At 64.4% G+C, this 113,336-nt stretch carries 102 protein-coding genes, 2 tRNA genes and 1 other RNA gene (2 of these 105 cut by a window edge); 70 read left to right on the top strand and 35 right to left on the bottom strand.

The window, feature by feature from the left end; all coding sequences use genetic code 11:
• Positions 1–596, top strand: the 3' end of a protein-coding gene (boxA, locus tag CEY08_RS22685; protein WP_076817849.1) for a benzoyl-CoA 2,3-epoxidase subunit BoxA. The gene continues 640 nt to the left of window position 1, outside the view; 596 of the gene's 1,236 nt are visible here — the last part of the coding sequence; the start codon falls outside the window, past its left edge; the stop codon is at positions 594–596.
• A gap of 68 nt (positions 597–664) precedes the next feature.
• On the top strand, positions 665–1,108 hold the full coding sequence (locus CEY08_RS22680) for a MaoC family dehydratase (protein ID WP_042794735.1): 444 nt from the start codon (positions 665–667) through the stop codon (positions 1,106–1,108).
• Positions 1,109–1,122: 14 nt separating this feature from the next.
• On the opposite strand, the gene CEY08_RS22675 is transcribed toward CEY08_RS22680, so the two are convergent.
• Positions 1,123–2,340, bottom strand: a complete 1,218-nt coding sequence (locus CEY08_RS22675; RefSeq protein WP_063643218.1) for an MFS transporter — start codon at positions 2,338–2,340, stop codon at positions 1,123–1,125.
• 95 nt (positions 2,341–2,435) lie between these two features.
• Here CEY08_RS22675 and CEY08_RS22670 point away from each other — a divergent pair, with 95 nt between their 5' ends.
• Positions 2,436–3,383, top strand: coding sequence for a LysR family transcriptional regulator (locus tag CEY08_RS22670; protein ID WP_076815056.1), 948 nt, complete (start codon positions 2,436–2,438; stop codon positions 3,381–3,383).
• A 46-nt stretch (positions 3,384–3,429) separates the two neighbouring features.
• Here CEY08_RS22670 and CEY08_RS22665 read toward each other — a convergent pair whose 3' ends face one another.
• From CEY08_RS22665 to CEY08_RS22650, 4 genes are all read right to left on the bottom strand, one after another.
• On the bottom strand, positions 3,430–4,416 hold the full coding sequence (locus CEY08_RS22665) for a TRAP transporter substrate-binding protein (protein ID WP_076815054.1): 987 nt from the start codon (positions 4,414–4,416) through the stop codon (positions 3,430–3,432).
• A gap of 172 nt (positions 4,417–4,588) precedes the next feature.
• Positions 4,589–4,942: a nuclear transport factor 2 family protein gene (locus CEY08_RS22660; RefSeq protein WP_042794732.1), complete on the bottom strand. Its 354-nt coding sequence runs from the start codon at positions 4,940–4,942 to the stop codon at positions 4,589–4,591.
• A gap of 159 nt (positions 4,943–5,101) precedes the next feature.
• The gene (locus CEY08_RS22655) at positions 5,102–6,295 is read right to left on the bottom strand and encodes an acyl-CoA dehydrogenase (RefSeq protein ID WP_042794731.1); all 1,194 of its coding nucleotides are present in this window, start codon (positions 6,293–6,295) and stop codon (positions 5,102–5,104) included.
• Positions 6,296–6,401: 106 nt separating this feature from the next.
• Positions 6,402–8,084 (bottom strand): thiamine pyrophosphate-binding protein, encoded by a 1,683-nt coding sequence (locus tag CEY08_RS22650; RefSeq protein ID WP_076817847.1) that lies wholly within the window; start codon positions 8,082–8,084, stop codon positions 6,402–6,404.
• A 183-nt stretch (positions 8,085–8,267) separates the two neighbouring features.
• Here CEY08_RS22650 and CEY08_RS22645 point away from each other — a divergent pair, with 183 nt between their 5' ends.
• The 4 genes from CEY08_RS22645 (at position 8,268) to CEY08_RS22630 (ending at position 11,426) form a co-directional block, all read left to right on the top strand.
• On the top strand, positions 8,268–9,173 hold the full coding sequence (locus tag CEY08_RS22645; RefSeq protein ID WP_063643207.1) for a LysR substrate-binding domain-containing protein: 906 nt from the start codon (positions 8,268–8,270) through the stop codon (positions 9,171–9,173).
• A 16-nt stretch (positions 9,174–9,189) separates the two neighbouring features.
• Positions 9,190–10,173: a site-specific tyrosine recombinase XerD gene (gene xerD / locus CEY08_RS22640; protein WP_076815052.1), complete on the top strand. Its 984-nt coding sequence runs from the start codon at positions 9,190–9,192 to the stop codon at positions 10,171–10,173.
• Between the two features lie 41 nt (positions 10,174–10,214).
• Positions 10,215–10,703, top strand: a complete 489-nt coding sequence (gene ybaK, locus CEY08_RS22635; RefSeq protein ID WP_042794728.1) for a Cys-tRNA(Pro) deacylase — start codon at positions 10,215–10,217, stop codon at positions 10,701–10,703.
• Positions 10,704–10,847: 144 nt separating this feature from the next.
• Entirely contained in the window at positions 10,848–11,426 is a 579-nt protein-coding gene (locus CEY08_RS22630; protein WP_042794727.1) for a DJ-1/PfpI family protein, read from the top strand.
• Between the two features lie 105 nt (positions 11,427–11,531).
• Here CEY08_RS22630 and adhP read toward each other — a convergent pair whose 3' ends face one another.
• Complete coding sequence (gene adhP, locus CEY08_RS22625) at positions 11,532–12,557, bottom strand: alcohol dehydrogenase AdhP (RefSeq protein WP_042794726.1); 1,026 nt, start codon at positions 12,555–12,557, stop codon at positions 11,532–11,534.
• 233 nt (positions 12,558–12,790) lie between these two features.
• Here adhP and CEY08_RS22620 point away from each other — a divergent pair, with 233 nt between their 5' ends.
• Positions 12,791–13,177 carry a ribbon-helix-helix domain-containing protein gene (locus CEY08_RS22620; RefSeq protein WP_042794724.1) on the top strand — a complete coding sequence of 129 codons (387 nt, stop codon included), beginning with the start codon at positions 12,791–12,793 and terminating at the stop codon, positions 13,175–13,177.
• Between the two features lie 94 nt (positions 13,178–13,271).
• On the opposite strand, the gene pbpG is transcribed toward CEY08_RS22620, so the two are convergent.
• Together pbpG and CEY08_RS22605 are read right to left on the bottom strand one after the other, a co-directional pair.
• The gene (gene pbpG / locus CEY08_RS22615) at positions 13,272–14,471 is read right to left on the bottom strand and encodes a D-alanyl-D-alanine endopeptidase (RefSeq protein ID WP_063643197.1); all 1,200 of its coding nucleotides are present in this window, start codon (positions 14,469–14,471) and stop codon (positions 13,272–13,274) included.
• Positions 14,472–14,847: 376 nt separating this feature from the next.
• A tRNA-Arg gene (locus CEY08_RS22605) sits at positions 14,848–14,922 on the bottom strand.
• Positions 14,923–15,231: 309 nt separating this feature from the next.
• Here CEY08_RS22605 and CEY08_RS22600 point away from each other — a divergent pair.
• The 4 genes from CEY08_RS22600 to CEY08_RS22590 all read left to right on the top strand — a co-directional run bounded on the left by CEY08_RS22600 (position 15,232) and on the right by CEY08_RS22590 (position 22,820).
• Positions 15,232–16,431: an MFS transporter gene (locus tag CEY08_RS22600; RefSeq protein WP_063643193.1), complete on the top strand. Its 1,200-nt coding sequence runs from the start codon at positions 15,232–15,234 to the stop codon at positions 16,429–16,431.
• A 14-nt stretch (positions 16,432–16,445) separates the two neighbouring features.
• Positions 16,446–16,610, top strand: coding sequence for a hypothetical protein (locus tag CEY08_RS30015; RefSeq protein ID WP_164793197.1), 165 nt, complete (start codon positions 16,446–16,448; stop codon positions 16,608–16,610).
• A gap of 87 nt (positions 16,611–16,697) precedes the next feature.
• Positions 16,698–19,361, top strand: coding sequence for a PD-(D/E)XK nuclease family protein (locus CEY08_RS22595; RefSeq protein WP_088607802.1), 2,664 nt, complete (start codon positions 16,698–16,700; stop codon positions 19,359–19,361).
• Positions 19,362–19,364: 3 nt separating this feature from the next.
• Positions 19,365–22,820, top strand: a complete 3,456-nt coding sequence (locus CEY08_RS22590; RefSeq protein WP_076815050.1) for a UvrD-helicase domain-containing protein — start codon at positions 19,365–19,367, stop codon at positions 22,818–22,820.
• 24 nt (positions 22,821–22,844) lie between these two features.
• Here CEY08_RS22590 and CEY08_RS22585 read toward each other — a convergent pair whose 3' ends face one another.
• A complete protein-coding gene (locus CEY08_RS22585) occupies positions 22,845–23,639 on the bottom strand; it encodes an IclR family transcriptional regulator (RefSeq protein WP_042794723.1) in 795 nt (264 codons plus the stop codon).
• A gap of 146 nt (positions 23,640–23,785) precedes the next feature.
• Here CEY08_RS22585 and CEY08_RS22580 point away from each other — a divergent pair, with 146 nt between their 5' ends.
• The 17 genes from CEY08_RS22580 to CEY08_RS22500 all read left to right on the top strand — a co-directional run bounded on the left by CEY08_RS22580 (position 23,786) and on the right by CEY08_RS22500 (position 40,140).
• Complete coding sequence (locus CEY08_RS22580; RefSeq protein WP_063643180.1) at positions 23,786–24,865, top strand: ABC transporter ATP-binding protein; 1,080 nt, start codon at positions 23,786–23,788, stop codon at positions 24,863–24,865.
• A gap of 28 nt (positions 24,866–24,893) precedes the next feature.
• Positions 24,894–25,940: an extracellular solute-binding protein gene (locus tag CEY08_RS22575; RefSeq protein WP_042794722.1), complete on the top strand. Its 1,047-nt coding sequence runs from the start codon at positions 24,894–24,896 to the stop codon at positions 25,938–25,940.
• Between the two features lie 16 nt (positions 25,941–25,956).
• Positions 25,957–26,793: an ABC transporter permease gene (locus CEY08_RS22570; protein ID WP_076815049.1), complete on the top strand. Its 837-nt coding sequence runs from the start codon at positions 25,957–25,959 to the stop codon at positions 26,791–26,793.
• A 1-nt stretch (position 26,794) separates the two neighbouring features.
• Positions 26,795–27,586 (top strand): ABC transporter permease, encoded by a 792-nt coding sequence (locus CEY08_RS22565; protein WP_042794720.1) that lies wholly within the window; start codon positions 26,795–26,797, stop codon positions 27,584–27,586.
• Positions 27,587–27,612: 26 nt separating this feature from the next.
• A complete protein-coding gene (locus CEY08_RS22560) occupies positions 27,613–27,921 on the top strand; it encodes a N,N-dimethylformamidase alpha subunit family protein (protein WP_042794719.1) in 309 nt (102 codons plus the stop codon).
• Positions 27,922–27,970: 49 nt separating this feature from the next.
• Positions 27,971–30,211 carry a N,N-dimethylformamidase beta subunit family domain-containing protein gene (locus CEY08_RS22555; RefSeq protein ID WP_076815047.1) on the top strand — a complete coding sequence of 747 codons (2,241 nt, stop codon included), beginning with the start codon at positions 27,971–27,973 and terminating at the stop codon, positions 30,209–30,211.
• Between the two features lie 8 nt (positions 30,212–30,219).
• Complete coding sequence (locus tag CEY08_RS22550) at positions 30,220–31,506, top strand: NAD(P)/FAD-dependent oxidoreductase (protein ID WP_076815045.1); 1,287 nt, start codon at positions 30,220–30,222, stop codon at positions 31,504–31,506.
• A 28-nt stretch (positions 31,507–31,534) separates the two neighbouring features.
• Positions 31,535–31,897 carry a cupin domain-containing protein gene (locus CEY08_RS22545; RefSeq protein WP_076815043.1) on the top strand — a complete coding sequence of 121 codons (363 nt, stop codon included), beginning with the start codon at positions 31,535–31,537 and terminating at the stop codon, positions 31,895–31,897.
• A gap of 223 nt (positions 31,898–32,120) precedes the next feature.
• An RNA gene (gene ffs / locus CEY08_RS22540) (signal recognition particle sRNA small type) lies at positions 32,121–32,218 on the top strand.
• A gap of 214 nt (positions 32,219–32,432) precedes the next feature.
• Positions 32,433–34,583, top strand: coding sequence for a DNA polymerase III subunit gamma/tau (locus tag CEY08_RS22535; RefSeq protein WP_076815042.1), 2,151 nt, complete (start codon positions 32,433–32,435; stop codon positions 34,581–34,583).
• Between the two features lie 45 nt (positions 34,584–34,628).
• Entirely contained in the window at positions 34,629–34,955 is a 327-nt protein-coding gene (locus tag CEY08_RS22530) for a YbaB/EbfC family nucleoid-associated protein (protein WP_042794716.1), read from the top strand.
• A 19-nt stretch (positions 34,956–34,974) separates the two neighbouring features.
• On the top strand, positions 34,975–35,583 hold the full coding sequence (recR, locus tag CEY08_RS22525; protein WP_042794715.1) for a recombination mediator RecR: 609 nt from the start codon (positions 34,975–34,977) through the stop codon (positions 35,581–35,583).
• A gap of 107 nt (positions 35,584–35,690) precedes the next feature.
• Complete coding sequence (locus tag CEY08_RS22520; RefSeq protein ID WP_042794713.1) at positions 35,691–36,950, top strand: CaiB/BaiF CoA transferase family protein; 1,260 nt, start codon at positions 35,691–35,693, stop codon at positions 36,948–36,950.
• 11 nt (positions 36,951–36,961) lie between these two features.
• Positions 36,962–38,002, top strand: coding sequence for an ABC transporter substrate-binding protein (locus CEY08_RS22515; protein WP_076815040.1), 1,041 nt, complete (start codon positions 36,962–36,964; stop codon positions 38,000–38,002).
• Entirely contained in the window at positions 37,995–38,804 is an 810-nt protein-coding gene (locus tag CEY08_RS22510; RefSeq protein ID WP_042794711.1) for an ABC transporter ATP-binding protein, read from the top strand. Before CEY08_RS22515 ends, CEY08_RS22510 begins: the two co-directional genes overlap by 8 nt.
• 2 nt (positions 38,805–38,806) lie before the next feature.
• Positions 38,807–39,601: an ABC transporter permease gene (locus CEY08_RS22505; protein ID WP_042794710.1), complete on the top strand. Its 795-nt coding sequence runs from the start codon at positions 38,807–38,809 to the stop codon at positions 39,599–39,601.
• A gap of 11 nt (positions 39,602–39,612) precedes the next feature.
• Positions 39,613–40,140 carry a carboxymuconolactone decarboxylase family protein gene (locus tag CEY08_RS22500; RefSeq protein WP_063960901.1) on the top strand — a complete coding sequence of 176 codons (528 nt, stop codon included), beginning with the start codon at positions 39,613–39,615 and terminating at the stop codon, positions 40,138–40,140.
• Here CEY08_RS22500 and speB read toward each other — a convergent pair.
• Both speB and CEY08_RS22490 read right to left on the bottom strand, forming a co-directional pair.
• The gene (speB, locus tag CEY08_RS22495; RefSeq protein ID WP_076815038.1) at positions 40,137–41,189 is read right to left on the bottom strand and encodes an agmatinase; all 1,053 of its coding nucleotides are present in this window, start codon (positions 41,187–41,189) and stop codon (positions 40,137–40,139) included. The two genes, CEY08_RS22500 and speB, sit on opposite strands and share 4 nt — an antisense overlap.
• Positions 41,190–41,222: 33 nt before the next feature.
• Positions 41,223–42,611 (bottom strand): sodium:solute symporter family protein, encoded by a 1,389-nt coding sequence (locus CEY08_RS22490; RefSeq protein WP_076815036.1) that lies wholly within the window; start codon positions 42,609–42,611, stop codon positions 41,223–41,225.
• A 259-nt stretch (positions 42,612–42,870) separates the two neighbouring features.
• On the opposite strand from CEY08_RS22490, the gene CEY08_RS22485 reads away from it, so the two are divergent.
• The gene (locus CEY08_RS22485) at positions 42,871–43,764 is read left to right on the top strand and encodes a LysR family transcriptional regulator (RefSeq protein ID WP_063643126.1); all 894 of its coding nucleotides are present in this window, start codon (positions 42,871–42,873) and stop codon (positions 43,762–43,764) included.
• A gap of 39 nt (positions 43,765–43,803) precedes the next feature.
• Here the strand turns inward: CEY08_RS22485 and tal are convergent, their stop codons facing one another.
• Entirely contained in the window at positions 43,804–44,757 is a 954-nt protein-coding gene (tal, locus tag CEY08_RS22480; RefSeq protein ID WP_076815034.1) for a transaldolase, read from the bottom strand.
• A gap of 219 nt (positions 44,758–44,976) precedes the next feature.
• Here tal and carA point away from each other — a divergent pair, with 219 nt between their 5' ends.
• The 3 genes from carA (at position 44,977) to CEY08_RS22465 (ending at position 50,235) form a co-directional block, all read left to right on the top strand.
• On the top strand, positions 44,977–46,131 hold the full coding sequence (gene carA, locus CEY08_RS22475) for a glutamine-hydrolyzing carbamoyl-phosphate synthase small subunit (protein WP_042794705.1): 1,155 nt from the start codon (positions 44,977–44,979) through the stop codon (positions 46,129–46,131).
• Between the two features lie 10 nt (positions 46,132–46,141).
• Positions 46,142–49,381 carry a carbamoyl-phosphate synthase large subunit gene (gene carB, locus CEY08_RS22470; RefSeq protein WP_076815032.1) on the top strand — a complete coding sequence of 1,080 codons (3,240 nt, stop codon included), beginning with the start codon at positions 46,142–46,144 and terminating at the stop codon, positions 49,379–49,381.
• 89 nt (positions 49,382–49,470) lie between these two features.
• On the top strand, positions 49,471–50,235 hold the full coding sequence (locus CEY08_RS22465) for an SDR family oxidoreductase (RefSeq protein WP_063643122.1): 765 nt from the start codon (positions 49,471–49,473) through the stop codon (positions 50,233–50,235).
• A 4-nt stretch (positions 50,236–50,239) separates the two neighbouring features.
• Here CEY08_RS22465 and CEY08_RS22460 read toward each other — a convergent pair whose 3' ends face one another.
• From CEY08_RS22460 to CEY08_RS22435, 6 genes are all read right to left on the bottom strand, one after another.
• Complete coding sequence (locus CEY08_RS22460) at positions 50,240–50,884, bottom strand: histidine phosphatase family protein (protein WP_063643119.1); 645 nt, start codon at positions 50,882–50,884, stop codon at positions 50,240–50,242.
• Positions 50,885–50,903: 19 nt separating this feature from the next.
• A complete protein-coding gene (locus CEY08_RS22455; protein WP_042794700.1) occupies positions 50,904–51,812 on the bottom strand; it encodes a LysR family transcriptional regulator in 909 nt (302 codons plus the stop codon).
• 10 nt (positions 51,813–51,822) lie between these two features.
• The gene (locus CEY08_RS22450) at positions 51,823–52,908 is read right to left on the bottom strand and encodes an ABC transporter ATP-binding protein (RefSeq protein ID WP_063643116.1); all 1,086 of its coding nucleotides are present in this window, start codon (positions 52,906–52,908) and stop codon (positions 51,823–51,825) included.
• Complete coding sequence (locus CEY08_RS22445) at positions 52,905–54,617, bottom strand: ABC transporter permease (RefSeq protein WP_076815031.1); 1,713 nt, start codon at positions 54,615–54,617, stop codon at positions 52,905–52,907. Before CEY08_RS22445 ends, CEY08_RS22450 begins: the two co-directional genes overlap by 4 nt.
• Before the next feature lie 88 nt (positions 54,618–54,705).
• Positions 54,706–56,031, bottom strand: a complete 1,326-nt coding sequence (locus CEY08_RS22440; protein WP_063643109.1) for an ABC transporter substrate-binding protein — start codon at positions 56,029–56,031, stop codon at positions 54,706–54,708.
• A 128-nt stretch (positions 56,032–56,159) separates the two neighbouring features.
• On the bottom strand, positions 56,160–56,588 hold the full coding sequence (locus CEY08_RS22435; RefSeq protein WP_076815030.1) for a FlxA-like family protein: 429 nt from the start codon (positions 56,586–56,588) through the stop codon (positions 56,160–56,162).
• 138 nt (positions 56,589–56,726) lie between these two features.
• Here CEY08_RS22435 and CEY08_RS22430 point away from each other — a divergent pair, with 138 nt between their 5' ends.
• Complete coding sequence (locus tag CEY08_RS22430) at positions 56,727–58,037, top strand: solute carrier family 23 protein (protein WP_063643103.1); 1,311 nt, start codon at positions 56,727–56,729, stop codon at positions 58,035–58,037.
• 53 nt (positions 58,038–58,090) lie between these two features.
• On the opposite strand, the gene CEY08_RS22425 is transcribed toward CEY08_RS22430, so the two are convergent.
• Entirely contained in the window at positions 58,091–59,710 is a 1,620-nt protein-coding gene (locus CEY08_RS22425) for a methyl-accepting chemotaxis protein (RefSeq protein ID WP_063643100.1), read from the bottom strand.
• 666 nt (positions 59,711–60,376) lie between these two features.
• Between CEY08_RS22425 and greA the strand changes: the two genes are divergently transcribed.
• The gene (gene greA, locus CEY08_RS22420) at positions 60,377–60,853 is read left to right on the top strand and encodes a transcription elongation factor GreA (RefSeq protein WP_042794696.1); all 477 of its coding nucleotides are present in this window, start codon (positions 60,377–60,379) and stop codon (positions 60,851–60,853) included.
• Between the two features lie 129 nt (positions 60,854–60,982).
• Here the strand turns inward: greA and CEY08_RS22415 are convergent, their stop codons facing one another.
• Entirely contained in the window at positions 60,983–61,582 is a 600-nt protein-coding gene (locus CEY08_RS22415; protein ID WP_042794695.1) for a YhbY family RNA-binding protein, read from the bottom strand.
• An 18-nt stretch (positions 61,583–61,600) separates the two neighbouring features.
• Between CEY08_RS22415 and CEY08_RS22410 the strand changes: the two genes are divergently transcribed.
• From CEY08_RS22410 to CEY08_RS22390, 5 genes are all read left to right on the top strand, one after another.
• Positions 61,601–62,233 carry an RlmE family RNA methyltransferase gene (locus tag CEY08_RS22410; protein ID WP_063643097.1) on the top strand — a complete coding sequence of 211 codons (633 nt, stop codon included), beginning with the start codon at positions 61,601–61,603 and terminating at the stop codon, positions 62,231–62,233.
• A 214-nt stretch (positions 62,234–62,447) separates the two neighbouring features.
• Positions 62,448–64,334 carry an ATP-dependent zinc metalloprotease FtsH gene (gene ftsH / locus CEY08_RS22405; protein ID WP_042794694.1) on the top strand — a complete coding sequence of 629 codons (1,887 nt, stop codon included), beginning with the start codon at positions 62,448–62,450 and terminating at the stop codon, positions 64,332–64,334.
• 18 nt (positions 64,335–64,352) lie between these two features.
• Positions 64,353–65,198 (top strand): dihydropteroate synthase, encoded by an 846-nt coding sequence (gene folP, locus CEY08_RS22400; RefSeq protein WP_042794693.1) that lies wholly within the window; start codon positions 64,353–64,355, stop codon positions 65,196–65,198.
• Positions 65,195–66,538: a phosphoglucosamine mutase gene (glmM, locus tag CEY08_RS22395; protein ID WP_042794692.1), complete on the top strand. Its 1,344-nt coding sequence runs from the start codon at positions 65,195–65,197 to the stop codon at positions 66,536–66,538. Before folP ends, glmM begins: the two co-directional genes overlap by 4 nt.
• A gap of 214 nt (positions 66,539–66,752) precedes the next feature.
• Positions 66,753–67,559 (top strand): GNAT family N-acetyltransferase, encoded by an 807-nt coding sequence (locus CEY08_RS22390; protein WP_042794691.1) that lies wholly within the window; start codon positions 66,753–66,755, stop codon positions 67,557–67,559.
• 165 nt (positions 67,560–67,724) lie between these two features.
• Here the strand turns inward: CEY08_RS22390 and ppx are convergent, their stop codons facing one another.
• Positions 67,725–69,212 carry an exopolyphosphatase gene (ppx, locus tag CEY08_RS22385; RefSeq protein ID WP_042794690.1) on the bottom strand — a complete coding sequence of 496 codons (1,488 nt, stop codon included), beginning with the start codon at positions 69,210–69,212 and terminating at the stop codon, positions 67,725–67,727.
• Positions 69,213–69,432: 220 nt separating this feature from the next.
• Between ppx and ppk1 the strand changes: the two genes are divergently transcribed.
• The 7 genes from ppk1 to CEY08_RS22350 all read left to right on the top strand — a co-directional run bounded on the left by ppk1 (position 69,433) and on the right by CEY08_RS22350 (position 77,267).
• The gene (ppk1, locus tag CEY08_RS22380; RefSeq protein ID WP_076815029.1) at positions 69,433–71,508 is read left to right on the top strand and encodes a polyphosphate kinase 1; all 2,076 of its coding nucleotides are present in this window, start codon (positions 69,433–69,435) and stop codon (positions 71,506–71,508) included.
• A gap of 389 nt (positions 71,509–71,897) precedes the next feature.
• Entirely contained in the window at positions 71,898–72,938 is a 1,041-nt protein-coding gene (gene pstS, locus CEY08_RS22375; RefSeq protein WP_042794687.1) for a phosphate ABC transporter substrate-binding protein PstS, read from the top strand.
• Positions 72,939–73,093: 155 nt separating this feature from the next.
• Positions 73,094–74,110 (top strand): phosphate ABC transporter permease subunit PstC, encoded by a 1,017-nt coding sequence (pstC, locus tag CEY08_RS22370; RefSeq protein ID WP_042794686.1) that lies wholly within the window; start codon positions 73,094–73,096, stop codon positions 74,108–74,110.
• A gap of 26 nt (positions 74,111–74,136) precedes the next feature.
• A complete protein-coding gene (gene pstA / locus CEY08_RS22365) occupies positions 74,137–74,991 on the top strand; it encodes a phosphate ABC transporter permease PstA (RefSeq protein ID WP_076815027.1) in 855 nt (284 codons plus the stop codon).
• 48 nt (positions 74,992–75,039) lie between these two features.
• Entirely contained in the window at positions 75,040–75,816 is a 777-nt protein-coding gene (gene pstB / locus CEY08_RS22360) for a phosphate ABC transporter ATP-binding protein PstB (protein ID WP_042794684.1), read from the top strand.
• 106 nt (positions 75,817–75,922) lie between these two features.
• Positions 75,923–75,999: transfer RNA gene (locus CEY08_RS22355), tRNA-Pro, on the top strand.
• 224 nt (positions 76,000–76,223) lie between these two features.
• A complete protein-coding gene (locus CEY08_RS22350; protein WP_076815025.1) occupies positions 76,224–77,267 on the top strand; it encodes a hypothetical protein in 1,044 nt (347 codons plus the stop codon).
• 54 nt (positions 77,268–77,321) lie between these two features.
• Here the strand turns inward: CEY08_RS22350 and CEY08_RS22345 are convergent, their stop codons facing one another.
• Both CEY08_RS22345 and CEY08_RS22340 read right to left on the bottom strand, forming a co-directional pair.
• Positions 77,322–77,519, bottom strand: coding sequence for a helix-turn-helix transcriptional regulator (locus CEY08_RS22345; protein ID WP_232033806.1), 198 nt, complete (start codon positions 77,517–77,519; stop codon positions 77,322–77,324).
• Positions 77,512–77,904 (bottom strand): hypothetical protein, encoded by a 393-nt coding sequence (locus tag CEY08_RS22340; RefSeq protein ID WP_076815022.1) that lies wholly within the window; start codon positions 77,902–77,904, stop codon positions 77,512–77,514. Before CEY08_RS22340 ends, CEY08_RS22345 begins: the two co-directional genes overlap by 8 nt.
• Before the next feature lie 632 nt (positions 77,905–78,536).
• Between CEY08_RS22340 and CEY08_RS30215 the strand changes: the two genes are divergently transcribed.
• Both CEY08_RS30215 and CEY08_RS22325 read left to right on the top strand, forming a co-directional pair.
• A complete protein-coding gene (locus CEY08_RS30215) occupies positions 78,537–78,758 on the top strand; it encodes a hypothetical protein (protein ID WP_232033807.1) in 222 nt (73 codons plus the stop codon).
• Positions 78,755–79,054 carry a hypothetical protein gene (locus tag CEY08_RS22325; protein WP_076815018.1) on the top strand — a complete coding sequence of 100 codons (300 nt, stop codon included), beginning with the start codon at positions 78,755–78,757 and terminating at the stop codon, positions 79,052–79,054. The genes CEY08_RS30215 and CEY08_RS22325 overlap by 4 nt, the downstream gene beginning before the upstream one ends.
• Positions 79,055–79,408: 354 nt before the next feature.
• On the opposite strand, the gene CEY08_RS22320 is transcribed toward CEY08_RS22325, so the two are convergent.
• Both CEY08_RS22320 and CEY08_RS22315 read right to left on the bottom strand, forming a co-directional pair.
• Positions 79,409–79,633 (bottom strand): hypothetical protein, encoded by a 225-nt coding sequence (locus CEY08_RS22320; protein ID WP_076815016.1) that lies wholly within the window; start codon positions 79,631–79,633, stop codon positions 79,409–79,411.
• Between the two features lie 315 nt (positions 79,634–79,948).
• A complete protein-coding gene (locus tag CEY08_RS22315) occupies positions 79,949–80,827 on the bottom strand; it encodes a putative phage abortive infection protein (protein ID WP_167380345.1) in 879 nt (292 codons plus the stop codon).
• Positions 80,828–81,499: 672 nt separating this feature from the next.
• Between CEY08_RS22315 and CEY08_RS22305 the strand changes: the two genes are divergently transcribed.
• The gene (locus CEY08_RS22305) at positions 81,500–81,907 is read left to right on the top strand and encodes a hypothetical protein (protein ID WP_076815010.1); all 408 of its coding nucleotides are present in this window, start codon (positions 81,500–81,502) and stop codon (positions 81,905–81,907) included.
• Between the two features lie 52 nt (positions 81,908–81,959).
• On the opposite strand, the gene CEY08_RS29865 is transcribed toward CEY08_RS22305, so the two are convergent.
• A complete protein-coding gene (locus CEY08_RS29865; protein ID WP_126389559.1) occupies positions 81,960–82,406 on the bottom strand; it encodes a hypothetical protein in 447 nt (148 codons plus the stop codon).
• 266 nt (positions 82,407–82,672) lie between these two features.
• Here CEY08_RS29865 and CEY08_RS22300 point away from each other — a divergent pair, with 266 nt between their 5' ends.
• Positions 82,673–83,500: a hypothetical protein gene (locus CEY08_RS22300; protein ID WP_076815009.1), complete on the top strand. Its 828-nt coding sequence runs from the start codon at positions 82,673–82,675 to the stop codon at positions 83,498–83,500.
• 623 nt (positions 83,501–84,123) lie between these two features.
• Here CEY08_RS22300 and CEY08_RS22290 read toward each other — a convergent pair.
• Positions 84,124–84,660: a hypothetical protein gene (locus CEY08_RS22290; protein ID WP_232033808.1), complete on the bottom strand. Its 537-nt coding sequence runs from the start codon at positions 84,658–84,660 to the stop codon at positions 84,124–84,126.
• Positions 84,661–85,225: 565 nt separating this feature from the next.
• On the opposite strand from CEY08_RS22290, the gene CEY08_RS22285 reads away from it, so the two are divergent.
• Positions 85,226–85,432: a cold-shock protein gene (locus tag CEY08_RS22285; protein ID WP_042794682.1), complete on the top strand. Its 207-nt coding sequence runs from the start codon at positions 85,226–85,228 to the stop codon at positions 85,430–85,432.
• Positions 85,433–85,469: 37 nt separating this feature from the next.
• Positions 85,470–85,727, top strand: a complete 258-nt coding sequence (locus CEY08_RS22280) for a hypothetical protein (RefSeq protein WP_042794681.1) — start codon at positions 85,470–85,472, stop codon at positions 85,725–85,727.
• Positions 85,728–85,761: 34 nt separating this feature from the next.
• Here the strand turns inward: CEY08_RS22280 and CEY08_RS22275 are convergent, their stop codons facing one another.
• The 8 genes from CEY08_RS22275 to CEY08_RS22240 are packed head-to-tail and all read right to left on the bottom strand — an operon-like array spanning position 85,762 to position 91,945.
• Positions 85,762–86,406 (bottom strand): HD domain-containing protein, encoded by a 645-nt coding sequence (locus CEY08_RS22275; RefSeq protein WP_076815007.1) that lies wholly within the window; start codon positions 86,404–86,406, stop codon positions 85,762–85,764.
• 58 nt (positions 86,407–86,464) lie between these two features.
• Positions 86,465–87,625, bottom strand: coding sequence for an acyl-CoA dehydrogenase family protein (locus tag CEY08_RS22270; RefSeq protein WP_042794680.1), 1,161 nt, complete (start codon positions 87,623–87,625; stop codon positions 86,465–86,467).
• 17 nt (positions 87,626–87,642) lie between these two features.
• Complete coding sequence (locus CEY08_RS22265; RefSeq protein WP_076815006.1) at positions 87,643–88,038, bottom strand: MaoC family dehydratase; 396 nt, start codon at positions 88,036–88,038, stop codon at positions 87,643–87,645.
• Between the two features lie 9 nt (positions 88,039–88,047).
• Entirely contained in the window at positions 88,048–88,443 is a 396-nt protein-coding gene (locus tag CEY08_RS22260) for a hypothetical protein (RefSeq protein ID WP_076815004.1), read from the bottom strand.
• Entirely contained in the window at positions 88,440–88,841 is a 402-nt protein-coding gene (locus tag CEY08_RS22255) for a Zn-ribbon domain-containing OB-fold protein (protein WP_076815002.1), read from the bottom strand. The genes CEY08_RS22260 and CEY08_RS22255 overlap by 4 nt, the downstream gene beginning before the upstream one ends.
• A gap of 1 nt (position 88,842) precedes the next feature.
• Positions 88,843–89,994 (bottom strand): thiolase family protein, encoded by a 1,152-nt coding sequence (locus CEY08_RS22250; RefSeq protein ID WP_076815000.1) that lies wholly within the window; start codon positions 89,992–89,994, stop codon positions 88,843–88,845.
• The gene (locus CEY08_RS22245; RefSeq protein ID WP_076814998.1) at positions 89,991–90,800 is read right to left on the bottom strand and encodes an enoyl-CoA hydratase/isomerase family protein; all 810 of its coding nucleotides are present in this window, start codon (positions 90,798–90,800) and stop codon (positions 89,991–89,993) included. Before CEY08_RS22245 ends, CEY08_RS22250 begins: the two co-directional genes overlap by 4 nt.
• Positions 90,797–91,945, bottom strand: coding sequence for an acyl-CoA dehydrogenase family protein (locus CEY08_RS22240; protein WP_042794673.1), 1,149 nt, complete (start codon positions 91,943–91,945; stop codon positions 90,797–90,799). Before CEY08_RS22240 ends, CEY08_RS22245 begins: the two co-directional genes overlap by 4 nt.
• A 230-nt stretch (positions 91,946–92,175) precedes the next feature.
• Here CEY08_RS22240 and CEY08_RS22235 point away from each other — a divergent pair, with 230 nt between their 5' ends.
• From CEY08_RS22235 to CEY08_RS22155, 17 genes are all read left to right on the top strand, one after another.
• The gene (locus CEY08_RS22235) at positions 92,176–93,177 is read left to right on the top strand and encodes a tripartite tricarboxylate transporter substrate binding protein (RefSeq protein WP_076814996.1); all 1,002 of its coding nucleotides are present in this window, start codon (positions 92,176–92,178) and stop codon (positions 93,175–93,177) included.
• A gap of 13 nt (positions 93,178–93,190) precedes the next feature.
• The gene (locus CEY08_RS22230; RefSeq protein WP_088607805.1) at positions 93,191–95,320 is read left to right on the top strand and encodes an acetate--CoA ligase family protein; all 2,130 of its coding nucleotides are present in this window, start codon (positions 93,191–93,193) and stop codon (positions 95,318–95,320) included.
• Positions 95,317–96,093, top strand: a complete 777-nt coding sequence (locus tag CEY08_RS22225; protein WP_076814992.1) for an enoyl-CoA hydratase/isomerase family protein — start codon at positions 95,317–95,319, stop codon at positions 96,091–96,093. Before CEY08_RS22230 ends, CEY08_RS22225 begins: the two co-directional genes overlap by 4 nt.
• A gap of 83 nt (positions 96,094–96,176) precedes the next feature.
• Positions 96,177–96,950, top strand: a complete 774-nt coding sequence (locus CEY08_RS22220; protein WP_042794672.1) for an IclR family transcriptional regulator — start codon at positions 96,177–96,179, stop codon at positions 96,948–96,950.
• 227 nt (positions 96,951–97,177) lie between these two features.
• Positions 97,178–97,651 carry a (2Fe-2S)-binding protein gene (locus CEY08_RS22215; protein WP_076814990.1) on the top strand — a complete coding sequence of 158 codons (474 nt, stop codon included), beginning with the start codon at positions 97,178–97,180 and terminating at the stop codon, positions 97,649–97,651.
• A complete protein-coding gene (locus tag CEY08_RS22210) occupies positions 97,648–99,939 on the top strand; it encodes a xanthine dehydrogenase family protein molybdopterin-binding subunit (protein WP_076814988.1) in 2,292 nt (763 codons plus the stop codon). The genes CEY08_RS22215 and CEY08_RS22210 overlap by 4 nt, the downstream gene beginning before the upstream one ends.
• Before the next feature lie 511 nt (positions 99,940–100,450).
• The gene (locus tag CEY08_RS22205) at positions 100,451–101,422 is read left to right on the top strand and encodes a thiamine pyrophosphate-dependent dehydrogenase E1 component subunit alpha (protein WP_082900613.1); all 972 of its coding nucleotides are present in this window, start codon (positions 100,451–100,453) and stop codon (positions 101,420–101,422) included.
• A 1-nt stretch (position 101,423) separates the two neighbouring features.
• The gene (locus CEY08_RS22200; RefSeq protein ID WP_063643031.1) at positions 101,424–102,398 is read left to right on the top strand and encodes an alpha-ketoacid dehydrogenase subunit beta; all 975 of its coding nucleotides are present in this window, start codon (positions 101,424–101,426) and stop codon (positions 102,396–102,398) included.
• A gap of 14 nt (positions 102,399–102,412) precedes the next feature.
• Positions 102,413–103,198, top strand: coding sequence for an enoyl-CoA hydratase/isomerase family protein (locus CEY08_RS22195; RefSeq protein WP_042794668.1), 786 nt, complete (start codon positions 102,413–102,415; stop codon positions 103,196–103,198).
• 3 nt (positions 103,199–103,201) lie between these two features.
• Positions 103,202–104,434 (top strand): dihydrolipoamide acetyltransferase family protein, encoded by a 1,233-nt coding sequence (locus CEY08_RS22190; protein ID WP_076814986.1) that lies wholly within the window; start codon positions 103,202–103,204, stop codon positions 104,432–104,434.
• A gap of 5 nt (positions 104,435–104,439) precedes the next feature.
• Complete coding sequence (locus tag CEY08_RS22185) at positions 104,440–105,615, top strand: acyl-CoA dehydrogenase family protein (RefSeq protein WP_042794667.1); 1,176 nt, start codon at positions 104,440–104,442, stop codon at positions 105,613–105,615.
• A 73-nt stretch (positions 105,616–105,688) separates the two neighbouring features.
• Positions 105,689–107,182 (top strand): long-chain-fatty-acid--CoA ligase, encoded by a 1,494-nt coding sequence (locus CEY08_RS22180; RefSeq protein ID WP_076814984.1) that lies wholly within the window; start codon positions 105,689–105,691, stop codon positions 107,180–107,182.
• A gap of 43 nt (positions 107,183–107,225) precedes the next feature.
• Positions 107,226–108,584: an MmgE/PrpD family protein gene (locus tag CEY08_RS22175; protein WP_076814983.1), complete on the top strand. Its 1,359-nt coding sequence runs from the start codon at positions 107,226–107,228 to the stop codon at positions 108,582–108,584.
• A 72-nt stretch (positions 108,585–108,656) separates the two neighbouring features.
• The gene (locus tag CEY08_RS22170; protein WP_063643020.1) at positions 108,657–109,868 is read left to right on the top strand and encodes an ABC transporter substrate-binding protein; all 1,212 of its coding nucleotides are present in this window, start codon (positions 108,657–108,659) and stop codon (positions 109,866–109,868) included.
• A 66-nt stretch (positions 109,869–109,934) separates the two neighbouring features.
• Positions 109,935–110,819 (top strand): branched-chain amino acid ABC transporter permease, encoded by an 885-nt coding sequence (locus tag CEY08_RS22165; RefSeq protein WP_042794665.1) that lies wholly within the window; start codon positions 109,935–109,937, stop codon positions 110,817–110,819.
• A 5-nt stretch (positions 110,820–110,824) separates the two neighbouring features.
• A complete protein-coding gene (locus tag CEY08_RS22160) occupies positions 110,825–112,639 on the top strand; it encodes a branched-chain amino acid ABC transporter ATP-binding protein/permease (protein WP_170211495.1) in 1,815 nt (604 codons plus the stop codon).
• Positions 112,632–113,336: the 5' portion of an ABC transporter ATP-binding protein gene (locus CEY08_RS22155; RefSeq protein ID WP_042794663.1), read on the top strand. The gene runs 21 nt beyond the window's last position; only the first 705 of its 726 coding nucleotides appear in the window; the start codon lies at positions 112,632–112,634; its stop codon lies off the right edge, out of view. Before CEY08_RS22160 ends, CEY08_RS22155 begins: the two co-directional genes overlap by 8 nt.

Raw genomic sequence — 113,336 nt, 5'->3', positions numbered from 1 at the left:
ACAACAATCTTTCCCTGACCGTGAAGCGCGTCACCGAAGACCATGCCGGCGCGGCCGCCCACGGGGTGTGCTCGAATTACCTGTGCGATCTGGCCAAGAACGACAAAGTGCAGGTGATCGGCCCTTTCGGGCATACCTTCCTGATGCCCAACCACCCGCGCGCCAATCTCATCATGATCTGCACCGGCACGGGCTCGGCGCCCATGCGGGCCATGACGGAACGCTACCGCCGCCGCATCGACACCGGCGAAAACGGCCGGCTGCTGCTGTTTTTCGGCGCGCGAACCGAGCGCGAGTTGCCGTACTTCGGGCCGCTGATGAAACTGCCGCGCGACTTCATCGATATCAATCTGGCGCTGTCGCGCGAAACGGGGCAGCCCAAGCGCTACGTGCAGGACCTGATTCGCGAACGCGCGGCCTCGGTACGGGAATTGCTGGCGGATCGCAATACCTGCATTTACGTGTGCGGCCTGAAAGGCATGGAGGTCGGCGTGCTGGACGCTTTGCGCGATGTGACGGTGCAAGGGGGCCAGGATTGGTCTATCCTGCATGATGCGTTGCGCCGCGAAGGGCGCCTGCATTTCGAAACGTACTGAATCCACAAACATGCGTGGCAATCGGCGCGCCGTGGCGCGCCGATTGCATTTGCGGGGGGAATCCACACATGAAGTTCGCCGAGTTCAAGGACGGGATGGTCATCAAGGGCGGTCCGGTCGTCGTGACGGAAGCCGAGATACTGGAGTTCGCACGCAGGTTCGATCCGCAATGGTTCCACACCGATCCCAAGCGCGCGTCGGAAGGCCGTTGGGGCGGGCTGATCGCCAGCGGCTGGCATACCTGCGCGCTGGCCATGCGCATGGCCGTCGACGCGGCGCTGCACGATTCCGAGTCTTTTGGCTCGCCCGGCCTGGGCGAGGTGCGCTGGCGCACGCCGGTGCGTCCCGGCGATACCCTGCGCCTCGAAGCGCGCGTGCAAGGCGTGCGCCATTCATCGTCGCGCCCGGACCTGGGCATCATCACCTGGGCCTGGACAGTCCTGAACCAGCACGATGAAGGCGTGCTGGAACTGGACGCGACCAGTCTGTTCGATCTCTCAGGCGACAGCTGAAGGCTGGCCGCCAATCAGGCTCTGCACGCTGCCGTGTCAGCCGGCCGTTGGCGCAAGCTTCGCAGAACCAACGCGCCGAGGGCGGTTGCGGTAGCCAACGCGGTGACGCCTGCCCAGCCCCACTGTCCCAGCGCCAAGCTGCCCAGCGCGCCTCCCGCCGCCATGCCGACGAAAACGCTGGTCATGAGCACCGCATTCAGCCGGCTGCGCGCGGCGGGATCAAGACCATACACGATGCTCTGATGGGCGATCAGCGACATCTGGATTCCAAGATCGAAGCCTACGGTGCTGGCGGCAATGAGCCATAGCGCGGCGGACGGGGGCAGCGCGGGCAGCAGCGCCATCGACGCGAACGAAACTGCCGTCAGAGCCGCGCCCTGGCGGGCCAGCGTGACTGGACCATGACGGTCGGCGAGCCGGCCGACAAACGGCGCCGCCAGTGCGCCCACGGCACCCGCCAGGCCGAAGGCGCCCGCGGCATCGGCGCCTAGATGGAACGGCGCCCCTTGCAACATGACGGCAAGCGTCGACCAGAACGCGCTGAATCCCATGTACAGCAGTCCCTGGGCCATGGCGCTACGACGCAGCTCGGGGTACTGGTGCCACAAGGTGCCCAGCGACCGGAGTAGCGCCCGGTAGGGCAGCCGGCTCGTGGGTGCGAAGGCGGGCAGGCTGCGCCAGAGCGCCAGCGTCAGCAACAGGATCGCCAGCGCCGCGGACCAGAACATCACCCGCCAGCCGAAGTTGGCGGCCACGAATCCGCCGATCACGCGAGACAGCAGGATGCCCAGCAGCAAACCGGTCATCACCGTCCCGACGATGGCGCCGCGCTGTTGTGCGGGAGCCATCGTGGCCGCCGCGGGCACGATGTCCTGCGCCATGGTGGCGGCAAGGCCGACCGTGAAACTGGCGGCCAGCATCGAGCCCATGCCGGGGGCGAAGCCGGCCATCAGCAGGCTGGTGGCAAGCAAGAGAGATTTGATCAGGATGATGCGCTTGCGGTTGTACCGGTCTCCAAGGGGAGCCAGTAGCAATATGCCAAACGCATAACCAAGCTGGGTAAGCGTGGGAATCCAGCCCAGCGAGCTGGGCGTGGCGCCCAGCTCCGCGCCCAGCAGGCCCAGCATCGGCTGGCTGTAGTACAGGGATGCGACCGCCAGGCCGGCGGCGACCGCCAGTAGCGCGATGAGGCCGCGTGCAGGCGCGTTTTCAAGAGTATTCGACGAAGACATGATGGAAGTCCGATGTAGGGTGTGGCGCAGATTGTGGACGTCCCGGGAGCTGTCTGGTAGCCCGTCAGTGGGTAAATCCGTTATACGATGAGCGTATGACCAAGCCCCCATCTCCCGTATCCAGCACCGACCGCGTGCTTCTCATCGAGACGTTCGTGCGTATCGTCGAGGCCGGCAGCCTGTCGGCTGCCGCCGTGCAACTGGGCGGCACACAGCCCACCGTGAGCCGGCGGCTGCAACTGTTGGAGCGCATGCTGGGCGTGCGCTTGCTGCAGCGTTCCACGCACGCCATACGCCTGACCGAGGACGGCCAGCGTTGCTATCAAAGCGCCAAGAATCTCATCGCCGGCTGGGATTCGCTTGAAAGCGAGGTGCGCGGCGGCGGCGAAGAGCCCGCGGGCATGCTGCGCGTGGTTGCCCCTCATGCGTTCGGCCAGCACCAGTTCGTCGAGCCGCTCGCGCGCTATCTGCGGCAGTATCCCCAGATGCGGGTCGAATGGCTGTTGCACGACCGGATGCCTGATTTCATTGCCGAGAACATCGATTGCGCCTTGCGCGTCGGCCCGATCACCGACCCTTCGGTGGTTGCGCTGAAACTGGGCGAGGTGCCGCGCATCGTGGTGGCGGCGCCCGGTGTGCTGCAGTCGATTGAAAGTTCCGATGATCCCAGGCAGCTTGCCGCCTTGCCCTGGGTGGCGCTGCGCACCTTCTATCGCGATGAAGTCGTCCTGACGAATCTGGATACCGGTGAGGTTGCGCGTTTTGGTATCACGCCGCGCTTGTCCACGGACGGGCTGCATGCGTTGCGCCGGGCCGCGGTACTGGGCCTGGGGGCGGGCCTGGGCTCTGCCTGGGCAATGTCCGAGGATATTGCCCAGGGTCGCCTTGTGCACGTGGCACCGCGTTGGCACGCCGAGCCGCTGCCGGTTTACCTCGTCTACCCGCCCTCGCGCTACCAGCCGGTCCGGCTACGCCGCTTCATCGATGTCATGCGCGAATATCTCCCGGCAGAACTACGCATGGCTCAAGGGCCAGCGGACTGATGCATCACGTGGTCCGCGACATTGGGGCCGGCCGCCGTCAGGCGCGTTAGCGTTTGCCTGCCTGCTTCAGGATGGCCGCGGCGTCGGGGCCGGCCGCCGCCTTCCACGCCTTGACGGAATCCGCGGCCGCGTCCTTCAGCGCGCGGCGCACGGGCAGCGGCACCGAGGTATTGATCGCCACGCCGTTCTTGCGCATGTTGGCGTAGTTCTGCTGCAGGCGCCCGTCTATGCGCTTCCATTGTTCGGTCTCGGTCTGGGCCGCCGCCTGGTCGATGGCGCGGCGCGTGCGCGCATCCAGCGCCTGGTAGGCCTGCAGGTTCATGGTCGCCACCGAGATCGGCATGGCGTAGTTGATTTCAGCGAAGTTGGGCAGGTGTTCCCACAACTTTCGGCCCGCGCCGCCGTCGCCCGATGACAGCACCGCGTTCACCTCGCCCGAGGCGATCAGGGGCATCGCGTCCGCGAAGGAGATGCTGCGCGCCTGGGCGCCGGCTTTCTGCATGACGTCCTGCGACGTGGCGTCGTAGGTGCGTATGTTCAGGCGCTTCAGGGCGCCTACGCTGTCCAGCTTCTGCTTGGACCAGATGCCGGATGCCGGCCAGGGCGTGGTGTAGAGCAGTTTTTGTCCATGCGCCGCAAGCAGCTTTTCATACGCAGGCCGGGCCGCCTTGTTCAGGTTGCGGGCCTTGGACAGAGAGTCCGCCAGGAAGGGCAGGGAAGACACGCCGAACAAGGGGTACTTGCTGGCCAGCGCGCCGGCGAAGGCGTCGCCGGCATCTACCTGGCGTGCTTGCACCGCATCTATCATGTCGGCCGACTTGATCCCTTTGGACGCGTCATAGCTGGCATCGATGATCACCTTGCCCGCCGTCTTGGCGCGAACCAGGTCGGCAAAGGTGGACACGCCTTGCCCGGGCATGGATGTGGGCGGGTATTCGGTGGCCATCGTAAGAGTGGTGGCGGCGTACGCGCCGTGGGCGACGAACGCCATGGCGATACCCGCCATCAGGCGGAGGGTAGGACAACCTTGCATGCGCGGCTCCTGGTCGAGGGGAAATCCTGGTCTGGACACGCGGAACGGCGCAAGGGGCGCCCGGGCCTGTGCCTGGCCGATGCCGCAAAGCGTACGGCCTGTGCAAGGACTCGCCTATACGGGCTTTCGGCAATGCGCGGACTTTTTTGGGGGGGCTGCGGACGCGCGGTATTTACGCGATGGGCAGGCCGTGCATCTTCAGGAAAGACAGCTTGTCCCAGTACCCTCGTTGGAAAACGATCCGGCCGTTGCGCACGGTAAAGAACCCACAGCCGCGCAAGCCCAAGGGATCGCGCCACTCCAGGGCTGCGACCTCGCCTGCGTCGTGGATCGTCTCCACGATACAGGTCATGTCGGCCTGGGCGAACTCCCGTTCGAACATCGCCTTTATGGCATCGCGTCCGACAATCGGTTCCTGGGTGACCTGGTGGTTCACTGCCTTTTCATCATAAAGCTCGGCCAGGCCGTCGGCGTCGGCGGCATTGAACCGCTCGACCCAAAGTTCGACAAGCTGCCGCGGAGTCATGTGTATTTCCATTCTGGATAAGCCGGCTGATATTGCGTCGAATGCGGATGGCGCCCACAGGCGCCATGGATGCAGTATCGGGGAAGCCGGCTTGCAAGACCAGCGGAACCGCCAAAAAAAACCGCCCCGAGGGGCGGCTGGCTTTGGCCGGTCAGGCGATCAATAGAACGCCTGGATGCCGGTCTGCGCGCGGCCCAGGATCAGGGCGTGCACGTCGTGGGTGCCTTCATAGGTGTTGACCACTTCCAGGTTCACCAGGTGACGGGCCACGCCGAACTCGTCGGAGATGCCGTTGCCGCCGAGCATGTCGCGAGCCAGGCGGGCGATGTCCAGCGCCTTGCCGCAAGAGTTGCGCTTCATGATCGAGGTGATTTCGACGGCGGCGGTGCCTTCATCCTTCATGCGGCCCAGGCGCAGGCAGCCTTGCAGGGCCAGCGTGATTTCGGTCTGCATGTCGGCCAGCTTCTTCTGGATCAGCTGATTGGCGGCCAGCGGGCGGCCGAACTGCTTGCGGTCCAGGGTGTACTGGCGGGCGGTGTGCCAGCAGGCTTCCGCGGCGCCCACGGCGCCCCAGGCGATGCCGTAGCGGGCCGAGTTCAGGCAGGTGAACGGACCCTTCAGGCCCGACACGCCAGGCATCATCTGGTCGGCGGACACTTCCACTTCGTCCATCACGATTTCGCCGGTGATCGAGGCGCGCAGGCCGACCTTGCCGTGGATGGCCGGAGCCGACAGGCCCTTCATGCCCTTTTCCAGGATGAAGCCGCGGATCTTGCCGTCGAAGTCGCCGCCCACGCACTTGGCCCACACCACGAAGACGTCGGCGATGGGGGAGTTGGTGATCCACATCTTGTTGCCGGTCAGCTTGTAGCCGTCGGCCGTCTTGACGGCGCGGGTTTCCATGCCGCCGGGGTCGGAGCCGTGGTTGGGTTCGGTCAGGCCGAAGCAGCCGATCCATTCGCCGCGGGCCAGCTTGGGCAGGTACTTCTTCTTCTGCTCTTCGCTGCCGAATTCGTTGATGGGCACCATCACCAGCGACGACTGCACGCTCATCATGGAACGGTAGCCGGAGTCGATGCGTTCGACTTCGCGGGCAATCAGGCCGTAGCTGACGTAGTTCAGGCCGGCGCCGCCGTATTCGACGGGGATGGTGGCGCCCAACAGGCCCAGTTCGCCCATTTCGGAGAAGATGGCCGGATCGGTCTGTTCGTTGCGGAATGCGTTCAGCACGCGCGGGGCGAGCTTGTCCTGCGCATAGGCGTAGGCTGCGTCACGCACCATGCGTTCTTCTTCGGTCAGTTGCTGGTCCAGCAACAGGGGGTCTTGCCAGTGAAAGGAAGGATTCGAGGACATGCTGGGTCTCCGCTATGGATTTCGGAATGCTAGAAAGTTTAAACCTAAAATAATTCGGGCGGCAAGCGGCGGATGGAGCGGCGGGCGCCGCCGCTCCATCCCGCCTTCAGTGCTGCGCCTTGAGCGCTGCGTCGCGGATTTTCTCCAGGGTCGTGCCCGGGGTGATGGTTTCCGGATCGATGAAGCAGTGCAAGATGGCCGGCTTGCCGCTGGCCATGGCGCGTTCGAAGGCCGGGCCGAATTGTTCGGTGGTCTCGACGCGTTCGCCGTGCCCGCCGAAGGCGCGGGCATAGTCGGCAAAGTCCGGATTCTTCAGCTCCGTCGCGGAAATGCGGCCGGGATAGTGCTTTTCCTGGTGCATGCGGATCGTGCCGTACATGCCGTTATCCACCAGCACGACGATGATGGGCAGGTCATACTGCACCGCGGTCGCGAATTCCTGGCCGTGCATCAGGAAGCAGCCGTCGCCCGCGAAGCAGATCACGGTCTTGTCGGGCGAGACGCGCTTGGCGCCGACGGCGGCAGGCAGGCCGTAGCCCATGGAACCCGAGGTGGGCGCCAATTGCGTGCCGTAGCGCGTGTAACGGTGGAAACGGTGCAGCCAGGTGGCGTAGTTGCCGGCGCCGTTGGTCATGATGGCATCGGCGGGCAACGTCTTTTCCAGATAGGCCATGACCTGGCCCATCTGCAGCGCGCCGGGCGTCGTGATGGCGCTGGGGTCGCTCCATTTCAGGTAGGACTCGCGCATGACCGGCGTGCCGGCCGCCCAGGCGGGCTGGGCAGGCGCCTTCAGGCCGGCCAATGCCTGCGCGAACGCGGCGGGGGAGGTGTTGATGGCCAGCGTGGGGCGGTAGACGCGCGCCAGTTCGGCGGAATCGGGGTGCACGTGCACCAGCTTCTGCCTGGGCACCGGGATGTCCAGCAGGGTATAGGCCTGGCTGGGGTTTTCCGACATGCGTCCGCCCACGAGCAGGATCAGGTCCGCATCGGCCACGCGCTTGAGCAGCGCCGGGTTGATGCCCAGGCCCACGTCGCCGATGAAGCAGGGATGGTCGGCCGGGAACAGCATCTGGCGGCGGAAGGATACGGCCGTGGGCAGCGCGTGGCGCTGCGCGAAATCGGCGAACTGCTGCACCGCGCGGGCGTCCCAGCGCGTGCCGCCCAGGATGGCGACCGGGTTCGTGGCGTCGGCCAGCAGCTTTTCCAGGTGGGCCAGCTGGCCGGCCGTGGGGGCGGAATCGATGACTTCATAGCGCGGCGCGTCGGCCACCTTGGCGGCTTCGACCAGCATGTCTTCCGGCAGCGCGATCACGACCGGGCCGGGGCGGCCCGAAGTGGCGATGTGGAAGGCGCGCGAAACCAGTTCGGGAATGCGTTCGACCTGGTCGATTTCAGTGACCCATTTGGCCTGCGTGCCGAACACGGCGCGGTAGTCCATTTCCTGGAAGGCTTCACGTTCGCGCATGCCGCGCTCGATCTGGCCGACGAAGAGAATCAGGGGAGTGGAGTCCTGCTTGGCGATGTGCACGCCAGCCAGCGCATTGGACGCGCCGGGCCCGCGGGTCACCATGCAGATGCCGGGTTCGCCGGTCAGCTTGCCGTGGGCGTCGGCCATCATGGCCGCGCCGCCTTCCTGGCGGCACACCGTGACCTTGATGTCCGCATCGTGCAGGCCGTCCAGCACTGCCAGATAGCTTTCGCCGGGGACGCAGAAAACATGTTTGACGCCCTGCGCAACCAACTGGTCGACCAGGATGTGTCCGCCAAGGCGGGATTCTTGCTGGGACATGGGGGTGGTAGTCATGATGAGCCGAGGTTAGGACATCCGAGCATAATGTTCCTTGATCGCACAATGCAATTGATAAAATTGCACAATCTATTGACCCACCGGCACGACCTGCCATGCTGCGCCGCGGCAAGAACCGCGCGCCCTGGCGCGGCGGCGCTGCTTGCACCTGGCGGTTCCCGCTCCATGAGAAACGGCATTCCCAACCTGAGCGCCTTGCAGGCGTTTGAAGCTTCGGCCCGCCTGGGCAGCTTTTCCCGCGCGGCCGAGGAACTGTCCCTGACGCACAGCGCCGTCTACCGGCAGGTTGCCAGCCTGGAGGCGCGCCTGGGCGTCCAGCTGTTCACGCGGGTACGGCGGCGCATCGTGTTGACCGACCACGGGGCGGAGTACGCCGGCCGCATCCGTCACCATCTGGACCAGATCGAAAAGGACACCTTCGGTCTGGTCAGCCGCACCGGCATGGGCCGCAGCATCCACATCGCCGTGGTGCCCACGCTGGCCACCACCTGGCTGATACCGCGCCTGGCGGACTTCCAGCGCGAACACGGCGACATCACGGTCAGCCTGTCCGTGCGCACGCTGCCGTTCCAGTTCAAGGACCAGCCCTTCGATGGCGCGCTGTACCACGGGGACGGATTGTGGCCGGGCACGCAGGGCGTGCTGCTGTTTCCCGAACGCGAGCTGGTGCCGGTATGCGCGCCGGAATTGTCGCAGCGCAAGCCGGAACCGGGCGCCAGCGCGCTGGCGGGCATGACGCACCTGCATTTGGCGTCACGGCCGGATGCCTGGCGCCAATGGTATGGGGCGAACAACCATCTGTACGGTCCTCACGCTGCCGGCGGGCCGCGCTACGAGCTTTTCACCATGGTGATGGCTGCGGTGCAGGCGGGCCTCGGGGTCGGGTTGATGCCGCGCTTCCTGGCCCAGCCTGCGCTGGACCAGGGCACGCTGGTGATGCCTGTGCCGCAATCGCTGTCGGTGAGCCAGGGCTATTACTTCGGCTATCCGCAGCGCAGTGAACGTTCCGAGGCGCTGAAGCTCTTCGAGAGCTGGCTGAAGACCGCCGCCGCGGGCGTGGGCGGACGCTGAGCCGTAGAATCCAGGCATGCCCGAAACCCGTCCGCCGCTTCAATCCCAGGCCGATATCGACGCCTTCATCGATGCCGTATGGCTCGAGGACGGCCTGTCGGCCAATACCCTGGCCGCCTACCGGCGCGACCTGACCGGCTTCGCCCGCTGGCTGGAAGACCCGGAGGCCTACGCGCGCGAAATGGCCGATCGCCATGGCGAGGTCGCGCAGGCTCACGCGCTGCCTGCCGGACCGGCCAAACCCTTGCGCGATGCCGGCAAGGCCGACATCGAAGCCTGGTTCGCCTTTCGCCACGAGGAAACGCGTGCCACCACGGCCAACCGCCGGCTGGCCGCGCTGCGCCGCTTCTATGCCTGGGCCCTGCGGGAGCACCGCGCCGAACGCGATCCCTGCCTGACGCTGATCGCCGCCAAGCAGCCGCCGCGCATGCCCAAGACGCTGTCGGAGCAGCAGGTGGACGCCTTGCTGCGCGCGCCCGACCTGGAGCAGGCCCGCGGCCTGCGCGACCGCGCCATGTTGGAGACGCTTTACGCTACCGGCCTGCGCGTGTCCGAGCTGGTCGGCATGCGCACGCTGGATGTGAGCCTGAACGAGGGCGTGGTGCGGGTGGTGTTGGGCAAGGGCGGCAAGGACAGGCTGGTGCCATTGGGCGCCGAGGCCGCGCATTGGATCGACCGGTACCTGAAGTCTGGACGGCCGGAACTGGCTGCCGGCCGCGTCAGCGACGCGCTGTTCATCACGGGCCGGGCCGAGGCGATGTCCCGCCAGGCGTTCTGGCAGCTGGTGAAGAAATACGCCTTGCAGGCCGACGTGCGCGCGCCGCTGTCGCCGCATGTGCTGCGGCACGCCTTTGCCACCCATTTGCTGAACCATGGGGCAGATCTGCGCGTGGTGCAGATGTTGCTGGGCCACGCCGACATCTCCACCACGCAGATCTATACGCACGTCGCGCGCGAGCGTCTGAAGGCGCTGCATGCGGCGCATCATCCGCGTGGCTAGCCCCCTGCGACGTTCTCACAATTCTTCTTTCACACATACTCATGAGCAAAGCCCGCCACGTTTCTGAAACCCCCGCCACGCAGTTCCTCAAGCAGAACAAGGTGGCGTACACGGAACACACCTACGATTACGTGGACCACGGCGGCGCGGGCGAAGCCGCCCGTCAATTGGGCCTGGATCCGCATGCGGTGGTAAAGACCCTGGTGATGGAAGACGAGTCCGCCAAGCCCCTGATCGTCGTCATGCACGGCGACCGCGAGGTTTCCACCAAGAACCTGGCGCGCCAGGCAGGCCTGAAGCGGGTCGAGCCCTGCAAGCCCGAGGTGGCGCAACGCCATTCGGGCTACCAGGTGGGCGGCACCTCGCCTTTTGGCACGCGCAAGAAAATGCCGGTGTGGGTCGAGGCTGAAGTACTGGATTACCCCGTGGTCTACATCAACGGCGGCCGGCGCGGTTATCTGATCGGCATCGATCCCAAGGTCCTGGTCAGTCTCCTGGGCGCCAAGGGCGTGTCCGTCGCGCTGGAGTAGCCGCCGACCCGCGTGTTGGCCCTCCGCGTGGTATCCCCATACCACCTCCCAGGCCGGCGGCCGCGCCACAATAGGGGCGTAGATCAAGAACCGGGCCCGGCCACGGGCGCTGAACCGGCTTTCCGCCATCCCTAGGAGACAAACATGAGCAAGCGACTGTTGATGCTGGTCGGCGACTACGCCGAGGATTACGAGACCATGGTGCCGTACCAGACCCTGCTGACGGTGGGGCACACGGTGCACGCGGTATGTCCGGACAAGAAGGCCGGCGACACCATCGCGACCGCGATCCACGATTTCGAGGGCGCGCAGACCTATACCGAAAAGCGCGGCCACAATTTCGCGCTGAACTACGACTTTGATCGCGTCGAGCCGTCGTCCTACGACGGCCTGGTCATCCCGGGCGGCCGCGCGCCGGAGTATCTGCGCCTGAATGAAAAGGTGCTGGACATCGTGCGTGCCTTTGATCAGGCGGGCAAGCCCATCGCGGCGGTCTGCCATGGGGCGCAGCTGTTGGCTGCAGCCGGCATCCTGAAGGGCCGCACCTGCTCCGCGTATCCGGCGTGCGCGCCCGAAGTGCGGCTGGCGGGCGGCACCTACGCCGAAATCGGCATCGATCAGGCCTACACCGACGGCAACCTGGTGACGGCACCGGCCTGGCCCGCGCATCCTGCCTGGATGTCGCAATTCCTGGCGGTGCTGGGCACCAAGATCACGCCCTGATTCTCCAGGAAAAAATGCCCTCGCGCCGTGCGCGATGAGGGCATGCAAAAGCGCCAGGGGCGGCATTTCTGCCGCCCCTGGCGCTTTTGCATCATCGTGTGCCGGTCACGCGAAGTCGAGCACGACGCGGCCTTCGATCTGGCCGCGGCGCATGCGGTCGAACACGTCGTTGATGTTCTCCAGGCTTTCGGTGGCCACGGTGGCGTGGACTTTGCCTTCCTCGGCGAATTGCAGCGACTCCTGCAGGTCCAGGCGCGAACCTACGATGGAGCCGCGGACGGTGACGCCATTAAGCACCATGTCGAAGATCGAGAGCGGGAAGTCTCCCGGGGGCAGGCCGTTGAGCGCCACGGTGCCGCCGCGGCGCACCATGCCCAGCGCCTGTTCGAAGGCCTTGGGAGACACGGCCGTGATCAGCGCGCCGTGCGCGCCGCCGATTTCGCGTTTCAGATAAGCCGCCGGATCGGTGGACTTGGCGTTGACCGTGACCTCGGCGCCCAGGCGGCGGGCGAAGTCCAGCTTGGTGTCGTCGATGTCCACCGCGGCCACGTTCAGTCCCATGGCCTTGGCGTACTGCACCGCCATGTGCCCCAGCCCGCCGATGCCCGAGATGACCACCCAGTTGCCTGGGCGGGTATCCGTCATCTTCAAGCCCTTGTAAACGGTGACGCCAGCGCACAGTACGGGCGCGACCTCGACGAAGCCGACGTTCTTGGGCAGCAGGCCCACATAGTTCGCGTCAGCGAGCGCGTACTCGGCAAAGCCGCCGTTCACGGAGTAGCCCGCGTTCTTTTGCTGTTCACACAGCGTTTCCCAGCCGCCCAGGCAGTGCTCGCAATGCCCGCAGGCAGAGTAAAGCCAGGGGATGCCGACCCGGTCGCCTTCCTTGACATGGGTGACACCGGCGCCCACGGCGACGACGTGGCCGACGCCTTCGTGGCCAGGGATGAAGGGTGGGTTGGGTTTGACGGGCCAGTCGCCTTCGACGGCATGCAGGTCGGTGTGGCATACCCCGCAGGCTTCGATCTTTACCAGCAGTTCGCCCGGACCGGGGCGGGGCACCGCGACTTCTTCGATTGCCAGGGGCTTGCCGAATGCTCGTGCAACCGCCGCTTTCATGGTTTTATCCATCACTGCCTCCGAAGTCTGATCAAGATTCCTTATGCTCGAACGTGGACGCATTCCCGACCATGATTTATATCAACAGGGCCGCTTGCGCATGGGCAGCGGAAACGTGTGGTTTCACAATGAGGCGGCAAGCTGCTGAAGTTCTGGGGCCGTCGCCGCGCCTTGCCGCGGGCGCGTCAACCGGCGTACAGTGAGCCGTAGCTATCCCGGCCCCGTTTCGAGTTCCAGGAGCTCCCATGTGTGAAATCTTCATCCGCGCCAGCGAGCAGTCGTACGCGCCCGAAACCCGTTCGTTGCGGCTGCACGGCGTGGCCACCAGCCTGCGGCTGGAGCGGCTGTTCTGGCAAGTGCTGGAAGAAATCGCGGGCCGCGACGGCATGCGCGTGACGCAGCTGATCGAACGTTTGTACGACGAACTGATCGAGTACCGCGGCGAGGCCGCCAACTTCACTTCTTTCCTGCGCGTGTGTTGCCTGCGCTATCAGTTGCTGCAGGCAGAGGGCCGCATTCCGCGGGATGCCGCTGTGCCGATCCGCTCGCTCAATCCGCAAGCCGTGTTGGAGGGCCTGCCGCCCACGCTGTATGACACGGAGCCGCTACGTCCCAAGCGCAAGGCGGCATAACCCGCCGGCGGTCATTCCGGGCTGCGCCGGAAAAAGCAAAGGGCCCGACTTGTCGGGCCCTTTTGCCGAGGTCGCCGCCAACGGCGGTGGGCCTTCAGCCTCCGGACTGGATCGATGCCAACGCGACTTCGTTCTGGACGATGCGGCGGATGCGCACCGCATCGCCGATGCGCGACAGCTTGCCTTGCGAATCCAGCAATACGATGGCCAGGTCGCGGCCGTTGATGCGCGCCAGCATGACCAGGCATTCGCCGGCTTCATTGATGTAGCCCGTCTTGGACACCTTGATATCCCAATCGGGCTTGCGCACCAGCAGGTTGGTGTTGCGGAAGGTCTGCGTGCGGTTGTTGACCTCGACTTCGTACTCGGTGTCGGTGGAGTAGCGGTGGATCAGCGGGCGTTGGGATGCTGCGCGCAGCAGGCGGGCCAGGTCGTGCGGCGACGAGACGTTGTCGCTGGACAGGCCGGTGGGTTCGATGAAACGCGTGCTGGTCATGCCCAAGGCTTGCGCTTTGGCGTTCATGGCGGCCACGAAAGCGGGCAAGCCGCCCGGGTAATGGCGGCCGAGCGCGTTGGCGGCGCGATTTTCGGACGACATCAGCGCCAGGTGCAGCATGTCGCCGCGCGACAGCTTGGTGCCCACGCGCAGGCGCGACGTGGTGTGCTTGAGGCCGTCGACGTCTTCGTCGGTGATCTCCAGCATTTCATCCATGGGCAGGTTGGCGTCCACCACCACGACGGCGGTCATCAGCTTCGAGATGGAAGCGATGGGACGCACGACGTTTTCGTTCTTGGCGAAGATGACCGTGGAGGTTTCCAGGTCTTGCACGTAGGCGGTGCTGGAGCGCAGCGCGGCGGCTTCGGCGCGCACTGAAGTAGCGGGCGGCGGCATGGCGGCCGAACCCAGCGCGGCGGCGGCAGCGGCGCGCTGCGCGCGGGAGGGCTTGTTCGGCTTGCCATTCTTGCCGGCGGCGGCGCCCTTCTTGGGCGGAGTGCCCTTGGCTGCGACCTGTTTGCCGCCCTTGGGAGCGGCGGCCTTCTTGCCGGAGGAAGATTTGGGGGGAGCCTTTTTGGCGGAGGAGGCGGCTTGTTTGCCCGAGGCGCTCTTGCCGGAGCTGGCCTTGGGGGCCGGAGCCTTCTTGGCTTGTTGCGCCTTGCAGGCCGACGATTTGGCGTTGGTCTTGCAGGGGTCGGTATTCTTTGCTGCTTGCGCGGCGGGGGGCAGGAGCGCGCACACCGCCAGCGCCGCAGGCGCTATCGCGTTCGCAATCGCACGTTTCCAGGAAAATGCCATGGTTTGAGCTGGCTTGTCAGTCTGTCAGTAAATGTTTCTTAAGCCGGCGTTTCGTCGGGCCAGGAAAAGTCCAGATGAATTAGAGGCTTACGCGTCGAATTTAAACAGCAATTTCAAGTCGTGCGCAAGACGATTCGCTATCATCGTCGAAAAAAATATTAGTGACGTATTGACGTCGCTTCAATTCGTCACAAGACAAGTCCGAGAAGCTAACGGCACGCCGCGCGTGAGCGTAGCCCGGATTAACCCTCATCTGGCTGAACGCGCGGCTTTTATCCCTGGGACCGGGACGGACACGCCCGCGGGCGAGGATGCGCCATACGGGGGCGCGCTGCGTGCGCGGGGAAAAGAAAAGCGCCGGAATCGACGCTGGAGATGGCCTCGCCGGGTGGAATCGAACCACCAATTGACCCTTAGGAGGGGCCGGTTATATCCATTTAACTACGGCGAGACGATGTGGGATCTGGCGGCAGCGCGGGCCACAGGGGCCATGCCTGCTCACTAAGGCCTTGATATCGCTACGAAACTTCCGGCCCTGAGTTTAGCACTGGCGGCGCGGGCTTCGGCGCAGGACGCAAGTCTATCAGCAGGCGGCGCAAGCCCCAAATCCAGAGCCTCGGCTTCGATGCCCGGACCCGACCTTCAATGGGGATATTCCCGGAGTCCGGACGCTATTTGTATATGATGTCCGAGTCCCGCGCTGCGCGCCGGACCGTCCCGAGGAGGGGGCGACGAACCAAAACAACGAAAAACGGGTTTCATGTCTAGCCAAACCGATACGAATTTCATCCGTACCCTGATCGTGGGCACGCTGGTCGTGCTGCTCGCCATGGGGGTGCGGGCCACCTTCGGCCTGTTCATGCAACCCATGGGCCTGGCGCAGGGCTGGGGGCGCGAGGTGTTCTCCATGGCCTTCGCGCTGCAGAACCTGGTGTGGGGGGTGGCCTGTATCTTCATGGGCGTCCTGGCCGACCGCTACGGCTCGGGCCGCACCATCGCCTTGGGCGCGCTGCTGTACATGCTGGGCATGATAGGCACGCGCTTCGCTACCGACGAAGCCACGCTCTACCTGACGGCCGGCGTGCTGGTCGGCCTCGGCCAGGCCGGCACGACCTTCCCGGTGATCCTGCCAGTGGTGGCCCGCGCGGTGCCGCCGGCCTACCGCAGCACGGCCATGGGCATCGCCAGCGCCGGAGGGTCCCTGGGCCAGTTCGCCGTGGTGCCCACCGGCCAGGTCTTGATCAGCGGCCTGGACTGGCCGGGCGCATTGTGGGTGCTGTCGCTGTTCGTCGCCTGCGGCGCGCCTCTTGCCTATTTCCTGCGCGGACGTCCCCAAGCCCACACCGGGCCGCAGCAATCGCTGGCCTCGGCGGTCAAGCAGGCGGTGCGCCACCCTTCGTTCCATTTCCTGTTCTGGAGCTATTTCGTCTGCGGTTTCCATACGGCCTTCATCACGCTCCACCTCCCGGCGTACGTCTCCGACGGCGGCCTGAGCGCGGGGCAGGGCGCAACCGCCATCGCGCTGATCGGGTTGTTCAACGTGCTGGGTTCGTTCTATGCGGGCAAGCTGGGCGGCAAGTACAGCAAGAAGCGTCTGCTGGCCGTGGTGTACGGCATGCGCGCTTTCGGCATCCTGCTGTTGCTGTGGCTGCCATTGTCGCCATGGGTGCTGTACGCGTTCGCTGCGTGGATGGGATTGTTCTGGCTGGGGACCGTGCCGCTTACGCAGGGTCTGATCGGCCAGATCTACGGATTGCGCTACGCGGCCACCTTGTCGGGCATTGTCTTCCTGGGGCACCAACTGGGCAGTTTCATCGGCGTATGGCTGGGCGGGTATGCCTATGCCAAGACCGGCAACTACGACGCAGTCTGGTGGCTGGGCGTGGCGCTTGCCATCATTGCTGCGCTGTTGTGCCTGCCGGTGCGTGAACAGCCGGTGGCCCAACCCGCCGCTGCCTGATTCCAGGATCGCCAATGAAATCCTCCGCGCATTCCGCACCCGCCTCCCGCCGCCATCGCGGCTGGCGGGTCGCGGGCGTGCTTGCGCTGGCCGCCGTCCTGGGCCTGGCGTTCTGGGGCTACACCCTCCCCGAAATGCAGATCCACTGGGAAAACCTGGCCGCGCTCTGCGGCTTCTAGGCGCATTTTCCGATCTGCCTCGCGGTATCCTACGGCGGTATTTCTTCCATCATTCCGCGCCGCTACTCCGCGGCGCTCCGGGTGCCCATGCAGGACTCATCGCCTTCCTATCCCGATCTATCGCTGCCGGCCATCGGCGGCATGTCCGCCGCCGATACGCTCGTGCTGACGGTGAACAACCGGCTGTCGCGCCGCCTGACGCTGGAGCTGGCGGGGCTGCTGCGCCAGGAGCGCCAGGTCAGCGAATTGCCGCGCATCCTGCCCTTGTCCGCATGGCTGGCCGATGCCGCCAACGAACTCGCGTTCGAGGCAGATGACGAAGTGCCTGCTTACCGGCTGGACAGTTTTGCCACGCAATTGGTATGGACCGAGGCAATCCGAGCCGAAGAGGCCGAACGCGTGTTGCTGGATGCCAGCCAGGCCGCGCGCCTGTCCATGGATGCGGACCTGCTCATGGACGAATGGGAACTGCAGGTGCCTTCGGGGGCGGACACCGATGAGTACCGCGGTTTTGCGAAATGGCGCGCGCGCTATCGCCAAGTGCTGGCCGGCATCGATGCCGAGGACGCCAACCAAGGCTACGCGCGCGTGCTGCGGGCGTTGCAGGACGGGCGCCTGCCTATTCCGCAACACTTGGTGCTGGCTGGGTTCACAGACATCTCGCCGCGATTCCGCCGGCTGCTGCGCGCCTTCGAAGAGCAGGGCGCGGCCGTTGTGCAATGGCGGGATGCGCAGCGGATCGAAACGGCGGCGCGCCGGTTCGAAGCGGCGGATCAAGGCGCGGAATGGCGCGCCGCCGCGGCCTGGGCGGCCGAACGCCTGAAGGCGCATCCTCATGGCCGCTATGCCATCGTTTCGCCGCAGCTGGAGGCGGAGTCGCCTTTCGCCCGCCGTGTGCTGAGTCAGGCCCTGGCCGGACGCGGTGGCGAACCCGCCTTTGCGTTCAACGTGGCGGTGGGCCGGCCTTTGAACGAATGGCCCATGGCGCGCGCCGCGCTCGCGTGGCTGCGCGCGTTGGCCGAATGCGCGCCAGGCAAGGGCTGCGGCGTCGAGGTGCTTGGCGCGGCGTTGCTGGGCGGACATTGCGCGGGCGATGTGCGCGACCGCGCGCGGCTGGCCTCGATTGATGCGCGCTGGCGGCGTCAGGCGCAGTTGCACGTCAGTCCGCAGGACTGGCGCAGGCTGTTGGCGGACCTGCCGCTGTTGGCGCCGGCCTGGAGCCAGGCCATGGAGATATGGACGCAGGGAGGCCGCCAGGCCACCTGCGATGTGTGGATGCTGCGCATGAAAGCCGCCCTGATGGCGTTGGGCTTTCCCGGCGAGGGCGTGCTGGATAGCGTCGGCTATCAGGTGATGGGCGCGTTGGGCGACGCGCTGGGCAGCTTTTCCGCGCTGGCGCCGGCCGCCGGCCGCCTTGGGGGCGTGGCGGCGGTGAACCTGCTGGAAAGCGTGGCGCGTTCCGCTTCTTTCCAGCCGCAGCGCGACCCGCTGGCGCGCCTGGACGTGCTGGGTTTGCTGGAAGCGGAAGGGGGCTATTGGGACGGCGTCTGGCTATTGGGCCTGACCGACGATGTGCTGCCCGCATCGCCCAAGCCCAATCCGCTCCTGCCGCTGGCCGTGCTGCGCCAGGCCAAGGCGCCGCGCGCCACGCCGGAACGCGAACGCGAATGGGCCGAGGGCATGCACGCCGCCCTCTGCCGCTGCGCGCCCGAGATCATCGTCAGCCATGCCCACATGGATGGCGAACGTGAACTGCGCCCGTCGCCATTGATCGCGCTGGCGGAACTGACGGACTGGACGCCCGCTGTGGCGCAAGCCCAGGCCGTCTTGCCGCAAGAATCGCTGGATGACGCCCAAGGCCCGGCGCTGGCTGCCGGCAATCGGGGCGGCGGGGGGCTGGACGTGCTGGACACGCAGGCGCGCAATCCGCTGTGGGCATTCGTGCGGCATCGCCTGGGCGGACGCGAAATGGCGCCTTATGCCGATGCGGCCACCGTCAACGTGCGCGGCCAGTTCCTGCACAAGGCGCTGGAATTGGTGTGGGGCATGATGCCCGACCAGGACGCGCTGCACGAGATCATGGCCACGGGCCGTTTGCCTGCCTTGCTGGAGCAAGCGGTGGCGCAGGCCGCGGACGAAGAGCTGCAAGACTATGCGCCCGCCTTGAAGACGCTGGAATGCCAGCGCGCCCAGGCCGTGCTGGCGTCCTGGCTGGACATGGAGGCGCAGCGTTTGCCCTTCGCGGTGGCGCAGGTAGAAAAGAACCATCAATGGCAACGTGGCGCGCTCAGCCTGAAACTGCGGCTGGACCGCATCGACACACTGGGCGATGGCCGCAATGTCATCGTCGACTACAAGACCGGCGTGGCGGCAGCCAAGCCCGAACCGGACTGGTCGCGCAGCCGCCCCGTGAACGTGCAATTGCCGTTTTATGCGTCGGTGCTGGCGGATGCGGCTGGCGGCGAAGTGGCCGGCCTGGTGCTGGCGCAGATCCATGCGCGCCAGGTGGCCGCGCAAGGCCTGGCCGATGAGGACCTGGGCGTGCCTGGCGTCACGTTGGCAAGCGAGAGCAAGTACTTCGACGGCCTGAGCTGGGTGGAGATACGGCAGCGCTGGCGCACGGCCATCGAAGCCCTGGCCGACGAGTATGCCGCAGGTCATGCGGCCAACGTGGCGTACCGCCGCGACGATCTGAAATACTGCGATGCATTGCCGTTCCTGCGTTTGCATCTGGACGATGAGGACGCATGAGCCATGGCTGAACAAGAACGCTTGCCGCACGACCACGTGGCGCGCGCCGACGCGCTGGATCCGACGCGCTCGTTCCTGGTGCAGGCGCCTGCGGGCTCCGGCAAGACCGAGCTGCTCACGGACCGTATCCTGGCGCTGCTGGCGACAGTGAACCGTCCGGAAGAAATCGTCGCTATCACTTTCACGCGCAAGGCTGCTTCCGAAATGCATGCGCGCGTGCTGAGCAAATTGCGCCGCGGACTGGACGCGCCGCCCGAAGCCATGCACGAGCGCCGCAGCTGGGATCTGGCCCGCGCCGCGCTGGCGCGCAACGAAGCGCAGGGCTGGCATCTGCTGGATCATCCCGCGCGGCTGGCGATACGCACCATCGACTCTTTCTGCGCGGGTTTGGTGCGCAGCATGCCGTGGCTGTCGGAACTGGGCGGCATGCCCGAGATCACCGACGATGCGCGCGCCCATTACGAGGCCGCCGCGCGCGCCACCCTGGATCTCGCCGACGACTACGAAGCCGTGCGCATCTTGCTCAAGCACCTGGACGTGGACGTGCAGGCGGCCAAGGAGGCCATCGCCAGCATGCTGGGGCAGCGCGACCAATGGCTGCCGCTGCTGCGTCACGGATCCGACAGGGCAGGCATGGAAGCCATGCTGGCCGAGGCCATCGGGGAAGACCTTGATGCGCTTTGCGAAGCGATGCCTTATGGCTGGGCCGAGGCGCTCTGTGGCCCGGCGCGGCTGGCCGCCACGAGCCTGCAGGATGGCGAAGGCGAAAACAAGCTGCTGGCTTTGCTGGACTGGACCGAAGAACTGCCGCCGGACGCCGACGCGCTTGATCAATGGCAAGCCGTCGCGCATCTGCTGCTGACCGGCACGGGTACCCTGCGCAAGACCGTCAACAAAAACCTGGGCTTCCCGCCCAAGTGCGCGCACAAAGAACCGTTCGTGGCTTGGTTGGAATCCGCCGACCCCGACGCGGCCTGGGTGCGGCGCCTGCATGCGGTGCGCGACGTGCCCATGCCGCATTTCACTGATGCCCAATGGGAAGTGCTGGGCGCGCAGCTCATGACCTTGGCGTTGGCGGTGGCGCAATTGCGGCTGCGTTTTGCCGACACCGGCGAGGTGGATTTCATCGAGATCGCGCAACGCGCGGCGGCCGCGCTCGGCAGCGCCGACGATCCGGGCGAACTGCTGCTGAAGCTGGACGCCTCGATCCGCCATCTGCTTATCGACGAATTCCAGGACACCAGCCAGACCCAGTTGGACCTGCTGCGCACGCTCACCTCGGGCTGGCAGCAGGGCGATGGTCGCAGCCTGTTCCTGGTGGGCGACCCGATGCAGTCCATCTACCGCTTCCGCAAGGCGGAAGTGGGCCTCTTCCTGGAGGTCGCGGACATAGGCGTGGGCGAACTGCAGCCGGATTTCCTTAACCTCACCGACAATTTCCGTTCGCAGGCGGGCATCGTCGAATGGGTGAACCAATCGTTTGCGCAACTGCTGCCGCGGCGCAGCGATGCGGCGGCGGGGGCGATTGCCTACAGTCCGTCCACTGCCTTTCACGAAGCGCTGCCGGAACCGGCAGTGCGTTTCCATCCGGCATGGTCGCGCGAGGGCGCGGCCCCCGCCGAAACCCAGGCCGAAGATATCGCGGTGGAACTGGTGCGCCAGGCCCTGATCGATCACAAAGGCGCCAAGCATCCCGTCGCCGTGCTGGTGCGGGCTCGCAGCCACCTGGGCAACCTGACCCGGAGGCTGGCCCAGGAAGGAATACGCTGCCGCGCGGTGGACCTGGTGCCGCTGGCGCTCAGGCCCGTGGTGGCCGATCTGGTGCAATTGGTGCGCGCCCTGTCGCACCCGGGCGACCGCCTGGCCTGGCTCTCTGTGCTGCGCGCGCCGTATTGCGGCTTGACGCTGACCTCTTTGCAGCGCCTTTTCGGCGACGATCACATCACGCCGGTGCCGGTGCTGCTGGAGCGCGCGCTGCGCATCCCGCCGCAGACTTCGTCGCAGGCCGCGCCGCCAACAGTCACCAGCGCGCCGCAGGGGTCCTTGTTCGACGCGGCGCCCGAATCGCCCGAAGCGCCATCTGCGCAGAGCGTGCTGGGCGCGGATGAATTCGAGCGCCTGCGCCAGGTGGCGGAAATTTTGCTCGACAAGCGCAATGCCTCGGGCGCCATGCCATTCGCGGCCTGGGTGGAATCGCTATGGCGCCGATTGGGCGGCCCGGCGCTATACGCCGGCCTGTCCGTCGCCAACGACGCGGAAAGCCTGTTCCAGCTGGTCGAGCGCCTGGCGCCGCACGGCGCCATCGACGTGGCGGCGCTGGATGCGGGCATCGCGCGCCTGTTCGCCGCGCCGGACGCGGCGGACGAAGACGCGGGCGCGGTCGAGATCATGACCATGCACAAGTCCAAAGGCCTGCAATTCGAAACGGTCATTCTTTACGGCCTGCACCGCGCGCCGCGCGGCGACCAGGCGCCGCTGGTGCGCTTTGAACAGAGCGGCGGCCGCGTGTTGTTCGGTCCGGTCAAGCCGCGCGCCGAGACCGAGGCGGATCCCTTGTCGCGCTACCTGGGGGCGCGCGAAGCGCGCCGCGCGTCATATGAAATCGACCGTCTGCTGTACGTGGCGGCAACGCGGGCGCGCAAGCGCCTGCATCTGGTGGGCCACGTATCGGTGGACGAGGCCAGCGGCCAGGCCAAGACGCCGTCGTCCTCCAGCCTGCTGGGACGCCTGTGGCCTTGCCTGACCGTGCCAGTCCCGCCGCCGCTGGATGGCGTAGCCATTGCGCAAGCGGAAGACGGCCCCGAATGGCAGGGCGAGCCATTGCGGCGCGTGGACCGCGATGGCCTGGCGCAGCTGGCGCGCTTGGCGGACGTGGCGGTCAGCCCGGGCTTTGGCGCCGCGGCGCGCGGCGTCTGGGGCGAGGGCGGCGAACATCCCGCCTGGCAACTCGAAGCCGGTTACGACGCGGCCATCGGCACCTTGTCGCACGCGTGGCTGGCGCGCATCGGCCAGGACGGCGTGCAGGCCTGGTCCGCGGATGCGCTGGCCCAGCGTCTGCCCGCCATGCGCCGTCAATTGACGCGCGCAGGCATACCCGCCAGCCAGGCGGACGCGGCCTCCGAAGCCGTGCTGGAAACCTTGCAAGCGACCTTGGCCGACGAACGCGGCCTGTGGCTGTTGTCGCAATCCGGCGCGCGCCGTGAATGGCCCCTGATCGACGCCGCGGGCAAAGTGTCCGTGATCGATCTCGCGCTCAGCACCGAGGACGGCTGGCTCATCGTCGACTACAAGACCGGCCGGCCGCATCCAGGCGAGTCACCGGCAGCCTTCGCCGCGCGCATGCGGCAACGGCACGGCGACCAGCTGCTGCGCTACTGCGCGCAGGTCACGGCATTGGATGGCCGCGCCGCGCGGGCTGCGCTGTACTTCCCGCGGGCTCGCGCCTGGATCGACCTGTAGCGCGGACCGCCGTCCAGGCGGCCGTCAGGTGAACGAGCGCACCGAGTTGTTGATGCCTCGTGCGCAATCGAACACCAGCGGTCCCAGGCGTGCCAACGCCTCTTCCAGGGTCCAACGGCTGGTCGGCGCCACGATGTGCACGGCCGCAACGGGCGTGCCGCGCTGGCTCATGATGGGCGCGGCAATCGTCATATCGCCCAGGAACAGTTCTTCCTTGTTGTGGGCGATGCCTTCGCGCCGCGCCTGCCGGACGATCTCCATCAGCTTTACCGGATCCGTTTCGGTCCATTGCGTATGGCGCTGCAGCGCGGAGGCATCCAGGATGGCCTGCGCCTGTTCGTCAGGCAGTGCGCCCAGATAGGCGCGGCCGCTGGCCGTGCAGTACATCGGGATGCGGCTGCCGATGGGCATGTGGATGGGGATGAACTTTGCCGCCACCACGCGGGATACATACACCATCTCGTGGTCCAGGGGTTCGGTCAGGTTGACGGTTTCCCCGGTGATATTGGACAGCTCGGCCAGGAAGGGGTTGGCAGCTTCGACCAGGGGATCGGCAGCGATGTAGTTGTAGCCCAGCTCCAGCACGCGCAGCGTGGGACTGAATTTCCGCGTCTTGGGCGATTTGCTGATAAGGCCCAGCTTTTCAAGCGTGTACACCGTGCGCTGGGCCGTGCTGACGCTTGTGCCCACGGCTTGCGCCACTTCCGACAGCGACATTGCGCTTTGCGCGCCGCGAAACGCGAAGAGGACCTTCAGCCCTCTCGCGAACGAGTGATTGAACATGCCATCGTCGACATCCAATTCGGCCTGTTCCAGCATTTTTGGCTCCTCGTTTTCCCGTATTTTGAGTGTCAATTACCGCCTAGCGATAATAATAAACCTCAGTACGGGATTTTACTATTGCCCAAAGCATATTAGCTCCAATATCCTGCGCTCATTCATCTGTTTTGCCGGAGTGTGTGAGCATGGGGCAGGGCCAGAAAACAGCGGGAACGCCGATCCTCCAGATCCAGAACGTCACGAAGACGTTCGGCGCATCGGCGGCATTGAAAGGTGTCAGCCTGGATGTGCGCGAAGGAGAGTTTCTGACCTTGTTGGGGCCCAGCGGCTGCGGCAAGACCACGCTCATCCGGATCATCGCGGGCTTTGAAACGCCCACTTCCGGCGAGGTGAAGATAGACGGACAGTCGATCCTGTCAGCGCCCCCGTACCGCCGCCCGCTGGGCATGGTGTTCCAGAACCTGGCTCTGTTCCCGCACCTCACCGTTGCCGAGAACATCGGCTACGGCTTGCGGATGCGGCGCGAAACGTCCGCCGGCATCCGCGGCAAGGTGGAGCGATCGCTGGCGATGGTCGGCCTGGAAGGTTATGGGGCGCGCTACATCGGCCAGATTTCGGGCGGGCAAAAGCAGCGCGTGGCGCTGGCGCGCGCCATCGTCATGGAACCCCGGGTGCTGCTGCTGGACGAGCCGCTAGGCGCGCTGGACATGAAGATCCGGCGCCAGATGCAGACCGAGCTGAAGCTGATCCAGGAAAAGCTGGGTACTACCTTTATCTTCGTGACGCACGATCAGGAAGAGGCGCTGACCATGTCCGATCGCGTCGCCGTGTTCCGCAACGGCCTGATCGACCAGGTCAGCGATCCCGCCACCATCTACGAAAACCCTCAGACCCGCTTTGTTGCGGAGTTCGTGGGGGACACGAATTTCTTCGAAGGAGTGGTGCAGGCCGGCGCGACCCGCCTGGATTGCGCGGAACTCGGTTGCGGATTCGATTTGCCGGGCACGCGTTTTAGCGCGGGCAGCGCCGTGGGCGTATCGCTACGGCCGCAGCACCTGAAGCTGGCGCCTGCCGGCAGTGCGCGCCTGCAAGCCCGTGTGGAGCGCCGCGTCTATGCCGGGCAGAACACCCGTGTCTGGCTGCGGGCCGGCGCCCGGACCCTGATCGCCGATTGGCCGGCGCAGGCTGGGCTGCCCTTGCCAGGGCAGGGCGAAACCGTCGGACTGACCTGGGACGACAGCCGCATTTCGGTTGTATCCCTCTAGCGCTGTTCTCTCTCACTGGAGTCGCACAATGAGCACACATCGATTCGCCAATTGGACCGTCGCCGCGTTCATGGCCGTTTGCGGCACAGCCGGCGCGCAGGACATCACCATGGCCACGTGGGGCGGAGGCGTCGGTGCGGCCTGGCGCGAGGCTTATGCCGAACCCTTTACCAAGGAAACCGGGATCGGCGTGAAAATCGTCGAAGTGCCAACGCCCGAAGCCCAGGTGCGCGCGCAGAAGGACGCTCCCAAATTCAATGCGGCGCTGTCGTCATTCTTCGAGGCCGCGCAAATGTACAGCGATGGCCTGCTTGAAGACTTCGACATGAACGAGGTGCCGGCGTTAAAGAACGTGCCGGAGAAATACCTGCTGAAGACGCCCGGCGGACGCCTGATCGGCGTCAGCACCTACTTCGCCTATTACGGCATCGCGGTGAACAAGGACCTGGCGAAGCCCTCCGATTTCTCGTCCTGGAAGGCGTTGGGCGACCCCAAGTGGGCGGGCAAGCTGTCCGTTACCCGTCCGGTATACAGCTCGGCCTACGATCTGACGATCATGTCCGTGGCCGAGGGGGGCAACGAGCGCGATACCGCCAAGGGCCTGGCCTTGCTGACCGCGCTGGGCAAGAACTCGCTTGCGATGTATAGCTCGATGGCGCAGATGAACCAACTGCTGCAACGTGGAGAAGTCACGGCCGCGCCCTATTACTCGACCCGCGTGTGGCAGATGAAGCGCGACGGGCAGAACAACATCGAGATGGTCATTCCGAAGGAGGGCGCGCTGATCCTGCCCTATCTCGTGGTCGTGCCGAAGAAGGCGCAAGGCCGGGCCAGCTACCTGAAGTGGCTCAATTACGTCGCCCAGCCGGAAGGGCAGTCGCGCATTGCCGACATCGCCGGCTATCTGCCGCTCAACAGCACGGCCAAGCTGTCGCCTGCGACTGAAAAGGAACTGGGCCAACCCTTGAACGCCCTGCGCGACCAGCTCTACCAGCCGGACTGGAACTACATCGCCGAATCCCGCAAGTCGCGCATCGAGCTGGTCGAGCGCGCCATGGCGGGCGCCGGCCGCTAAGCCGGGAGACGCCGCGATGAAATCCACCAGGCCGCCGCTGATACTGCTGCTTCCTCCGGCGATCCTGATCCTCATGTTCGTCACGGGGATCGCTTATCTCGTCGTCGAATCGCTGCGCACCGGGGACGGCTTCGGCCTGGGAAATTTCACCAGCTTCTTCGAGCGCGCCGACTATGTCGCGGTGCTGTTGCGCACGATCGGGATCGCGCTGGTCGTGACGCTGGTTTCCGTGCTGGTCGGCTATCCCATCGCCTATGCGATCTCGCGTTACCGGGGCAACCGGAATTTCCTGATGATGCTGGTGATCACGCCATGGCTGGTCAGCGTGGTGGTGCGCACCTACGGCTGGCTGGTGATCCTGGGACCCAAGGGCACGCTGAACTCGCTGTTGTTGTCGCTGGGCGTGATCGATGCGCCCATGCGCCTCATATTCAACATGACCGGCGTCGTGATCGGTCTGGTGCATGTCTTCAGCCCGTTCTTCATCGTGTCCGTGCTGGCGGTTCTGCTGCATCTGGACCGCGCCCTGGACGAGGCGTCGCAGACACTGTCTGCCGGCCCGATCAAGACTTTCCTGTACGTCACCTTGCCCTTGAGCCTGCCGGGTGTCATTACCGGTGCCATGCTGGTCTATCTGCTGTCGACCGGCGCCATCGTGACGCCGCTCCTGCTGGGCGGCGTGCGCGACGGAATGTTGGCGACGCAGATCTATCAGGACGTGCTGCAGGTCTTCGACTATCCGAAGGCCGCCAGCATGGCGATCGTCCTGCTGTTCGCGGCGTTCTCGCTGGTCATCCCCTTGCAATGGCTTGAACGCCGCGTCGCCGCGCGGGTGTCCGGAATGGGAGCTTGATATGCGCTGGCTCTACCGTTTGCTGCTGGTATTGCTGTTCGGCTTTCTGCCATTGCCCATCCTGATTGTGGCGGTATCGTCGTTCACGTCCACCGGCTACTTCACTGTGCCGCTGGCATCGCTTTCCTGGCGCTGGTATCTGGAGTTTTTTACCGACGCGCAATGGCTGGGGTTGCTGGCGGTCAGCGCCGGCATCGCCCTGCTGGTGGCGTTCATCAGCACGTCGGCAGCCCTGCTGGCCGCGCTGGTGCTGGACCGGAGCCGCATCAGGGGCAGCGGTGTCATCGAATCCCTGATCATGCTGCCGCTGGTGTTTCCCAACGCGGCGCTGGGTGTGGCTTTCCTGGGCCTGCTCGGGTTGCTGGGCGTCAGCGGTTCATACCTGGGCATTGTGCTCGCGCATTGCATCATCACGCTGCCGTTTGCGTACCGCCCCATCTTGAATTCGCTGCGCAAGCTGGACCCCGCGCTGGGCGAGGCCAGCATGAGCCTGGGAGCGCGGCCCGCGCAGGTCCTGCGCACCGTGACTTTGCCCATGCTCAAGCCCGGCCTCATCACCGCCTTCCTGTTCTGTTTCATCGTGTCGTTCGACGAAGCAACGATCACCGTCTTTCTGGTTGCGCCCGACGTCAATACCTTGCCTGTGCGCATCCTCACGCAGATACAGGAAAGCGCCAGCCCCGTGATCGCCGCCATCGCCACGTCGCTGATCGTCTTCACGCTTGCCCTGGTGCTGTTGCTGGAACGCACGGTCGGACTCGAAATGTTCGCCGCGCCTGAACGCGACCACTGAACCCTCTTTCATGCCCGGAGCGCAATATGTACGAGATCCAGCCCGAAGATGCGGAGTTGCTCAAGCACTTCAGGACCACTACCACCAAGAATCGGCCACTGAAGCTGAACCGGCTGCTCAATCGCTTGCGGATGGAGCCCATGGCCGGCAAGCAGGTCATCGTGTGCACCAAGCCTTACTCGGAATACGCCATTGGCCGGCTGGGGGAGGGGCGTGGCGATCCGGTGGAACTGGCGCCGCAGCGCTACGCCAAGCTGGCCGACGCGCAATGGGCGCTGCTGAAGATTCGCTGGGCCATCCATTCCCCCTATCCCTGGCCGTCCGACCTGGACTGAACGCTGGCCCCCCACACCGTGTTGCCCGATACCCTTTGACGGAGCCTGTATGTACGAGATCCTGGGATACCCCAGCACCTGGACGGTCGCGCCCGGCGAAACCATAGAATTCAAAGTCAGCTGCGCGCAGGCGCTGCGCTATGACGCGGACTTGGTGCGCATCCGCAGCGGCGACGTATCGCCGGGCGCGCCCGGCCTGAAGGAAACCGTGGTGTTGCCTGGCATCGCCACCGGCATCGCGGGACGTCCGCAAGGCACCGAAACCGGTTCGCGCGCGGTGGCGCCGGCATTCAGCGAGCCTGCCGCCGGCAGCAAGAGCTGGATCCTGGCGGTGATGCCGACCTTGCTCTGCAACGGTGGGGATCAGGTGATCCTGTCGCGCTGGGACGAGGCGGCGCGCATAGGCTACCTGCTGGGCCTGGACCGCGAAGGTTGCCTGTTTTGGGAGCAGGGCAGCGGCGGCAAGAGCGAGCGTCTCACGCTCGGATTGCCCATGACCGCGAGGCAGTGGTATCTGGTGGCGGTGAACATGGACCTGGACGCGGGGACTGTCGCGCTGCGCCAGATTCCGGCCAATCCCTTGCTGGCCGTGGATTCTCACGCCCAGGCCAGCGGCCGGCTGGCGTCCGTGGATCCGGTTGCGTTGGCGGGCCTTGCGCTGACGATGGGGGCGGCCGCCACCGGCAAGCGGTTTCCGCAGTACGCCAGGCACTACAACGGCCGGCTCGATTCGCCCACGCTGCTGCCCTATGGCGCCGCGGACGCCGACCTGGCCCAGTTACGGGTGGAACCGCAGGCGCGCCGCCTTGCTGCTCCGCCCCTGGTTGCGTGGGATTTCTCGCGGCGCATCGACACCGATGTGATTGTCGACACGGCGAGGCCTTGGTCCGAGGGGCGTATCGAGAACCTGCCCGCCCGCGGCGTGCCCGGGCTGCGCTGGGATTCCAGCGTCATGTTCTGGCGCGAACGTCCCGACCATTTCGCCGCGCTGCACTTCCATGACGACACGCTGGAGGACGCGCGCTGGGAAACCGACTTCAGCCTGACCGTGCCGGAGGACCTGCCCAGCGGCCTGTACGCAGCGCGCCTGACCGGTGCGAGAGGTGAGCAGGAACGCATCACCTTCATCGTGCGGCCGAAACCGGGCGGCCCGCGCAAGCGCATCGCGTTCCTTGCATCCACGGCCACGTACATGGCGTATTCGAATTCCCACTACCGCCTGGACGAAGAAGGCATGGAAATGAAGTCGGGCAACTTCATGGTCCTGTATCCCTGGGAGACCTACCTGGGCGAGCACCGCGAACTGGGCCTGTCCATGTACGACACCCATTCCGACGGCTATGGCGTCTACTACGCCTCGCGCCTGCGTCCGGTCTTCAGCATGCATCTGCAATGCCGCACCTGGTCGCTGAACGGCGATACGCACTTCCTGGACTGGCTGGACGAAAAGGGCTACGACTACGACGTCATTACGGACGATATGCTGCACGCCGAAGGGCTGCAGGCCCTGGAAGGCTACAAGGTGGTCATGACCGGTGCGCACCCCGAGTACTGGACCACGCGCATGTGGCAGGCCATGGTGGCGTACCAGGGGCTGGGAGGCCGCCTTATGTACATGGGAGGCAACGGCTTCTATTGGCGCTGCGCCTATCACCCCGAAAAGCCCTGGTTGATGGAATTGCGCCGCACCGAGACGGGCGCGCGCTACAGCGAGACGCCGGCCGGCGAAAGCTATCACAGCTACACCGGCGAGTACGGTGGCACCTGGCGCCGCATCGGGATTGCGCCGCAGACGCTGACCGGCATCGGCACGACCGCGACCGGGTTCGACGCGTCCTCCTATTACCGCCGGCGGCCTGAAAGCCACGACCCGCGCGTGGCGTTCATGTTCGCAGGGGTGGAGGATGAAATCATCGGCGATTTTGGCAGCAGTGGAGGCGGCGCCGCAGGCGACGAGATCGACCGCGTCGATTTCCGCCTGGGTACGCCGCCGCATACGCTGATCGTGGCCCGCTCGGAAAAGCACACGCGCTACTACAACGTCGTGCCAGAGGAAACCACCTATCACCATCCCACCATCAACGGCGAAGAGGCCAAGCACTGCTACGCGGACCTGGTGTTCTACGAATGCCTGAACGGCGGCGCTGTTTTCTCCACGGGTTCGATTACCTGGGGCGCTTCGCTGGCCTGGAACGGCTATGACAACAACGTGTCGCGTATCACGGCGAACGTGCTGAGCCGTTTCGCCGACGCGACTCCTTTCGTGTTTCCCCAGGCAAGCGGACGCTGATACACACCATGCGCGCACCAGACTCGGGCGATGCCCGGCAATCCTTGTGGCAGCAGACCGCGGGGCAGGCGCCTGCCGGGCCTGTCCTGGCCGGTTCCGTCCAATGCGATGTCGTCATTGTCGGCGCCGGCATCACCGGTCTGTCGGCAGCCCTGCACCTTAGCGAATCGGGCTTGCGCGTCTGCGTGCTCGACGCCCAGGACCCGGGTTGGGGCGCGTCCGGCCGCAATGGCGGGCAGGTCATCCCCGGTATCAAGCACGATCCGCGCGCAATCCTGGCTCGCTATGGGAAAGAGCTGGGTGAACCTCTGCTGCGCATGGTGGGGGCGGCGGCCGACACGGTGTTCGAACTGATCGACAAGCATGGAATCTCCTGCCATGCGACGCGCGCCGGCTGGATACAGCCCGCCCATTCGCTGCGGGCCCTGGAGACGGTGTCGGACCGTGCCCGGCAGTGGCTGGAGCGCGGGGCGCCAGTGGAAATCCTGGAGCGGGATGCGGTCAGCGCGCGCCTGGGAACGGACCGCTTCCTGGGAGGCTGGATAGACCGGCGCGCCGGCAGCATTCAGCCGCTGAGCTACACGCGGGGGTTGCTGGCGGCGGCGCAAGCCGCGGGAGCGTCGGTGCATGGACATAGCTGCGTCACGGCGTTGGAACGCTCGGGCCAGCAATGGCTGGCCCGCACGCAGCAGGGCGCCACGGTCAAGGCCGAACATGCGCTGATCGCCACCAACGGCTATACCAACGGCCTGTGGCCAGGCTTGCAGCGCAGTGTCATCGCCGCCAACAGCTTTATCGTCGCCACGGGCCCGCTGGATGCGCAGGCATACGGCCACATCATGCCTGGGGGCGTGGTGGCATCCGACTCCCGCCGTCTGCTGCTGTACTTCCGCCGCGATCACGAGGGCCGTTTCGTATTGGGAGGTCGCGGCCATTTCGCCGACCCCGTCGCAGAGCAGGACTGGGACCACCTGGTGCGCGGGGCGCGCATGCTGTTTCCGGAACTTGCCCGGATTCCGTTCACCTACCGTTGGGCCGGCCGTATTGCCCTGACGCGCGATTTCGTGCCGCATGTCCATCAGCCTTCGCCCAACCTGCATATCCTGCTGGGCTATAACGGCCGCGGCGTCGCCTTGGCGACGCAGATGGGCCGCTGCCTGGCCCGCAGCATTGCCCAGGGCGAGCCCATGCCATACCCCGTGACCCCGATCACGCCGCTGCCGTTCCATGGCCTCAAGCGCTTCTACATTGCGCTGGGCGTGGCCTATTACGGCCTGTGCGACAAGTTTTCGTAGACGCCTGCTTCACGCCCCGGAGAACCCCATGACGATCCAGCATATCCCCCAGACCCGCGAGACCACGCCTCTGGACGACCTCGGCCCGGTCGGCATCCCGCTCAGCGAACCCGCCTGCGCGCTACGCGCCAGAAAAATCGTGATCCCGGGCGCGGAAGCCACCAGCGCGGGCATCTGGGAATGCACTCCCGGCCAATTCCGCCGCCAGGTCAAGGAAGGCGAAATCATGCACATCCTCGCCGGCTCCGGCACCTTCACCCCCGACGGCCAAGCCCCACAGCCCTTCCAGGCAGGCGACACCCTGGCCATGTCCCCCAACACCGAAGGCATCTGGCACATCCACACCCCAGTCCGCAAACTCTACGTCCTGGCTCCCGCCTCCCCCCAATAACGCTCCCCACCCCAACCCCAGCCAGCAAGCCAAGGCAAAGCGGCGCAAGGCAAGCAAAGCAAGCAAGGCAAAGCGAAGCGAGCCAAAAGGACCAGCGAAGCGAAGTCCCACCCCCTCCCCCTCGGGGGGAGGGCCGGGGCGGGGGCGCACATATTGCCCCTCGGGGCCCGCCAGCCGAGATTCGAGCAAGCAAGCGAAGCGCAGCTCTGCTAGAATCTCGGCTGGCGGGCCCCTCCGCATGGTTCGGCGGTGAACCTGGTCAGGTCGGGAACGAAGCAGCCATAGTCGTTTAGGGTCAGTGCCGGAGTAAGGCTCGCCAACCGGATTCTTCAAAGCAGCGTGTCATGTCTATCCATGACATTGCCGCTTTCAAGGGGGACGGGGTTATTTTCCAAGGATACGTTCCACGGGAATAAGCCCGTCCCCTTTGTGTTTCAGGCCGCGCGGAGCATGAATGCCCTGTTCCCGCGCCGAACCCCGGAAGCTGGACAGGCCATTTCGGGCCAGCTTGCGAAACAGGCTCTACAATCCACCCATGACTTATCTGGTACTGGCCCGCAAGTGGCGGCCGCGATCGTTCGATACCCTCGTGGGACAGGATCACGTGGTGCGCGCGCTGACGCATGCGCTCGACACCCAACGCCTGCACCACGCCTGGCTGTTCACCGGGACCCGGGGCGTGGGCAAGACCACGCTTTCGCGCATCCTGGCCAAGTCGCTCAACTGCGAAACAGGCATCACTTCCAAGCCTTGCGGGGTGTGCCGCGCCTGCACGGAAATCGATTCCGGGCGCTTCGTCGATTACCTCGAGCTTGACGCGGCCTCGAACCGCGGCGTCGAGGAAATGACGCAGCTACTGGAGCAGGCGGTGTACGCGCCGGGCGCCGGACGCTTCAAGGTCTACATGATCGACGAAGTCCACATGCTGACCGGGCATGCGTTCAACGCCATGCTCAAGACGCTGGAAGAGCCGCCGCCCCACGTCAAATTCATACTGGCGACCACCGATCCGCAGAAGATCCCGGTGACGGTGCTGTCGCGCTGCCTGCAGTTCAACCTGAAGCAGATGCCGGCCGACTCCATCGTCGGGCACCTGCAGGCCGTGCTCGGCCAGGAATCGGTGGGATTCGAAGTGCCCGCCCTGCGGCTGATCGGGCAGGCGGCCGCAGGCTCCATGCGCGATGCGCTGTCGCTGACCGATCAGGCCATCGCCTATAGCGCCGGCAACCTGACCGAGGATGCCGTGCGCGGCATGCTCGGCACGATCGACCAGCGCCATCTGGTGCGCCTGCTAGACGCGCTGTCCACGGGCGATGCCAAGGGCGTGCTCGCGGTCGCGGACGAATTGGCGATCCGCGGTCTGTCCTACGCTGGCGCGCTGGCCGACCTGGCGGTGCTGCTGTCGCGCGTGGCCATCGAGCAGCGCGTGCGCGGCGTGACGCCCGCCGAGGATCCTCTTGCCGGCGACATCGCCCGGCTGGCACAGGCGCTGCATCCCGACGCCGTGCAGCTTTTCTATTCCGTGGCGGTGCATAGCCGCAGCGAATTGACCCTGGCGCCCGACGAGTACGCGGGCTTCATCATGGCCTGTCTGCGCATGCTGGCGCTCAATGGCGAAGCCGGTCCGCAGACCGCGGTGGAAGCGCCCGCCGCGCCCGCCCGCCAGACCGCCGATGCGGCTGCGGCATCCGCGCCGGTCACGGCGGCGGCGCCTGCGTCCGCACCCGTCCCGCCGGCCGCTGTTGCCCCCGTGGTTGCCGCAACACCGGCAGCGCCAGCGGCCGCTGCGCCGGCCCCGGCCCCTGCGGCGCAGGCGCCCGCGCCGGCCGAGGCCCCCGCCGCGCCCGTGATCACCCCCGAGCAGGCGCCTGTGCCGGATGTCGTCTCCGCAGCATCTGAACCGGACGCCGCGGCCCCGCAGACCGTCCAGGGCGGTAGCGTGCCTCCCTGGGAAGATCTGCCCGCCGCGCCGCCCGCGGCTCCCGAGGCCGACGCCGGCAAGGCTGCCGGCACTGCGGCGCTGGCGGTCACGCCGGCTACCGCCGCCGCTATCGCGCCTGCGCCCCAGGCCGACGACGCAGATGGTCCGCCTGCCTGGGTCGACGAAGAAATCCCGTTCGAAGCAGAAGGCGGTTACTCGCCCGACAGCGGCTTCACGTCGGATCCCGACGACGATGGTTTTGAAACCCTGGCCAGCTCGCCTTCGGCTGCGCCGCCGCCCACGGCCCCGGCTCGCCGCGAAGGCCCTCCGTCCGCGCGCAAGCGGCAGTCGCGCGCCCGCATGGCGGACATGACCTCCGACACCTGGCCTGAGTTGGCCGCGCGCCTGCCGGTCACCGGCCTGGCGGCCGAACTGGCGCGCCAAAGCGAATGGGCCGGCGTGCAGGGCGATGCCATCGTCCTGCGCGTCGCCGTCAAAACCTTGGCGGAAAGCGAAAGCCGCGTCCGTCTGCAGACGGTGCTGTGCGAACATTTCGGCCAAGGCATACGGCTGGACGTCGAGGTCGGCGCAACGGGCGAGGCGACGGCGCATGCCGTGGCCCAGGCCGAACGCGCGGCTCGCCAACAGGCCGCCGAGGACGCTGTCGCCGTCGATCCTTTCGTGCAGGCACTGGTTGCCGATTTCGGCGGCCAGGTCGTGCCCGGCTCGATCCGCCACGTCGATTCCCCCGCTGCCGCTGCTTGAAGCGGCGGCCATCTCTCATTCCCCTCATTCAAGGAAGCATCGATCATGATGAAAGGACAACTGGCCGGCCTGATGCGCCAGGCGCAGCAAATGCAGGAAAACATGAAGAAGGCGCAGGATGCGCTGGCCGAGATCCAGGTCGAAGGCGCCTCGGGCGGCGGCCTGGTCAAGGTCACCATGACCTGCCGCCACGACGTCAAGCGCGTTGCCATCGACCCGTCGCTTCTGGGTGACGACAAGGACATGCTGGAAGACCTGGTCGCCGCCGCGTTCAACGACGCACTGCGCAAGGCCGAGGCGACCTCGCAGGAAAAGATGGCGTCGGTTACCGCTGGCATGCCCTTGCCCCCGGGCATGAAGCTGCCTTTCTAAGCGCAGCCCCCAGGCCGCAATGGACCCGCTATTGCCTGAACCCGAGCCGCTCGTCTCGTTGATCGAGGCGCTGCGGCGCCTGCCTGGCGTGGGCGTGCGCTCTGCCCGGCGCATGGCTTATCACTTGCTGCAGCATGACCCGCAAGGCGCGGACATGCTGGGACAGGCGTTGGCGGGCGCGGTGCGGGACCTGAAGCATTGCGCACGCTGCAACAGCTTCTCGGAAGAAGAGGTCTGCGGCACCTGCATCAACCCCAAGCGTGATCCCTCTCTGCTGTGCATCGTCGAGACGCCAGCCGACCAGAACATGATCGAGTCCAGTCACGGCTATCGTGGCTTGTACTACGTGCTGATGGGCCGCGTCGCGCCCCTGGAAGGCATCGGCCCGCGCGAACTGGATTTCGAGCGGGTGATCAAGCGCGCCACCGACGGCGTGGTGCAGGAAGTCATCCTGGCCACCAACTTCACCGCCGAAGGCGAGACCACCGCGCATTTCCTGGGCGAGGCGCTCAGCGAACGCGGCCTGCGCGTTACCCGGCTGGCGCGCGGCGTGCCCGCCGGCAGCGAACTCGAATACGTGGACGCCGGCACTATCGCGTGGGCCCTGATGGAGCGCAAGACCACCTGAAGATTACGCCCTCCGCCTGCTCGCCGGCGCGGGCCCCGTCAGTACAAAATCGTGAGCCTTCGGCAACGCATCGAGGGCCGCCTAAGCAAAAAGCGAGGAGACAAACGATGTCAGCGCTGACCGGACTGAAGGTCCTGGAACTCGGCACGCTCATTGCCGGCCCGTTCGCCGCGCGCATCTTCGGCGAATTCGGCGCCGACGTCATCAAGGTGGAAACGCCGCATGGGCCTGACGGCTCGGGCGGCGGCGATCCCATTCGCAGCTGGCGCCATCTGCACGAAGGCAACTCCCTCTGGTGGACGGTGCAGGCCCGCAACAAGCAATCCATCGCACTTAACCTCAAGGACCCGCGCGCGCGTGAAATCGCTCGCCAATTGGCGCTGGACGCCGATGTCGTGGTCGAGAATTACCGGCCCGGCGTGCTTGAGAAGTGGGGCCTGGGCTATGAGCAACTGCGTGCCGTCAACCCTGCGCTCATCATGGTGCGCCTGTCGGGCTACGGGCAGACTGGTCCCATGAAAGACCAGCCGGGTTTCGGCGCCATCGGCGAATCCATGGGCGGTCTGCGCTATGTGTCCGGCCATCCGGACCGGCCGCCCTTGCGCGTGGGCATCTCCATCGGCGATTCCATCGCGGCGCTGCACGGCGTGATCGGCGCGATGATGGCGCTGCGCCACCGGGATGCCACGGGCGGGCGCTGGAACGGCAAGCAGGGCGCGGAATGCCAGGCGGGGCAGGGGCAGATGGTGGACGTGGCGCTGTACGAAGCCGTGTTTAACATGATGGAAAGCCTGGTGCCCGAATACGACGTGGCCGGCGTCGTGCGCGAACGCACTGGCGGCGCGCTGCCGGGCATCGTGCCTTCGAATACCTACACCACCCGGGATGGCCAGAACATCGTCATCGCCGGCAACGGCGACGCGATCTTCCACCGGCTGATGCGCGCCATTGGCCGCGACGACCTGGCGACGGACCCCGCGCTGGTGCGCAACGACGGCCGCGCCAGGCGCGTGGAAGAGATCGACGGCGCCATCCAGCAATGGTGCGGCGCGCGCGGCATCGAGGAGGCGCTGGGCATCCTGAAGGGCGCCGACGTGCCCGTGGGCAAGATCTACAGCGTGGCCGACATGTTCAGCGACCCGCAGTTCCTGGCGCGCCGCATGATAGAGCAGCATCGCTTCCCCGACGGCACGCCCGTCAAGCTGCCGGCCGTGGTGCCCAAGTTGTCGGAGACGCCCGGAGAGACGCGCTGGGTGGGTCCGAGATTAGGGGAACATACCGAGGAAGTCCTGAAATCGCTGGGGTATGATTCAGCGGCTATAGAAGAGCTGGCGAAGACCGGCGCTATCGGTCTGCCCGACAACTAGGAGACAACCACATGTCAGTCACTCGCCGTGATCTGCTCAAGATGGCCGGCGCCGCCGGCGTCATGGGCATGGCGCCCGCTATCGTGCGCGCGCAGAAGCTGGAGAAGACCAAGGTCCAGATCGCCGTCGGCGGCAAGCCGCTGATCTACTATCTCCCCCTGTCCATCGCGGAAGCCCGCGGCTACTTCAAGGACGAAGGGCTGGACGTCAGCATTGCCGACTTCGCGGGTGGCTCCAAGGCCTTGCAGGCCGTGGTGGGCGGCAGCGCGGACATCGTGTCGGGCGCGTTCGAACACACCTTGTCCATGCAGTCCAAGGGCCAGGCCTATCGCGCCTTCGTGCTGCAGGGCCGCGCGCCGATGATCGGCGTGGGCGTGTCGAAGAAGAACCTGCCCAACTACAAGAGCGCCGCCGACCTGAAGGGCAAGAAGATCGGCGTGACCGCGCCGGGCTCATCCACCAACATGGTGGTCAGCTTCTTCCTGGCCAAGCACGGCCTGAAGGCCTCGGACGTTTCCATCATCGGCGTGGGCGCAGGCGCAGGCGCGGTGACCGCCTTGCGCAGCGGCCAGATCGATGCCATTTCCAACACCGACCCGGTGGTGTCGATGCTGGAAATGCCCGGCGACATCCAGATCATCGTGGACACGCGCACGCTCAAGGACACCCAGGAAATCTTCGGCGGCAACATGCCGGCGGGCTGCCTGTACGCGCCGCAAGCCTTTATCGACGCCAATCCCAACACCACCCAGGCCCTGGCCAACGCCCTGGTGCGCGCCGACAAGTGGATCCAGAAGGCCGGCGCCGACGAGATCGCCAAGGTTGTCCCGGAAACCTATCTACTGGGCGATCCGGCCGTCTATAAGGCCGCCATTGCGAAGAGCCTGGAAGGCCTGTCGCCCGATGGCATGATCCCCGAGGACGGCGCGGCCACCGCGCTCAAGGCGCTGGCAGCCTACCAGGCGGACTTCGACGGCGCCAAGATCGATCCGTCCAAGGTCTGGACCAACGACTACGCGCGCCGCGCCAACGAGAAGTACCCCAATGGCTGAAGCCGCGCTGTCGCTGGAAAACATCAGCTGCACCTTTGTCTCCCGCGACGACCGCTCGCAGCGCTACACCGCCGTCAGCGACACTTCCCTGGCCATCGCGCCGGGGGAGTTCGTGTCGGTGGTGGGCCCGACCGGCTGCGGCAAGTCCACGCTGCTCAACGTCAGCGCCGGCCTGCTGGCGCCGTCGTCGGGCCGGGTGCAGGTGTTCGGGCAGCCCCTGTCCGGCATCAACGAGCGCGCCGGCTACATGTTCCAGGGCGAGGCCCTGCTGCCTTGGCGCAGCGCGCTGGACAACGTGGTGGCCGGCCTGGACTTTGCGGGCGTGCCGCGTCCGCAAGCGCTCGAGCGCGGCCGCGAATGGATGCGCCGCGTCGGCCTGGGCGGCTTTGAAGGCCGCTATCCGCATCAGATGTCGGGCGGCATGCGCAAGCGCGCGATGCTGGCGCAGACGCTGATCCGCGACCCCGACATCATCCTGATGGACGAGCCGTTCTCGGCTTTGGACATCCAGACCCGCCAGCTCATGGAGAACGAGGTCCTGGATCTCTGGATGGCCAAGCGCAAGGCCGTGCTGTTCATCACGCACGACCTGGACGAAGCCATCGCCATGAGCGACCGCGTGGTGGTGCTGTCAGCAGGGCCGGGCACGCATCCCATTGGCGAATTCACCATCGACCTGCCGCGGCCGCGCGACGTGGCCGAAGTGCGCACGCATCCGCGTTTCGTGGAACTGCACGCCGCCATCTGGGGCGTGCTGCGCGAAGAAGTCCTGAAGGGCTACGCCCAACAAAAGCGAGTCTGAGCATGCCCAAGCTGATCAAACCCGGTTCGGCCAGCCTGCGCTTGTGGCAGTTGCTGCTGCTCGTCGTCATTTTGCTGGTGTGGCATGTCGCGTCGCGCGACCCGAAAGTGGCGTTCTTCTTTGGCGAGCCGCTGAAGGTATGGGGGCGCATCTGGGCGTGGTTCGTCACCAACGCGGACATCTATACGCATCTGGGCGTGACGCTGACCGAGACCGTGCTGGCCTTTTTCATCGGCACGATCGCGGGGCTGGGCTTCGGCCTGTGGCTGGGGTTGTCGCCCGGCGCCAGCGCGATCCTGGACCCATACATCAAAGCCGCGAATTCGATGCCGCGCGTGATCCTGGCGCCCATCTTCGGCATGTGGTTCGGCCTGGGCATCTGGTCCAAGGTGGCGCTGGCCGTCACGCTGGTGTTTTTCATCGTGTTCTTCAACGTCTACCAGGGCGTGCGCGAAGTCAGCCCCACCTTGCTCGACAATGCCAGGATGCTGGGTGCGCGGCGGCGCCAGTTGCTGCGGCACGTGTACCTGCCTTCGGCCACCAGCTGGGTGTTCTCCAGCCTGCACACCTCGGTGGGCCTGGCCTTCGTCGGCGCGGTCGTGGGTGAATACCTGGGCTCTGCCAGCGGCGTGGGCTACCTTATCCTGCAAGCGGAAGGCACGTTCGACGTAAACACCGTGTTCGCGGGCATCATTGTGCTGACCGCATTTGCGCTGGTGCTGGACGCCGTGGTCGGCATAGGCGAAAAACGCCTGATGAAATGGCAGCCGAGGTCCGGCGAAACCGAAAAGATCTGATTGGAGTTGTCATGGCCCGTCTACCGTACGCCGACCTGGCTCACCCTGAAGCGAAGCCCCTGGTCGATCGCATCGTCGCCGAACGGGGCAGCGTGCTGCACCTGTACCAGATGCTGCTGCACAGCCCCGCCGTGGCGGGCGGGTGGCTCAACTACCTCACCTCGATCCGCCAGCTCAGCACCTTGCCCGGCGACCTTCGCGAACTCGTGATCATGCGGGTGGCGGCCATCAATGGCGCACCGTACGAGGCTGACCAGCATGCGCCTATCGCCCTCAAAGAGGGCGTGTCCCAGGCGCAGCTGGACGCGCTGGACGCCTGGGAAAGCTCAGGCCTCTTCAACGACCGCGAGAAGGCGGTGTTGGCCTATACCGACGCCATGACGCGGCACGTTCAGGTGCCGGAACCGGTGTTCCAGGCGGCACGGGCCGCCATGGGCTCCGACAAGCTCATGGTCGAACTGACCGCGACGGTGGCTGCCTACAACATGGTGTCGCGCTTCCTGGAAGCGTTGCAGGTGCATTCGCACGACCATCGTTAGGTTCCTCTGCGGGGCGCCAACGACACCAGCGTCAGGATCTCGAACAGTATTTGCGCGCCCGCCTGGGCCGTAAGCGTGGAAGGATCATAGGCTGGAGATACTTCCACCAGATCGCCTCCGATGACGTCCAGGCCCGCCAGGCCGCGCACCAGCGCCAAGGCTTCACGCATCGTGAGGCCGCCCGCCTCCGGCGTTCCCGTGCCTGGGGCATAGGCCGGGTCCAGGCCGTCGATGTCGAAACTGACGTAGACGGGGGCGTTGCCCACCACCTCGCGGGCACGGCGCACAATGGCTGGAATGCCCAGCGCGCAGACTTCCTCCGCGTGGATCACGGTCATCCCCGAGTCATACGAGAATTCCCACAGGTATTCGGAAGAGCCCCGGATGCCGATCTGGATGGTTTTGATCGGATCCAGCACGCCGTCGAGCACTGCCTGGCGAAAGGGGCCGCCATGATGGAAGCGGCTTTGGTCGAATGGACCGCCAGTGTCGCAGTGCGCATCGATATGCACCAACGCCACGGGCCGGTGCCGACCCAGGGCCCGCAAAATGGGCAGAGTGATCGAATGATCCCCGCCCGCGGATACCGGTATCACGCCGGCGGCGTGGAGCACGCGATAGGCGGCCTCGATGTCGGCGTGCGACTGCTCAAGGCTGAAGCGGCTGCTCAGAGGAACATCGCCGATGTCCGCCACGCGCAGTGCGCGCGTGGGCGCTATCCGCTGAACGTGGTTGTAGGGGCCGATGCGCTCGATGGCGCGCAGGGCGCGAGGCCCGAAGCGGCAACCGCTGCGGTTGCTGATGCCCAGGTCCATGGGGACGCCCAGCAGCGCGGCCTCCAGGTCGCCGAAATCGGGCGCAGCCCAGTCGATGTGGCGGATCGGGGCATCCAGTAGCGTGGGGATGCCGGCGTAAGGTGCTTGCCGCACCCCGCTCTCGTCGATGACGTCGCGCGCCACGGCGCGAAAATGTCCGTCGTGGATGACGGATTCATTCTCGCCTCCGTACTTGGCGCGCAAGGCTTGCAGGGTTTCGGGACTGAATGTCATGGATGGGTCTCCTTATCAGATGGGGGAAATCGCTCAGACGGCACTGGCGTTGGCAGGCGCCGCATCCGGCTTGCCGTACAGGCTGACGGCGACAAAGCCCAGCAGCCCGGCGGCCAGCCCGCCATGGATCGGCCAGTTCGAATCCAGCCCGTCGGCGACCATCAGCACGATGGCCGCCGTGCAGCCCAGCATCATGCTGGCGATGGCGCCACGGGTGGTTGCGCGTTTCCAGTAGATGGCGCCCAGCAAGGGGACCAGCATTCCGCCCACCAGCAGGTTGTAGGCGCAGGTGAGGGCGCTGAGCACGTCGTCCACCACCAGCGCAATGCCCAGCACGGCGATGCCCGCCAGCAGCGTATACAACCGGTTGGCGCGCACGTCGTGCGCGGCCGGGCGGCCAAGCATCCAGGGCAGCAGGTCTTCCGTGATGGTGGTCGAGGCCGCCAGCAGGGCGGCGCTTGCCGTGGACATCATGGCAGCCAGCGCGGCCGCGATCAGCAGGCCGCGCATACCGTCGGGCAAGGTGGCCCGCACGATGGCGGCGAAGGCGTTGTTGGCATCGGGCAGTTCGGGCAGCAGGACCCTTGCCGCCATGCCGATCAGCGCCAATGCCAGGCCGTACGCGATGCAGTACACTCCGGCCGCGGTGCCAGCGGCCCGCGCCACCGCGCCGCTGCGGGCCGTGAAGACGCGCTGCCAGATGTCCTGTCCCAGCAGGATGCCGAAAAAGTAGATGACGAAATAGGTGACGATGGTGCCCCAGCCTATCGACGTAAAGCCGAACCCGGAGGCCGGCAGCTTGTCCACCAGCGCGTCCCAGCCCCCAGCCTTGAGCATGCACAGGGGAAGCAGGATGAAGATCAGGCCGACGGTCTTGATCAGGAACTGGACGATGTCTGTCAGCGTCAATGACCACATGCCGCCGATGGCCGAATACACCACCACGACGCCGCCACCCAGCACGATGGCGATCCAGACCGGCAGGCCGAACAGCACTTGCAGCACGGTGCCGATCGCGATCACCGAAGTGGCGGCCAGCATCAGCGCATATGCCAGCATGACCAGCGCGCTGAAGCGTCGGGTTCGCTGGCTGTAGCGCCGTTCCAGCACTTGGGTGACGGTGTAGACCTTCAGGCGCAGGAGCGGCTTGGCCAGAAACAGGTTCAGCACGATGATGCCCAGGCCCAAGGCGGCGCATAGCCAGAAACCCGAGATGCCGTGCACATATCCCAGCCGCACGGTTCCGACGGTACTGGCGCCGCCCAACACGGTCGCGGCCATGGTGCCCATGTACAAGCCCGGCCCCAGGTTGCGTCCGGCCACCAGAAACTCCTCGCGCGTCTTGGCGCGTTTCATGCCGTGCCAACCCAGCAGCAGCATCGCCGCGGCATACGCGACGACGACAACGATATCCAGAATCATGCTTGTTTCCCCATTTTGTTGGCGGGACCGAGGATGCGCCGGACGCGGACATCGATGCCGCGAAAGCGCAGGCCCCGGTTCAAGTGCTTATCGGTATGGCCCGTGGCGTCACGGCGTCGTTACGCGTTAATCGTTCTTAGATTCGCGGGCGCATGGCGGCGGGCAGGTGCAGATCTTAGGAAAGCCGGTTATATCGATCCATGTTCAATTGGCGGTATGAACATGGGCCGTCGCCGATCTTTACTTTGGGTTTTCCCGCATGCTGACTTCGACCACCGACCTGGACATACGGCTGTTGCGCATCTTCCTTGCCATCGTGGATGCGGGCGGCGTTTCGGCGGCGCAGGGCGCGCTGGGCGTGGGCCAGTCGACAATCAGCGAGCAGTTGGCCACGCTGGAAGTTCGGCTGGGATTCACGCTGTGCGAACGCGGGAGGGGCGGCTTTCGCCTGACGGCAAAGGGCGAGCGCTTTGTGCGGATGGCGCGCGGGCTGCTGAATACGCTCAGCGATTTCAGCGCCGAGGCGCGCAACATGGACAAGCAATTGGTCGGACGCCTGACGCTAGGACTGTGCGGCCATTCCACCATGCAGCAGAACGTGCGCATGGCTCAGGCCATCGAGCGCTTTCGCCAGCGCGACGAAGCCGTGCGGCTGTCACTGCGAGTGTGCGGTCCGCGCGAACTGGAAGGGCTGCTGCTGCAGGGCGAAATCCAGGTGGCAATAGGCTATTTCTGGCATCGCGTCCCGTTCCTGGATTACACGCCCTTGTATGCAGAGCGGCAGGTTGCCTGTTGCGGGCCCTCGCATCCGTTGGCGGCGAGGGCGGGTCGGGCGACTCAGGAAGACGTCGCTCAATGGGAGTGGGCGTGGCGGACTTACCCCGTGCCGGAGGCCGAATTCCCGGACTGGCAGGCGCGGGTCACGGCGGAGGCCGACAACATGGAAGCGGTGGCGATGCTGGTGCTGTCCGGCGCGCATCTGGGATATCTTCCAGAACACTTCTGCAGGCCGTATATCGAGGCGGGACTGCTCCATGCCCTGAACCCCGAAGTGCTGCACTACGACGTCACTTTCCGGATGGTCACGCGGCGGCGCGCTGCCCTGGACGAAGTAACGCGCGCATTCGTTGCCGACATGCGCGCGGGCGTTTAGCGGCAAGGCCGTCGGCGGCGCCGGCGGCCCGGTACCGTCTCAGGCGCGTTGCGCCTCGATCAGCGCATCCAGCTTGACCGCGTCCGCCACGAACAGGCGGATGCCTTCCGACAGCTTTTCGCTGGCCATCGCATCGTCGTTGAGCAGGGTGCGGAACGTGACCTCGTCCGCTCCGATGCGCGCAATGTTGGCGGGGACGTCGTCGGCGCGCAGCTGCGCGGGCGCATCGCCCTCGGTGCTTGCCAGTTTGGTCAGCAGTTCCGGGCTGATGGTCAGCAGGTCGCAGCCCGACAGCGCCAGGATCTGGCCGACGTTGCGGAAGCTGGCGCCCATGATTTCGGTGGGAATGCCGAAGTGCTTGTAGTACTCATAGATCCGGGTAACGGACAGCACGCCCGGATCGCGAGCGCCGGCGTTGTCGGCTTCGACCCAGTTGGCGCCGGCGGATTTCTTGTGCCAGTCATAGATGCGGCCGACGAAGGGCGAAATCAGTTGCACGTGCGCATCGGCGCAGGCAACCGCTTGCGGCAGCGAGAACAGCAGGGTCAGGTTGCAGCGCACGCCTTCGGACTGCAACGCGCGGGCCGCCTGTATGCCTTCCCAGGTGGATGCGATCTTGATCAGCACGCGCTCGCGCGGCACGCCGGCGGCTTCGTACAGGGCGATCAGGCTGCGGGCGCGTTCGATGGTGGCGCGGGTGTCGAACGACAGGCGGGCGTCCACCTCGGTGGACACGCGTCCGGGGACGATGTCCAGGATCGCGCGGCCAAAGGCAACCAGCAGGCGGTCCATGAGTTCGGCGGTGGATGCGCCGCGGTGTTCGCGCGCGGTCTTTTCCAGCAGCGGACGGTAGGCGTCCTGCTGGACGGCCTTCAAAATAAGGGACGGGTTGGTGGTGGCGTCGGTGGGACGCAGCGCCTTCATGGCTTCGAAATCCCCCGTGTCGGCGACGACGGTGGTGTGGTTGCGCAGGGCGTCAAGTTGGCTGGACATGGACGATACGGCTCGCAGCTGGCTAGGGTTGAAGGTGTCCTAGCGTATCACTGAGGCCGTCCTGGCGCTGTCGGCCGGACGAGGGAGGGGGGCAGCGGGACGCGGAAAAACAGGCCAAAATGCCGTTTCCGGCCTTATTTGGCGCGGTTCGCCGGGAAAAACGGCCGCTCAAGGTATAATCCGAAGGTTTGATTATCGATTCTAAAACCGGGGTTTACTGTGCTGCCGCAACTCTTTCCCGAGGGGATCAACCGCTTCCCTCCTGCAATTCTGGCTCTGGCGGACGGTACCATTTTTCGAGGCGTGTCGATCGGTGCGCCTGGCCATACCGTCGCCGAAGTGGTGTTCAACACCGCAATGACCGGGTACCAGGAAATTCTCACCGATCCCAGCTACAGCGGCCAGATCGTCACGCTGACCTATCCGCACATCGGCAACACCGGCGTCAACGCCGAGGACGTGGAAGCCAAGCGCGTCTTTGCCGCCGGCCTGGTGGTCCGCGACTGTCCCGCCCGCGTGTCGAACTTCCGTTCCACGCAATCGTTGCCTGAGTACCTCTCCGAGCAAGGCGTCGTCGCCATTTCCGGCATCGATACCCGCAAGCTCACCCGCATCCTCCGCGAGAAGGGCGCCCAGGGCGCCTGCATCTTCGTCGGTACCGACGCAGAGCGCGCCGTCGAACTGGCCCAGGGCTTTGCCGGCATGGCCGGCCAGGACCTGGCCAAGGTCGTGTCGGTCAAGGACCGCGCCGAATGGACCGAAGGCACCTGGCAACTGGGCGAGGGCTTCTCCAAGCCCGACCAGTCCAAGTTCCATGTCGTGGCCTACGACTTCGGCATCAAGACCAACATCCTGCGCCTGCTGGCCGACCGCGGCTGCCGTCTCACGGTGGTGCCGGCCCAGACCAGCGCCGAGGAAGTCCAGAAGCTCAATCCCGACGGCGTGTTCCTGTCCAACGGCCCCGGCGACCCCGAGCCCTGCGACTACGCCATCGAGGCCACGCGCGCCTTCCTGGACAAGAAGCTGCCGGTGTTCGGCATCTGCCTGGGCCACCAGATCATGGGCCTGGCGCTGGGCGGCAAGACGCTCAAGATGAAGACCGGCCACCACGGCGCCAACCACCCCGTGCAGGACCTACAGTCCAAGCGCGTGTTCATCACCAGCCAGAACCACGGTTTCGCGGTCGACGCAGCCAGCCTGCCGGCCAACGCGCGCGTGACGCATGTCTCGCTGTTCGATGGCACGCTGCAGGGCTTCGAGCTCACCGACCGCCCGGCCTTCTGCTTCCAGGGCCACCCTGAAGCCAGCCCGGGTCCGCACGACATCCTGGAGCTGTTCGACAAGTTCATCAGCCTGATGTCCGGCCAAAAGTAAAGATTGCATCATGCCCAAGCGTACAGACCTAAAAAGCATACTCATCATCGGCGCCGGCCCCATCATCATCGGGCAGGCCTGCGAATTCGACTATTCCGGCGCGCAGGCTTGCAAGGCGCTCAAGGCCGAGGGCTACCGCACCATCCTGGTGAACAGCAACCCCGCCACGATCATGACGGACCCGGAAACGGCCGACGTCACCTACATCGAGCCCATCACCTGGCAAGCCGTCGAAAAGATCATCGAGCGTGAAAAGCCCGATGCGCTGCTGCCCACGATGGGCGGCCAGACCGCGCTGAACTGCGCGCTGGACCTGGCCCACCACGGCGTGCTGAAGAAGCACAACGTGGAACTGATCGGCGCCAACGAGCACGCCATCGAAAAGGCTGAGGACCGCCAGAAGTTCAAGCAGGCCATGACCGACATCGGCCTGGAATCGGCCAAGTCGGGCGTTGCCCACAGCATGGAAGAAGCCTGGGAAGTGCAGCGCCGCATTGCGGCCGAAGTCGGCACCTCCGGCTTCCCCGCCGTGATCCGCCCCAGCTTCACCATGGGTGGCTCGGGCGGCGGCATCGCCTACAACGCCGAAGAATTCGAAACCATCTGCCGCCGCGGCCTGGAAGCTTCGCCCACCAGCGAACTGCTGATCGAAGAGTCGCTGCTGGGCTGGAAGGAATTCGAGATGGAAGTGGTCCGCGACAAGGCGGACAACTGCATCATCGTCTGCTCCATCGAGAACCTGGACCCGATGGGCGTGCACACGGGTGACTCCATCACCGTGGCGCCGGCCCAGACGCTGACCGACAAGGAATACCAGATCATGCGTAATGCATCGATCGCGGTATTGCGCGAGATCGGCGTGGATACGGGCGGCTCGAACGTGCAGTTCGCCGTCAATCCCAAGAACGGCCGCATGATCGTCATCGAGATGAACCCGCGCGTGTCGCGTTCGTCGGCGCTGGCGTCCAAGGCCACCGGCTTCCCGATCGCCAAGGTTGCAGCGCGCCTGGCCGTGGGCTACACGCTGGACGAGCTCAAGAACGAAATCACGGGCGGCGCCACGCCGGCTTCGTTCGAGCCCTCGATCGACTACGTCGTCACCAAGGTGCCGCGTTTCGCCTTCGAGAAATTCCCCGCCGCCGACGCGCGCCTGACGACCCAGATGAAGTCCGTGGGCGAAGTCATGGCCATCGGCCGCACCTTCCAGGAATCGTTCCAGAAGGCGCTGCGCGGCCTGGAAGTGGGTGTCGACGGCCTGAACCAGAAGACCACCGACCGCGAGAAGCTGCAGGTCGAATTGGGTGAGCCCGGTCCGGAACGCATCTGGTACGTAGGCGATGCCTTCGCGCAGGGCTTCACGCTGGACGAAGTGCACGCCATCACGCACATCGACCCCTGGTTCCTGTCGCAGATCAAGGAAATCGTCGACATCGAGCTGGCGCTCGAACAGAAGACGCTGGCCGATCTGGACTACGCCACGCTGTGGGAACTCAAGCGCCGCGGTTTCTCCGACCGCCGCCTGGCTTTCCTGCTGGATTCCTCGGAATCCGAGGTCCGCAAGCTGCGCCACCAGCTGAACGTGCGCCCGGTCTACAAGCGCGTGGATACCTGCGCCGCTGAATTTGCCACCCGCACGGCCTACATGTACTCGACCTACGAGGAAGAGTGCGAAGCGGCGCCCACCGATCGCAAGAAGATCGTGGTGCTGGGCGGCGGTCCGAACCGCATCGGCCAGGGCATCGAGTTCGACTACTGCTGCGTGCACGCGGCGCTGGCGCTGCGCGACGACGGGTACGAGACCATCATGGTCAACTGCAACCCGGAAACCGTGTCCACCGACTACGACACCTCGGATCGCCTGTACTTCGAGCCGCTCACGCTCGAAGACGTGCTCGAGATCGTCCACAAGGAAAACCCGGTCGGCATGATCGTCCAGTACGGCGGCCAGACCCCGCTGAAGCTGGCGCGCGCCCTGGAAGCCAACGGCGTGCCCATCATCGGCACCAGCCCCGAATCCATCGACGTGGCCGAAGACCGCGAGCGCTTCCAGAAGCTGCTCAACAAGCTTGGCCTGCGCCAACCGCCCAACCGCACCGCGCGCACGGAAGGCGAGGCCCTGGCCCACGCCGCTGAAATCGGCTATCCGCTAGTGGTGCGTCCCAGCTACGTGCTGGGCGGCCGCGCCATGGAAATCGTGCACGAGCAGCAGGACCTCGAACGCTACATGCGCGAGGCCGTGAAGGTCAGCAATGACTCGCCCGTGCTGCTGGACCGCTTCCTGAACAACGCCACCGAAGTGGACGTGGACTGCCTGGCAGACGGCGAAACCGTCTTCATCGGCGGCGTCATGGAACACATCGAACAGGCTGGCGTGCACTCGGGCGACTCGGCTTGCAGCCTGCCTCCGTATTCGCTGTCGGCGGAAGTCATCGCCGAGATCAAGCGCCAGACCACGATGATGGCCAAGGCATTGAACGTCAGCGGCCTGATGAACGTGCAGTTCGCGATCCAGGGCGGTGACGTCTACGTGCTGGAAGTGAACCCGCGCGCCTCGCGCACGGTGCCCTACGTCTCCAAGGCCACCGGCCTGCAGCTGGCCAAGATCGCCGCGCGCGCCATGGCCGGCCAGACGCTGGCCGCGCAAGGCATCACCAAGGAAGTCGTGCCGCCTTATTTCTCGGTCAAGGAAGCCGTGTTCCCGTTCGTGAAGTTCCCGGGCGTGGATACCATCCTGGGTCCTGAAATGAAGTCGACCGGCGAAGTGATGGGCGTGGGCACCAGCTTCGGCGAAGCCTTCGTGAAGTCGCAATTGGCCGCGGGCGTGCGCCTGCCGGAATCCGGCACGGTGTTCATCAGCGTCAAGAACCAGGACAAACCCCTGGCGGTGGAAGTGGCGCGCGGCCTGCACGCCCTCGGTTTCAAGCTGGTCGCCACGCGCGGCACGGCCGCCGAGATCGAAGCCGCCGGCATCCCGGTGCAATTGGTGAACAAGGTCACCGAAGGCCGTCCGCACATCGTCGACATGGTGAAGAACGGCGAGATCTCGCTGGTCATCAACACCGTCGAAGAGCGTCGCAACGCCATCGCTGATTCGCGCACCATCCGCACCCAGGCGCTGGCCGCCCGCGTGACCTTCTTCACGACCATCGCCGGCGCCCGCGCCGCGGTCGAAGGCATGCAATACCTGCGCCAAGGCCTGGGCCTGCAGGTGTATCCGCTGCAGGAGCTGCACGCTTCCTTGCACGGTTAAGCCGGCTGGCGAACAATAGGGCACGCGAGAGCGTGCCCTATTTTTTTTGCAACGCGATTCCGCAACGCCACTACAGGCATCAGGCAAACATGGAAAGAGTCTTCATCACCGGCGCCAGCAGCGGCCTGGGACGCGCCCTGGCGCAGCAGTACGCCTCCACCGGCGCCGCCCTGGGCCTGCTGGGCCGGCGCGAGGACGCCCTGCGGGAATTGGCCGACAGCCTGCCCGGCGAGCATCGGTGCTACGCGGTCGACGTGCGCGACCGGCAGGCGCTGCATGCCGCCGCCCAGGATTTCATCGCGTTCTGCCAGGGGCGGGTGGACGTCGTCATTGCCAGCGCCGGCATCAGCGCCGGTACGCTGACCGAGCACGGCGAGGACTACGACGTCTTCAAGGCCATCGTCGATACCAATCTGCTGGCCACCGTGGCGACCTTCGAACCCTTCATTGCGTCCATGCGTGCGGCTGGGTCGGGACGGCTGGTGGGCATCGCCAGCGTGGCGGGAGTCAGAGGATTGCCGGGGGCGGGCGCCTATAGCGCGTCCAAGTCGGCTGTGGTTACCTATTGCGAAAGCCTGCGGCTGGAGCTGGCGGCCGAAGGCATAGACGTGGTGACCATAGCGCCCGGCTACATCAAGACGGCCATGACGGCGCACAACCCGTATTCCATGCCTTTCCTGATGGAAGCGGATGCCTTCGCCCGCCGCGCGCGCAGCGCGATCGAGCGGGGCACTTCCTATGTGGTGATTCCGTGGCAGATGGGCATTGTGGCCAAGCTGATGCGCCTATTGCCCAATGCCGTCTACGACCGGTTGGCGCGCAACGCGCCGCGCAAGCCGCGACGCGAGCGCTGAACGCTCAAGGCACGACGTCGTTGCCGACTTCGTCGGCCACGTGGCCCACGTCGCCCCAGTCCAGTACCTGCCACTTGCGGCCCTGAACGCCGACGCGGTTGATGCTTACGTTCAGCAAAGCGGCGTCGCGCGGGCCGTTCAGCGGCACGCCCGAGGCATGGCGCCAGATGATGTCCAGCACGCCGCCGTGCGTGAACATCAGGATACGTTCGTCGTCGTGCCGGCTGGCGATGTCGTCCACGGTGGAAATCACCCGGGACTGGAACTGGCCCAGGGTTTCGCCGCCGTCCAGCGGACGCAGCGGATCGCGGCTTTTCCAGGCCGCCGCGGCCTCGGGGGCCAGCACGTCGATGCGCTCGTGGTCCAGGCCTTCCAGTACGCCAAAACCGCGCTCGCGGATGCCTGGCTCCACACGGACACGCAGCCCCAGCTGTTCGGACACGGGCAGGGCGGTGGCATGGGCGCGCTGCAGGTCGCTGCTGTAGATGGCGTGGATCGGGGTGCGGCGGGCCTCTTCGCGCATGCGCGCGGCCAGCAGGCTGGCCTGGTTGACGCCGAATTCGTTCAGGGGAATGTCTTGCCAGCCTTGCAGGCGCCGCTGGCGGTTCCAGTCGGTTTCGCCGTGGCGGATGAACCAGATTTCAGTCATTACGATCTTGATGCAGGGATTAAAGCTGGGAGGGCGCGATGGGCGCGCGCGGTTTCCAGATGGTTTGAATGATCGAGCTTAACGCGACCAGCGCGGGCTCGCTAGCGCGCTCGTAGGGCAGGATGAATCCCAGCATGGCGTCCACGCGAGCCTGGCCCCAGACGATGAAGTCGTTCGAGGCCGCGCCCGCGAGCGCCGCTTCCTCGCGCAACAGGGCGCAACCGGCGCCGGCGCGCACCAGCGCGTCCAGGTTGGCCTGGTCGTCGTTCTGCATCACGATGCGTGGCGACAGGCCGTGGCGTTCGAACATGTCGCGCAGCAGCAGGTGCGTGTGGCTGCCGGACGGGCCGTCCAGCCAGGGCAGTTGCGCGACCTCGCGCCAGCCGCCGCGCTTGAGTACCGCGGCGTGCTCCCGCGGCATGGCGATCCTGTAGCGCACGCTGCGCAAGGGTTGCCAAAGCACGCCGCGCGGTGGATTGGCGGCGATGATCAGCGCAGCCGGCAGGCGGCCCGTGCTGACCTGTTCCGCCAGCGTGGCGGCGGGCAGGGTCTGGGTCTTCAGTTCGACCAGCGGCAGGCGCTGGGTCACGGCCGAAGCCAGCTCGCCCAGGCGCAGGAAATCGGGCTTTTCGCTGGGCACGCCCAGCTCCACCGCGCCATGCAGGCTGCCCTGTAGTTGCTGGGCCTCGGATTTGAACTGTGCGCCCAACACCAGAAGCGATTCGGCCGTGGGCAGCAGCACCTCGCCAGCCTTGGCCAGTGTCAGCCGGCCGCCGCTGCGGTCGAATAGCGCCACGCCCAGGCTTTGTTCCAGCGCCTTGATCTGCGCCGTCACGGCAGGTTGGGTCAGCGACAGCGCCTCGGCTGCCTTCGTCAGATTGCCCAACCGGGCGACCGTGACGAAGGCGCGGATCTGATAGATTTCCATGGGCCCGAGTTTAGGCCGCCAGCAGCCGTATTTGAGTAGGCTCAAGCCCGATGGAGACCGGAGCGCCGACCGGGAAGGCCGAGAGCCCGGCCAGATGCGATTGGTCCGCGGTCAGCCGCTGTTCGCCGATCTGGACCTGGTAGCGCGTGAATTCGCCCAGGAATTCGCTGCTTTCCACGATGCCCGGCAGCCAGACATAGCGCGCGTCGCCCAGTCCGTCCGCCATTTCGATCTGCACCGTGTGGGGGCGGAAGCTGGCTGCCAGCCGCGAGGCATCCGGCGCTTCGCCGGACAGGGGCAGGTGCAAATCGCCCACGCCTTCCACTGCCAGCACCACGCTGCCGCTGGTGCGCTCACGCACTTCACCCTCCAGTACGTTCATCGTGCCCACGAAGTTGGCGACGAAGCGGTTTACCGGATAGTCGAACAAGGTGCTGGGCGCGCCGATCTGCTGGACCACGCCGTGGTCCAGCACCGCCATGCGGTCGGCGGTGGTCATGGCCTCTTCCTGGTCGTGGGTGACGAAGATGGTGGTGATGCCGAGCCGGCGCTGCAGGCTGAGCAGGTCCTGGCGCATTTGCACGCGCAGCTTCTTGTCCAGGTTGGACAGGGGTTCGTCCAGCAGCAGCACCTGCGGTTCGATGACGATGGTGCGGGCCAGGGCCACGCGCTGCTGCTGCCCGCCCGAGAGCTGATTGGGACGGCGCTTGCCATACTGGGACAGGCCCACCAGATCCAGCGCGGCCTCCACCTTGGCACGGATCTCGGCGCGCGGGAGCTTGCGTTCGACCAGGCCAAAGGCCACGTTGTCCCAGACGGTCATATGCGGCCACAGGGCGTAGTTCTGGAACACCATCCCGATATTGCGGTTCCAGGGTGGCGTGCCGCTGATGTCCTTGCCGTCCACCAGCAGTTGTCCCGCGCTGTGCCGGTTGAAGCCGGCGATCAGCCGCAGCAGTGTGGACTTGCCCGAGCCGGACGGCCCCAGCAGCGCGAAGAACTCGCCGGGCTCGATGCTGATGTTGACGTCCTTGAGCACTTCCGTCTTGCCGTAGGACAAGCGGATGTTGCGGCATTCGACGCTGACTTTCTTCATGCGGATTCCCCTTCATTGCGAGCCGGCCGCTGGCGCGCCTGGGCGCGTTCCACCAGCAGGTGCGATACATACGTGCCGATGGCCACCGCGGCCACCGCCAGGACGCCGAGCGCGGCGCCCGGGCCCCGGCCCGCCGCGCTCTGCATGTACAGATAGATGCCGTAGCTCATGGGCGCCTGGCTGTCCTTGGTCACCAGCATGATGGTGGCCGACAATTCCACTGCCGCCGTCACAAAGCTGGTCACGAAGCCCGCCAGCATGCCGCCGGCCATCAGCGGCACCACCACGCGGCGTATCGTGCTCATGCGGGTTGCGCCCAGCGATTGCGCGGCTTCCTCCAGCGAAATGTTGATCTGCTGCAGCGATGCCACGCAAGAGCGCAGGGCGTAGGGCAGCCGCCGCACCGAGTACGCGATCATGATGATGATCCACGACGAGGTCAGCAGGGTGCCCGTGCCGGGCAGTTCGATGCCACGGAAGGTGCGCAGAAAGCCGATGGCCAGCACGATGCCCGGAATCGCCAGCGCAGCCGAGGCCAGGAAGTCCAGCCATTGGCGCGCGGGCAGCCTCGTGCGCAGCATCAGGTAGGCGATGGCGGTGCCCAGGATCACGTCCACGCCCGCGGCCAGGCCGCAATAGAGCAGCGTGTTGGCGATCATGCCCTGGGATTCGGAGAACACCGCCGAGTAATGCGCCAGGGTGTAGCCGTCAGGCAGCGGCGCAAAACTCCAGACGCTGGCCAGCGATAGCAGCAGAACGCCCATGTGCGGCGATAGCACCAGCAGCAGCACCAGGATGATCCAGCCATAGGCCAGCACGCTTTCCATCGGACTCAGCTTGCGCTTCTGAATGGAACTGCCACCCTTTTGCAGGGTGGAATAGTCCCGGCCCTTGAGCACGCGCGCCGAGAGCCACAACGCCAGGATCGAGAACCCGACCATGATGACGCTGATCACATAGCCCAGCGGATCCTCCAGCCCGACCTGCGTGATGCGCAAGTAGGCCTGCGGCGCCAGCATGTTGGTGGTGCCCAGCACAAGCGGCGTGCCCAGATCGTCGAAGACCTTGACGAACACCAGCGACGCGCCCGCCACATAGCCCGGTAGCGCCAGCGGAAAGATCACACGGCGGAACAGGCGGAACCCGCGCGACCCCAGGTTGAAGGCGGCTTCCTCCATGGCGCCGTCGATATTGCGCAGCGCGACGACCAGGTTCATCAGGATGAAGGGGAAATAGTGCAGCGCCTCCACGAAGATGACGCCATTCAGGCCTTCCATGAAGGGGATGGTGAAACCGAACCAGTCGTTGAGCAGCAGGTTCACGCTGCCGGAGCGCCCGAAGATCAGCTGCATCGCGACCGCGCCCACGAAGGGCGGCATGATCAGCGGCAGCACGCCCAACGTCTGGATCAACAGGGCGCCGCGGAAATCGAAGCGCACTGTGAAATACGCCAGCGGCACGGCGATCAGGGACGCCAACAGGGCCGACCAGCCCGCGACGTAGAGGCTGTTGAAGAAGGCCTCCTTCATCAGCGGCTGGTTGAAGAACGCGCCGAAATGGCCCATGGTGAAGCTGCCGTCGGCGTTCACGAAGGCGCTGTAGAACACCGTGCCCACCGGCACGGCCAAGAACAGCAGCAGAAAACCGAACACCAGTAGCGCCGTCAGCAAGGGGCCGACGGGCAGGCGCGAGTGGCCCGAAGAATTCATCGAGATTCCCGAAATCGTTGCCAGGGGGAAAGCCGCGCCGCGCGGACGGGACCGCTCCCGTCCGCTCAACGCGGGTCCAGCGATCGTCCTAGAGCGCGGCGGCCTGCTTGGCGAGCTTTACGGCTTCTTCGTAGTTCGCCTTGGAACGTCCGTTCCATTCGCCTTCCAGCTGGGTGATCTGCTGGTTCACGGCGGCGTCCTTCTTGTTGCCCGCGAAAATTGCCAGGAAGGCCGGATCGGCCGCCTTCTTGCCATCCACCAGCGGCGCCCAGGTCAGCTTGCGGGCCTGCGCGAGCAGTTCGGCCGCCTTGCCGCTCTTGGCTTTGTCGCCCAGTTTGGCTTCAGCGTCGTAGATGGCCTTGGTGGCGGCCTGCAGTTCCTTCAGGCGGAACGTGACCGTCTGGTCGTACAGCGATTGCACGACGTAGTAACGCGACTGCGACAGGTCGGCGTTGAACTGCACCTTGCTGCGCTTGGCGATTTCGGCGGGGTCGGGATAGCCCTGCGGAATCTTGCCGGCAAGGGACGAGTAGGGCAGTACCGGCAGGCGCGATATCTTGGGTTCCAGCAGCAGCTCCTGCCCGGCCTGGCTGAGCGTGAAGGCGATGAACTTCTTGCCTTCCTCGGTGTTCTTGGCACCCTCGATCAGCGCGATATTGGCAGGAACGATCGCAGTTTCCGAGGGGTAGACGAATTCCACCGGGAACTTGGAATACTTGCTGGACAGGCCGAAGAAGTCGATCACCGGCCCGGCGCCGAATTGGCCGTTGTTCACGCCGTCCGGCACGCCGAACGAGCGCTCGGTGACGGCGCTGCTGTTGCCCGACATGCGCAGCAAGGTGCTCCAGCCCTCGTCCCAGCCTTCGCCCTGGAGGATGGTTTCCACCGTCAGGTGCATGGTGCCCGAGCGCGACGGCGAGGTGATGCCGACGTGGCCGAACCACTGTGGCGACAGCAGGTCTTTCCATTCCACGGGCGCCGGGATCTTGTGCGCCGCGATATATCGGGTGTTGTAGATGATGCCGTAGCCGGCCAGCGCCTGTCCCAGGTACATGCCGCCCGGATCGTTGATGGGGTAGTTGCCGATCTTGTCCGGCACCTGTTTGTTCGCTACGTCGGCGGAGCTTGCCAGCAGTTTGTCGCGGCCCAGCACTTCGAAGGCGTCGGGCGCGCTGGCCCAGAACACCTCGGGGCGCTGGCCTGCGGGCGTTTCGCGCACATACGCGATGCCCGACACTGTGTTCTTGTTCAGGATTTCCAGCGTGATGCCGGGGTTGGCCTTTTCGAAGGCCGTCTTGTAGGCCTGGGTCAGGTCTTTGGGGAACGACGTGATCACCGTGACGGTGCCTGCGAGGGCAGGGGCCGCGCAAACGGCCAGTACCGCACCTGCAAGGGCTGTGCGCATTGCATGCATGGTTTGTCTCCGTAGTTTTAGATTTGTCCGGAGACAGTACTGGCCGGTCTGGGCAGCGTCCAATCACAAATTTTGATGCGCGCCATCAATGCGGGCGCCCCGGCCGGGGGGGCGCCGTGTCTTGCCCGCTAGGCCCTGGCGGATACGCCGCCTTGCATGGCCCGGGCCTGCTGCTCCATCACTTCGGTGATCTGCTGCTGGATCTGCATCGCCTGGGCATTGAGCGCCATCAGTTGCTGGGCCTTCATTTCGGCGGGCATACCGCTGGCTTTGACCTTGGCGATCTGGTCCATCACGCGCTTGAGCTGCTTCTGCAGTTCCTTGATCTGGCGCGTGTATGCATCGTCGTTGCTGGAGTCCTCGGTTTCCTTGGCTGCCTGCGTGTTGCCCACTTTCAGGCCGCCGGGGGTGCTGACGCGGATCTTGCCGTCCGCGGATACCGTGCTCGTTTCCGCGTCCGAGGCGCTCTTGGCTTCCTTGTTGGCCTGGATCTTCTGGGCCCAGAGGTCGGCCAGGCTGTTGATTCGGGAACTGCCGCTGATGGGATCGATCGCCATGATTGCTCCTGCCGCCTGTGTGGATTTCGGGGTTTTCACTAGTACGGCATTCCGGCAGTGAACTTAAGCATTGCCCCCGGTTTGCGGCCCCCTTTACACTGGCGCCCGCTCACACCCAACACCTACTTTGGGATATCCATGTCCAATTCCTACTTTCCGCGCTGGCGCCTGGCGGATGACGCCGAGCCTGGCGTCATCATCGCGCCCGACGAAAGACTGTCCTGGCCCAAGAACGTGGCCATGGGCGCCCAGCACGTCGTCGCCATGTTCGGCTCCACCGTGCTGGCGCCGCTGCTCATGGGCTTCGATCCGAACGTCGCCATCCTGATGTCAGGCATAGGCACGCTGATCTTCTTCCTGTTCGTGGGAGGCAGGGTTCCTAGCTATCTGGGTTCCAGCTTCGCCTTCATCGGCGGCGTGATCGCGGTGACCGGCTACGCGGGCGGCGGGGCGAACGCCAATATCGGCGTGGCGCTGGGCGCCATCATCGCCTGCGGCCTGGCCTATACGCTGATCGGCCTGGTGGTCTGGTACGCGAACGCGCGCGCCGGGGGCGGCGCGAACTGGATCGATACCTTGATGCCGCCCGTCGTCACGGGCGCGGTGGTTGCGGTCATCGGCCTGAACCTGGCGCCTATCGCCGCCAAGGGTGCGATGGGGGCATCGGGTTTTGACAGCGTGATGTCCATGGTCACCATCCTCTGCGTGGGCGGCATCGCCGTGTTCACCAAGGGCATGGTGCAGCGCCTGCTGATCCTGGTGGGCATGATCCTGGCCTGCGTGGTGTACGGAATCCTCGCCAATGGCATGGGGCTGGGCAAGCCGATCGACTTTTCCGGGCTGTCCGCCGCGGCCTGGTTCGGTCTGCCGCATTTTGCCGCGCCTGTATTCAAGGCCGAGGCGATGGGCCTGATCGTGCCCGTCGCCATCATCCTGGTGGCAGAGAACCTGGGCCACGTGAAGGCCGTCAGCGCCATGACCGGGCAGGACCTGGACCGCTACCTGGGCCGCGCCTTCGTCGGCGACGGCGTTGCCACCATGGTGTCCGGCGCGGTGGGCGGCACGGGCGTCACCACCTACGCGGAGAACATCGGTGTGATGGCGGTCACGCGCATCTATTCGACGCTAGTGTTCGTGGTGGCCGCGGTGATCGCCATCGTGCTGGGCTTTTCGCCCAAGTTCGGCGCCTTGATCCAGATGATTCCCGCGCCCGTGCTGGGCGGCATGTCGGTGGTGGTGTTCGGCCTGATCGCGATTGCCGGCGCCCGCATCTGGGTGGTCAACCAGGTCGACTTTAGCGACAACCGCAACCTCATCGTGGCCGCGGTCACGCTGGTGCTGGGCGCGGGCGACTTCACGGTCAAGCTGGGCAATTTCACGCTTGGCGGCATCGGTACCGCCACCTTCGGCGCGATCATCCTGTACGCCTTGCTGCGTCGCAGGAAATAGCCGGCGCGGCCATGCGCGGGCGCCGTCGCGCCGCGCATGGAGGCCTGGCGCCCCTAGGTGCGCGCCAATCGCGACGCCGGGGCGGCACGCGGCAGTTCCACTGGCGCCGCTTCGATCACCTGTCCCGATTGCGTCTTGAACACCGCGGTGGCCTCAGCCAGGCGCCGCGCCTGTTCCTCCATCGCGGCCGCTGCGGCGGATGCTTCCTCCACCAAGGCGGCGTTCTGCTGAGTCACTTCGTCCATCTGCGTGATCGCCAGGCTCACCTGGTCGATGCCGCCGGCCTGTTGGGCCGAGGCCGCTGAAATCTCGCCCATGATGGCGGCCACGCGCTGCACCGACTCCACGATTTCCTGCATGGTCTGTCCGGCGGCGGCGACCTGGGCCGAGCCGGCGGCCACAGTTTCCACCGAGGTCTCGATCAACGTCTTGATCTCCTTGGCGGCCTGAGCGGCGCGCTGCGCCAGCGAGCGGACCTCGCCCGCAACCACGGCGAAACCCTTGCCTTGTTCCCCGGCGCGAGCAGCCTCCACGGCGGCGTTCAACGCGAGGATATTGGTCTGGAAGGCGATGCCGTCGATGACCGACACGATGTCCGCAATCCGCCGCGAACTATCCGAGATGCCGTGCATGGTGGCCACCACCTGCTCCACGTTCTGGCCGCCGCGCTGCGCCACGTCCATGCTGACCGCGGCCAACTGATTGGCCTGGGAGGCGTTTTCCGCATTCTGTTTTACGGTGACTGCCAACTCTTCCATGGTGGACGCGGTTTCCTCCAGGGCGGCGGCCTGTTCCTCGGTGCGCACCGACAGGTTGGCATTGCCGGCAGCGATCTCCGCGGCGCCCACGTTGATCTCATCGACCCCCTGGCGCACGGATGTCACGGTGCGGGTCAGGCCTTCCTGCATCCGCTTGAGCGAGGCGAAAAGGACACCGATCTCATTGTTGGAGCGAGCCTCCACGCGTTGAGTCAAATCGCCTGCCGCGATGCGGTCAAAGTGTCTGCCGGCCTCCTGCAGCGGACGCAGCACGGCGCGCCGGATGAAGGTCCAGCACAGCGCCGTCAGCAGCAGGGCGGCCGATATCAGCGCGACCGCCGAGATCCGGGCGGTGGAGTAGGTTTGCTCCGAGCTTGCCAGTACGCCGTCGCTGCGCTCCTGGACCCGGGCCAGGAAGGCTTGCATGTCTTTCATGAAGTAGGCGTCGGCCTGGGGAAGCCGCCCCTCGTCCTGGCGGTACTTGGCGGGCGAGCGTTCCTTGAGGTCGGACTCCAGTGTGTCCAGGATGGCGGCGTATGTGGTGAAGCGCCCCTGCAGCGTCTGGGCCAGCTCCTGACCGCGCGGGCTCTTGGGCACGGCCATATAGCGGGCGAAGCGCTCGCGCGCCTGCTTCAGATGGCTGGCGGCTTCCTCGCCGGCCAGCCCGGCCTGGTCCATGCCGCCGGTCTGCATGGCAGCCATGCCCGCGCCGAGCGCCAGCCGCGCGCGCAGCAGGGCTGCGTTGGCTTCATAGAGCGGGTCGACCTGATGGACCGCGACATTGTTGAGGTCCTTGATCTCGGTCACGCTTTTTTCGGCGTTCATCCAGCCCAAGCCGCAAGCCAGCGCCAGGGCGACGACGAAGCAGCCCAGAACTAACAACATTCCAGTACGGACTTTCAATTTTTCCAGCATGAGAGCTCCTCGTTCTCGAACGCGATCCGCCGCGAGCGGAGGCGGCCAAGCCGCCTGTCCATGCGTGGCGGAACGGCGAACGTCGAGCCGGATGGCTGCGATGCGTTCGCCACCACTGCAAACACCCGTAAAAAGACAAGCCCATTGCGTCCGGCTTTTGCTGGGCATGCCAGCGCCAGCGGGACGATCGTTCATTGAAAACCATCGTGTATTAATTTGTTATCAATGACACAATTTGTTGTTTTATCCTGATTCTGGCTGGTATTTCCAGGCATTTTTTCGAGCCTTACCCGAGCCGCGTTGAAAAAAACTATCTGAAAGTAGTTTTTATGCAACACAGGCCGGAGCCGGTCGCCCAGGCGCAAGCCCAGCCGATGGTGCCATCGGCTGGGTTCGAAAGAATTTGGAAGAAATGACGGGTTTTAGCGGGTTACAGCAGCGAAATGCGGCGAAAACGGCGTTTTCTCCAGCGGCTTGCAATTCCCGTGGACTTTGCCCACAATATGACCTTGATTGCCCCGGTTCCGACCCGAGCCGGGGTTTTGTTTTGGTCGTTCGAGCCGCCAGTCAGTTTCGCTACATCCGATTGCCTGTGCGCGCCCAGGTAACGACCTTCACCGAGAACGCTCCGTCCGGGGCGTTTTCTACTTTTGTTTGGGAAACGACATGTCTGCCATTCCTTTGACCGTGCGCGGGGCCGAGCGCTTGCAAGAAGAGCTCCAGCGGCTGAAAACCGTGGAACGTCCTGCCGTTATCAACGCGATCGCTGAAGCGCGTGCGCAGGGCGATCTGTCGGAAAATGCCGAGTACGACGCTGCTCGCGAGCGCCAAGGCTTTATCGAGGGCCGCATTGCCGAGCTTGAAGGCACGCTTTCCAATGCCCACCTGATCGATCCTACCGCCCTGGATGCCGAAGGCCGCGCCGTGTTTGGTGCTACCGTCGATATCGAGGACCTGGATTCGGGCGATCGTGTGACGTATCAAATCGTCGGCGACGTTGAAGCCGACATCAAGTCGAACCTGATTTCCGTGTCGAGCCCCGTGGCCCGCGCGTTGATCGGCAAAAGCGAAGGCGACGTGGTCGAGGTCAAGGCCCCGGCTGGCATTCGCGAGTATGAAGTCCTGAGCGTCCGCTACATCTGACGCCAACGTAGTAAGCTGGAAACTGTCAAAACACCATAGTCAGAACCGTGCGTTCGACTGAATTCCGCGGTTTAATGCGGATCGCTATGGTGGACCGGGCGCGTAAAGCGCCCGTTTTTGTGCCTGCGCTTACCTTTTCGTCGTCTTGCGGCTGGTGCCGCTGCGTGCGCCGGCCCGCAGGCTGAGCGCGCTGCCGGCGCGGCGGGGAATGCCGTGACCGCTGGCGGAGGCTTTCTTGGTGCTGGGACGCATGGGCTTGCCGTTCTTGTTGAGCTGGTCCTGGGGCACGAAGCGCGTTTTCGGCTTGGGCTCTTCGGATTCGCTGCGGCGCGGACGCTTGGCGAGGGTCTTGCCTTCGGCGGCCAGCTTCTTGGGCGTATGCGGCTCGGAGGCGCGGCGCTTGGCGGGGCGCTCGGGTTCCATGGCGGCCAGCGCGGCGGGCTTGATATTGCCGGCCAGCGGGCGGAACAGGATCAGGGTTTTGCCCAGGTGGTGCACCGGCGCGCAGGAAAGCGTGTCGCAGATGGTCGACAGCATTGCGTCGCGGGCCTCGCGGTCGTCGCCGCCGGCACGCACTTTGATAAGGCCGTGCGAGGTCAGTGCCAGGTCGATTTCCTTGAGCACGGCTTCGGTCAGGCCATTGTCGCCAATCAGGACGACGGGGCGCAGAGGGTGAGCGGCGGACCGAAGGTCGCTGCGCTCACGAGAGGTAAGTTCTAATATAGGCATGCGTGGAATTGTACGGTAATGGCCAAGAATAAATTCTCCAAAGACTGGATTCACCAGCACATCAATGATCCCTATGTGAAGCTGGCGCAACAGAAGGGCTACAGGGCCCGCGCCGCCTTCAAGCTGATCGAGATCCTGGACACCGAGAAGCTGATGCGCCGGGGCGATCTGGTCGTCGACCTGGGGTCGGCGCCGGGCAGCTGGTCCCAGGTCGCGCGCGAGCGCCTGGCGGGGCCGGGCGGGGTCGTGGACGGCCGCATCATTGCGCTGGACCTGCTGCCCATGGAGCCCGTGGCGGGCGTCGAATTCATCCAGGGCGACTTCCGCGAAGATGAAGTCTTGAAACAATTGGAAGACATGGTCGGATCGCGGGCGGTGGACCTTGTTATTTCCGACATGGCCCCCAACTTGTCTGGGGTGGGTATTGCCGATTCCGCGCGCATCCAGCATGTGTGCGAATTGGCGATGGAATTCTCCTGCGCCCACCTGAAGCCCAACGGGGCGCTGATCGTCAAGGCTTTCCACGGCAGCGGCTTTTCGCAGATCGTGGAGTCTTTCAAACAGCGCTTCAAGCGGGTGGTCGAACGCAAGCCGAAGGCATCGCGGGACAAATCCTCCGAAACCTTTCTGGTTGCGCGCGATCTGAAGTAGCCCGGGTTCGGGGCGCGTCGCCCTGAATCCGAAAAACTCACAGCCTGCCGGGATAACGACCAGAAAATTCGCGAATCAGACAAAACTTAGAGGGGCTCAGGGATCCCGGGACGCAATCTGGTCTGACAGGGTAGAATGAGCTATTGACATACTTGTGACTGTGCCATATGCGGGTGCGCGGTCGCCGGTCGGAATCGAAAGCAGGAGATCGACCTTGAATAATTCATTTTCGAAAGTCGCTGTCTGGATGGTGATAGCCCTCGTGCTGTTCACCGTCTTCAAACAGTTCGACGGACGCGCTCAGACCCAGGACGGCGTGACCTACACGCAGTTCATGGACGATGCCAAGGCGGGACGTATCCGCAAGGTCGACGTCCAGGGCGACGTGCTGTACGTCACCCCTGATGCAGGCCGTGCGTATACGCTGACTTCGCCGGGCGACCTCTGGATGGTCTCCGATCTGCTGAAGTACGGCGTCCAGGTTTCGGGCAAGCCGCGTGAAGAGCAATCGCTGCTGATGAGCATCTTCGTCTCGTGGTTCCCCATGCTGCTGCTGATCGGCGTCTGGGTGTTCTTCATGCGCCAGATGCAGGGCGGCGGCAGGGGCGGGGCGTTCAGCTTCGGCAAATCTCGCGCCCGCATGCTCGACGAGAACACCAACCAGATCACCTTCGCCGACGTTGCCGGCTGCGACGAAGCCAAGGAAGACGTCCAGGAACTGGTCGACTTCCTGCGCGACCCTAGCAAGTTCCAGAAGCTGGGCGGACGCATTCCTCGCGGCGTGCTGATGGTCGGTTCCCCCGGTACCGGCAAGACGCTGCTGGCCAAGGCCATCGCGGGCGAAGCCAAGGTGCCGTTCTTCAGCATCTCCGGTTCCGACTTCGTTGAAATGTTCGTCGGCGTGGGCGCGGCCCGCGTGCGCGACATGTTCGAAAACGCCAAGAAGCATGCTCCCTGCATCATCTTCATCGACGAAATCGACGCGGTCGGCCGCCAGCGTGGCGCCGGCCTGGGCGGCGGCAACGACGAACGCGAACAGACGCTGAACCAGATGCTGGTGGAAATGGACGGCTTCGAGTCCGGCCAGGGTGTCATCGTCATCGCCGCGACCAACCGTCCCGACGTGCTGGATCCCGCGCTGCTGCGTCCGGGTCGCTTCGATCGTCAGGTCGTGGTGCCGCTGCCCGATATCCGCGGTCGCGAGCAGATCCTGAAGGTCCACATGCGCAAGGTCCCGCTGTCGCCCAACGTCGACGCGACCGTGCTGGCACGCGGCACGCCGGGCTTCTCCGGCGCCGACCTGGCCAACCTGGTCAACGAAGCCGCGTTGTTTGCCGCGCGCCGCAACGGCCGCACGGTCGACATGTCCGACTTCGAAAAGGCCAAGGACAAGATCATCATGGGCGCGGAACGCCGCTCCATCGTGATGCCCGAAGAGGAACGCAAGAACACGGCGTATCACGAGTCCGGCCACGCGATCGTCGCCCGCATGCTGCCCAAGACCGACCCGGTCCACAAGGTCACCATCATCCCGCGCGGCCGCGCGCTGGGCGTGACCATGCAGCTGCCTGAGACCGACCGCTACAGCATGGACAAGGGCCGTCTGCTGTCCACGATCGCCGTGCTGTTTGGCGGCCGCATCGCCGAAGAACTCTTCATGAACCAGATGACGACCGGCGCCTCCAACGACTTCGAGCGCGCTACCGCCATCGCCCGCGACATCGTCACTCGCTACGGCATGACCGACGAGCTGGGTCCCATGGTCTATGCCGAGAACGAAGGCGAAGTGTTCCTGGGCCGCAGCGTCACCAAGACCACGCACATGTCCGAAGCCACCATGCAGAAGGTGGACACCGAGATCCGCCGCATCATCGACGAGCAGTACGGCGTGGCGCGCAAGATCCTGGAAGACAACCGTGACAAGGTCGAAGTGATGACATCCGCGCTGCTCGAATGGGAAACCATCGACGCGGACCAGATCGACGACATCATCGAGGGCCGTCCCCCGCGTCCCCCGAAGACGCCTCAGGGCCCGTCGGACACGTCCGACACGCCGCCCACGGGCCTGGCGGCAGGTGGCAATACGGCTGCCGCTGTCTGAGGCTGCTCATCCTGAGTTATGGCAAATAACTTCCTTTGCGGGCGCTTCGAGTTTGATCTCGAGCGCCCGCTTGTCATGGGTATCGTCAACGTCACGCCGGACTCTTTTTCCGATGGCGGCCAGCACGACGATACGGATTCCGCGGTAGCGCACGCGCGCCAATTGATTGCCGAAGGCGCCCAGATCCTGGACCTGGGCGGCGAATCGACGCGTCCGGGGGCCGATCCGGTCTCCGTGGCCGACGAACTGGCCCGGCTGCTGCCAGTGGTGGAGGCGCTGCGCGATTGCGGCGTGCCGCTGTCCATCGACACATTCAAACCGGAAGTCATGCGCGCCGTGCTGGATGCCGGCGCGGACATGATCAACGACATCTACGGCTTCAGGCAGCCTGGCGCTGTCGAAGCAGTGGCGCATTCGCGCTGCGGATTGTGCGTGATGCACATGAAGGGCGAGCCCCGCACCATGCAGGCCGCCCCGCCCGAGTACACCGACCTGATCGGTGAAATCGGGCTTTTCCTGGGGGCTCGCGCACATAAGCTGCGCGCGGCCTGGATCGATCCTCGCCGCATCGTGCTTGACCCTGGCTTCGGCTTCGGCAAGACAGGCGACCAGAATTTTCAACTGCTGCGCCGGCTGTCCAGCCTGCGCAGCGCCGGTTATCCATTGCTGATCGGCCTGTCGCGAAAATCCATGATCGGCCAAGCTACCGGCCGGCCCGTGGGCGACAGGTTGCCCGGCAGCATCGCCGCAGCGCTTGCTTGCGTGGCGCGTGGCGCTTCCATTGTGCGTGTGCACGATGTGGCGGCCACGGTTGACGCGCTCAAGGTATGGCACGCGGCAGAACAAGGAGCAATCAGTTCATGATTCGACGCAAATATTTCGGTACCGACGGTGTACGCGGCGAGGTCGGCGGTCCGGTGATCAACGCCGAATTCGCCCTGCGCCTGGGCTACGCGGCCGGCCGCGTGCTGGCGCGCGAGCACGCCGTGCGCGGCGGCAGCCGCCCGCAGGTGGTCATCGGCAAGGACACCCGGATTTCCGGCTATATGCTGGAATCCGCGCTGGAAGCCGGCCTCTCGGCCGCGGGCATCGACGTGCTGCTGGCCGGTCCCGTGCCTACGCCGGCCGTGGCCTACCTGACCCGGGCGCTGCGCCTGGTGGCCGGCATCGTCATCAGCGCTTCGCACAATCCTTACCACGACAACGGCATCAAGTTCTTCTCGGCGCAGGGCATGAAGCTGCCGGACGAGATCGAGGCCGCCATCGAAGCCGCCCTGGACGAGCCGCTGGGTTGCGTCGCCTCGGAAGCGCTGGGCCGCGCCCGCCGCATGGGCGACGCGCAGGGCCGATACATCGAGTTCTGCAAGAGCACCTTCCCCAACGATCTGGACCTGAACGGCATGACGATCGTGGTGGACGCCGCCCACGGCGCCGCCTACAACATCGCGCCCCATGTGTTCCGTGAGCTGGGCGCCGAAGTGCACGCCATCGGCGTCAACCCGGATGGTTTCAACATCAACAAGGGCGTGGGCGCGCTGCACCCCGAATTGCTGGCCAAGGAAGTCCACGCCCGCGGCGCCCAATTGGGCATTGCGCTGGATGGCGACGCCGACCGCCTGCAGATGGTGGACGGCGAGGGCCGCATCTACAACGGCGACGAGCTCATGTACGCCATCGTCCGCGAACGCATGCAACGCGGCAAGGTGGACGGCGTGGTCGGCACGCTGATGACCAACTTCGGCTTCGAGCGCGAAATGAAGCGCCTGGGCGTCGGCTTTGAGCGCGCCAACGTGGGCGACCGCTACGTGCTGGAACAAATGCAGGCCCGGGGCTGGCTGTATGGCGGCGAAAGCTCAGGCCATCTGCTGTGCCTGGACTGCCATTCGACCGGCGACGGCATCGTGGCCGCGCTGCAGGTCCTGACCGCGCTGCGCCGCAACTCGGTGGGTCTGTCGGAGTGGGTGAGCGATCTGCGCATGTACCCGCAAAAGATGATCAACGTCCCGCTGACGCCGGGCCAGGATTGGAAGACGCACGAGGGCCTGAGCGCCGCGCGCAAGGCCGTGGAAGCCGAACTGGACGGCCGCGGCCGAATCCTCATCCGCGCGTCGGGTACCGAGCCCAAGCTGCGGCTGATGGTCGAGGCCGAGGACGAGGCGCTTGCCGTGTCCTGCGCCGAGAAGCTTGCGGCCAGCCTGGGGTAAATGCCGACTTTCCAATGCCGAAGCAAGGCCACCCGTCGCGCGACGGGTGGCTTTTGTTTGTTCAAGGTCTGTATATATTTGTAAAGTTTTGTCGATTTCGGCGGGCGATTGATATGTCCGCCCCGAACTAAACTTCATAGTCACGTAACATATTGGTCAAGTCTTTGACATACAGGGCGTCCACACTGACTGGACTCTCTAGGAGCTTCGCGCAATGCTGGAATTAGCACGCATCAATCCGAGCCGTAATGCCGCAGAACCTTGGACCGGCGCCGCCGCCAAGGTGCTGGTGGTGGGCTTGGCGCGCACCGCTGAAGAAATCGAGCAGATTCAACGCCTGCGCTACGACGTCTTCACCGAGGACATGGGCGCGGTGTTTCCCGATGCGCAGGACGGCATCGAGCACGACCGCTTCGATCCGTTCTGTGAACACCTGATGGTCCGTGAACTGGATACCGGCCGCGTTGTTGGCACCTACCGGATCCTGACGCCGGAAAAGGCGCGGGAGGCGGGCGGATACTACTCGCAGTCCGAGTTCGACCTGTCCGGCCTGGGCCCGATCCAGGACGAGCTGGTGGAAGTTGGCCGCTCCTGCACGCACGCCGACTACCGCGGCGGCGGCGTCATCATGCTGTTGTGGTCCGGCTTGGCCGAATACCTGCGCCGTGGTGGCTATCAGTATGTGCTGGGTTGCGCCAGCGTCAGCCTGCGCGACGACGGCGTCACTGCCGCCGAAGTGTGGCGCACCATTTCCAAACAGCTGCCGCAAGGGGACGAACCCTGCGTGACGCCACTGCATCGCTATCCGGTGGAGAAGCTCAACAGCACCTTGCCGGCTCGTGTGCCGCCGCTGATCAAGGGGTATTTGAAGCTGGGCGCCAAGGTCTGTGGCGAACCCGCTTGGGACCCCGATTTCAATGCCGCGGATTTCCCGGTCCTGCTCAAGATGGACCGCATGGACGAGCGCTACCGCCGTCACTTCGGGCTGGACCAGCCCGCCACCGCCACCGCCCAGCGCTGAGCATCATGCGCCGCCTGTTCCGCCGCATGAAGATCAGGCTGATACGGCGGGCTACGCGGCCCTTGCGCATGGAGCTCAAGCGGCTGGATCGCGAAACCGATCTTTCACCGTTCTAGCGTTTGGCGGCGCCGGCCGAGGCGGCTCAAGGGCCGCCCGGCCTGTTGCTCAGAACTCCAGCAGCTCGAACGAAAACCCTACCTTGTTCCACTCGGCTTCTTCCGCGCGCAGCGTGAAGTCGCTCAGGGGATGCTGCGCCAGCCATTCGCGGTTGACCCGCACCACGATGGAGTTGTCGCGCACCGATGCCGTCAGCGGCAGCGGTTCGATTTCGTTGCGGCGGCGGAACAGCAGCACCGCCAGGCGCAGGCTGAGGATGGCCTTCCATTGCGCGCGCGAACGCACCAACGGTTCCAGTTTGGTCAGCTTGCCTTGGTGGCCGAGCGCCAGCAGCGCCAGCAGTTGCTGGTCCGCGCGCGAGAAGCCCGGCATGTCGGCGTTTTCCAGAACGTAGGCGGTGTGCTTGTGATACGCGTTGTGGGCGATGGACAGGCCCACTTCGTGCAGATCGGCCGCCCAGCCCAGCGCGGGACGCAGCTCGGCGCGTTCCGGGCCGTCCGGGAACATTGCGTCGAACAGGGTGAGCGCGGCGTGGCGCACGCGCCGCGCCTGGTTTACATCGACGTGGTAGCGCTTCATGAACTGGCGCACCGATTCGTCGCGCTTGTCATGTTCGTCATCCCGGCCCAGCAGGTCGTACAGCACGCCCAGGCGCAGGGCGCCGTCGCCGGTATGCATGACGTCGATGCCAAGTTCGTCGAACAGCGCGCTCATGATGGCCAGCCCGCCGGGCAGCACGTCCGCGCGTTCGATCTTGATGCCGGGCAATTCGGACGGAATCACGCGGCCCGACCGCACGATGCGGTCTTTCAGCTTGTTCAGGCCGGCGCGCGTGATGCCTCGGTCTGAAAAGCGGCATTCGGTCAGGATCGCAAACAGCGCCTTGGCCGTGCCGGAAGAGCCGTAGGCCTCTTTCCAGCCCATCTTGCGGTACTGCTTGGCGATGACTTCGATCTCGCGACGGGCAGCCAGCTCGGCCTGCTTCATCTGGTGGGCATCCACTACGCCGTCGGAGAAGAACTGGCGGCTATAGCTGACGCAGCCCATGTAGAGCGAGGACATCAGGCCGGGCTCATGACCCTTGCCGATGATGACTTCGGTCGAGCCGCCGCCGATGTCGATGACCAGGCGCTTATTGGGCGAAGGGGGCAGGGTGTGGACCACGCCCGAGAAAATCAGGCGCGCCTCTTCGCGGCCGGCGATGACTTCAATGGGAAAGCCCAGGGCGGCTTCAGCTCGCGGCAGGAAGTCGCGGGTGTTGCGGGCGACGCGGAAAGTGTTGGTGGCGACGGCGCGGACCCGGTTGGGGTGGAAGCTGCGCAGGCGGTCGCCGAAGCGTTCCAGCACGGCGATGGCCCGGTCGATGGCGTCATCGCCCAGCCGTTTTTCGGAATCCAGGCCGGCCGCGAGCCGGACGGTTTCCTTGAGGCGGTCGATCTGATAGATCTGGGGCGTACCGTCCTGCTGAACGATGCGTCCGATGGAGAGGCGGAAGCTGTTGGACCCGAGGTCCACCGCGGCCAGAAGTTGATCCATGCGGCTCGTAATATTGTCTGTGAGAGTGGCCCGATTATAGATACCCCATGTGACAGCGCCCGGCGATGCGATTTTTTTCTTACGGAACAGTGGCTTGCAGCGCGCAATGGCCCTGCTATATGTCCCGGTTTTAGCGTACGCTACGTTTTTGGCGTTGTGTCATGGAACCGTCACTTTTTTGCAGTAAAACTCCACGCTCTCCCTACGTATGGAATCCGGTATGCCTTCACGCCCTCCTGCCGAGCCCTTGCTTCTGAACCGCGAGTTGTCGCTGCTGAAATTCAACGAACGCGTGCTGGCGATGGCGGAGAATCCCAAGACGCCCCTGCTGGAACGCCTGCGCTACGTGTGCATCGTCAGTTCCAACCTGGACGAGTTCTTCGAGATCCGGATTTCCAGCCTGAAGGAGCAGCAGCGCCAGTCGCCGAATCTGGTGGGGCCGGACGGCATGACGCCCGACCAGGCGTTCGACAACGTCCAGCATGCGGTGCACGAGCTCGTCAACCGCCAGTACAACCTCCTCAATGACGAGATCCTGCCGGCCATGCACGCCGAGGGTATCTCGCTGCACCACGCATCTGAATGGAACCCGCAGCAGCAGGAATGGGCTCGCGAGGTCTTCAACCGCGATGTGATGCCGCTGCTGACGCCGATCGGGCTGGATCCGGCGCACCCGTTTCCGCGCGTCTACAACAAGAGCCTGAATTTCATTGTGTCGCTGTCGGGCGCCGACGCCTTCGGTCGCCAGGCTTCGATCGCCGTTGTGCAGGCGCCGCGCGCGTTGCCGCGCCTGATCAAGATGCCGCAGGAGCTGTCGGGCCAACCCGAAGGCTACATCCTGCTGACCTCGCTGCTGCGCGCCTTCGTGGGCGAGCTGTTCCCGGGGCTGGAGATGCTGGGGTGCTACCAGTGGCGGGTCACGCGCAACAGCGACCTGTTCGTGGACGAGGAAGAAGTCACCAACCTGCGCCACGCCTTGCAGGGCGAACTGTCGCAGCGCAACTTCGGCGCCGCGGTGCGGCTGGAGATCGACAAGCTGACGCCGGTCGAACTGGAGCACTTCCTGCAGCGCGAGTTCTCGCTCAAGCCCGAGGACACCTACCGCGTGCCGGGCCCGGTGAACCTGTCGCGCCTGATGCAGCTGTGCAATTCGGATTCGCGGCCGGACCTGCTGTTTCCCGATTACCGCGCGCCCGTGCCGGCGCCGTTCGACCGGGTGGGCGACAAGCCGGTTGAATTGTTCGAGGCCGTGGCCGAGCAGGACCGCTTGCTGCACCATCCCTATCAGTCCTTCCAGCCGGTCATCGATTTCCTGACCGCCGCCGCGCTGGATCCGGACGTCATGGCGATCAAGCAGACCATCTACCGCACCGGCGAGGATTCCGAGCTGATGAAAATCCTGCTTGCCGCCGCGCGCGCCGGCAAGGAAGTCACGGTGGTGGTGGAGCTGATGGCCCGTTTTGACGAACAGACCAACATCAACTGGGCCTCCAAGCTGGAAGAAGTGGGGGCGCACGTGGTGTACGGCGTGGTGGCGCATAAGACGCACGCGAAAATGGCTGTGGTGTTACGCCGCGAGAAAGGGCGCTTGCGCCGCTATGCCCACTTGGGCACCGGCAATTACCACCCGCGCACGGCGCGCCTGTACACGGACTTCGGCCTGCTCACCGCCGATCCGAAGCTGTGCGAAGACATGGACAAGGTATTCGCGCAGCTGACCGGACTGGGCGCGCGCCGTTCCCTCAAGGCGTTGATGCAGTCGCCCTTCACCATGCATGACGGCATGGTGGCGCTGATCCGCGCCGAGGCCCGCGCGGCCAAGGCCGGCAAGCGGTCGCGCATCATGGCCAAGATGAACTCGCTGCTGGAAGAGCAGATCATCGAGGAGCTCTACAAGGCCGGTCAGGCCGGCGTGAAGATCGACCTGATCGTGCGTGGCGTGTGCGCGCTGCGGGCGGGCGTGCCGGGGCTGTCCGAGAACATCCGGGTGCGCTCCATCGTCGGCCGCTTCCTGGAGCACTCGCGCGTCTTCTACTTCTACGCCGAAGGCGAGGAAACCGTTTACCTGTCGTCGGCCGACTGGATGGACCGCAACTTCTTCCGTCGCGTCGAGATCGCGTTCCCGATCTACGACAAGACCTTGAAGAAGCGCGTGATCGACGAAGCCTTCACCTATGCGCTGCGAGACAACCAGTTGGCCTGGCAGCAACAGCCCGACGGCGACTACGCCCGAGTCAAGAGCCGTCGCGAGCCCTTCAACGTGCACCAGTACCTGATGCAGAAGCTGGGCGTGTAACCACGCCCGCTGCCCCCTCGCAGGGCGGCGACCTGAAACGGGGCCGCTGCTTCCGGCCCGCTCCGTTCCTTTTTCCAGGGCGGCATCCGAGCCTAAAGCGTCTCCTGGCCCGCCCTGTCCCTCTTTCACAGCCGAATACGGGGGCAAAGCGCCCCCCAAGTCCATTTCCTGCCGGCATTCGAGCCAAAGCGCCTCGCAAGCGGGGCCGCGCGGATCCGGCGGCGCCGGTCCGCCACCGGCGCCCCCCGGGGGGAGGCGCGTAGCGCCTCGGAGGGGATCATGACTGTCACTATCCTGTCATGTAGGGCTTCTAATATTCGAGGGTCGCTGAAAGACAGGCAGTTTTCCAAGCCTGCCAGACTCCTCCAACGAGCACAGAAGGAACCCAGATGTTCAAACGTGTCTTCAAACAAGTTTCCCTGGGCGTCGCGCTGAGCGCCGCCGTGTTTGCCGTCCAGGCCGCCGACGTGACCGGCGCCGGCGCTTCGTTCCCGTACCCGATCTACGCCAAGTGGGCCTCCGACTACAAGGCCGCCACCAACAGCGCCGTCAACTACCAGTCCATCGGTTCGGGCGGCGGCCAGCAGCAGATCATCGCCAAGACCGTTGACTTCGGCGCCTCGGACGATCCCATGAAGGCAGCCGACCTGGAAAAGAACGGCCTGCTGCAATTCCCGGCCGTCATCGGCGGCACGGTGGCCGTGGTGAATATCGACGGCATCGAACCCGGCAAGCTGAAGCTGTCGGGTAAGGTCCTGGCCGACATCTTCCTGGGCAAGATCAAGAAGTGGGATGACGCCGCCATCAAGGCCCTGAACCCCGACCTCAAGCTGCCGTCGGCCGACATCATCGTCGTGCACCGTTCGGACGGTTCGGGCACCACCTTCGGTTGGACCAACTACCTGTCCAAGGTGTCGCCGGACTGGAAGTCGCAAGTCGGTGAAGGCAAGGCCGTGAAGTGGCCCGTGGGCCAGGGCGGCAAGGGCAACGAAGGCGTCGCCGCCTACGTCGGCCAGCTGAAGAACTCGATCGGCTACGTGGAATACGCCTACGCCAAGCAGAACAAGCTGGCCTGGACGCAGCTGCAGAACAAGGACGGCAAGTTCGTCCAGCCGGAGCAGAAGGCTTTCGCCGCCGCGGCCGCCAACGCCGATTGGAAGAGCGCGCCGGGCATGGGCGTGGTCCTGACCGACGAACCGGGCGCCGATTCGTGGCCCGTCACCGCCGCCACCTTCATCCTGGTCCACAAGTCGCAAGACAAGCCGGCGCAAGGCAAGGCCGTGCTGGAATTCTTCGACTGGGCCTTCAAGAACGGCGCCAAGTCTGCCGAAGCCATGGACTACGTGCCGCTGCCGGAAGCCGTGACCAAGGAAATCCGCGCCGCTTGGGGCGAAGTCAAGTCCGCCGACGGCAAGGCTGTCTGGCAGTAATGGGTTGAGCGTGGGGCGGGCCCGGCAGGGACGCCAGCCTCTCCCGCGCGCAATCATCAGCGGCCGCCGCTGGCGTTCCGGACAAGGAACGATAGTGGCGGCCCGCCGCAAGACCTTCGAAGTTTCTCCCCTGGTTTCCTAAGGAAAGTCCATCCATGAGCGCGGTAATGGATAATAGTGTGCCGCTTTCGCCCAGCGGGGCGGACTCCGTGACTACCGGCACGCCTTCGCCTATGAAGCAAAACAACAACGCGCTGATGGATGCGCTATTCAAGAACCTGACCCGCCTGTTCGCCTTCCTGGTGTTCATTCTGCTGGCGGCTATTCTTGTTTCCCTGATCTACGGCAGCCGAGAATCGCTGGCCAAGTACGGCCTGTCGTTCCTCTGGCTGAATGACTGGGATCCGGTCAATTCGAACTACGGGGCCGTGGTGCCCATCATCGGCACGTTGCTGACCTCGGCCATCGCCCTGATCATCGCCGTGCCGGTGTCCTTCGGCATCGCCATCTTCCTGACCGAACTCTCACCGACCTGGCTGCGCCGTCCGCTGGGCACCGCGGTCGAAATGCTGGCGGCGATTCCGTCCATCATCTATGGCATGTGGGGCCTGTTCGTTTTCGTGCCGGTGTTCCAGCAGTACGTGCAGCCCTTCCTGATCGCCACCCTGGGCAGCCTGCCCGTGATCGGCGGTATCTTCGCCGGTCCGCCCTTCGGTATCGGCATTTTCACGGCAGGCCTGATCCTGTCGATCATGATCATCCCGTTCATCGCCGCCGTCATGCGCGACGTGTTCGAGCTGGTGCCGGCGATGCTCAAGGAGTCGGCCTACGGCCTGGGAAGCACGACCTGGGAAGTGATGTGGCGCGTGGTGCTGCCCTACACCAAGTCGGGCGTCATCGGCGGCATCATGCTGGGCCTGGGCCGCGCCCTGGGCGAAACCATGGCCGTCACCTTCGTCATCGGCAATGCGTTCAAGTGGTCCGGCTCGCTGTTCTCGCCGGGCAACTCGATCGCCTCCGCGCTGGCCAATGAATTCAATGAAGCGGGCGGCATACAGAAGTCGGCGCTGCTGGAGCTGGGCTTGATCCTGTTCCTGATCACGACCATCGTGCTCGCCCTGGCCAAGATGCTGCTGGTCCGCCTGTCCGCCAGCGAAGGCAAGAAAACCTGACGCGCCGCGAGCACAAGGAAAAGATCATGGCTGTATCCGTACTCAATATGCAGAACGGCACCTATCGCCGGCGCCGCGTCATCAATCGCGTCATGCTGACCGTGTCGCTGGGCACGCTGTTGTTCGGCTTGTTCTGGCTGTTCTGGATCATTCTGACGCTGCTGCTCAAGGGCGCGCCGGCGTTGTCGTACACGCTCTTCACCGAGATCACGCCGCCGCCGGGGCAGACCGGCGGCCTGATCAACGCCATCTTCGGCAGTGTGATGATGGCCGGCGTGGGCACGCTGATCGGCACCCCCGTGGGCATTCTTGCTGGCACCTACCTGGCCGAATATGGCCAGCGCGGCTGGCTGGCGCCCGCCACGCGCTTCCTGAACGACGTGCTGTTGTCGGCGCCGTCGATCATCATCGGCTTGTTCATCTACGCCGTGTACGTGGCCCAGGTGGGGCATTACTCGGGTTGGGCCGGCGCCATCGCGCTGTCCATCCTGGTGATACCGGTCGTGGTGCGTACCACCGACAACATGCTGCTGCTGGTGCCCAATAGTCTGCGCGAGGCCGCTGCCGCGCTGGGTTGCCCCAAGTGGCGCATGATCACCATGGTGTGCTATCGCGCAGCGAAGACCGGCATCATCACCGGCGTGCTGCTGGCCATCGCCCGGATCTCCGGCGAAACTGCGCCGCTGCTGTTCACGGCGCTGTCGAACCAGTTCATGTCCTGGAACATGAACGGCCCGATGGCCAACCTGCCAGTCGTGATCTACCAGTACGCCGCCAGCCCCTTCAAGGACTGGAACAACCTGGCATGGGCCGGCGCCACGCTGATTACGCTGCTGGTGCTGGGCATCAACATCATCGCCCGCAACATGTTCCGCAAGTAAAGATCGCTTTGCCGGCGCGCAGGGCGCGCCGCAGCCTAGGGAAACCAAATGGAAAACACCGCTACCGCCGTCAAGAACAAGATCGAGGTCAAGAACCTGAACTTCTACTACGGCAAGTTCCACGCGATCCGCAATGTGAACATGTCGATCCAGGAGAAGAAGGTCACGGCCTTCATCGGCCCGTCGGGCTGCGGCAAGTCGACGCTGCTGCGCACTTTCAACCGCATGTTCGAGCTGTACCCCGGCCAGCGCGCCGAGGGTGAGATCATCCTGGACGGCGAAAACCTGCTGACGGCCAAGACCGACATTTCGCTGATCCGCGCCAAGGTCGGCATGGTGTTCCAGAAGCCCACGCCGTTTCCCATGAGCATCTACGACAACATCGCCTTCGGCGTGCGCCTGTTCGAGCGCCTGTCCAAGGGCGAAATGGACGAGCGCGTGGAATGGGCCCTGAGCAAGGCCGCCCTGTGGAACGAAGTCAAGGACAAGCTGCACCAGAGCGGCAACAGTCTATCGGGCGGCCAGCAGCAGCGTCTGTGCATCGCGCGAGGCGTGGCCATCAAGCCGGAAGTGTTGCTGCTGGACGAGCCGTGCTCGGCCCTCGATCCGATCTCGACCGCCAAGATCGAAGAACTGATCGCGGAACTGAAGAACGACTACACCGTCGTCATCGTGACGCACAACATGCAGCAGGCCGCGCGCTGCTCGGACTTCACCGCCTATATGTACCTGGGCGAACTGATGGAATTCGGCCAGACCGACCAGATCTTCGTGAAGCCCGCGCGCAAGGAAACGGAAGACTACATCACGGGCCGTTTCGGCTGATCGCCGGAATTCTGCCGTCCGTCAGAGGGCGCATGACGCGCGGGAAGCGTCAGTTGCAGGCTGGCCATAGGCTGCGCGCCCGGTATCTGGTATAGTTGCCACCCTTCGGGGCGTAGCGCAGCCTGGTAGCGCATCTGCTTTGGGAGCAGAGGGTCGTGAGTTCGAATCCCACCGCCCCGACCAATAAAATCAAGGCCGTTAGTGATAGTGTTCACTAACGGCCTTTGTCTTATCCGACGTGATGGGGCAACTTATGGGGCAACCGAAAGAAAAGCCCTGGAAGGTGCGAAAGAATTATCTTGATACACTGACCGCGCAATTCCCGGACCCAGCAGGCTACTGAACGCAATTCGGCCACGGCAACGGTCAGAGAATCCCCCGCAAAAAAAATTCGAGACGAGGCGCGTGTGGTCAGCAAGAAGAAGAACAGTTCGGCGAAAGATCTCCAGGCGGGTGGTGGTGACGTCCGCCCGGCAAAAGTCATCAGATCTGAGAAAGACGCCCTAGATGTGCTGAGCGATCTGACCAATAAACCGGGTGAGCTGACCTTCCAAATCAAGTTCGAAGGTTGGCCGGTGCTAACAACGAACCTAAAGGGCGATAAGTTTGACAGCAGCATCACAAGTAGTGTGATGACGGGGTATCTGGCCCTGCAACAGGAACTGAACCGTAGCTATACGATCGTGAAGTTCGGCGAGGAGCGGCAGCCCAACTTGAGTCGCGAAGAACGCGATGAACTGGAGCTTGAGGTACATGTAGGTAAGGGATCGTCTGATCTCATTACGGTAAATACTCCAAAGATTTTTGACGCAATTGCCACTACATTGACCAACATGACTTCAACCCATAGCGCTGCTGTGCTGATAGTGTTGGCACTGTCCTATTTCGGGACAAGTGCGGTTAAGGCATGGCTGAACAACCGCAAAGAAGTTCGTCTAAAAGAACTTGAGAAGGATGAGGATAGCGCTGCTCGCGACATGACCGTTTCGATGTCGAAAGAGGAAACGCGGCGGATGGAGCTACTCAGCGGCATCATTTCCGGCAATCCGGCACTGGCTCAAGTCTCGCAGAATGCACAGGCTGCGCACGACGAATTTTTGAAGGCCGCGAAGTCTGCCGATGTGGCGACCATCCAAGGCGTGGAGGTGCCGGGTGAGTTCATTCGCGAGATAAATAGCGCTCGGCGTCGGGAATTCTCTTTGCGTACTTTCAAGAAGAAAGCGAGAGTCCTGCGTGTCGATACCGCGAACAGCGCAAAGTACAAGGTAACTATTTTGCTATCCGATACCCAGCAGCAGATAACGTGTCCGCTGCAGGATGACACCTTAGACGCACGGTACAAATCTAAGATCTCCAATGCGCTTAATTCCCGCAAAACAGTCACGCTTCATTTGGAAGCCCGGGTTCACGGAAACCTGCTTAGGGACGTGAAAATTTTGGGTATCAGTTAGACTGCTCTTGATGTAAAAAGGCCGCCAGAATCTCTGGCGGCTTTGCAATTGAATCTAGCTCGATCTTGATTTTTGGATCTTTCCCATCACCCAACAATCAATCTCAGACGCGATCCAAAGCGAGGTTCGACCATTCTTGATGCACTTCGGGAATTCGCCAATCTTGATCTGCTCATAGATCTTGGTCTTTCCCATGCCTACGCGTGCCTTCACCGCCGGCAGGGGGAGCAGGCATTCTCCTTGTTCACGCATTGGCATCTCCAGGTGCGTCGGCGAAGAGCGCTTCCAAGCTGTTCCGTGCGGCACGCGCCGCGGCGGGGTCTCGTCGGCCAGGTGGTCGGTTGCCTCTGGGGCCGGAGGCCGCTTGGGCTGGGGTGGCCGGAACGTCGCTACCTTCGAGAGGGCTTGCCGCTGCTACGACGCGCTGGGCATCGTCCATAGCAGCATTCCACCCGCGCACGTACACACGGATCTCGGCGTCGACATGCTTCGGCAGCAGAAGGCTCCACACCACGTCGTCCTGCCTGGTTAGCTGGTTGCGTTTGGTGTGGGCACCGCAGCCAGGCCACTGGCGCTCAAGCTCTTGCACCAGAAGCGCTCGGCGCCTTTGGTTGAGAAGTTCGATGATGGTGGTCATGTGGATCTCTCCGTGGCGGGGGCTCGTCCTGCGGTAGACAGCAGGACACGCGCCGCCGAGGCGCCGGCCTTTAGTTGGGCATCCGCGGAAAGGTCAAACCGAGGACAAGGCGCCAGGCAAGCTGGATGTGGCTGGCAGCGGCCATATCACCAACGGCGCCGACAACGTGTTCGTGGTCTGGTCTGCGCGGAAGGAAGCGGGCTTCGAAGATGAAAAACCAGACGCCAGCTTGGAGCTCGTCAAAGACCGCAATGGCGAGGCGGGACACCGCAAGATCTATCTGTTTTTTTGTCGTGAGGCCCAACAATTCACGCCCGACAACAACCGTCGGGGCGCTCGTACCTCGAATTCAGCACACAACGGGAAGCTGCCTAATGAGCATACTGCCCATTTCTCAGGCTCCGTCTGCGGCCTTGGAGGCCACAGCGCGCCGCATCGTCAAGCAGTCAGGAGCGGATCGGAAAACAGACGGGCTTCCACGTTGGGTGGACGACGAAATCCATAACTGGGCTCGCTCGCAGTGGGAAGGAGACTGGCCCGGGCCCGGGCGTGAGGTCCCTGACGAGCCTGCGGTTTGCGCGTTCCCGCCGGAGCCAGGTCATGCAAATGACGAGGAGCTGCCTCGAATACCCGTGAACCATGAGCGTGCACGCCAGGTTCATCGTCTCTACGAGGCGCTGCCCCTCGTTGAACAGCGCGTGATCCAGGCGGAATACACGCGGCGTGCCGAGTACGGCGACCTGCCAGCACACTTGCGCCAGGACAAGGCGTGCCGTGTGATCGGCATCGCGCTGCCTTACTACAAGCTCGCGCTCGGCAGTTTCAAGCAGCAGGTATGGAGGAAGTTCGAATGAAGTACGCGCACGAAGTGATCGACCTGATGGCGGCCTTTCTAGATCGCCGGTTCAAGATGCGGCAGATCATCAACCACGTGGCGCCGAGAGCTGACCAGCGCCAACGCGCCGTGGTTCGTACCGGTGTGTGGCGCGTGCTTGTCGCCTTGGAGGAATCTGGTCAAATCGCAAGTACCGGCGATGAGGTAGAAAGCCGCGTCCACGTCGAATACTGGTGGTCAACCACAACATCGGCTTCTGGAAAAGCATTTCAGGAACCATCACAATACGTGCGGGCACTTGCGCCTTGGAAATAGGATAGCCGCCAAGTTCAAATTGGTGCTTGCATTTTGGCGAAATTCTTCATTCCACGCCCCATTCCCATAGATCATTGTCGTTGATATACGAGATCGCTAGGTCAGTTATTCCACCTTTTTCATCGAGTAGATCCTTCGACACGAGATAGGTGCGTGGCTTTCTCAGAGCGGGGTTAGAGATTAAAAATGCGGTGTACCTATCTCCTGTCTCGATGAAGGCCAAGTGTTCGCTACTCAGCGGGAAATTAAATTGCTGACCATGGCAATTGCCGCCAATAAGCCGTGCGTTTCCGGTTGGCATATCTACCCCTTGGATGTAAGCCAGATTGTGGACGAGAGGGAGGAACGGTTAGGCTATTCATCAGAAGTGGGCTGGGGCACCCACGAGATCGTTAGCTTTGGCTTCCCTTGAAGATCAATTTCCACGTCGTAAGCGTTCTCTAACCCTCGAAGATGCTCAGCAACGGTCTCCATCATTGACTGCCACTTGGCTGGCACGTAATAGGTCGTGACGCCGCTTTGGTATACATCTTTGATATCAAGGAAAACAGACTTCAAAAATTCTTCAGACTCATTCATATTGGATTCCGTTGGGTAGCGAATTGCAGATGGTGATGGGTATTGCATTCAGCAGAGTCTATACGAAATGTATCGTACGTGCCTCGTGTCAAAGTTCATGGGTCAGCCTCCGAAAATATCGATCGAAGATGCTTCCCGTAATGCCTATTTGTTTTCAGACGATTGGCGACTGGTCAGCACCGCTAACGGGTAACGCCGAGCAAAGGGCTGTCAGTCGCCAGCCGTGTGGGAACAGCCGCAGTCTGACGCAAAGGCTGGACAAGAAAATAATTAATCCGCGCCGGGTCTTGTGTTTAGTTGAGTCTATGTAGTTTCCTATGTGTCGACTGTAGTGCGGGCTGGTCCGGAAATCGGTTCCACCCCAACCGATTCGAGAAGTGTCTTCCTCGCTAGGTCAGAATCGAAGCTCGCTCGTTCGAAGGGGTGGAGGTCTAGGTGGATCGCCAGTTTGATGCGATTGTGGCCAACGAGCGGCAAATTATCCAACAGTGCATAACGATGGACGTATTCGTTGAACTTTCTTCCCTCAGGTAGAAACCCATTGAAAAAGATAGCTCGTAGTTCTGGGCCCGAAAGCCGAGCTCGTAAGATCGACACAGCATCCCACTTTTCAGCCCAACTGACGTTCGGATGCGAATCTATCCACCTCAGCAAGGAATAGAGCGTTCTAACAAGCGCGCCTAGCTGAGGCTCGTTCGCCGAGCATACGCGCTTCCACCGATCTGCGGCCTCGATCTTTTGCTCAGATCTAAGTCTGTCTTGCTCCGCGTTGCTGGCAGCTTGATACTGTTCTATCAAAGTCGTAGTCTGAAAGTTATTGAGTGCGCAGCCTCGAATGATCGCGTCAAGCGCAACTACACCTCCCGTGCGAGGGTCATCCTCAGTGCCGGCGCCGTGCTGCAACTCTGCAATCAATTCTCGGTAGCTGCTCGTCCAGCCGAAGAATGATTGGTCGAAGGCTTGCTTGGCAAGCTGCCTGCGCTGCTCCTCCAACTCATCCTGTTGCGAGCGTAATGTGAGTACGAGTAGCACGATTGTCACGAGGCCTGCGATGGGATTGACAATTCCTCCCAGAAAGTCGCCAAACGTGCCCCAATCTCCGGTTTCTGGAGAAAGCGACCGGCCATGAAACTTATAGATGAATAGCCCTATGGCAATTGTCGCCACCGTCGCGGGGAATGCGAGAAATAGCATGATCAATCGGCGAGTTTTCACAACTTTAGTTCGATGCCGCTGGGATGTGGGATGCATTTTTTACTTGTAAGCAATTGACACTGAAGGAATATATTCAATATGGCGCTGGCAGACAAACAGCGCCGCTTCGTGGATGAGTACCTCGTTGATCGAAGCGCCATGCTAGCGAGGCGGCAATGCACGACTTACTGGTGTTTCTTGCATACGTTGCGGCAAGTGCAGTGTGCGCGTCGCTCACTGTGTGTGCGCTGGCATATCCGATAGTGAAAGCTATCAGACTCTGGCGCAGTTACTGAAAGACTATCAAGGATTATCAATATGGCACGAGGCGAGCGCGCCCCGGAGCCGGTCGTAAACCCGGCATTCCGAATCGGGCGACGGCAGATATTAAGAGCTTGGCGCAGAGTCATGGCCCGGACGCAATAGCGCGCCTGGTGGCGATCTTCCAGAGCGCTGAAACTCCGCCCGCTGCCCACGTCGCAGCAATCAAGGAATTGCTGGATCGTGGGTTTGGCAAAGCAGCGCAGCCCATCAGTGGGTCGCCGGATTTGCCCCCAATCCAGATCAACGCGTCAGAGTTGACTGATGACCAGCTCGCCGCTATCGCCGCAACAGGCGGCCGCTGAGCTGCTAGCGCGGCGTAAAGCGCGGGAAAGCCTACTGGAGTTTACGATGTACACGTTACCCAGCTATCGGTCGGCTCCGCACCACGCGGAGATAGCCCGGGCGTTGGAGGCTGTCGAGCGTGGCGACATCAAACGCCTGAGGATATGCATGCCCCCGCGACACGGCAAGTCGGAGCTGGCGTCAAAGCGATTCCCGGCGTGGTATTTGTGGCGGAAACCGAATCGAAATTGGTTCGGGCTGAGCGTGATCGTGATGCCGCTTTTGCTCGCGTTGACCGGCTGCGCAAGCAGCTCGACCTCCGGGACGCCGCGGCACCCGACGCCAGCAGCGGATCTGATGGCGCCGGCCCCGACTGTATCGGTCTATTTGGAGAGTGTGTCGGCCGAGCTCAAAGCCTTGGACGCCGACTTGGCTCGGTGGGAAAAGACGCTGCAGGATGGGCTGACCAAGTGAACGGTCTTCAGGGCTACATCAGGAGCATCCGCCCCGACCCGTACTAGCTGGCTTATTTGCTTGGTGTGAGACTTCCGATGTTGTATCCACTCACTTGTGACAGCCGGCCTCGCCATAGCACGCCATGACCAGGGATGTGCTGACCCGAGGCATTCCAGTACCGCGCATCTTCCAAATGAATATATTCCGGCGGGGCTGGAGGAATTTCTGAGGTATCGTCCTCTTTATAGATGTTGGCGTACTTCTTGAAATGCGCCTCGGCCTCTTCTGCCGGAATTCTGGTGCTTCCACTTCTGAATGCAGAGGCCATCAATTCAGCATACTTCTCAAAGAACAGATCACCTGGTATCGCGACACCGCTGACAATTAACCCATTGACTTGGAGGGTAATAGAAGCGCTAATTCCAAGGCGATTAATCTGGTCCACCCACTCCTGCAACAACCAATCCGCAGAACTTGTAGTCGTCGTAGCGGCTACGGGTTTTTCGTTTTCTGACATGGATCTCTCAAAAGTTATTGACATGCTGCACTCCCCATGAGCGAGCAAGTCTTTCGATTCTAGCGATTTGTTACTTGCCTTTCTATCTAGCCAAATTTTCGCGGCGCCATCCCTTTTCGCAGCTTGCGCGGCGATTCCAGCCTCTGGGCCGCCATCTGGTTGCGCTTCTCGTCTGAAGCACTTGGTGGTATTGAGTTGACGCCCGGGGGGATTCTGGCAGCCTAAGACCCAGTACACTCTGGCGTCGCCAATCACTAAGCCGAGTCATGTTCCGCTTCGTTACTGCTGCATTTGGGGAGCCCTATTTCCTGTCGATCCGCGGGCTGTTGCGGAGCTTTGCGCAGTTCGCGCCCGAGGAGAAGGTCATTGTCTTTACGGATATGGCAAGCCGGCTATCTGGCGCGGAGATCGTGCCGGTCGACTATTCGGAGCTCGTGTCGGACCTGGATCCGTTTTACCAGCAGACGAATGGACAGTTTCGAAACGTCAGTCGGTATGTTCTCCTGAAGAGGGCTCAGGAAATGTACCCGGATGACGATCTATGCTGGATCGACGCGGATATGCTGGTTCTTCGGCCGTTGTCGGAGCATTTCTTGCCCGGTCACGTCAACGTCATGGCGCACGGGCGGCGCGACGACCAAGTACTGGATTGTGGTGGAGGGCTGACTGTTCCCGGGACCCGTTACGCCATCGGTGGGATGAACTCTTTCCCGCCGGGTCAGGCCATTGATTACTTACTTCAGACCGTGAGAGAGCTTCCCACATGGCCCGACGAAGGCGGCCCTAACCGCAGTATGTCGTCGCAACTGGTTCTTAACCATCTTGTCGCCCGGTCCGGGTTGCCCGTGAACTGGCTGACGGACGATAGGCGCTACATCTTTAATCTGGAAATTGGCGAAGCCTGGCATCCCGTTGTTGGGGATGCGGGCTTGGCCAAGCTCAAGTTCGAAGGTAAGGCGCTTGTGCGCGACGATCGAGAAGTGGCAGTGTTTTGTTGGATCAAGTCAAAACTCGACGCGCACGTGAAGAAGAAATTTTCTACCTTTCAGCCCGACGTGGCCCAGTTCATGAGGCAAATGTATCTCGCTCCCTAAGCCGCGTCGACTGGCTGTGGAATGTATGCTCCGCCCGAGCCGGGCGGCGGCATCACGACCGCTCGACCCAGTGCATCCACCATCCCTGGTAGTACCGCCGCACGCCTATTTCTTCGAAGCCGCACACTCTCATGTCACGTCGGACGAAAAGGTGAGTAACTGCGGGTCGAACACGTTCGGGAAAATGGTAGGGCTGTTGGCTGCAGGCGCGACCGCTGTCTTTAGGGGGGCATTTGTTGCTATCCTGGGGCAGGACGAGGAGGGTGTCTCCGCCGACTCTCTCGTGGTGACCAACATTACTGTGTAGCCCTCCGTCTCTCTGTAAGAGATCTCTTGAGTATTCGGACTGGAGGCTGACCGCATTTTTATCGCGAGCTCCGGTGGCTTTACGCAAAGCCGCGTGAGTGTGCTTTGTAACCACGAGACACCTGCTCGCAGGCAGGGCGGCGTCGGCATGGCCATCAAGCTTGACGAGGGTAACGGTCGCCCGCAGCTCGATGTGTCGCTTTCACCAGGGCTGGGCAACTCAGTCGCGTTTGACCTCACGCCCATTCGGTATGAGTTCCTTGGAGACAGCCAGCGCCGCGCTGTCCTTGCCGCCAGAAATACCCAGAACGTGCCGCTCAGTCATTGGCTGCCTCCTTGTCGATGGATGCTAGCTTCATGCCGGCTTTGGCCAGGATTGCCAGCATAACTTCTGTCTCCAAACCTTGGCCCTCTAGCATCAAGGCGACCTCCTCAGCTTTAGCTTCTACAGCCTTGCGATGGCGATCGGAGATGGAAAACGAGCGCGAAATCGTTTTCGTGTCTGAGCCCGTGCCGATGATGACGGCAATGGCCTCGCTGTGAGCCTTACGCCCCTGCACTGCGACGAATGCTTCGGATTCACGAAAGTTGCGGGCGAGTTTGGTCAGTTCCAAAAGCGCCGCGTCGATGTGTCGATCCACCCAGTCGCGAGGCGGTCGCTCGGCTGCCAGGCTTAGGATGCCTTCCAGGGATGCCTGCGATCCGTCGAAATTGGCCAAGCGTGTCGCGAAGCCATCCATCTGGAAATCGCCTGAGATGCCGGAGACGGCCGTCGCCCTCTCGCGCAAGGTCTCTAGTTCGTCCCGGCTCGAGTCGAGGGCGGCGAGGATCTTCGATTCAACTTCGCTGAGCATCTTGTCGTAAGCGCCAGCGAGTTCTTGCAGCGGCGCGCGCAGAGCCTTTATGTATGCAGTGCCATCCTTGCAGGCATCTCGAAGCTCCTAGCCGAAATCGGCGAAAGCGCAGGAACAGCCGACCCGCTCGAGGCCGCTTGTGGCCTGGTGGCTATGGTGTTCAATTTACCTGAATGGGTTCGTCGCACTTCACGGCTTAGGCTTACCGACTTCGACATCGACGAATGACGCTATTGCTCGAGACGCTGTCACGGTTGACCAGCTCACTCCACACCGGTGGCGAATCTTCGAACAGCTTCTCGGCGAGGCTGAGACCGTTACACAATGACGCGCGTTGTGTTCCGTTCGCCTGGCCGCCGCGGCCGCGTGTCTCGGGCTTGCCGTCAAAGGTGCTAATTGGAAACGTCGATTGACTTTCAGATCACGCGCGCCCATAGTGGGTTAGCGGCTTTTCGAGCATCGCGATTTTCGTCCGGTTTTGCGCCTTCCTGGTGCTTCATTGTTCGCAGTCCTTTCCTTGACTAGCTCCCTTTCGGGCAATGCCCGCTATTCAAGGAGTAAACGCATGGAAACCGGAATTGTTAAGTGGTTCAACGACGCCAAGGGCTTTGGATTCATCATGCCCGAGAACGGCGGCAAAGACCTGTTCGCCCATTTCTCTGAAATCGTCAGCGGCGACGGCCACAAGGTCCTGGTCGAAAACCAACGTGTCAGCTATGTCACGGCGCAAGGGGCCAAAGGTCCGCAGGCGACGCAGATTCGCGCCCTGTGAATAGAGCGCCCGCATGGGCGCACGGACAGGAGGGCTCATGTTCCATAACAACATGGTCTACAAGGGCTATCGGCTGACGGCCAATGTCTCCCGCATATCCGTCGGAGGCAGTGGTCGACCCGCTTTTACCGCGACGGTCGCATTGGACGCGGTGGCGGATCAGTTCGAGTCGAATGAACCGCAAGCCGTGCCATTTTTTGCTTCAGGCGGGTTTGTTGCCAGTCCGGTGATGGCGGTAGATGCCGCCATCCATCATGGGCGTTGCCTGGTCGATGCCCATCGGCGGTCTACCTGAGTAACGGGCGCCGCCCGCGCGGCGGGCTGCTGTCTTACGCTGACCAGTCCGCTACGAACTCGTCCCGGAACCGCCGTATCCAGTCCATCCGGGACCGCGCCATCACGCGCCCGCCTTCGGTCTGCATCGAACCGGCGATGCGGGCGAGCTTCAATTCGATGTGGTCCAGCGCATAGGCGCTGTCGTCCAGTTCCCGCTGCCGTCCTAGCGGATCGGATGGATGGGCCAGCGCGCGTCCCAATTGCCCGCCGACGTGGAACATGCGAGCCAGTCCCACGGGGCCAAGCGCGTCCAGGCGGTCGGCGTCCTGCACGATGCGGGCCTCGATCGACCGGGGCGGTATGTTGGCGGAGTAACTGTGGGCTTCGATGGCGTGACGCACGCCATCGAGCTTGGCGGATGGAAAGCCGATGGCCTGGAGCGCATGCGCCGCCTGGCTGGCGGCCAGCGTCGAGGCACGCGCCCGGTCGGGGTGGTCCTTGGGCAGGTTGACGAGATCGTGCAGGTAGCTGGCGGCCATGACGATCATGGCGTCGGCTTCGGGATGGTGGGCCAGCATGCCGCTGGCCGCCTTCCATACGCGTTCCAGATGGCTCAGGTCATGAGCGCCATCGCCGGTGTCGGCCGCCGTGGCGATCTGTATGAGCTGGAGCCGCAGGGCTGCCAGATCGACGCGCATGTTCTTCACTCCCGACAGTTTTTCAGCTAGCGGAGAGTTTACACAGCGCGCGATGGGGCTACGCCCGCTTGCCGGGATGTATGCCCATGGTCTTGGCGATGACCTCCAGCATGATCTCGTTGGCGCCGCCGCCGATGGCCGTCTGGCGCAGGTCGCGGTAGGCGCGCGAGATCCAGTTCTCGTTCATGACTCCCTGGCCGCCCCAGAATTGCAGGCATTCGTTGGGGATCTTCATGGACAGCTTGCCGGCGTAGTACTTCGCCATCGACGCCAATTGGGCGATGTCCTGGCCGTCCATGTATTGTTCGATGGCCCGGTACAGCAGCGAACGCAGGGCCTGGATCTCGGTCTGCATTTCCGCCAGCTTGTGGTAGACGACCTGGTTGGACAGGATAGTGCCGCCGAATACCTGCCTTTGGCCTGCGTATTCGATGGTCTCTTCGATGGCGCGTTCCATCGACCGCATGCTGCGCGCCGCGACGAACATGCGCTCTTCCTGGAACTGCTCCATCTGGTAGATAAAGCCCATGTTTTCTTCGCCGATGCGGTTGCTTGCCGGCACGCGCACGTCGTCGAAGAACAGCTCGGCGGTATCGGAAGCGCGCAGGACCAGTTTGTCGAGCTTGCGCGAGACGCTGACGCCAGGCGATTTCAGCGGCACGATGATGAGCGACTTGTTCTTGTGCGGGCCGCCTTCCTGCGAGGTATTGCAAAGCAGGCAGATCCAGTCGCCTTGCACCCCATTGGTGATCCACATCTTCGAGCCGTTGATGATGTAGTCATCGCCGTCGCGGCGTGCCCAGGTCTTGATCTGCGATACGTCCGAACCCGCCGAGGCTTCGCTCACGCCTATGCAGCCGACCAGGTCTCCCGCGATGGTGGGCGCCAGGTATTCGCGCTTGAGGGCGTCGCTGCCATGGTGAGCCAAGGCCGGGGTGCACATGGTGCTTTGTACGCCGATGGCCGAGGTCAGTCCGCTGGAGCGGACTTCGCCCAGGGTCTCGGCGAAGACCATTTCATAGCTGAAGTCCAGTTCCATGCCGCCGTACTCCGCCGCCTTGCCTATGCCCAGCAGCCCCGCAGCGCCCAGGGCTTTCATGACGCGGTGAGCGGGAAACATCTGCTCGGCCTCCCATTCGTCCAGGTAGGGGTCGATATGTTCGGCGATGATGCGGCGGGTGGTCCGTTCGAGTTCGCGATGTTCGTGAGTGAAGTGCATGGCGGTTCCGGGTGGGTTCAGTGGGTTACCGGGGGGCTGCCCGCATTGGCGAGCGTTACCTCGCCGGCAATCAGCGTGGTGCCGGCGGCGTCTCTTACCCATACCTCGTAGCGCCCCGGAACATCCGCCAGGAGGGTGCCGCCGGCGGTAATCACGCCGCCGGCATACAGAGGCTTGAGAAAGCGGATGTCCAGGTCGAAGCGCTCCAATGCCGTGGCGCCGACGGTGCGCGCCAGCGATTGCCAGATCAGATTGACGGAGAGCGTGCCGTGGGCAATGGTGCCGCCCATGGGCGTGGCGGCGGCGAACTCCGGGTCCACATGCAGAGGGTTGAAGTCATTGGTCAGCTCGGCGTAGAGATCGATTTCCGCCTGCGTGACCGACATGGAGACTTCTTCAAGAGTAGGCGTCATTGGCGTGTCCTAGGCGGCCCAGATGAGGTTCATGCGGCCGGTATAGAGGGGACGTCCCTCGGCGCCTTCGCCGGCGACTTCCAGCTGGAGGTAGCGGCGTTCGCCCCGCATTTCCTTGCTCACGCAGCGTACCGTGGAGCGAACGCGTTCACCGGAACGCGGTAGGCCGTGGACCGAAAGCGCCTGCCGCGCATGGATGTTGCCCGGCGGGCGCGGTGTGACCACGTTGAGGTAGGCACGCATCATCAGGGCGACGGCCAGGCCGGCCTGCCGGGCGGGCGCGTCCTGCGCCTGCGCGCCGAACAAGCGTTCCCAAAGCGCCAGCAACCCGGGTTCCAGCGGTTCTTCCCAGTGGCCCAGCACACGGTCGGGCGTGAAACTGTCATAGGTGTACAGCGCGGTCATGGCTCCTCCGGTTCCGCGATCGGCAGCAGGTAATCACCGCGGGGCTCGAATCCGATCCGCACCCGTTGGCCTATGGTGAGCGGCGCGTTGGCGCCGCCGCGTGTATTGACCATCAGTCGAAACCCTTCGTCCAGGTCGACCAATGCAATCACATAGGGCGTTTCGGCCTTGAAGGCGGGTGTCGGGGCACGATGCACCGTGGTGTGGCTGAGCACGGTGCCCAGCCCGGCGGAATCGTTCCATGCCAGATGCGGGCCGTGGCATTGGGGGCAGACGCTGCGCGGTATGCGCGGTACCGCGCCGCAATCCGAGCAGGTCTGATAGCGCAGTTTGCCGTGGCGGCAGCCCTCCCAGAAGGGCAGGCTTTCCGCGGTGGGGCGTATGGAGGGTTTTTCCATGTCAGGCGGCTCCCAGGACGAGTGAGCAATGGGCGGACAGGATGCCGCCGTCTCCGTGCACGAAAGCCAGCCTGGCGCCATCCACCTGCCGTACGTCCGCCTGGCCGCGCAGTTGATGGACCGCTTCCACCGCGTGGAACATGCCGCCCGCCGCGCCAGAGTGGCCATACGACAGCAGGCCGCCGTGCGTGTTGCACGGCAGGGCGCCGCCCAGGCCGAGCGCGCCTTGCAGGGCCGCCGGACCGGCTTCGCCGCGGGCGAAGAACCCGATGGATTCCAGCTCCACCAGCAGCGTGATGGTGAAAGAGTCGTAGATGAGCGCGACGTCGATGTCGGCGGGCATCAAGCCTGCCGCCGCGAAGGCTTGCGCGGAGGATGCTTTGCAGCCGAAGTCGACCAGGCTGGGCGCGGCCACGATATGTTCATGCGTGTGGCCCTGGCCGGCCCCAAGAATCTCCACGGCGGGGCGGCTGCGGTCGCCTGCGGGACGGCGGCTGATCACAAGCGCCGCGCCTCCGTCCGAAACCAGGCAGCAGTCGAGCATGCGCAGCGGCGAACTGATGACGCGTGAGTTCAGGACATCGTCGATGGAGATCGGCTCGCGCTTGTGCGCCTTGGGATGCCGCCCGGCGTGGCGCCGGTGCTCTACGGCGATGGCGGCCAACTGCTCGGATGTCACGCCGTAATCATGCATGTAGCGCTGCGCCACCAGCGCGTAGGAAGCAGGCACGCTGATGCCGAAGGGCCGCTCGAATTGCGGATGGCCGACTTCGGCCAGCGCTGCCACCGCGCCATCGCGCGACAGCCCGGTCAGGCGGTTGTCGCCCGCGACGACCAGTACGTGGCTGCATTGGCCGCTGGCCACCAGCGCCGCCGCCTGCATGACCATGATGCAGGCGCTGGCGCCGCCGGCCTGGATGGCCGCGCAGAACTTCGGGCTCAGCCCCGCGTACTCGCAGAACACCGAGGCCAGCATCAGGTGCGATTCAGTGAAGGAGTAGGCGCACAGCACGCCGTCGATGTCGCCGGCCTCCAGCCCCGCGTCGCGGATTGCGCCGAATGCCGCTTCCGCATGCAGGCCCATGCAGCTGGAGCCCGGTAGCTCGCCGACGCGCGTGTCGCACGCTCCGGTGATATAGGCGTTCATGCTCATGCGGCGCCGTCCTTGCCAGGTTTAGCGGACCAGTTGAACGCAAGCGGCTGCTTGTCCAGGAAGCGGCTCACTGCGTCGTCATGGTAGGCGGTGTGCAGCGCCAGCGCCTGCGCATGGGCTTCCAGTTCGGCCAGCGTGTTCTGGTCGAGGTTGAAAGAGCGGTTAAGGATGTTCTTGGACATGCCCAGCGCCTCGGTCGATGCCGCATGGAAGCGCGCGGCAAGCGCCAGGGCCTCCTCCAGCAGGGATGGCGCCGGAACGATGCGGTACAGGATGCCAAGCGCGCGCGCTTCTTCGGCGTCCACTTCACGCGCCGAGAACACCAGCTCCTTGGCGCGCTGCAGCCCGACGATGCGTGGCAGCAAGAAGAATCCCCCCAGGTCGGGCACCAGGCCGATGCGGCCGAATACCGCGCAAAAACGCGCCGCGGGCGTGCCGAGTATGAAATCGCAGGCCAGCGCCAGATTGAAGCCTGCGCCAAAGGCTGGCCCATCCACGGCGGCGATAACGGGCTTTTCCAGATTGACCAGTTCGTGGAACCAGGTGTGCAGCCTGCGTATGCGGTCCCGATCCTTGTAGACCGGCCGCTTGGCTTCGGACAGCGATTTCAGGTCGCCGCCCGCGCAGAACACGCCCTGGGCGCCGGTGATGACGACGGCCTTTACCGCGTCGTCGTCGCGCGCTTCGAGCACGGCCTCGGCCAGGCTCTGCCGCACCTCCAGGTCGAAGGCATTGCGCCGTTCGGGGCGGTTGAGGGTGATGATGAGCGTTGCGCCGCGGCGCTCGCGCAGGACGAAGTCGTTCATGGCTTGAACCCCAGGCTGTTGGCGATGATGTTCTTCTGGATTTCGCTGGTGCCCTCGCCGATGATGTAAACGAGCGCGTCGCGGTGGATGCGGCCCACGGGGTACTCGCGCATGATGCCGGCGCCGCCGAAGATGCGGATGGCCTGCTCGCTCACCGATACGGCGGTTTCGCTGGCCACCAGCTTGACGCGCGCCGCCGTGGCCGCGTCCAGCGTGCCCTGATCCACGCGCCAGGCGCCGTAATAGACCAGCCAGCGGGCGGCTTCGATCTGCGCCGACATTTCCGCGAGCTTGTGGCCGATGGCCTGGTACTGGCCGATGCGTTTGCCGGCCACCAGCCGGTCATTGGCATAGGCGGTGGCGGCGTCGAAGGCGGCGCGCGCCATGCCCAACGCATTGGCTGCCACGCCCACACGGTTTTCGCTCAGGGATTCCAGGATCAGCGGATAAGTGCCTTCGATCTCTCCCAACAGGCAATCGTCCGGAACGAATGCGTTGTCGATGTGGATCAAGGCCGTTTCCGAGGCGCGTATCCCTTCCTTCTTGAGCTTGGCGATCTCGAATCCCGGGTTGGGCAGTTCGACAATGAACAGGCTGATCGATTCCGGACGGAGTTCCGCGCTGGTCCGCGCGGCTACCAGCAGGAAATCGGCGAATGGGGCATTGGTGATGTACAGCTTGCTGCCATGCAGGCGCCAGCCGCCTTCGACACGTTCCGCGCGCGTCTTCATGGCGCGCACGTTGGAGCCTCCGTCGGGTTCGCTCAGGCCGAATCCCGCCACTTTCCGGCCGGCCAGCGCGGGCGCGAGAAAGCGGGCTTTCTGCGCGGGCGTGCCGGCTTTCCAGATGGGCCAGATGCCCAGGTGGGTATGCGCCGACCAGGTCGAGGCGAACGCCTGGGACAGATAGCTCAGCTCTTCGCGCACGATGCAATCGCTGATCTTGTCCAGGCCGCTGCCGCCATCGGCTTCCGGATAGCGTACGCCCAGCAAGCCGAGTTCTCCCCAGCGTTCAAAGATGTGCTTGGGGAAGGACTCCTGTTCTTCGGCCTCGAATACCAGGGGGGCGAGTTCTTCCTGGCAAAGCCGCCGTACGGTGTCGCGCACGGCCTCATGCTCATTGGAGAAGGCAAAGCTCAAGCTCACGGATATGCTCCTTTTGTCTCAGCTGGCGACGCCCGTTCCGGGTCTGTTCCAGACGGCAGATTATTCTTTATAGAGAAAAATATTCTCATTAAAAAATATAATAGCGAGCGTTCATTGATGCGTCAATCATCGGACCGTAAGGGGTTTTGTTCTTGACAAGCCGGAAGGGCACTCCTAGACTTTATTCGCTATAAAGATAAATATTCGCTATACAGAATAAAGGAGACAACATGAAGACCGGAGTACCCCTGCTTCAATCCTCATTCTCATCGCGGGTGGCCAGTGCGGCGGTGGCCGCCTTTATGGCTTTGGGCAGCGCGCCGGCACACGCCGATCCTGCCTATCCCTCCAAACCGATCGAGGTGATCGTGGCCTCGTCCGCCGGCGGCATCCTGGACACCATCGCGCGCACCGCGGCACACGGGATCGAACGCCTGGGCCAGCCCGCGGTGGTCAAAAACCTGCCGGGCGGCGGCGGCACCATCGGCACGCAGGCGGTGGCGCGCGCGCCGGGCGACGGCTACACCCTGGGGGCTGTGGCCACCAGCCATGCCATCAACCCCAGCATGTATGCCAAGCTGCAGTACGACACGGCGCGCGGCTTCAGCAACATTACACAGATGGTGGAACTGACCAACTTCCTGGTCGCCAATCCGGCGGTTCCCGCGTCCAATCTCAAAGAATTCATCGCGCTGGCGAAGTCCAAGCCAAGCACCCTGACCTATGGGTCTGCCGGCGTCGGCCAATCCAATCATCTATCCGGCGAATTGCTGCAGCAGGCGGCAGGCATCAAGCTGGTGCACGTGCCATACCGGGGCAGCGCGCAGGCGCTGACGGACTTGCTCGGTGGGTCGTTGTCGGTGATGTTCGTGGACGCGCTGTCGGCGGAACCCTATGTAAAGTCGGGGAAACTGAAGCTGATCGCGGTCACCGGGCTGGAGCGGTCGCCGGCCTATCCGGACTATCCCACGCTGAATGAATCGGGCCTGCCGGGATTCAATGGCAACACCTGGCTGGGCCTGGTTGCGCCGGCCGGGGTACCCAAGGCCATCGTCGACAAGTTGCAGGGGGCGGTGCGCGCGGAGTTCGAGGATCCCGCCGTGCGCAAGCGCTTGCTGGGGCAGGGCGTGATCCCGGTTGCATCGTCGCCGCAGAACTTCAGCGAGTTCCTGGACGGCGAAATGAAACGCTGGTCCCAGGTCATCAAAACGGCAGGCATCGATGCGAACTGAAATGGTGGATGAGATGAATAGCGCGGGTAGCGCGGTGAGCGCGCCGTCCTTGGCGCCGGAGGGGGCCGCGCGCGCGGCGGCGGTGCTGGAGGCGCGCAGCGTGGCCATCGTGGGTGCTTCGGCGGACCCGGGCAAGATCGCGGGTCGTCCCCTGGCCTACATGCTGTCGCGCGGCTTCGTCGGCAAGCTGTTCCCGGTCAATCCGACGCGTGAGCAGGTGCAAGGCCTCAAGAGCTATGCCTCGCTGGCCGCGATCGGAGAGCCGGTGGATCTGGCGATCGTCGGCACGCCGGCGGGCTCGGTCGAAGACGTGATCCGCGAAGGCGCGGCCGCGGGCGTCAAGGCGTTCGTGGTGTTCTCGTCGGGCTTTTCCGAAACGGGCGAGGAGGGCGCCGCGCTGCAGCGCCGGCTGGGTGAGCTTGCGCGCGCTGAAGGCGTCACGATACTGGGGCCCAACTGTCTGGGCGTGGCCAACAGTGCCACCGGACTCATTGCTTCCTTTACCACCGCGCTGGAAGAAACGCCGATCCGGCAGGGCGGTTTTGCTTTCGTCAGCCAAAGCGGCGCGCTGGGCGCCTACTGGATGGACATCTGCCTGCGGTCGGGCCTGGGGTTCAGCAAATGGATCACCACCGGCAACGAATGCGATATGGATGCCGCCTCGGCCATCGCATATCTGGCGGACGATCCCCAAACGCGGGTCATCGGACTCTACGTCGAGGACATCCGGGATGCCGAGGCGTTTCGGCGGGCCCTGCTGCGCGCGGCGGCGGCAGGCAAGCCGGTCATCGCTATCAAGGCCGGCCGCTCGCGGGCGGGCGCGGCGGCGGCGGCCTCCCACACTGGCGCGTTGGCCGGCGACGACACGCTCTATGACGCCTGCCTGCGCCAGCAGGGCGCGCTGCGGGTGGATTCGCTGGGCCAGATGATGGACGTGGCCCGGCTGTTCCTGTTCGATAGCGTGCCGCAAGGCCCGCGGCTTGCCGTCATGTCCGTGTCGGGAGGGGCGGGGGTACTGATCGCCGACGAGGCAGAACGCTGGGAGCTGGAGCTGCCGGCGCTGGCACCGCAGACGGCGGATGCGCTCAAGCCGGTGCTGCCTTCCTTTGTCAAGGCGGCCAACCCGCTGGACCTGACCGGCAACGTGGTGCAGGACACGGCCAGCATCTCGCGGGCGCTGGAGGCCGTGGCGCGTGACCCGGGCAACGACGCCATCGTGCTCTTCGTGGGCTTGATGCACAGCATCGCCACGGCGTTCACCGATGCGATCGCCCAGGCGCGCCAGCGGACCCACCGCCCCATCGTCGTCATCTGGATCGGCGCCACGGAAGAGTCGGTGGCCGTGTTGGAGCAGGCGCGCATTCCGGTTTTTCGCGACATCCCGCCGGCGGTCGCGGCCCTGGGGGGCGCGGTGCGCCTGAACGGCCTGCGCCTTGCGGCGCTGACGGCGCCGCCGCTGCCGAAGCGCGGGCGAGCCCCCGCGGCGGCAACGAAGACCGCATTCCTGGCGGAATGGGATAGCAAGAAGCTGTTGCGCGAACTCGGCATCGCCGGCATTCCCGACGGGGTGCTGGTGGAGGGTGAACTGTCCGGGGGCCTGCCAGCGTCCTTGTCCTATCCGGTCGTCGCGAAACTGCAAGCCGATGACGTGCTGCACAAGAGCGACATCGGCGGCGTGGTGCTCGGCATTGCGGACGACGCGCAGTTGCACGCTGCGCTCAAGCACCTGCGTGGCATCGTTCGCGACCGCGGCATCGTTGCAAAGGGCGTCCTGCTGGAATCCATGCAGCGCTTCGACCACGAGTTGCTGCTGGGGCTGCGCCGCGACGGCAGGTTTGGCCCCACGCTGACGCTGGGCCGCGGCGGGGTGGAAGTAGAGCTGGATCCCGACGTGGTCAGCCGCCTGCTGCCATTGGATGCGCCACGCATCCGGGAAATGATCGAAGGCCTGCGTTTCGCCAGGCTGATGCAAGGCTTCCGCGGTCGCGACGCGGTGGATCTGTCTGGCCTGGCGCAACAGATCGCCAGCTTGTGCGACGCCTTCCTGGCGCGGCCCGATCTGGCGGAAATCGAGATCAATCCCTTGGCTGTGGGCAAGGGACGGGCGTGGGTGCTCGATGCCGTGGTCAGCAGGTTCCTATGACGGCCCCCTCGTCCTATGTGCTGGTCGACGACGAGGGCGGCGTTCGCACGCTTACCTTGAACCGCTCGGCCAAGGCCAACGCGCTGAATGCGGACATGCTCTCGGTCCTGCGGCGCGCGATCGACAGCGCGCCGCAGGACGGCATTGGCCTGATCGTGCTGCGCAGCGCATCGCCGTCCTTGTTCTGCGCCGGCGGCGACATCGAGGAATTCGTCCGCAGCGCGGCGCTGCTGGAAGCGCAGGGCGTAGGGTTGCGGGAATTGATGGCGGCCATGGCGCGCTGTCCGGCGGTCATCCTGGCGATTGCCCAGGGCAGGGCGGCGGGGGCCGGCGTCATCCTGCTGGCCATGACCGATATCGTCATCGCCGGGACTGACCTGGCGCTTGCCTGCCCGGAGATCGCCTTCAACATGTATCCCGTCATGGTCCAGGCGGCGTTGGAAACGAAGATCAGCGCCGCGCGGGCCCGGCAGCTATGCCTCAGCGGCCAGGTGCTGAACGCCGAGCCGGCCCGTGAACTGGGTTTGGTGACCGATGTGTTGCCCGTGGCGGACTTCGAGCGGCTGTCCGCTGACCGCCTGGAGTTCTACCTCGCGCGCAGGGAAGCCCTGGCCATCGCCCGCAAAGCGCGCTTGCTGCTGGAGCCCCCCGATCCCGTCCTTGGGCGTCTCCAAGCGCTCGAACCACTTATGCACGAGAACTTCAGCAGGCCCGGCGTGCAGGAGTCCATACGTGCCTACCTTGATGGCATGCGCGCCCGGCGTGCGGGCTGAAACGCCGGCCGGGTTTGTGCCAGTTGGGGCTCTATGCCACAATTTTTGCTCTTTTCTATCCAGAGAATTTCTCTGTCTTCAGAATGACGACCGAACAACCGGAAAAACTCGTGGGCGCTCTCGTGGGCGGGTTGCGCGTCCTGCGCTACCTGAGCGCTGCCCCCTCGGGCGTGGGGGTCACCCGGGTGGCGCGTGACCTCCAACTCAATTCCAGCACTTGCTACAACTTTCTCAAGACGCTGGTGTACGAAGGGCTGGTGTCGTTCGACGAAGCCACCAAAACCTATTCCATTGCGCTGGGCATGGTCGAACTCGCCAAGGGCGTGCTGGAGCAGGGGTCCTACGTGCGGCTGATCCATCCGCATCTGCGCGACATCGCGCGCGGACACGGTGTTACCGCGACGCTCTGGCAGCGTACGTCGAACGAACGTGTAGTGCTGGTGGATCGCGCCGATACCGATAGCTCCGTGCGGGTGCACATGAGCGTGGGCCAGCGCTTGCCGATGTATATCGCGGCGTTGGGCCGCTGCATGGCGGCTCATTCCGGGCTGGATGACAAGGAATTGCGCCAGCGTTTCGACAACCTGCGATGGGACGACAAGCCGCCTTTCCAGGACTATCTGGAAGGTGTGCGCGAGGCTCGCGAAAAGGGCTACGCGGTGGATGCCGGCAATTATGTGAAAGGCGTAAGCACCGTCTCTGCCGCGGTGCTCGACGAATTCGGCAAACCCGCCATGGCCGTCAGCGCGGTCGGCTTCAGCGCGCAGTTCTCGGGCGATGCCCTGGAGCGCCTGGGCGCCGATCTGCGCGACCGCGCCGCCCTGATCACGCGAGCCTTGTCCGGCGGCCGCGCCTGACTTCCCGCCACTCATGTGCCGCCGCCCCTGTTGGTGAAGTTCATGCAACAGGCCAGGAACCGAAACCTGCGTAACGCGGCGGTTGCTGACCGCCCCCTTAATAGGCTTATTAGCGAAACTAATAAATTGGTTTGTAGATTCTGGGCGGAATTCCGATATAAATAGGTGCTTAACGCGTGTCTGAGGCAAGGCACGGCCCTTCCTGCCCCTATCCCAAGGATTCCGCTATGACCCAGATCCAAATCAACGGCCAGGCAAAGAACGTCGACGTTCCGGGCGAAACGCCCTTGCTCTGGACCTTGAGAGATGAGCTCGGCATGACCGGCACCAAATTCGGATGCGGCATGGCGCTGTGCGGCGCCTGTACCGTGCACATGGACGGCGCGCCAATCCGTTCTTGCGTTACCCCCCTCTCAGCGGTGGCGGGCCACCATATCACCACGATCGAAGGGATGGAGGCCGATGCCGTCGGCCAGGCGGTGCAGCAAGCCTGGATCGAGCAGAATGTGGCTCAATGTGGCTACTGCCAGGCGGGCCAGATCATGACCGCGGTCAGCCTGCTCAAAGCCGCTCCCCAGCCTACGGATCAAGAGATCGAAGACGCCATGAGCGGCAATATCTGCCGCTGCGGCACCTACCCCCGCATTCGCGCCGCCATCCAGCAGGCGGCCAAGCGCCTGGCCCAGGGAGGCAAGCAATGATGCTCACCGCTCAACTTTCCCGGCGCGGGTTTTTGCAGGGCGGCCTGGGCGCGCTTACGCTGGCTATCACAGCGAAAGGACTCATCACGACAGTCTGGGCAGCGGAACCCGCCACCCAGAAGTATGGCGCCGACAGCATGCCCGGCGGCACTGTCGACGACCCGCTGGTTTTCGTCAGCATTGCCGCGGACGGCACCGTTACCATCGTTGCGCATCGCGCTGAAATGGGAACGGGAGTCCGCACCAGCCTGCCCATGGTGGTAGCCGACGAGATGGAAGCGCGCTGGGACCGCGTAAAGGTCATACAGGCGCAGGCCGATGAAGTGCGCTACGGCAACCAGAACGTGGATGGGTCGCGAAGTGTGCGCCACTTCCTGATGCCCATGCGGCGCGTCGGCGCGGCGGCCCGGCAGATGCTGGAGGCAGCGGCGGCGGCGCGGTGGTCCGTTCCGCTCGCCGAAGTCAAGGCGGTTCAGCATGAGGTGCTGCACCAGGCGTCTGGGCGCCGTCTGGCTTATGGCGAGCTTGCCGCCGACGCGGCCAGGCAGCCGGTTCCCACGGGAGACGCGCTCAAACTCAAGGATCGCAGTGAGTTCCGCTACATCGGGAAAGACCAGGTCCGGCTCGTGGACCTGGAAGCCATCGGGAAAGGCCAGGCCAGCTACGGCATGGATATGCGCCTGCCCGGCATGGTCTATGCCGTCGTGGCACGCCCGCCGGTCGTCGGGGGCAAGCTGCGTCGCTTCGACAGTGCTCGGGCGCTGGCCGTTCCTGGCGTGCTGAAGGTCGTGGAAATTCCCCCGATGCAAGGCGCGCCGGCATTCCAGCCTCTGGGCGGCGTCGCCGTCGTCGCGCGCAACACCTGGGCAGCCCGCCAGGGCCGCGACGCACTGGACATCGAATGGGACGACGGACCCAACGGCAGCTACGACTCGGTCGCCTATCACCAGGCGCTGGAATCGGCTGCGCGCAAACCCGGCAAGGCGATACGCAATCAAGGCGACGTGGCGCAAGTCTGGGCTAAGGCACCCGAAGCCGGGCGCCTGGCCGCGGAATACTACGTCCCGCACCTGGCCCATGCCTCGATGGAGCCGCCGGTGGCAACCGTCCAGATCAAAGGCGGCAACGCCGAAGTCTGGACCTCTATTCAAAACCCCGTCGCGGCGCGAGATGCGGTAGCGGCCCGACTGAAGCTGGACCCTGCCAAGGTCAAGGTGAATGTCCTGCTGCTGGGAGGAGGGTTTGGCCGCAAGTCCAAGCCCGACTTCGTGGACGAGGCCGCTATTGTTGCGCAGGCCATGCCGGAAGGCACGCCGGTCAAGCTGGTGTGGACGCGTGAAGACGACATTCACCATGACTATCTGCACACCGTGTCGGTCGAGCGCCTGGAGGCAGTCCTGGACACAAGCGGACAAGTCCAATCGTGGCTGCACCGCAGCGCCGCTCCCACCATCGCCTCTCTCTTCTCCGAGGGAGCCAAGGGCCAGCAGATGTTCGAGTCGGCAATGTCGGCCATCAACATGCCGTACCGCATTCCGCACGTCCGGGTGGAAACAGCCGAAGTAGAAGCCCATGCCCGCATCGGATGGTTCCGCTCGGTCGCCAACATCCCCCATGCCTTCGCGGCGCAATGCTTCATTGCCGAACTGGCCGAGCGCGCGGGCAAGGACCCCAAGGATTTCGCGCTTGACCTTATCGGTCCGGCGCGTCGAATCGATCCGGGCACCTTGGCCGATACCTGGAATTACTCGGAATCGCCAGAACGCTACCCTTACGACACGGGCCGCCTGCGCGGCGTGATCGAAGCGGCCTGCAAAGGAGCTGAATGGGGCCGGACATTGCCCAAGGGCCATGGCCTGGGCTTGGCATTCTGTTATAGCTTCATGAGTTACACCGCCACCGTAGTCGAGGTGGCCGTAGATGAGAAGGGCGAGGTACGCGTCGTTGCCGTGGACATGGCGATGGACTGCGGCCCGCAGATCAACCCCGAACGCATACGCGCGCAAATGGAAGGCGGCGCCGTCATGGGCCTGAGCCTTGCGCTCACCAGCGAAATCACCTTCGAGAAAGGCCGCGTGAAGCAAAGCAATTTCCACGACTACGAAGTGCTGCGCCACAATGCGTCGCCGCGCGTGATCCGGACGCATCTGGTCAACGACGACCACACTCTGCCCCCTGGCGGCGTGGGAGAACCGCCGGTTCCGCCCGTAGCGCCTGCGCTATGTAATGCCATATTTGCTGCCACCGGAAAGCGGATTCGCAATCTGCCCGTGCGCAGAGTCGCCTGACACCACGCGCGGGGAACCGCCCACTGTCATCGGTTTGGCCGCTGGCCGCTGGCCGGTGCAGCGCTTCAACCCGCCCGGCGGCAGGATTCAAATAGTCGTGGCGCCTGGCGGCGGCTTGGGCGCGGCTCCCGCGCGCCCAAGCCATGCTCCCCCAGGGCTGAGATCCTTGCGGTGAAGAACGGCGTTGCTCCGCCGGCCGCGATCTCTGTCGAGCTGGCAAAGCGCCTGCTGACAACCGCTGTCGCCATGATGCATGGCATGGCCGCGCCCAGTCGCTGCTACCGAACAGTCCTCCGGCCTCGCAGCCGCGTGCACGAAAACCTTGTGCACGCTTAGGCGGTTGCGCCGTTTCTCCCACCCTGAAAAACCTGATTGACGTTCACGAGAACCTTTGCTTATGATTCATCTAACCGTCCGGTTAGTAAATTAACTGACCGGTAACTTATAAATGGCACAGCGGCCGCAGACAGGCCGCGTCGAATCAGAGAGCGGTTGTTACGAGGAGGCAATGGTGGCTAGCGCCAACAAAGAGCAGTTGCTGGACGCGTATCGGCGCATGTTGCGCATCCGATTGGCGGAGCTTCGGCTCGGACGCCTGTTCGCGGATGGGGAGGTGCCCGGTTTCATACACCTGAGCATCGGCCAGGAGGCCGTGGCGGCTGCGATGGGCATGGTGCTGCGGCCGGACGACACCGTGGCTTCGACCCATCGCGGCCATGGCCACGCCCTGGCCAAAGGGATCGATATCGAGGATTTCTTCCTGGAACTGATGGCGCGCGAGGAAGGCATCTGCAAAGGACGCGGCGGTTCCATGCACGTGGCCAATCTGTCGATCGGTATGCTGGGCGCCAATGCCATTGTCGGCGCCAGCATACCGATAGCCCTGGGCAGCGCGTTGGCCCATCAGGTCCGGAAGAAGGACTGCGTGGCCGTGGCCTTCTTTGGCGATGGCGCGATGGCCGAGGGCGTACTGCACGAAAGCCTCAACCTCGCCGCGCTATGGCGCCTGCCGCTGCTGTTCCTGTGTGAAAACAATGGCTGGGCCGAGTTCTCCCCGACGCACAAGCAGTTCGTGGCACCCCTGGACAAACTGTCGGCTGCCTTTTCCATACCCCACGAGAAAATCGACGGCAACGACGTGCTGCGGGTGACGGATGCCGCGAGTGCGGCCGTCGCGAGCATACGGGCTGGCGAGGGGCCGAGGGTGCTGGAATGCATGACTCATCGTTGGCGCGGCCATTACGAAGGCGACCCCCAGAAGTACCGCCCCACGGAAGAGATCGAGGGCTTGGGCGAGCATGACCCGGTAGCGCGTTTCGAAGCGGTGCTGGAGAAGAAAGGGGTGGCCAAGGCGTTGCGCGAACAGGCTTTCGAGGAGGTCCAGGCGCAGGTTGAACGCGCGGTCGAGCGCGCGCGGCTGGGCCGACCGCCGGTCTGGCAAGCGGCCCGCAATGATGTCTACACCACTACCGAGGCGAACTGAGATGGCCGAATTGCGTTTTGCCCATGCCATCAACCGCGCGTTGGCCGAGTGCATGGAAGAAGATTCCACGGTGTTCCTGTTCGGCGAAGATATCGCCGAGGCCGGCGGCCCGTTCGGCGTGACGCGCGGATTGCATGCACGGTTCGGTCCGGACCGCATCCGCGATACGCCGATCTCCGAAGCCGCCATGGCCAATGCCGCCGTGGGGGCGGCCCTGTCAGGGCTGCGGCCGGTGCTGGAGATCATGTTCATGGACTTCATGACCCTGACCATGGATGCCTTGGTCAACCAGGCGGCCAAGGCCCGCTTCATGTTCGGCGGCCAGGCCAGCGTGCCCATGGTGGTGCGCACGCCGCATGGCGGCGGCATCAGCGCCGGGCCGCAGCATTCCCAATGCCTGGAAGCCTGGTTTGCCCATGTTCCGGGCCTGAAAGTCGTGTGCCCCAGCAATCCTGCCGATGCCTACGGCCTGCTGAAGTCGGCGATCCGCGACCCGGACCCCGTCGTGTTCGTGGAGAACAAGGCGTTGTACGCCCTGAAGGGCGAGGTGGCCGACGATGCGGGACCGATACCGCTCGGCCAGGCGCGCGTGGCGCGCCAGGGCCGTGACCTGACCGTCGTGAGCTACGGCGCCGCCGTGCACAAGGCGTTGCGCGCGGCGCAGGCGCTTGCTGGCGACGGCATCGAAGCCGAGGTGCTGGACCTGCGCTGTATCCAACCCTGGGACGAGCAGGCAGTGCTGGATTCGCTCAAACGCACCCATCGCCTGCTCATCGTGCACGAGGCCGTGGAGGCATTCGGCGTCGGCGCCGAGATCGCGGCGCGCATGGCCGACATCGGGTTCGATGAACTCGACGCGCCCATCGCGCGTGTCGCTGCGCCGTTTGTTCCCGTGCCATTCGCGCCGTCGCTCGAAACGCAATACCAGCCCCAAGAAGCCGATGTCATCGCCGCGGCGCGCAAGCTCTGCGCCTGATACCAGGAGACAGCATGAACGAACCCAGCATTCTTACCGACGTCCGCAACCGCGTCGGCATCATCACGATCAACCGTCCCAAAGTGCACAACGCGTTGGACATCCCCACGCTGATCGAACTGGAACGGGCATTCGCCTCCCTGGAAGCCAGTGACGAGTGCCGGGTCATCGTCATCACCGGAGCGGGGGAAAAGTCTTTCGTGGCCGGCGGCGATCTGGCCGACTTGAACTCCCGCCAGGGTCTGGCGCACTACCAGGAGTTCGCCGAAGACATCCACCGCGTGTTCCGGCGCATCGAAGTCAGCGACAAACCCACGATCGCCGCGGTCAATGGCTGGGCACTGGGCGGCGGCACTGAATTGCTGTTGGCCATGGACCTGCGGATCCTGGCTGACAGCGCAATGATCGCGCTGACCGAGATCAATCTCGGCCTCTTCCCCGGCGCGGGCGGCACGCAGCGCATTATCCGACAGGTTGCTCCCTGCCTGGCCAAGGAGCTCATGTTCACCGGGGGGCGCATCAGCGCCGACGAAGCGGTGCGCATCGGCCTGGCCAACCGGGCGGTGCCGAAAGACCAGCTCATGGCGCAGGCCTTGGCGCTGGCGGAACAGATCGCAGGCAAGTCGCCGTTGGTCCTCAAGCTGCTCAAGCGCACGCTGCGCGATGGCGCCGACATGCCGCTGGCCAATGCACTTGCGCACGAGCAGGCCATGATCGGCCTGGTGCTGGACACGCGCGACGCCCATGAAGGCATCGGCGCGTTTCTTGAAAAGCGCGACGCGCGCTTTGCGGGGCAATAGCCCATGGGCGCGCTGAACGACCTGCTCATGCCCAAGCTCGGCCTGACCATGACCGAGGGCATGCTGATCGAATGGAGCGTGGCCGCCGGCGACGAGGTCAAGGCCGGCGACCCGCTATTCGTCGTGGAAACCGACAAGGTCGCCAACGAAATCTCGGCAGAGGCGGATGGCCTGATCGGCGAGATCCTGGTGCAGGCTGGCGAAACGGTGCCTGTCGGTTCCGTGGTTGCGCGATGGACGGGGCCTGGGCAGAGAGCGGACCTGGAATCCAACGTGATGGCCGAACACGAGACGGCCAGCGCGCCCGTCCAGTCAGGAACGACACTCGCGGAGCCGGCATCGCGGGGCAGCCGTATCGTCGCGACGCCGCTGGCACGCCGCCTTGCGCGCGAACTGGAAGTGGATCTGGCAAGCGTGGGCGGCACCGGCCCCGGCGGGCGCATCAAGGCCGCGGACGTGCGGCATGCCGGAGAGCTGGCGCTGGCGGCCCAGCGCACGGACGCGGCCAAACCTGCCAAGCCAGCAGCCCCCGCGCAGGACGCCGGGCGGCGTGTCGCCGCCAGCGGGCTCGTGCAATCCATGGCCCGGCGCATGACGCAGGCCAAGCAGGTGCCTCATTTCTACCTGGCGGCCGAGGCCGAAGTCAGCGAATTGCTTGCCCTGCGCCGCCGGCTGAATGCCCAGTCCGACGCGCCCAGGCTCACACTGAATCACTTCGTCATCGCCGCCGTAGCGAGGGCGCTGGTTGCGCTGCCGGCGCAGAACCGAATCTGGAACGACGACCACATCGTGCAGTTCCAGGATATCGACGTCGGCGTGGCGGTCACCACCGAGCGGGGGCTGATGGCGCCCGTGCTGCACGGTTTGGACGGAGCGACGCTGGACGGCATCGCGCGGCAGTCGGATGCCTTGCTGGAGCGCGTGCGCTCGGGCAATGCCACGCGCGACGACATGAGCGGCGGAGCCATTTCGATCTCCAATGCCGGCATGTTCAACGTTACGTACATGACGCCCATCATCAATCCGCCGCAGTCGGCGATCCTGGGCGTGGGCAGTATCCGCGAGATTTTCCGGCCCGACGCACAAGGCGCGCCGACGTTGCGGCGCGAAATGGGCCTGGTGCTGGCGGCGGATCACCGTCTGCATGATGGCGCCAGCGCGCTGAAATTCCTCAATTGCGTCATCGAGTTGCTGCAGGACCCATACCGGCTGCTGCGCACCCATATCCAAGGATAGATCACATGGACTTTTCGCTTTCGGACGAGCAGAAGCTGATCGTCGAGACCGCGCGCCGCATCGGTGAAACGTATGGCGTGGACTATTGGTACGAACAGGACCGCAAGAACGCCTTCCCGCAGGAGTGCTGGCAGGCAATCTGCGAGGCCGGCCTGGCGGGCGCGGCCCTGCCCGAGGAGCATGGCGGGTCGGGCTTGGGCATGGTGGAACTGGCGCTGATCGTAGAGGAGCTTTCCGCCGGCGGCGGTGGCTCGACGCTGGGCCAGCTGTTCATGATCAACCCGATTTTCGGCGGTGTGCCGATCTCCAGGTTCGGCAGCGAACAGATGAAGCGGGACCTGCTGCCGGGGCTGACCAGCGGCAAGATCAATTTCTGCATGGCGCTGACCGAACCCGACGCCGGCACCAACACCTTGGCGATGAAGAGTTTCGCCGCCGCGCAGCCTGATGGCAGCTGGCGGTTGGACGGACGCAAGATCTGGATCACCGCGGTGGACGCCGCGCAGAAGATGCTGGTAGTGGCGCGCACCGCAAAACCCGTTGAAGGGGCGCGGCCCACCGATGGGATCTCCATGTTCATGGTGGACGTCGAGCGCGAGGGCCTGACCTACTCGGCCATCGAAAAGGTGGGCACGCAGACCCTGAGCGCGTGCTCGGTGTTTTTCGATAACGTGCGCATTGAACCGCACGAGCTGGTGGGCACGCTGGACAAGGGCTTTCGCGAGTTGCTGGACGTGCTCAACACCGAACGCATTGTGACCACGGCCAGCCTGGTCGGCGCCGGCCGCCTGGCCGAGCGTCTGGCGGTGCAATATGCGAATGATCGCAAGGTATTCGGCGGCAAGCCGATAAGCGCGTACCAGGGCCTGCAGTTTCCGTTGGCGCAATCGCACGCGGAGCTGCAGTGCGCCCGTCTCATGAACTTGAACGCAGCGTGGCTGTGCGATCAGGGCTTGCCCTATGGCACGGAGGCGAACGTTGCCAAGCTGATAGGATCGCAAGCCGCCAGCCATGCCATCGAGCGCAGCATGCAGACCATGGGTGGCATGGGATACGCGCGCGAATTCCATGTCGAGCGCCTCTGGCGCGATGCGCGGCTGTTCAAGTTTGCGCCGGTGTCGGAAGAAATGATCCTGAACTACATCGCCATACACGATCTCGGCATGCCGAAATCCTACTGAAGCGCCAGAATCGAGTAGCGGGACCGGCCCAGGCCGCAACCCGCGCCGAGCCGCCATCCAAGGGAGACCTTCCATGTTCAATCTGAGTGCAGCCATCGCCTATCACGCCCGGCGCGCACCCGACCGCGCAGCCATCGTCTACCGCGATGAGGCGATCAGCTATGCCGATTTCCATGAGCGCATTCGCCAGGCGGCGGCAATGCTCCAGTCGCATGGCATCGGCCGCAATGACGTGGTGGCCTTGTTCATGAAGAACAGCGCTGCATTCCTGGAACTGGCGTTCGCGGCCAGTTACCTGGGCGCGGTGTTCCTGCCGATCAACTATCGGCTGGCGGCGCCAGAGGCCGGCTACATTCTTGCCGACGCACGCGCCAAGCTGTTGTTCGTGGACGAGGAGTTCGCGGAGGTAGCCGCGCTGGAGGTTCCCAAGGTGGTGCTCGGCACGGAGGCGCAGGCCGATTCTCGCCGCCTTGGCGGACAGGGATTGGCCGTTCCGGAGCAAGCCGCCACGGCGCAGGACGACCTGGTACGGCTGATGTATACCTCCGGCACCACCTCGCGGCCTAAGGGCGTGATGCACACCTACGGCAACATCCACTGGAAGTCGATCGACCATGTGATCGCGCTGGGCCTGACGCATCAAGAGCGCTTGCTGGTGGTGGGCCCGCTGTATCACGTCGGAGCGTTCGACTTGCCCGGCATCGCGGTGCTGTGGGTGGGCGGCACCTTGTGCGTACACCGGGAATTCGATCCGGAAGCGGTGCTGGCCTCCATCGAACGGCACCGCCTCACCTGCGGCTGGATGGCGCCCGTCATGCTCAGCCGCGTGCTGGCCGTGCCGAACCCCGAACGGTACTCCCTGGACAGCTTCGGTTGGTGCATTGCGGGCGGCGAGAAGACTCCCGAATCGCGCATACGTGATTTCACGCGCGTGTTCACCCGGGGCCGCTTCATCGACGGCTTCGGCATGACGGAGACCTGCAGCGGCGACACGCTTATGGAGCCAGGCCGCGAGATCGAGAAGATCGGCTCTACCGGGCGCGCGCTGCCGCACGTCGAGATCCGCATTGCCGACGACCAAGGCCGCTGGCTGCCCGCCGGCCAGAAGGGCGAGATCTGCGTGCGCGGGCCAAAGGTGACCAAGGGCTACTGGAACGCGCCCGAGAAAACCGCCGAAGCCTTCTTCGGCGACTGGTTGCGCAGCGGCGACGTCGGCTATCTGGATGACGAAGGATTCCTGTTCGTCACCGATCGGACCAAGGACATGATCCTGACCGGCGCGGAAAACGTGGCTTCCAGCGAAGTCGAAGCAGTGCTCTACGAAATGCCCCAGATCGCCGAGGCCGCGGTCATCGGCGTGCAGGACGAAACATGGGGCGAACGCATCACGGCCGTGGTGGTGCTCAATCCCGGGCAGACGCTGACATTGGAAGAGCTGGCCAGCCACTGCCGCAAGCGCGTGGCCAATTTCAAGGTGCCGCGCGAACTGAAAGTGGTGGAGGAACTACCGCGCAATCCATCCGGCAAGGTCCTCAAGCGGGTATTGCGGGACCGCTACAACGCCTGATGCAGCAGCAACCGGACAGCACAAGAAAACAGGGGGTGACAACATGAATCTGGCCACACAATTCGCGACGTTCTCGGCGGGCCTGACCATCGGCAATCTTCCCGCGCCGGTGATCGAAAAGGCCCGCGCCTGCGTGCTTAATGGCTATGGCATTGCATTGGGCTCGCACCCCACGCCGTTCTTTGGCTTGGCCGAAGAGGCCGCCCTGGCCATGGATGGAGAGCGTCCGGGCGGCGCCACGCTGTTGGGCAGCGGCCGCCGCAGCACGGTCGCGGGGGCAGCGCTGGCCAATGCGGCCCTGTTCCATGGAAGGGCGCAAGAGGATACTTGCGGGGTGGCTCACTTCGGCGCGATCCTGCTGCCACTCTTGACCGCGTTGCTGGAGCAGGGCGAGGGCAGCATGGAGGACTTCGTGCCGGCGCTGGTGGCCGGTTATGAAATCGGCGGCGCGCTGGAAACCGCCTTCTCCGCCCGGACCACCGCGGCGGGCCTGCGCGCCTCGCCGCTGTATGGCACGATCGCCGCGGCGGCGGCCGTCGCCCGCCTGTGGCGGTTGCCGGTGGACCGCTGCGCCGCGGCCCTGTCCAACGCCGCTTCTTTCACGGGCGGCATCCTGCAATCCTTCGGTGATGGCACGGACGAATGGCGCTACCAGGTCGGCATGGCCGGGCGCAACGGGCTGGCAGCGGCGACGCTGGCAGCCAAGGGCTCGGTCTCCGCGGAGGGAGCTTTCGAGGGCAAGTCGGGCTTTGTCCGTGGCTTCGTCCGGGCGGAGTGCGACGTCGATGCCATCGGCGGCCGGCTTGGCCAGGACTGGTCGCTGCTCAAGGTGACGTTCAAGCCCTATCCGGTCTGCGCGCTGAACCAGACGCCGGTCCGCGCCTGCCTCCAGTTGCGCGAACTGCTGGGCGCGCGCGCCGCGGCCGTGCGAGCCCTGCGCGTGCATCTCAATCCCACCGTGGTGGGCTACGCGGGCATGGACAAGGAAGGCCCGTTCCAAAGTATTTCCGGGACGCTGATGAGTACCCAGTTCTGCGTGGCCACGACCTTGCTCCACGGAACACCCACCATCGCGCGCATGGCGCAATTCGACGATGCGGCCGTTGCGGGACTGATTCCGCGGATCCGGCTGCACGCCGATGAGTCGCTGGGGTTGCTCGCCTGCCGGATAGAGGCGGATCTGGAGAACGCGGACGAACCCATGATCGTGCGCATGGACACGGACCACACCGAATACAGCTATGACCGCGCGCGCGTGTCGGCGCTGGTGCGCGGCATCGGCGAGGAGACCGGCGTGGCGCAACAGGCCTACGACCATCTCGAGCGATTCGCGGCCGCGCTGCCGCATGCCGACCTGGGCGACGTCCTCGCCGCTTTCAAAGAGATCCAGACGGCCCGCTGAGAGGCCGGCGGATGGCGCTCCGCAACCTCGGAGCGCGTCACTACAACGTGCAAGAACCTAGGAGGAGACAACATGTCCTGGTACAGGAAATCCACGCCTGCGTGGCTGGCGGTCGCGGTGGCTGCATTGGTTTCGGGATCCGCGTTGGCGGCAGATACCATCAAGATCGGCATGACGTCGGCGCTGACCGGCCCCTACAGCGAATTCGGCGAGGGCAATCGCCGGGCCGTCGAACTGGCGGTCGAGCAATGGAATGCCAAAGGCGGCATCAATGGCAAGAAGATCGAGATCGCGATGCTGCTGGACGACCAGTTGAATCCGGACCGCGCCGTGCAGAACATGCGCGCCATCCTGGACAACAAGGAGATCGTCGGCATCATCGGTCCGGCCGGCAGCGGCCCGACGCTGGCCGTGATCGACATGGCCCAGGCCGATGGCCGGCCCTACATGAATCCCATCGCGCAGACACCCGTCGTGACCTATGCGGGCGAGAAGACGGGCGAGAAGCCGCGCCCCAATGTCTTCTCGTTCGCGCTGCAGAATGACATCGAGGCCGTGGCGATGGGCGAGTACCTGGCCAAGCGCTTCAAGCGCATCGGCATCGTGCATGAAAGCACCGCCTACGGCGTGACGGGGGTCGATTACCTGTCCGCTTCCATCGGCAAGAATGGCGGCGCCAAGCCGGTCGCGACCGACTCCTACAACCAGGGCGCGCAGGACATGACTGCGCAGGTCGCGCGCATGAAGCGCGCCAACGTCGACGCCATTGCCGCCATTGGACTGGGCAAGGACCTGGCCGTTCTGCGCCGGACGATGGCCCGGCTCAACGTGAACGTGCCGCTGGTTGCTTCCAACGGCGCCCTGGGGCAACCCTATCAGGAAGGCGCGGGCGACCTGACGCTGGGCACCTTGGGCACGATGATAGGCGCGTTCGGCAATCCCATGCGTCCTGCCGCGGCGGACTTCGCCAAGGCCTATAAGGCGAAGTACGGCGCGGACCGCTGGTGGGGCAACGATCCGGAGAATCCGCAGCTGTTCATGGCGATCTCCGTGTCCAACGGCTACGACGCCGCCAATGTCCTGTTCGAGGGTATCCGCCAGGCCAATTCCACCGACCCCAAAGCCGTCATCGCGGCGATCGAGTCGATCAAGGACTTCCCGGGCGTCAACACCACCTACAACTTCTCGAAGGATCGCCACCACGGAATCGAGACGGACGGCGTCAAGGTGTTCGAGTACGTGAAGAAGGACGACAAGGTCCGGCTGCAGCCGGTCGCCCAGTAATCGGCGCGGCGAGCGTTCGGCGCCAGGCGGCGCCGGACCGCGCCTGCCTGCATGGATGATGGTGATATGGATTTCTTTATCCAAATGATCGTGTCGGGACTGAGCGTGGGCGCCGCCTATGCGCTGATCGGCCTGGGCCTGAACCTGACGTTCTGGACCACGCGCGTGCTCAATTTTGGGCAAGGGTCGGTGTTGATGGCCGGAGCGATGCTCACAGCCGTCATGGTCGGCGCGGGGGTCAACGTGTTCCTGGCGGTGGGCGTGTCGCTGCTGGCCACGGCCTTCATCCTGTGGGTAGTAGAGGTCGTCGGCGTGCGGCCTACGCGGCGCATCGCCGGCAGCATGGGGTGGGTGGTATCCACCCTGGGCATAGGCATTTTCCTGCAGGGCGTGGCGAGCTGGTTGTTCGGCACCCAGGCCGTGGCGTTTCCGGACGTGCTTTTCAGCAGCACGGACACGGTGGAGTTCATGGGCGCCTACATCTCCCTGCAATACATCGCGGTGTTTGTCATCAGCGTGATGATCGTCGGTCTGATGGAACTGTTTCTGCGCCATTCCATCTGGGGCTACGGCGTGCGCGCGGTCGCCCACGATCGCGACCTGGCGGCGTTGATGGGCATACCGGTTTACCGGGTGGTGGTCTTCTCGTTCCTGGTGAGCGGCGTGCTGGCGGGCATCGCCGGCATTCTGGTGTCACAGGTATCGGGCACCGTGGATCCGAACTTCGGCCTGCACCTGCTGATCCTGGCGTTTGTCGCGGCCGTCATGGGCGGCATGGGCAGCGCATTCGGCTCGCTGGTGGGTGGGCTGATTCTTGGCATTCTGGAAAAGCTGGTGGGCGGCTATGTCTCGCCTGCGGCGGCCGAGGTCGTCGCCTTTGTGCTCTTGATCGGTGTGTTGACGATCCGGCCTCAGGGCCTGTTCGGCAAGCGCGAAACAGTGAAGGTGTGAGGACGATGAAACAGCTAGGGAATATTCTGTCGAACTCCTGGACGCTGGGCGCGCTGGCCGTGGCGCTGGCAGTGGGCGCCGGCCATGTTGCCACCGGCACGGTCCAGATGTGGAGCTTCGTCATCATCAACATCCTGCTTGCGCAGGGCATCAATATGCTGACCGGCATAAGCGGCCAGATTTCGCTGGGCCACGCCGGCTTCTTCGCCATCGGCGCCTATGCCAGCGCGATCGCAATGAAGTCCTGGGGCGTGCCGTTTCCGGTGGCGCTGGTGCTGGCCACCTTTGGCGCAGCCGCGGTGGGGTTGCTGCTGGCTGGCCCGGCAGGCCGCGTGCGCGAGTTTTATCTGGCGATGATGTCGCTGGGCTTCGGCCTGATTGTCTATGAACTGGCGCGCGAATTGCGCGGCGTGACGGGCGGGGTAATGGGCATGCGGGGCATCCCCTCGTCGCAGATCGGCACTTTGCAGATCTTCGGCTGGAGCATCGATACCGTCGCGTACTTCCGCATCCTGCTGGTGGTGCTGCTGGTCGTTATGCTGATGTTGCGCAACTTCGTCAAAAGCCACTTCGGCAGAGCGTTCTACGCCGTGCACGTCAGCGAAATCGCCGCCGGTTCGCTCGGCATATCGCAGGCAGCCGTCAAGCGCGCGGCCTACGCCATTAGTGGTGGACTCGCGGGGCTGGCGGGCGGCTTTTATGCGCACATGATCGGCTACCTGACACCGGAAAGCTTCGGCCTGATGCGGTCCATCGAGATCCTGGTGATGTCCATCGTGGGCGGACTGGGGTCGCTGGCAGGGCAAGTCTACGGCGCGGTGCTGTTCACCTACCTGCCGCAGAAGTTGCAGGCCTTCAATGACTACCAGTACATCGTGTACGGCCTGATCCTGGTGTTCATCTTTACCTTGCTGCCCAAGGGCCTGGCCGGTTTGCTGCGCACGCAGACGCGCTACAGCAAGTTCGACCAGTTGCGTCCCGCAGCATCCGGCGCGGCGGAACCCCCGCTGTCGCGGCGCGAATCCGCGGCGCGGGCCGAGGGGACTCAGGCACTGGTGCGCGTCGAGGACGTGGTCATGGAGTTCTCGGGCCTGCGCGCGCTTGCAGGCGTTTCGCTTGAGTTGCGCGCCGGCAGCATCACGGCCCTTGTCGGCCCCAATGGCTCGGGCAAGAGCACCCTGGTCAATGTAATCAGCGGCATCTACGCGCCTACGTCGGGACGCATTTTGTACAAGGGCCAGGACATCGCGGGGCGGCCCTCCCACAAAGTGGCGCAGGCTGGCATTACGCGCACCTTTCAGGACCCGCGCAACGTGCCCAGCTTCACTGTGCGGGAAAACATCCTGATGGGGGCCCATCGCCGTTACCGGCATGGCGCCCTGGCCGCGGCGTTCAACACGCCGGGCGCCAGGCGCGAGGAGGGCGCGTTGCTGCGCCAGGTCGAAGCGCTGATGCAGGCCGCCGGGCTGGCCGGTCACGCGGACGCCATCATGAGCGAACTGCCGTATGGCATCCAGCGCCTGGCCGAGGTCGCCCGCGCCCTGGCCAGCGATCCGGAATTGCTGTTGCTGGACGAGCCGGCCGCCGGCCTGTCCGAGCTGGAATCGGAGCACCTGATCCGGCTGGTCCGCCTGGCGCGGGACCATGGCGTAGCCATCATGATCATCGATCACCACATGGATTTCCTGGCCGAACTCGTGGAGGAAGTCGTGGTGTTCGAAGCCGGCGAGGAAATCTATCGGGGCGACATGGACGGTATGCGCGCCGACCCGGCCGTGATACAGGCCTATCTTGGCGTCGAGGAGCCCGCCCATGCTTGAAGTCCGCAATCTGCAGGTCAGCTACGGCGCGATCGACGCCGTGCGCGGCGTCAGCCTGACCGCGCGCCCCGATGGCATCACGGCGTTGATCGGCGCCAATGGAGCCGGCAAATCGTCGCTGATGCGAGCCATATCTGGAGTCACCCCCATCAAGGGCGGGCAGATTCTGCTGGATGGTGAAGACATATCCCGTTTGCCGCCCCACGAGCGCGCGCGGCGCGGCTTGGCGCATGCGATGGAGGGGCGACGCATCTTCCATCAGCACACGGTTGAGGAAAACCTGATCACCGCCTGGCATTTTCGCAAGCCCAAGGGCAACTTCAAGACTGCCCTGGAGCAGGTGTACGGCAACTTTCCGGTGCTGGCGCAACGGCGCGCGGCAAAGGCCGGGACCTTGAGCGGCGGCCAGCAGCAGATGCTGATCCTGTCCATGGCTACGCTGCACGAGCCGCGCTGCGTGCTGCTGGACGAACCTTCCCTGGGGCTGGCGCCGATCGTGGTCGCGCAGATATTCGACTTCATCAAGCAATATTGCGCGCAGGGCGGCCGGGTGGTGCTGCTGAGCGAGCAAATGGCCAGCCTGGCGCTCAGGGTGGCCGATTTCGGCTATGTGCTCAAGCACGGCAAGACGGTCTTCGAGGGCACGCGCGACGTGCTGACGAGCAACGCGGGCGCGGAGCTTTCCCGCGCCTATCTG

Source organism: Achromobacter insolitus (assembly GCF_002209555.1).
Lineage (GTDB): Bacteria > Pseudomonadota > Gammaproteobacteria > Burkholderiales > Burkholderiaceae_B > Achromobacter > Achromobacter insolitus.
Note: the sequence above shows the minus strand (reverse complement) of the source record. Positions and strands in the feature narration are given on the sequence as shown.

Excerpts from the sequence above, each read along its gene's own strand:
- CEY08_RS22230 (WP_088607805.1), top strand. The coding sequence starts at position 93,191 with ATGAATAGCGCGGGTAGCGCGGTGAGCGCGCCGTCCTTGGCGCCGGAG.
- CEY08_RS22585 (WP_042794723.1), bottom strand. The coding sequence starts at position 23,639 with ATGCTGGAACAGGCCGAATTGGATGTCGACGATGGCATGTTCAATCAC.
- greA (WP_042794696.1), top strand. The coding sequence starts at position 60,377 with ATGTCTGCCATTCCTTTGACCGTGCGCGGGGCCGAGCGCTTGCAAGAA.
- CEY08_RS22185 (WP_042794667.1), top strand. The coding sequence starts at position 104,440 with ATGGACTTTTCGCTTTCGGACGAGCAGAAGCTGATCGTCGAGACCGCG.
- pbpG (WP_063643197.1), bottom strand. The coding sequence starts at position 14,471 with ATGGCATTTTCCTGGAAACGTGCGATTGCGAACGCGATAGCGCCTGCG.
- CEY08_RS22340 (WP_076815022.1), bottom strand. The coding sequence starts at position 77,904 with ATGACCACCATCATCGAACTTCTCAACCAAAGGCGCCGAGCGCTTCTG.
- carB (WP_076815032.1), top strand. The coding sequence starts at position 46,142 with ATGCCCAAGCGTACAGACCTAAAAAGCATACTCATCATCGGCGCCGGC.
- CEY08_RS22445 (WP_076815031.1), bottom strand. The coding sequence starts at position 54,617 with ATGAATTCTTCGGGCCACTCGCGCCTGCCCGTCGGCCCCTTGCTGACG.
- CEY08_RS22270 (WP_042794680.1), bottom strand. The coding sequence starts at position 87,625 with ATGCACTTCACTCACGAACATCGCGAACTCGAACGGACCACCCGCCGC.
- CEY08_RS22465 (WP_063643122.1), top strand. The coding sequence starts at position 49,471 with ATGGAAAGAGTCTTCATCACCGGCGCCAGCAGCGGCCTGGGACGCGCC.
- CEY08_RS22430 (WP_063643103.1), top strand. The coding sequence starts at position 56,727 with ATGTCCAATTCCTACTTTCCGCGCTGGCGCCTGGCGGATGACGCCGAG.
- CEY08_RS22440 (WP_063643109.1), bottom strand. The coding sequence starts at position 56,031 with ATGCATGCAATGCGCACAGCCCTTGCAGGTGCGGTACTGGCCGTTTGC.
- CEY08_RS22450 (WP_063643116.1), bottom strand. The coding sequence starts at position 52,908 with ATGAAGAAAGTCAGCGTCGAATGCCGCAACATCCGCTTGTCCTACGGC.
- CEY08_RS22490 (WP_076815036.1), bottom strand. The coding sequence starts at position 42,611 with ATGATTCTGGATATCGTTGTCGTCGTCGCGTATGCCGCGGCGATGCTG.
- CEY08_RS22255 (WP_076815002.1), bottom strand. The coding sequence starts at position 88,841 with ATGGAAAAACCCTCCATACGCCCCACCGCGGAAAGCCTGCCCTTCTGG.
- CEY08_RS22500 (WP_063960901.1), top strand. The coding sequence starts at position 39,613 with ATGGCCCGTCTACCGTACGCCGACCTGGCTCACCCTGAAGCGAAGCCC.
- CEY08_RS22170 (WP_063643020.1), top strand. The coding sequence starts at position 108,657 with ATGTCCTGGTACAGGAAATCCACGCCTGCGTGGCTGGCGGTCGCGGTG.
- CEY08_RS22315 (WP_167380345.1), bottom strand. The coding sequence starts at position 80,827 with ATGCTATTTCTCGCATTCCCCGCGACGGTGGCGACAATTGCCATAGGG.
- CEY08_RS22575 (WP_042794722.1), top strand. The coding sequence starts at position 24,894 with ATGAGCACACATCGATTCGCCAATTGGACCGTCGCCGCGTTCATGGCC.
- folP (WP_042794693.1), top strand. The coding sequence starts at position 64,353 with ATGGCAAATAACTTCCTTTGCGGGCGCTTCGAGTTTGATCTCGAGCGC.
- CEY08_RS22165 (WP_042794665.1), top strand. The coding sequence starts at position 109,935 with ATGGATTTCTTTATCCAAATGATCGTGTCGGGACTGAGCGTGGGCGCC.
- CEY08_RS22665 (WP_076815054.1), bottom strand. The coding sequence starts at position 4,416 with ATGCAAGGTTGTCCTACCCTCCGCCTGATGGCGGGTATCGCCATGGCG.
- CEY08_RS22680 (WP_042794735.1), top strand. The coding sequence starts at position 665 with ATGAAGTTCGCCGAGTTCAAGGACGGGATGGTCATCAAGGGCGGTCCG.
- CEY08_RS22300 (WP_076815009.1), top strand. The coding sequence starts at position 82,673 with ATGTTCCGCTTCGTTACTGCTGCATTTGGGGAGCCCTATTTCCTGTCG.
- CEY08_RS22220 (WP_042794672.1), top strand. The coding sequence starts at position 96,177 with ATGACGACCGAACAACCGGAAAAACTCGTGGGCGCTCTCGTGGGCGGG.
- CEY08_RS22515 (WP_076815040.1), top strand. The coding sequence starts at position 36,962 with ATGTCAGTCACTCGCCGTGATCTGCTCAAGATGGCCGGCGCCGCCGGC.
- xerD (WP_076815052.1), top strand. The coding sequence starts at position 9,190 with ATGCCCGAAACCCGTCCGCCGCTTCAATCCCAGGCCGATATCGACGCC.
- CEY08_RS22210 (WP_076814988.1), top strand. The coding sequence starts at position 97,648 with ATGATGCTCACCGCTCAACTTTCCCGGCGCGGGTTTTTGCAGGGCGGC.
- CEY08_RS22160 (WP_170211495.1), top strand. The coding sequence starts at position 110,825 with ATGAAACAGCTAGGGAATATTCTGTCGAACTCCTGGACGCTGGGCGCG.
- CEY08_RS22320 (WP_076815016.1), bottom strand. The coding sequence starts at position 79,633 with ATGAATGAGTCTGAAGAATTTTTGAAGTCTGTTTTCCTTGATATCAAA.
- CEY08_RS22595 (WP_088607802.1), top strand. The coding sequence starts at position 16,698 with ATGCAGGACTCATCGCCTTCCTATCCCGATCTATCGCTGCCGGCCATC.
- CEY08_RS22620 (WP_042794724.1), top strand. The coding sequence starts at position 12,791 with ATGTGTGAAATCTTCATCCGCGCCAGCGAGCAGTCGTACGCGCCCGAA.
- CEY08_RS22280 (WP_042794681.1), top strand. The coding sequence starts at position 85,470 with ATGTTCCATAACAACATGGTCTACAAGGGCTATCGGCTGACGGCCAAT.
- CEY08_RS22285 (WP_042794682.1), top strand. The coding sequence starts at position 85,226 with ATGGAAACCGGAATTGTTAAGTGGTTCAACGACGCCAAGGGCTTTGGA.
- CEY08_RS22535 (WP_076815042.1), top strand. The coding sequence starts at position 32,433 with ATGACTTATCTGGTACTGGCCCGCAAGTGGCGGCCGCGATCGTTCGAT.
- CEY08_RS22655 (WP_042794731.1), bottom strand. The coding sequence starts at position 6,295 with ATGTCCTCGAATCCTTCCTTTCACTGGCAAGACCCCCTGTTGCTGGAC.
- CEY08_RS22345 (WP_232033806.1), bottom strand. The coding sequence starts at position 77,519 with ATGCGTGAACAAGGAGAATGCCTGCTCCCCCTGCCGGCGGTGAAGGCA.
- CEY08_RS22600 (WP_063643193.1), top strand. The coding sequence starts at position 15,232 with ATGTCTAGCCAAACCGATACGAATTTCATCCGTACCCTGATCGTGGGC.
- CEY08_RS22225 (WP_076814992.1), top strand. The coding sequence starts at position 95,317 with ATGACGGCCCCCTCGTCCTATGTGCTGGTCGACGACGAGGGCGGCGTT.
- CEY08_RS22460 (WP_063643119.1), bottom strand. The coding sequence starts at position 50,884 with ATGACTGAAATCTGGTTCATCCGCCACGGCGAAACCGACTGGAACCGC.
- CEY08_RS22520 (WP_042794713.1), top strand. The coding sequence starts at position 35,691 with ATGTCAGCGCTGACCGGACTGAAGGTCCTGGAACTCGGCACGCTCATT.
- pstA (WP_076815027.1), top strand. The coding sequence starts at position 74,137 with ATGGCTGTATCCGTACTCAATATGCAGAACGGCACCTATCGCCGGCGC.
- CEY08_RS22175 (WP_076814983.1), top strand. The coding sequence starts at position 107,226 with ATGAATCTGGCCACACAATTCGCGACGTTCTCGGCGGGCCTGACCATC.
- pstC (WP_042794686.1), top strand. The coding sequence starts at position 73,094 with ATGAGCGCGGTAATGGATAATAGTGTGCCGCTTTCGCCCAGCGGGGCG.
- CEY08_RS30015 (WP_164793197.1), top strand. The coding sequence starts at position 16,446 with ATGAAATCCTCCGCGCATTCCGCACCCGCCTCCCGCCGCCATCGCGGC.
- CEY08_RS22570 (WP_076815049.1), top strand. The coding sequence starts at position 25,957 with ATGAAATCCACCAGGCCGCCGCTGATACTGCTGCTTCCTCCGGCGATC.
- CEY08_RS22510 (WP_042794711.1), top strand. The coding sequence starts at position 37,995 with ATGGCTGAAGCCGCGCTGTCGCTGGAAAACATCAGCTGCACCTTTGTC.
- CEY08_RS22530 (WP_042794716.1), top strand. The coding sequence starts at position 34,629 with ATGATGAAAGGACAACTGGCCGGCCTGATGCGCCAGGCGCAGCAAATG.
- pstS (WP_042794687.1), top strand. The coding sequence starts at position 71,898 with ATGTTCAAACGTGTCTTCAAACAAGTTTCCCTGGGCGTCGCGCTGAGC.
- CEY08_RS22260 (WP_076815004.1), bottom strand. The coding sequence starts at position 88,443 with ATGACCGCGCTGTACACCTATGACAGTTTCACGCCCGACCGTGTGCTG.
- CEY08_RS22435 (WP_076815030.1), bottom strand. The coding sequence starts at position 56,588 with ATGGCGATCGATCCCATCAGCGGCAGTTCCCGAATCAACAGCCTGGCC.
- pstB (WP_042794684.1), top strand. The coding sequence starts at position 75,040 with ATGGAAAACACCGCTACCGCCGTCAAGAACAAGATCGAGGTCAAGAAC.
- CEY08_RS22195 (WP_042794668.1), top strand. The coding sequence starts at position 102,413 with ATGAACGAACCCAGCATTCTTACCGACGTCCGCAACCGCGTCGGCATC.
- CEY08_RS22325 (WP_076815018.1), top strand. The coding sequence starts at position 78,755 with ATGAAGTACGCGCACGAAGTGATCGACCTGATGGCGGCCTTTCTAGAT.
- CEY08_RS22245 (WP_076814998.1), bottom strand. The coding sequence starts at position 90,800 with ATGAACGACTTCGTCCTGCGCGAGCGCCGCGGCGCAACGCTCATCATC.
- CEY08_RS29865 (WP_126389559.1), bottom strand. The coding sequence starts at position 82,406 with ATGTCAGAAAACGAAAAACCCGTAGCCGCTACGACGACTACAAGTTCT.
- speB (WP_076815038.1), bottom strand. The coding sequence starts at position 41,189 with ATGACATTCAGTCCCGAAACCCTGCAAGCCTTGCGCGCCAAGTACGGA.
- CEY08_RS22235 (WP_076814996.1), top strand. The coding sequence starts at position 92,176 with ATGAAGACCGGAGTACCCCTGCTTCAATCCTCATTCTCATCGCGGGTG.
- CEY08_RS22560 (WP_042794719.1), top strand. The coding sequence starts at position 27,613 with ATGTACGAGATCCAGCCCGAAGATGCGGAGTTGCTCAAGCACTTCAGG.
- CEY08_RS22485 (WP_063643126.1), top strand. The coding sequence starts at position 42,871 with ATGCTGACTTCGACCACCGACCTGGACATACGGCTGTTGCGCATCTTC.
- CEY08_RS22590 (WP_076815050.1), top strand. The coding sequence starts at position 19,365 with ATGGCTGAACAAGAACGCTTGCCGCACGACCACGTGGCGCGCGCCGAC.
- CEY08_RS22645 (WP_063643207.1), top strand. The coding sequence starts at position 8,268 with ATGAGAAACGGCATTCCCAACCTGAGCGCCTTGCAGGCGTTTGAAGCT.
- CEY08_RS22250 (WP_076815000.1), bottom strand. The coding sequence starts at position 89,994 with ATGAGCATGAACGCCTATATCACCGGAGCGTGCGACACGCGCGTCGGC.
- ybaK (WP_042794728.1), top strand. The coding sequence starts at position 10,215 with ATGAGCAAAGCCCGCCACGTTTCTGAAACCCCCGCCACGCAGTTCCTC.
- adhP (WP_042794726.1), bottom strand. The coding sequence starts at position 12,557 with ATGGATAAAACCATGAAAGCGGCGGTTGCACGAGCATTCGGCAAGCCC.
- recR (WP_042794715.1), top strand. The coding sequence starts at position 34,975 with ATGGACCCGCTATTGCCTGAACCCGAGCCGCTCGTCTCGTTGATCGAG.
- ppk1 (WP_076815029.1), top strand. The coding sequence starts at position 69,433 with ATGCCTTCACGCCCTCCTGCCGAGCCCTTGCTTCTGAACCGCGAGTTG.
- CEY08_RS22545 (WP_076815043.1), top strand. The coding sequence starts at position 31,535 with ATGACGATCCAGCATATCCCCCAGACCCGCGAGACCACGCCTCTGGAC.
- CEY08_RS22550 (WP_076815045.1), top strand. The coding sequence starts at position 30,220 with ATGCGCGCACCAGACTCGGGCGATGCCCGGCAATCCTTGTGGCAGCAG.
- ppx (WP_042794690.1), bottom strand. The coding sequence starts at position 69,212 with ATGGATCAACTTCTGGCCGCGGTGGACCTCGGGTCCAACAGCTTCCGC.
- CEY08_RS22505 (WP_042794710.1), top strand. The coding sequence starts at position 38,807 with ATGCCCAAGCTGATCAAACCCGGTTCGGCCAGCCTGCGCTTGTGGCAG.
- CEY08_RS22630 (WP_042794727.1), top strand. The coding sequence starts at position 10,848 with ATGAGCAAGCGACTGTTGATGCTGGTCGGCGACTACGCCGAGGATTAC.
- CEY08_RS22305 (WP_076815010.1), top strand. The coding sequence starts at position 81,500 with ATGTACACGTTACCCAGCTATCGGTCGGCTCCGCACCACGCGGAGATA.
- CEY08_RS22290 (WP_232033808.1), bottom strand. The coding sequence starts at position 84,660 with ATGCTCAGCGAAGTTGAATCGAAGATCCTCGCCGCCCTCGACTCGAGC.
- CEY08_RS22675 (WP_063643218.1), bottom strand. The coding sequence starts at position 2,340 with ATGTCTTCGTCGAATACTCTTGAAAACGCGCCTGCACGCGGCCTCATC.
- CEY08_RS22180 (WP_076814984.1), top strand. The coding sequence starts at position 105,689 with ATGTTCAATCTGAGTGCAGCCATCGCCTATCACGCCCGGCGCGCACCC.
- CEY08_RS22275 (WP_076815007.1), bottom strand. The coding sequence starts at position 86,406 with ATGCGCGTCGATCTGGCAGCCCTGCGGCTCCAGCTCATACAGATCGCC.
- CEY08_RS22215 (WP_076814990.1), top strand. The coding sequence starts at position 97,178 with ATGACCCAGATCCAAATCAACGGCCAGGCAAAGAACGTCGACGTTCCG.
- tal (WP_076815034.1), bottom strand. The coding sequence starts at position 44,757 with ATGTCCAGCCAACTTGACGCCCTGCGCAACCACACCACCGTCGTCGCC.
- CEY08_RS22200 (WP_063643031.1), top strand. The coding sequence starts at position 101,424 with ATGGCCGAATTGCGTTTTGCCCATGCCATCAACCGCGCGTTGGCCGAG.
- CEY08_RS22190 (WP_076814986.1), top strand. The coding sequence starts at position 103,202 with ATGGGCGCGCTGAACGACCTGCTCATGCCCAAGCTCGGCCTGACCATG.
- CEY08_RS22265 (WP_076815006.1), bottom strand. The coding sequence starts at position 88,038 with ATGACGCCTACTCTTGAAGAAGTCTCCATGTCGGTCACGCAGGCGGAA.
- CEY08_RS22390 (WP_042794691.1), top strand. The coding sequence starts at position 66,753 with ATGCTGGAATTAGCACGCATCAATCCGAGCCGTAATGCCGCAGAACCT.
- CEY08_RS22410 (WP_063643097.1), top strand. The coding sequence starts at position 61,601 with ATGGCCAAGAATAAATTCTCCAAAGACTGGATTCACCAGCACATCAAT.
- CEY08_RS22670 (WP_076815056.1), top strand. The coding sequence starts at position 2,436 with ATGACCAAGCCCCCATCTCCCGTATCCAGCACCGACCGCGTGCTTCTC.
- CEY08_RS22415 (WP_042794695.1), bottom strand. The coding sequence starts at position 61,582 with ATGCCTATATTAGAACTTACCTCTCGTGAGCGCAGCGACCTTCGGTCC.
- CEY08_RS22580 (WP_063643180.1), top strand. The coding sequence starts at position 23,786 with ATGGGGCAGGGCCAGAAAACAGCGGGAACGCCGATCCTCCAGATCCAG.
- CEY08_RS22425 (WP_063643100.1), bottom strand. The coding sequence starts at position 59,710 with ATGCTGGAAAAATTGAAAGTCCGTACTGGAATGTTGTTAGTTCTGGGC.
- CEY08_RS22555 (WP_076815047.1), top strand. The coding sequence starts at position 27,971 with ATGTACGAGATCCTGGGATACCCCAGCACCTGGACGGTCGCGCCCGGC.
- glmM (WP_042794692.1), top strand. The coding sequence starts at position 65,195 with ATGATTCGACGCAAATATTTCGGTACCGACGGTGTACGCGGCGAGGTC.
- CEY08_RS22565 (WP_042794720.1), top strand. The coding sequence starts at position 26,795 with ATGCGCTGGCTCTACCGTTTGCTGCTGGTATTGCTGTTCGGCTTTCTG.
- CEY08_RS22650 (WP_076817847.1), bottom strand. The coding sequence starts at position 8,084 with ATGTCCCAGCAAGAATCCCGCCTTGGCGGACACATCCTGGTCGACCAG.
- CEY08_RS22660 (WP_042794732.1), bottom strand. The coding sequence starts at position 4,942 with ATGACTCCGCGGCAGCTTGTCGAACTTTGGGTCGAGCGGTTCAATGCC.
- CEY08_RS22455 (WP_042794700.1), bottom strand. The coding sequence starts at position 51,812 with ATGGAAATCTATCAGATCCGCGCCTTCGTCACGGTCGCCCGGTTGGGC.